The sequence below is a fragment of the Paenarthrobacter sp. PH39-S1 genome (assembly GCF_030063245.1).
In the GTDB taxonomy this organism is placed as follows: Bacteria; Actinomycetota; Actinomycetes; order Actinomycetales; family Micrococcaceae; genus Arthrobacter_M.
Genome location: NZ_JASISR010000002.1, coordinates 114,763 through 226,667 on the forward strand (window position 1 = coordinate 114,763; position 111,905 = coordinate 226,667).

Genomic DNA, 111,905 nt, shown 5'->3' on the forward strand with positions numbered 1-111,905 from the left:
CTGGAAGACCGACGGGTGGAAATCACCGGCCCGGTTGACCGAAAAATGACCATCAACGCCCTGAATTCCGGTGCAAAGGTCTGGCTGGCCGACATGGAGGATTCGTCCACGCCCAGCTGGGGCAACGTTATCCGGGGCCAGCTCAACTTGACGGATGCGTTGGAACGGCGGATCGATTTCACCTCGCCGGAAGGCAAGGATTACACACTGGGACCACAGGACTCGCTGCCCACCATCGTGGTCCGGCCCCGCGGCTGGCACCTGCCGGAGAAGCATATGCTGGTGGGCGGCGAACCGATTGCCGGCGGGATCGTGGATTTCGGTCTGTATTTCTTCCACAATGCGCGCCGGCTGATTTCCCAGAGCAAGGGACCGTACTTCTACCTGCCGAAGATCGAGAACCATCTGGAAGCCCGGCTGTGGAATGACATTTTTATCCTGGCCCAGGACCTGCTCGGTATCCCGCAGGGCACCATCCGTGCAACGGTATTGATTGAAACCATCACGGCAGCGTTCGAGATGGAAGAAATTCTCTATGAGTTGCGCGACCACGGAGCAGGCTTGAACGCCGGCCGTTGGGATTACTTGTTCTCCGTGATCAAGAACTTCCGCGCCCGGGGACCGCGTTTCGTACTCCCGGACCGGAACCAGATCACCATGACGGCACCGTTCATGCGCGCCTATACCGAACAACTGGTGCGCGCCTGCCACCGCCGGGGCGCGATGGCGATTGGCGGCATGGCCGCCTTTGTCCCGAACCGCCGCGACCCGGAGGCCAACGCCATCGCCATGGACAAGGTGCGTGCGGATAAGAACCGTGAAGCCAACGACGGCTTTGACGGTTCCTGGGTGGCCCACCCGGATCTGGTGCCGGTGGCCATGGAAGTTTTTGACGCCGTACTCGGCGGGCGCCGCAGCCAGTTGGACCGCCACCGCGATGACGTTGTCCCGGATGACAGGGCGCTGCTGAACATCGCCGGGACCGAGGGGTCGATCACCGAGGCCGGCATCCGGAGCAACCTCTGGGTCGGCATCCAGTACATCGAGTCCTGGCTGCGGGGCCACGGTGCGGTCGCCCTGAACAATCTGATGGAGGACGCCGCCACCGCGGAGATTGCCCGCTCGCAGATTTGGCATTGGATCCATGTCCAGGCCATCACTGACGACGGCGAAATCGTGACGGCGCCTTGGGTCAGCGAACTGCTGGACGAAGAGTTCGACAAGCTGCCTCGCTTCGACGGCGACCGGTTCGACGACGCCCGGGAGATTTTCGAGGAGGTCGCCCTCGGCGATGAGTTCCCGGAGTTCCTGACGGTTCCGGCCTATGCCCGATTCCTGTGCGAAGCCGTGGATGCCGAGCCCGCATGGGAGAAGGATAAGGTCGCCGCCTGAGCGCGGTGCTGGTGCAGGTCGGGCCCGCTGACAGGGCCAGCCGGCGCCAACAACAGATTTGGTTGACCTGCCGGACGCCTTCGCCACAGCAGACCCGATGGTCGGGTCCCGGCAGGCCAACCGAAAATCCGCCATCGATGAGGCAGTTCGCGCCCGTGTTGCTCGACAATATGGGTGCGCACTGCGTCATCGATGCAACGGACGAGAAGTCCCCCGACACCGAGGGAAGGGGAATACCACCGGCGGCGGCGGGGTTTGCCTGACTATGAAGATTGAAATCTGGTCCGACGTCGTGTGTCCTTGGTGTTACATCGGGAAACGCCGTTTTGAGACCGCCCTCGCCGCCTTCGAGCACAAAGCCGACGTCGAGGTGCAGTGGCGCAGCTACCAGCTGGATCCGTCGCTTCCGGAGCACTACGACGGCACGGAACTGGACTACCTGAGCGAGCGCAAGGGTATGGCGCCGGATAATGTGCGGCAGATGTTCGGCCATGTCACGGAGCAGGCTGCCGCCGAAGGGCTGAGCTACGACTTTGACAAGGCCGTTGTCGCGAACAGCTTCAAGGCGCATCAGTTACTGCACCTGGCTGCGGCGCATGGCAAGGGCGACGACGTTAAAGAGGCGCTGCTGTCGGCCCACTTTGAGCACGGTGAGGACATCGGCAGCCGCGACTTCCTCCTCCACACCGGCACCGCAGTCGGCCTCCCCACGGGCGAGATCACCCAGATGTTGGAGACCGACAAGTATGCCGACGACGTTCGGGCCGACTTCGACGAGGCAAGCCGTCTCGGGGTCACGGGTGTCCCGTTCTTTGTGATCGACCGCAAATACGCTATCTCCGGCGCCCAGCCGGCGGAGCTTTTCGGCCAGGCGCTCAACGAGGGGTGGGCAGAAGCCCATCCGCTGGTGATGGTGAATCAGCCCGGCGGAAACGGTTACGAAACGGACGATAGCGGCGAAGTCTGCGGTCCGGATGGCTGCGCCGCGACCCCGTAGGGGTCCAGGTCGATAGTCTCGACGGCGGTGCCGCTCAACGTCCGCAACGCCGCCGAACCCAGCCCGACCGTCGTCGGCCCCGCATGCTGACTCAGCAGACCAACGAACTCGCGGCCGTCGTCGTCAGCAAGATACTCAAGCGGATAGGTGCACAAAACGGTCCCGCGCCGTGGTTCTTGACGATCACGGCCGGATTTCCCTGTCCGTCAATGGCCACCACGTTTCCGTCCGTGGGCCGGACCGGCAGGAACGCCCGGGCATGCTCATTGCCCGCCGCTTTGAAACGCAGCACTCCGCCTTTGGCCAGAGTGCCGAAATCCTCCGCAAAGGTCAGCTCCACCACGTCATCGTCAATCGGGTTGTCCAGGCCGTGGTGCCCTGGTTGCTGGCCCAGCAGGTGATGCTTCCGCCACCGCCGGAGCTCTCCGAAGAACTGGCCGATTTGTTGCTTCCGCCGCATGCGGACGCAGTCAGCGTGCGGCGCGGCGATAGCCGCCGTCGCGGCGAGGGTACGAATTTTCACTGCATGGCTTACTTGTCTATGTGCGCCTGTAAAGCCAGGGATCCGGCCCAGGCACCAAACTAGGGGGCCTTCTGCCGGCTGTCAATCAAAAGTCCGTAATTGATCGGCAAATTCTTTTGGGGCGGTAGGACGGCAGGGAAGACTGAGAGGTGGGATGGCGCCCTAGGCCTGCCTCAGGAGCAGGGCTTCCACGCTGGCGGGGGCAAGGACATGGTCAATTACCATGCGGCTTGCCCCCAGGACGCCCGCCTGGTCGGCCGCCATGGACTGGACAATACGCAGCCGGGCGGTGGCCAACGGCAGCGACCGCTGGTAGACAATTTCGCGCACGCCGGCCATAAGGTAGTCGCCGGCCGTCAACAGCCCTCCGCCGATGACGATGATGGACGGGTTGAGGAGGTTTACACAGCTCGCCAGCACGTCGCCCACGTCCCGCCCGGCCTGCCGCATGGCCGCAATGGCGGGAAGGCTCCCTCTGTGCGCCAGCTCCAGCACGTCCTCGCCGGTCGCCGCCGGAATACCGCCGGCCGTCAGGGCAGCCGCAACGGCAGGGCCCGAAGCCAGCGCTTCCAGGCAACCGTAGTTCCCGCAACGACATAACACGTCATTCCCGCGCGGCACGCGAACGTGCCCGATGTCCCCCGCAGTACCGTCGGACCCGCGCTGTAAAAGTCCACCGCTGATGAGTCCGGCGCCGATTCCGGTCGCCACCTTGACGAACAACAGATCCTGCGCATGCGGCCAATACATCGCGCGCTCCCCGAGCGCCATAATATTCACGTCGTTGTCCACCAGCACCTCGGTGGCAAAGGACCGCTGCACGTATCCTGGGACGTCGAAGCCATCCCAGCCGGGCATGATCGGCGGGTTTGCCGGGCGTCCGGTGGAATGCTCCACCGGCCCCGGCAGCCCGATCCCTATCCCTGCCAGTTCCCGTCCCTGCCGTCCAGCCTGTGCCAGGAGCTTTCCGCAGTCTGCCACGACCAGATCGAGCACCGTCTGCGGACCCGCCGAAATCTCAATGGAGGCACGGGATTCGCACAGCACCCGTCCGCCCAGATCTGTTAGCGCCACGAGCATGTGGGTTGCGCCGATGTCCGCGGCAAGAACCACGCGGGCTGTGGGCTGAAAAGCCAAGCGCGACGGCGGTCTGCCGCCGGAGGAGACTGCCTCGCCTGCCGGGCCAATCAGCCCGGAGGCCGCGAGGGCGTCTATTCTGCTGGCCACCGTGGACCGGGCAAGCCCGGTGATCTCCGCCAATTCCGCCCGGGTGCGCGCATGTCCGTCGCGGAGCAGCTGAAAAAGATCTCCCGCGCGTGAAAAGCTTGTACCTGAGCCCGCAGGTACAGCCGGCCAAGCGCCGGTCAGAGGTGGCATTAGCATGCCTAATTGATAGCACGCCGCACTTATCGCTGTCACAATCAAATTGCTGATGGCCATTTCTCCACTTTTGCTTGACGTTCGGCAAAAGGCGTCCTACGTTGATCAGGACGCTCCCGCGTCGATGCAAAATGTATTGATGAATGATGTCCTTAGTTGGGGATGCGTCGATCAAGGATGCGTCGACCTGGAGCAGACAGTCCCTTCATACCTGTCAGGAGAACCCGTGACTTACTCTCTTCAGCTTTACACCGTCAGAGGCCCCCTGGAGAAGGATCTTCCGGGAACCATCAAGCGGGTGGCCGCGATCGGCTATACCGCCGTGGAGCCCTACAACTTTGTGGCGACTGCCGGTCAGCTGGCGGCGGCACTGACGGCCAATAATCTCACGGCGCCTTCCGGCCATGCACCGTTGCTGCGCGAAGACCAGCACCAGATTTTTTCCGCTGCGCAGCAGCTCGGCATTTCGACCGTGATTGATCCGCATGTGGACGCCAGCCGGTGGAGAAGCGAAGAAGGCATCATCGCCACGGCCAAGGCGTTGAACGCCGCGGCCGCGAAGGGCGCCGGGTACGGTATCCGAGTGGGCTACCACAATCACGAGTTTGAATTGCAGTCCCGGATCAATGGCCGCTCGGGGCTGGAGGTCCTGGCGGATCATCTTGACCCCTCGGTGGTACTGGAAGTGGATACCTACTGGGCCGCCGTGGGTGGCGAGGACCCGGTGGAGCTGCTCGGCCGGCTCGGGGACAGGGTCAAGCTGATTCATCTCAAGGATGGCCCGCTGACCAAGGAAGACAAGGATCAGGTGGCCGTTGGACAGGGCAGCGTGCCCATCTGGGATGTCATCGCGGCCGTCACCGGGCTGGAGGTCGGCGTCGTCGAACTTGATGACTTCAACGGCGACATCTTCGACGCCGTGACCGAGAGCTTCAACTACCTCAAGGCGGGACGGAACTAGATGGGTCAGCAACCGAACCAGCGCAGCAGCCGCCCAACGGCCGAACGGACGGGTCCCGTGGGCATCGCAGTCATCGGCGCGGGGGTCATCAGCAAGGAATACCTGACCAACCTGACCAGCTTTCCGGACGTGAAGGTCCACATCGTGGCCGACATGTTGGAGCAGGTCGCCGCTGAACGCGCCGCGGAATTCGGCATCGGCGCCTCCGGAGGCGTGCGGGCGGCGCTGGACCACCCGGACGTGGAGATCGTCGTCAACCTGACCATTCCCGCCGCCCACGTCGAGGTGGCGACGGCCGCAGTCAACGCCGGCAAGCACGTCTGGAGCGAGAAGCCCTTTTCGATGGACCGGGACAGCGGACTGGGCCTGCTCAAGGCCGCTGATGCCGCAGGCCTGCGTCTCGGTTGTGCGCCGGACACCTTCTTGGGCGCGGGGATGCAAACCGCTCTGCGCATCATTGCCCGAGGGGACATCGGCGCGCCGCTCACGGCGCTGACCCTCATGCAGTCTCCCGGGCCCGAGTCCTGGCATCCCAACCCTGCGTTCCTCTTCCAGGAAGGTGCGGGTCCGCTGTTCGACATCGGCCCGTACTACCTCACTGCGTTGGTGCAGACCTTTGGTGCCATCACCAAGGTGGCCGCCTTCGGGTCCACATCCCGCAAAACCCGGATCATCGGCTCAGGCCCGAAGGCAGGCGAGGAATTCGCAGTCACGGTCCCCAGCCATGTCAGCGCGATTGCACAGTTTGCCGGCGGCGAGTCATCACAGAGCATCTTCAGCTTCGACTCGCCCCTCAAGCGCGCCGGCTTCGTGGAGATCACCGGGACCGAGGCGACCATCGCCATCCCGGATCCCAACATGTTCGACGGCGACATCGTCCTGACCCGCCGCGGCCGGGACGATCCCGAGACCATTGGGGCCGTGGGCGCCACCAGCACCCGGGGCTCCGGCGTGCTCGAAATGGCCCGCGCCATTAGGGCAGGCCGTCCGCACCGGGCGCAGGGAGCCGTTGCCTATCACGTGCTCGACGCCATGGTGTCCATTGCCGAGTCCGTTAACACCGGTCAATTCGTTTCCCTGCAGAGCAGCGCAGATGCCGCGCAGCCGCTGCCGGAGGACTGGGACCCCACCGCCGATACGCTGAAAGTTGCGCGGTGAGCATCCCCCAGCCGGATCCGCCCGCGGCCGGTTCGCCTGGATCGGGCCGCCCGCTGGGCGTGGCCGTAGTCGGCTACGCCTTCATGGGCAAGGCGCATTCGAATGCCTGGCGCAATGTCAGCGCTTTCTTCGACGTGCCCGCTTTTGCGCAAAGGGTGCTGGTGGGCCGGGACGCGGAAGCCGTCGAGGCGGCGGCAGCACGCTATGGTTGGGCCGAATCGGCCACCGACTGGCGGGAAGTGATTTCCCGCGACGACATTGACATCGTGGACATCTGCGCACCGGGGGCCCTGCATGCCGAGATTGCAGTCGCCGCGCTGGCGGCCGGGAAACACGTGCTGGTGGAGAAGCCGCTGGCAAATTCACTCACCGAGGCCGAGTCCATGGTTGCCGCGGCGCAGCAGGCGCGTGACCGCGGCGTCCGGTCCATGGTCGGCTTCACCTATCGCCGCGTTCCCGGGCTGGCGCTGGCCCGCGGCCTGATTGCCGGCGGAAAACTGGGCGTGATCCGCCAGGTCCGCGCGGCCTACCTGCAGGACTGGCTCGCCAATGACGAATCGCCCATGACGTGGAGGCTGCGCAGGGAATCGGCCGGTTCCGGGGCGCTCGGTGACATCGCCAGCCACGCAATCGATCAGGTGCAGTTCCTGCTCGACGACACCGTCACCGAGGTCTCCGGCCGGCTGCACACTTTTGTCAGCGAACGGCCCGGTCCGCACGGCCCGGAACCGGTAACGGTCGACGACGCCGCCTGGGCCACACTGTCCCTCGCCGGCGGCGCGGTGGCCAGCGTCGAGGTCTCCCGGATGGCCCGGGGCCGGAAAAATGCCCTGCAGATCGAGGTCTTCGGCAGCAAAGGCAGCCTCCGGTTTGATCTGGAGAACCCCAACGAGCTGTCCTTTTTCGACGGTACGGATCCCATCCGGGAACAGGGGTTCCGCCGTATCCTCGTCACGGAACCCGAGCACCCTTACCTCGATGCCTGGTGGCCGCCGGGACATGTGCTTGGCTGGGAGAACAGCTTCACACACGAGATCAGGGACTTCCTGCTGGCCGTCGGCTCCGGCACGGACCCGTCGCCGTCGTTCGAAGACGGACTGGCCGTCCAGCGCGTGCTGGTTGCCATCGAGGAATCGGCAGCAGCCAAAAACTCCCTCATCCAACTAGCCCACCGCTGACCAGCAGCCGATTCCCACAGCCGATTCCAAGGAGGCAGCCATGACCCGTCCGTATACCCTTTTCACCGGTCAATGGGCCGATCTGCCCTTCGAGGAGGTTGCCAGACTCGCATCCGACTGGGGCTATGACGGGCTGGAAATCGCCGTATCGGGGGACCATCTGGACGCCTCCCGATGGGACGACGACGACTACGTTGCCGGCAAGCTGGCCGTGCTGGAAAAGTACAACCTCAAGGTCTGGGCCATCTCCAACCACCTCAAGGGCCAGGCGGTCTGTGACAACCCGATCGACTTCCGGCACCAGGCGATCGTAGGCACCAGGGTGTGGGGCGACGGCGACCCCGAGGGCGTGCGGCAGCGTGCCGCCGAGGACATGAAGAACACCGCGCGGCTGGCCAGGAAGCTGGGCGTGAAGACCGTCGTCGGCTTCACCGGCTCTTCCATCTGGCAGTACGTAGCCATGTTCCCGCCGGTTCCCGAATCCGTCATCGACGCCGGCTACCAGGACTTTGCCGACCGCTGGAACCCGATCCTGGACGTCTTTGATGAATGCGGCGTCCGCTTCGCCCACGAGGTCCACCCCTCCGAAATCGCCTACGACTACTGGACCACGGTCCGCACGTTAGAGGCCATCGGACACCGGGAAGCCTTCGGCATCAACTGGGACCCCAGCCATTTCATGTGGCAGGGCACCGATCCGGTCTCCTTCATCTGGGACTTCAAGGACCGGATCTACCACGTCGACTGCAAGGACACTAAAATGCGCCTGACCGGGCGGAACACCGTCCTCGGTTCGCACCTGCGGTGGGGGGATCCTCGCCGCGGCTGGGACTTCGTCTCCGCCGGACGCGGGGACGTGCCCTGGGAATCTAGCTTCCGCGCGCTGACCGCCATCGGCTATGACGGACCCATCTCCATCGAATGGGAAGACGCGGCAATGGACCGGCTCGAGGGCGCTCCCGAGGCCCTGGCGGCATTGAAAAAGTTCAATTTCTCCCCCTCCGGCCAATCCTTCGACTCCGCCTTCAGCAACCAGGACTGAGCGCGAATCGGCTGCCTTACGGCCCTCGCAATTGGCCACGACAAGTGGGGGTACGCTGCGCCTGGTCTGTTGGGGCATCGCGGCTTTTACTGACGGTTCGCGGTAAAGTGTCTGTATGCCTCGAATAGCCGCCCCGACCAACGCGGAGCAGCGCGAACAGACCCAGCGCAAGATCCTGGATGCCTTCGGCACGCTGCTCTTCACGCACGGCCTGCCCGGGCTCACCATGACCGACGTCGCCCGGCAGGCCGACGTCGGCCGGACCGCCGTCTATAACTATTTTACTGATCTGGAGCAGCTCCTGGTTGTTTACGCGCTCGATGAAACGGAGCGCTTCGTCACCGACCTGAAGACCGAGTTGACGCTGCTGGACAACCCGGTGGACCGGCTGGCCCTGTACATCCAGGTGCAGATCCAGGATTTGGCCCGACGCCATCTGCCACCGGGACCCGCCATGCGTTCGGTCCTCTCGCCCGAGTCCTTTGCCAAACTCGGTGTCCACGTGGGGGAACTCAACGCTCTGCTGCAGGACATTCTGCGCGACGGCATGGAGCAGGGCTATCTTCCGCCCGCCGACGTCGACAGCCTGGCCCCGCTGATCCACGGCTCCCTCACGGCGAGCGCGTCCCGCGGAATGGATCAGTCAGGCGCGGATCAGTCAGGCGCGGATCAGCCGGGCGCGGATCAGCCGGGCGCGGATCAGCCCGGCGCGACGCGGCTTGACGCCCACATTGCCGGAACCGTCAGATTTATCCAGGCCGGCGTCGGAATCCGGTTCGATACCGAAGGACGTCCTGTCAGGCGGTTCCCGGCGGCAGTTCCGGCAGCAGCCCCTGCTTCAGGCCCGGCGCCGGGCCTGGTTTCAGGCCGGGCGGACCGCCGGGGCTAAGCCAACCGCCCGCGGGTCATGGCGCCGTCGTCGTCGTTGCGGTTGAAGAAATACCGGCGGTCGGCGTTGCACTAGGGCTCAGGTGCGGGCAGGAGAGCAGCCCCGGCGTCTGGTCCACAGTTCCCGCGTCCACGAGAACGGTAAAGCCTCCGGTCAGATAGACGTCGACGCTGGCATCCGTGCGGCCGTCCTGGACGTAATCCGTGCCGGCCAGATTCCGCTGTAGATTAAAGGCTGCGGACTGGCCGGCGGCACCGGAAACAATCACTGCCGAGCCAGTATAGTTGGTGACTTTGTTGGCTATAGTATCCACCTGAAAACCGCGGCCTTTCAGCTCCGCCGCCACGGTCGCAGCCAGCCCCTCACGCCGCGTGCTGTTGTAGACATTGACATGCATATCTTTGTTCGCGGGATAGTCGAACGTGGCAGCCGGACAGCTCCGTACCGCCGGCGCACTGGCCTGTCCGGAAGGGAGGGTGATAGCGCCGCGCCAGAGCAACACCGCGAAAATAACCCCGGCAATCACCACAGCTGACAGTAGAGTCAGGATCACGCCGTGCACCAGCCGGTGGCGGAACTGCACGGCGTTTTCGGCATCCTCCACCGGCGTAAACACCCGCTGCAGATCGGGTCCGCTGACCACACGGTGGCCGTGAAATACAGCGATATCCTTGGACCGCCGCAGTTCACGCCGGTGTGCCCGAAGCGCTCGCTTGTCCTCGTGGCGCTCTAGTTTCGCAGCCTTCCGCGTCTCGCTGGCGCGCTTTCGTTCCAGTTCCTTCGACGGCGCAGCCGCCCTGGATGAGGACGGACCTGTTTTGGATGACGGGGCCGCCCTGGACGACGGCCCTGTTTCGGTCAACGCCGCTTTGGTCGACGGCCCTGTTATGTACGGCAGCCCGTGTCTGGACTGTCGCCCGTGCCGCGGGGGCAGCCCGGACGTCGGCGTGAGAGCGGGCCGGGCCGGAATATCCGGCGCAGGCGGATCATCAGTCATCAATTACCAGCACGCGGGCATGGAGAATTGTCCGCTGATGCAACGCCGTCCGGACTGCCCGGTGCAGACCGTCTTCCAGGTACAAAGTATTCCGCCACTGCACTACATGCGGGAACAGATCCCCGAAAAACGTCGAGTCCTCAGCCAGCAGCGCCTCAAGGTCCAGAGTGGTTTTCGTGGTGACCAGCTCGTCCAAACGGACCTGCCGGGGGGCGACCGCGGCCCAGTCCTTGGGCGAGACGTAGTCATGCTCAGGGTACGGGCGTCCGTCGCCAACGGCTTTGAAGATCACTTGTCCAGCCTAGAGAAAAGCATCGGGCATGGGAACTCGACGGGCCAATGCGTCGTGGAGGGCCTGCCAATGGTTGTCGCCCGGCTGGTCAAGCGGGCGGGTGGACTGCAACTATGAACTCATGGTTTCCGCTGCTGTTCCCCTGGCCCTGCTGCTCGACGTCGACGGTCCGATTGCCAGTCCGGTAACCCGCGATGTCCGGCCACGCATCATCAAGGATCTGCTGCGGCTCGCGCATGCCGGCGTCCCTGTCATCTTCAATACCGGCCGCTCCGATACGTTCATCAGGGAACAGGTGATGGCGCCAATGATCGCCGAGGGAATGCCCCCCGGAACGTTGGTTCACGCGATCTGCGAGAAGGGCGCGGTGTGGTTCAGTTACACGGCCGACAGCGTTGGACCACTGCACGTGGACGGCTCGTTGGCGGTGCCGAAGGCGTACGCCGATGACATCCGCACACTTGTTGCGGAAGGCTACGCCGCGCACATGTTTTTTGACGAGACCAAGCACGCCATGGTGTCGGTGGAACAGCGCCTGGACGTCTCCAACTCGGACTACAAGACGGAGCAGGCGCGCTTCGATGCCCAGGCGCTGGAGCTGACGGCCCGCCACGGGCTCTCCGCCTTCCGCGTCGATCCGACCATCATTTCCACAGACATTGAATCCGTGCGCCTTGGCAAGGATCTGGGCGCCAGCCGCGCCGTCGAACTGCTGGCCCAGCAGAACATCGTGCCGCAGGCGTGGCGCACGGTGGGCGATTCCCGCACCGACTACGCCATGGCCGACTGGCTGCACCATCACGACCACGAGGTCAAGCACGTCGACGTCCGCCCCGCCGATGGCGTCCCGGAAAAGCCCTACCAGATCCTGACCGCTGCGGATCTGGGCCTGAGTGCCGAGGTGATTCACGACGACGCCGGGGCGGCATTCCTGGCTAAGTGGCTGGACACTGTGGTCAGCTAAAGACCAACCGGTGGACTAAAAGACCGGCTGGCCGGCTAAAGACAGAGGTGGCAGGATACGTTCATGAGTCCCGTGAGCCGCCGCCGGAAGCCGGCGAAGAAAAACAAGCCCAAAGCCTCGAATAGTCCGCTGTCCGCCCTGGTGCGGCACTATGCCCCGATCTTCAATTCCTTCAGCGCCGGCCCCGAAACCTATGACGTACTGGACCCGTGGTTACTGGCCTCCGCCCTGCACGACGATCTGATCGGGCCGGACCATGCGGCCGGAATGGATCCGCGGCAACTGGAGAAACTTATGTCCACCGCCGGCCGGCTGAAACTCCCCGGGAGCGGCACCATGCTGCTGACGCTGGCCCTACTACAGGGCGCCACGGAGACCACCCGGGAGCTGCTCTCCGTGGGCGTTCAGCTCTCCAGCGAGACAGGTTATGAAAGAGAACTGGACAGTGCGCTGCTGACCCCGGAACTGGTTTCGGCAGTTGCGCTGAAGGATGTTTTCGATGAGCAGAGCAGCTTCCTGCTCACCCTCCGCGCCGCTGATTTCGAGTACGGAATATTGCTGCATACAGCACGCGAGGCGTATGGCGATGCGGCCATCGGGGGCGGCGTCACAGCCGCTCCGCAGGCCACGGCCCGGGAGCTGCAGTCTATCGTCTCCGCAGAACCGGGGCTGTGGGAATTTGCGGAAATACCCGTCGATGACGCGGGGGGACTCATGCTCGATGCCATGGAGACGACGGATTCGGTTCCGGTGGCTACCGACGATCCTGACTACTGGCAGGCGCGACAGCTCATCATGACGGTGCTCGAGAGCGCGCTCGAAGACGCCGACTATGCCGAATATGCAGACCCGGACATGCCGGACGACGACGAGGCCGCGTGGGCCGCCCACGCGAACCGTGCGGGAACTGCCGCGGGAGATCAGGAGGGAGACCTCGCAGGAGCAGCAGCGAACAGCGTCCTCGAGGCCGACCGGGCGCTGGACCCCGTCGCCCTTGAAAAACTCCGGACAGATTTGGCCGACTTCGAAGCGGTGACAACGCGTGCCCTGACCAAAGCCGGTGACGCCGTAGTCCAGCAATTCATCGAACGGACTAACAGCAACCGGACCGACGGCGGTCAGGCTGACGGCAGTCAGTCCAACGATGGGGCTGCGGATCCCCATGAGTGGGATGCCCTGGCTCACCACTGGACCGATTACAGCATCGCCTACGACTACTCCAGTTTCCATCGGGTCGGGCCCATGAAGCTGGACACCTTTGTGAGCTGGTATCTCCGCCGTGAGGTCACGCTAACGCAGGCACAGCGACGGGAACTGCCGGCCTTCCTGCGCGCATTCGTCAGTTGGTGTGCGGAGCCAGCCTCTCTTGGTGAGCCGGCCAAAGCGAAGCTCCTCAGCCTGCTGGACGTACTGGTCCCGTTGCCCTGAGTCGGCCGACGGCGACGTCGCTACCGTTGCGCCGTCGTCGTGCCCGTTTCGGTACCGGTGCCCATGCGTTGTCTTGCCGTGTTCAATCCGGGACCGACGCGTACATGCGTAGTCGTTTTGGCGAGACCGAAAAGCACACCGTCACCTCCCGCCGTCTGCCGGAACGGTATACCTGGCAGGGAATACTTCGGTTGCCATGATTTTTCGTGTCCCCCTGCCTAGGTTGTCCTCGGTTCGCGTAGCGTAACAATGTTATGAAACAATGTTATGTAATAATTCGGAGATGGCAAGACCCAAAATCCATGACCGTGAACTCCGTCTGAAACTGCTCGCTGCTGCCGCCGAGTTGCTCGCGTCGCAGGGCGCCGAAGCCTTCTCACTGCGGCAGCTGGCATCCGTCGCGGGGACGTCCACCACCGCCGTGTATTCGCTCTTCGGCGGAAAACCCCAGCTGCTGGAGGCGGTCATCGTGCAGGGATTTGCGGACTTTGGCGCCGCGCAGGCCAGCGCTGCAGACGGCGCCGGACCGTCCGCCGTCGTCCGTCTGAGGGCCCTCGGCAGGGCCTACCGCCGGTGGGCGCTCGACCATCCTGCACTGTTTACCCTGATGTTCAGCGGAGCCTTGGTGGCCTACATCCAGTCCCCCGAGGCGCAGGCCTCCACCCAGCAGAGCATCCTGCCGCTGGTGGACACCATAGTGCTGGGCCAGAATTCGGGCGAACTGCGGCCGGACGACCCGGAAACCGTTGCGATGAGCATTTGGGGAACCGTCCATGGGCTGGCAACCCTGGAACTGGCCGGAATGAAGTGCAACCGGCCGGATTGGGACAGCGTTCACCAGGCATCGCTGGAGGCCGGCCTGCGGGCCTGGCGGGCGGAGTGAGAGACACTGTTACATGGCCAACTTCCTCAAGACGTGGCGCGCCGAGCTCAAAAGGGCACTCACCGGATCTCCCGACGCCGTCCCGGCATGGGTGCCGAAACTCGCCGAAGGGGATGACGCCGGCTACTTTCAGCCGGGCTCCGCGACCTGGGCCGTCCACGGCTCCATGACAACGATCGTGGCGGGGATCCGGGCACTGCTCATGCAGGCACTGCACCCCGGGGCATTGGCCGGTGTGTACGACCATTCGGACTTCAGGGAAGATCCGCTGGGCCGCTTGGCGCGGACAATTCAATGGATCTTCACAGTCACCTACGGTTCCACCCACGACGCGAAGTCCGCCTCAGACAAGGTGCTTCGGCTTCACGAACGGGTCAACGGCCGCTTCATCGACGGCCATGGCGTGGAGCGCGGCTATTCCGCCAATGACCCCGAACTGCTGCGCTGGATCCACATCGCATTCACCGATGCCTTCCTCAGCACGCATAAAGTTTGGGGCCGTGCCATCCCCGGCGGCCCCGACGCCTATGTCCGTGAGTGGGTCCGTGCCGGAACGCTGATGGGCGTCAACGATGCACCCACCAGCGAGGCAGACATGCGCCGCATGCTGGACAAATGGTACGACGACGGCGATCTCAAGTTCGACGCGAGGGTGGCCGAGGTGGTGGCGTTCCTCCGCAGACCGCCGCTGCATCCGACGCTGATGCCGGGCTACCGCGTACTGTTCGCCGCCGCAGTGGCAACCCTGGAGCCGAAATACCAGGACATGCTCGGGCTGCAGAAGGCACACCTCGGCCGGATCCCATTACCCGTGGCCACCGCTACGAAGGCGGTGCTCGGCATCGTGCATCTGGCCCTGAGCCGCGTGGGGCCGAGCGAGCTCGCCGCCCGGAGCCGGCTGCAGCGCCTGGGTTTGCTCGAGCGCTGAGCGAGCCTGTCGGGACCGGCCTCTCAGCGGGCCAATGACGAAGCCCCTCAGGATCGCCCCTCCTTGTATCCCCGACTGCCGGTGGACCGGCTGCCGGCGGACCCGACTGCCTGTGGAAAACCTTGGACGCCCGACTGCCTGTGGAAAACCTTGGACGCCCGACTGCGATCTGCGCTACCTTTAACCAACCTTAGGCATTGGCACATCACCGACTCGGTTGGGAATTCGATGCTCACATTCTCCGAACGCAGCAGAAAAGTCCGCGTCGCAGCCATGCTGGCCGGCATAGCATTCACTTTTGTCCTGACCGGTTGCGCCGGGTCTCCCAAAGCGACGCCTGCTACTACCGGCACGGCTCCGCCGGCGGCAAGCACGAGTGCCGCGGCGAGCCCTGTAATCAGCCCGACGGCATCGGCCGCAGTGTACAAGCCCGCAGATGCCAGTGGGCCGGCTCAAAATGTCCCGCTGCCGGTGAAACCGCCCTTAGCTGACGAATTTTCGAAGGCCGGAATAGAAGCCTTTGCCCGGTACTGGTACGAAACGCTGTCCTACGCCTACGAAACCGCCGACTTCGGGCCACTTGAGGCGATTACAGACCCCGGCTGTGTCTCCTGCTCAAACGTTAAGGCCGGCCATACGCCCTGGCATCAGGACGGACGCTGGACCGCTGGCGGCAGGATGGTCGTGATCTCCCTAGGTTCAGCTTTCACTGTTACGAAGGAGAACAACTACCAAGTCATCCTCTCAGTGAAACAAGAGGCAATAACCTACTACGAGGCGGGTCAAGCCACCATCCATCCTGAATCGAAATCAATGGCGGATATTTTAGTTGCCACGTATCAGGTAGACCATTGGATCGCGTCGACCGCTGAACATATCAGCGGTAAAGCCGAGTAGGCATGGCTGCCAGCAGATCCCTCCAAGCGAGCCTGACCTTATTGTGCATGTTCGCTTCAATGTTTGTCATGGGGACCGCTGACGCCGAGAGTGGACATCGGGTCGACGGTGAGTGGACGGAAAATGGCGTCACCGCGGACGGCTGGCAACAGATACCTGGAACGACCGAATGGGGTTCGTTTCCTGCCGCACTTCCCGATGATCCGTATGAATACGACTTCAAGTTTCTTTGTCAGGTGGGCGACTCCGAGTTCATCGCGTGCCGTGCCAACGCGGGAAGCCGCTGCAAGGAGGCTCCAGATGGCCAGCTCGTCAATTGGTACCGCAACCTCAAAATCGTCTCGCCGCCGGTTTGGGAATTCTTGAGCGGCCCCACGTGCATTTACTCCCAAAAGCCCCGGGACATCCTCGCCGAGATAGCCGCTAGCATCGAACACGAATTTCAGAACTCCCCCGTCGTACCCGCGACAGTGGCCAGCCAGCCGGGGCCCAATACCTTGCGCGGCGCGGAGACCAATCTCTATGCCTACGCGGTCGAGCAGGCATTCGACATCAACCTGCTGGGTCAGAAAGTCCATATAAAGGCCAGACCGATCTCCTACGTCTGGGACTACGGGGATGGCATCTCCCTTGGCCCCACCCCAAACTCCGGTGCACAGTTGCCGCAGGACCGGTGGGGCGAGAAGACTCCCACCAGCCACATCTACACAATAACGGGCGATTTCGCGGTCACCGTCGCAACTCATTTCCGCGGCACCTACTCGGTAAATGGCGGAGCGCCGCTGGCAATTCCCGGGCAAGGGACGTTCATTTCCGCTCCGTTGCCGGTCAGCGTTTGGCGGTCCGTGACGAAGACCTATGCCGATGATTGCCACCAAAACCCGCTGGGCGTGGGTTGCTGATGGACTGTGGAAACGGTGCCGCGGGAGCGCGGAGCCGGTCCTCGGCGCCGGGAAGACGCCAGCCCCGTCGGGCAACGAGAAAGCCCCGCCGATATGCGTAGAGGCAAAACAACGGGGCTTTACACTGGCGGAGGATGGGGGATTTGAACCCCCGAGGGCGTTAACCCAACACGCGTTCCAGGCGTGCGCCATAGGCCGCTAGGCGAATCCTCCAGTGTTTGCTCGCAATGAGCAGGTTCCAGAGTACCTGTTTGTTTCGCATTGTGCCTAATCGCGGCTCCGTTCCAAAGGACACGTTGCCGGCCAGCCAGTCGTAATACTCAGGAAGATCGACGGCAGCGGTTGACACGGCGGAGTGGCCGCAAGGTTGGCGCGGTCGCTAAGGTTGGCGCGGTCACAGGGGTGGCTGCGACTGGGGTCTAAAATGTCGGACCCCTCTGGTTGACTTGGTTTCATGGAAGGCCAGCAGAAACCCCGGGCTCAAACCCCGGGGACCGCGGAAGCCACGGGCGCGCCGGAAACCCCGGAAGCCACGGGCGAACAGGGAGCACCGGATGCTACGGGCGCACCAGGGATGCCGGATGCCGGCGCGGCAGCAGCCACGGCGTTGCTGGTGGATACGTTGTTCCCGCGTCTGGTCAATGCGCACCCGATGGCGTATCTCGCCCGGGACCTCACGACCGTCATCCCCGATGACCTGGACACCGCCGGCGCGGTGACCGCCCTCGCCGACGCCGGCCGGCTCGAAGCGTACGCCGGCGCGCTCAAGGCCCGGCTGGCTGCCCGGATCCAGCAGACCGTCCTGGATGAAATGCCAGAACCGGTCCGCAGCACCATCGGCGGCCAGTCCCTGGCCCACGCCACCGCGGTCAGCGAAATAGGCTGCGCCCTGCACCTGGCCGAACGGACCGCCGGATTCCTCCTCAACGAATCCTGCACCCTCGTCGAGAACTTCCCTGCAACCCTGAACGCCTTCACCGTCGGGGACCTGGACTACCAACGCGTGCGCACCATCCTCCACCAGAGCGAGGGCATCCCCGCCATTTGCCTGCCCCGATACGAAAGCGCCGTACTGAAACGCGCCGCGGAGCAGAACAACCCGCTCCCGGGCCCGGCGGCTGCGCGAGACCCTGCACCCCGAGGCGTTCATCACCCGCAAAACCAAAGCCGCGCAGGACAGATCCCTGAACTTCCGACCGGCGCAGGACGGCATGGCCTACCTCGAAGCGTACCTGCCGGCCGAAACGGCCCTCGCCGCGTACAACACCATCACCGAAGCGGCGACGAAAGCCCAGGGACCGGCCGAACCCCGCACCCTGACCCAACTGCGCGCCGACCTCACCGCCGGATACCTCCTCGGCACCCACTGCCCCCACGGCACCAACGACGGCAGCAGCGAGGACGGCACAGGTGGGGGCCGCACAGGTGGGGGCGGCACCCGCGGGGCAGGGGCCTGTGGGCCGGGGCACGGTCACGGTAAAGCGCCGAAGATTAAGGCGCAGATCATGATCATGATCCCGCTGTTCTCCCTGCTCGGCATCACCGACGAGGCAGCCGAACTCGATGGCTACGGGCCCATGCCAATCGAAACGGCCCTCGACCTCGCCAAGGACCAACCGGTCTGGTACCGGATGCTCACCGACCCCGTCACCAAAATTCCCGCCAAACAAGACCGAAACCCCTACAAAATCCCGCAGAAAACCCGTAAATGGTTGCAAATCAGGGACGGGACCTGCCGCTTCCCCGGCTGCACCCGCCAAGCCCGCTTCACCGACACCGACCACACCCTCCCCTGGCCACAAGGACCATCCGAGATAGAGAACCTCGCATGTCTGTGTAAACGGCACCACCGGCTTAAACACAAAATGGGCTGGAAAGTCACCCAAACCGGCAACGGCACCCTCACCTGGAAAGCACCCTCCGGCCAGACCTACACCACCCACCCCAAAGACACCGGATAACCAAGCACGACCATCGGATGCGCCCGCGTCCGAGCCTGCCGGGATAAACCATCTGGTCTCGGCAAGCACGACCGACAGGCCCGCCCAACCGAAGGTTAAATTCCGGCGCGAAACTTCGGGTAAGCTGATTCCCGGCCCCTCATGTGGCGTCACCCTGTTGAACTCCCCCAGGACCGGAAGGTAGCAAGGGTAAACGGGCTCTGGCGGGTGCATGAGGGGTCTTTACGTTAAAGGTTCCACAGGTCTCCGACGTTGCCTGCGGAATGTCAGTTGCACCAGATAGGGTTTCACCTGTGACCGCTCCTACCGCTCTATACCGTCGATACCGTCCCGATTCGTTCGCGGACGTTATCGGACAAGAGCATGTCACCGAGCCGCTGATGGCCGCGTTGCAGAAAAACCGCGTCAATCACGCCTACCTCTTCTCCGGACCCCGCGGCTGCGGCAAGACGACTTCGGCGCGCATTCTGGCGCGCTGTCTCAATTGTGCCGAGGGGCCAGCCGCTATCCCCTGCGGCAAGTGCGACAGCTGCATCGAGCTGGCGCGCGGAGGCTCGGGATCACTCGATGTGATCGAGATTGATGCGGCAAGTCATGGCGGTGTCGATGACGCCCGTGATCTGCGTGAACGAGCAACCTTCGCGCCCGTCCGGGACCGCTACAAGATCTTCATAATCGACGAGGCGCACATGGTCACTTCGGCCGGTTTCAACGCACTTCTGAAGATCGTCGAAGAGCCGCCGGAGCATATTAAGTTCATCTTCGCGACGACGGAGCCGGATAAGGTCATCGGCACCATCCGGTCCCGCACCCACCATTATCCCTTCCGTCTGGTCCCGCCCGAGCCCTTGATGGAGTATCTGGGCCTGCTATGCCGGCAGGAAAATGTCCCCGTAGCACCGGGAGTACTTTCTCTGGTGATCAGGGCCGGCGGCGGCTCCGTCCGCGATTCGCTGTCGGTGCTGGATCAGCTGATGGCCGGCGCCGGTCCGGCCGGCCTGGACTACGAACTGGCGGTTTCGCTGCTCGGCTACACGCATGCCTCTCTTTTGGACGATGTAGTCGATGCCCTGGCTGCCTCGGATGCCGCGACGGTTTTCAAGGCCGTGGACCGCGTCATTCAGACCGGTCACGATCCGCGGCGGTTTGTCGAGGATCTGCTTGAGCGTTTCCGCGACCTGATCATTGTGCGCGCCATGCCGGAGAGCGCGCATGCGATCCTGCGAGGTATGCCGGACGATCAGATCGCCCGGATGCAGACGCAGTCCACCCAGCTTGGTGCCGCCGAGTTGTCCCGCGCGGCAGATGTCACCAACACTGCGCTGACGGAAATGACCGGGGCCACGTCGCCACGACTGCATCTGGAACTGCTCAGCGCGCGGCTGCTATTGCCAGGCGCCGATCAGTCGGAGCGCGGCATGGCGGCACGCTTGGACAGGATTGAGCGCCGGCTCAGCTACGGCGGTGCGGAAGCTGCTTCGGCTGTTGAACAGCCCACGGCGGCCGGTCGGCCAGCCGGTTCCATGAACGACGGCGTCAATCAGCTTAGCCGCCAGCGCGTCAGCACCGACGACTGGCCAGTTGACGACGCAACGGCACCGGCGACGGCGACGGAACGCAATGCCACAGACTCGAGACGCGTTAATCCCGCACCCGTTCAGAAGGATGCGTCCGGATGCGATGCTGGACAGGGGAACAAGGCACAGGTAGAGGGTAGCCAGGCCGGGTCCCGCCAGTCCCAAAACGACTTCCAAGGGGTTCACACGTCAGAATCCCCCGGCCCCCAACCTCCGGAAACGTCTCGGACGCAGGATTCGGTTTCTGTCGCGGGTTCGGTTGGCGCGGACGCACCGGCTTCCGGAACTCTTGCACCCCCAGGCGCTCCTGCGTCAGGTGCGACCGGTGTCGAAGTACTCCGCCGCGCTTGGCCTGAAATTCTGGATAATCTGACTACGGTCAAGCGCAGCAGCTGGGCCCTGGTCGCACCGAATGCCACGCCGCAAAGCTTTGATGGTGAGACGCTGCAGCTGGCATTCAGAACCGCGGGGCTTGCCGGCGCCTTCAGCCGAGGAGACCATTCGGACAACCTTCGAGCGGCCATCAACAAAACGTTGGGCATGAACTGCCGGATCAACGCTGTCGCGGAACAATTTTCCGCCGCTGGTTCGAGCTCTGAACCAGACCCAAAAGCATCTACTAGCCGGGAATTCCCGGCCGGTTCTCCCCGGCCTGCTCAAGGTCCGGTAACGGCGACGGAACCGGTGTCGGAGAAAACGTTCGGGGACCGCCACGGAGCTGCACCACAGCCTCAGTCTCCGGCGTCCCAGGCTCCGGCTCCGGCTCCGGCTCCGGCTCCGGCAACCCAGCATCAGGCTCATCCCACGGAATCGGACGGAATCGGCGGCCTTGCGGAAGCCGGCGGGCTCGGTTCCGCTGTTTCCGACGGGGTCCAAGCTAATCCACAGCCCATTGAGCCTGATGGAAACCCGCCGTCGTCCTCATCCGTCTGGTCCGCACCGGTTCCAACGTCCTCAAACGTGCAGGGCGGCGGCCTCACTTCACTGAGCGACGGACCCCGGAGTTCAGCGCCGTCCGCGCGGACGGTCCGTCCTTCAGCGTCCGCGGCCTCCCGGCCGCACGATATGGCTCCTTCCGCTGGATCGCCCGCAGCAGGCCGGGGGAACGGGACCATTTCTTCCGCAGCCCCCGGGGACGGCCAGCGGACGGGGACCATTCCTGCTGAAGGCACCGCCGACGGCCAGTGGAACGGGAATATTCCCGCGGAAGCCCCCGCCGAAGTCACGGCTCCGGGACCAGCCCCGAAGCCCAATACTGCCCTTTCGTCATGGGGGTATGAGCTGGAAGAGCCCCCGTACCCGGACGATGAACCAGCCCCGGAAGGGGATTACCCTCCAGCAGACCTGGCGGACGCTTCTGCCACCGCTCCACGACGCCACGAGCAGGACCGCCTGGCAGGGCTGCAGAACTCGAACCGTCGGTCGCAGGAGCGCGCATCTTCCCCCGCTGCCCGACGGGGCGGCGAGGGTTCGCCCGGGATTCCGGGGCAGCAGAGCACTGCGGCCGCTGTTCCGCGGCCCGCTCAGCCTGCGGAACCGGGCTGGGGCACATTAGCGGACGCGCCCGACTGGGCTACGGCGGCGCCCGGAGTGGGATCAGCGACCGTACCTTCCCCGGCACGGGAATCCTCGGCCGCTTCATCGCGGGCGCCTTCGTCGGCACCCGGGTCTTCGCCGACGACATCGCGGGCCCCTGCTCAAGTCCCCGCGGCTTCGCCCACACCATCGCCGCCCCCCGGGTCTTCGGCTTCGGCTTCGGTCGGAGTTTCCGGGTTCACTGGTTTCGCCGGCGCGCATACCGGTGTCGTGACTACTCAGACCAGCAACGGCACTGCGCCCGACGCCGTCGCGGTTAAACCGAAGATGAGTCTTTACGAGCGGCTAAAAAACAGTCCCGAGGCCCAAGCTGGGCGCATCGCAGCGCCTAAGCGCAAAGTAGACTTGCCATACGTCGAGGACATTCCGAGCGCGGATGATGAAACGATCGAGAGTTCGGGCCTGGTGGGCCGGGCTGCGGTGGAGCGCATCCTCGGTGGACGGTTGGTTGAAGAAAGAAGCATCGGCGGCTCCTAGGCCAGCACGCCGCCTGTGCGTGACAGTGCTCGTGAAGCAGCTTTCCAGCGCGATCTTGCACCGCTTGGTGGCGGTGGTCACAACAGCGGTGATATAACCCGCAATGACTTTAACAGCAGTGCAGCTAACAGCAGTGCAGCTAACGGCAGTGCAGCTAACAGCAGTGCAGCTAACAGCAGTGACAACGACAGAACGAGGCAACGGTGTACGAGGGAGCAGTTCAGGAGCTCATTGATGAGCTGGGACGCCTGCCCGGGATTGGGCCGAAGTCCGCGCAACGGCTCGCCTTCCATATCCTCGAAGCCGATCAGGACGACATCAAGCGGCTCGTGACGGCTCTCGTGACGGTGAAGGAACGAGTGAAGTTCTGCTCCATCTGCGGCAACGTCACGGAGCAGGACACCTGCAATATCTGCCGTAATTCGAGGCGGGATCCTACAGTGATCTGCGTTGTCGAGGAGTCCAAGGATGTGGTCGCGGTCGAGCGCACTCGTTCCTTCAGTGGCCGTTACCACGTGCTCGGCGGCGCCATCAATCCGATTGCCGGAATCGGGCCGGAGCAGCTGCGCATTCGCGAGCTGCTGACGCGGCTCAACGACAATCAGATCGAAGAAGTCATTATCGCCACGGACCCCAACCTGGAAGGCGAGGCGACCGCAACATATCTGGCCCGGATGCTCAAATCCATCGGTATTCGCATTACCCGGCTGGCCTCCGGGCTCCCGGTCGGTGGTGACCTCGAGTACGCGGACGAGGTCACGCTCGGCCGGGCTTTCGAGGGCCGTCGCAGCGCCATCGGCTGAGGGAAACGACAGGTTAGGCGGTTCGCGTCTCCACAGCCTAGAGCCGGCTGATCCGTTCGATATCCTCTCGGAATTCCTGAGCCACCTCGGCCGAGACGGTCGCACGGGTTGCGGCAATGGCTTCCAGATATTCCGCAGTCGACGGTCCCGCCTTGGCGCTAACCTGAGTCCCGTCGTCGTCAGTGGCTTCTGCCGCGCCATCAGCGCCGTCCGGGACGCCCGCACCATGAGCTGCACCAGCGGCACCGCTTGGTTGTCCGTAGACCGCCCGTTCCAACGCCCGCTGCGATGCCTTCCGGGCAGCAAACTCGATGTCTGCCGGGGAAAAGCCGTCGGTCCCGCCGACGAGCAGGTCCAAATCAACGTCGTCAGCCACGTCCTGGGGGACGTATCGCTGCCAGATGGCGTACCGGGCGGCCTCGTCGGGCAGTCCGATCGGAATAACGTAGTCGAAGCGGCCGTGGCGCAGGAACGCCGAGTCGAGGGCGCGGATAAAGTTGGTCGCGCAGACCAGCAGCCGCCCGGGCTGGTCCCGGAACGCCGGGATGATTTTGAGCAGTTCGTTCGTGACTCCCTGCAGCGGCGACGGTGGCTCCCCCTGACGCTGGGCCGCGATCTCCTCGACTTCGTCGATGAAGACGACGGCATGCTCCAGTTCGGAGATCTCGAGGAATGTTTCCCTCAACGCCCCGGCCAGACCCTTCGGATCCGAGGCCAGCCGGGATGGGAAGACCTCCACAAACGGCCACTCCAAGCGGGAGGCGATCGCTTTTGCAAATGTAGTTTTCCCCGTTCCGGGAGGGCCGAATAACACCACCGCCCGGGGTGGCACGACGCCGTACTGATCTGCGAGATCCGGAGAAGCCAGCGGCAGCACCAGCCGGCGCTCCAGCAGTTCCTTCTCCTTCTGCATGCCGCCGACGGCGTTCCACAAGTGCCGCGGCAACAACCGGCCGCCCAGCTCACTCAGCAGCCCCATTTCCTGGCGCTGCACCGGAATTTCCCGCTCAAAGTAGCGCAGATGCTTCTTATCCTGGAAACCGGCATGCAGCAGCGCATCCACCCGGCCTTCGGTTTCGGGCATCAGCGTCGACAGCTTCGTCAACCCCCGCGGGGCCATGCGGCTTTCGATGGCCGCCAGCAGTCCACTGCCGATCCCCTGGTCTCTGGAATCGTCGTCGATTGCAAAGAAAACTATCCAACCCTGATCATGGGCGGCCCGCGCAACCGCGGCGCCGACCACTACTTCGCCCTGAACGGCGATCACGGCATGGTCCTTTTCACAGGAGGCAAGGACCTCCGACAGCGCGTAGACAGGCTCGACGCCGGCCGTCCGCGACCGCTCCCACAGACGCAGTACGGCATCCATGTCGGACGAATGAAAATCCCTGACGCGCCAAGCTGGCATGCTGCTTTCCTCCCGGTAAAACGCTTTCGTGAACCGAGACCAGCATGGCATAGACCGTCGCCGTGTCTTACTGCCGCCACAAATTCAGTTCATCGAAGTATGAGCGATAAACTAGACCCACCCGCCTGACGCGCCGCAGATGTCGCATGGCCTCTATGAATCAACCAGGAGATTGTCAGTGGTTAGCCGATGAGTAGGCACGCATGAGCTTAATTGTTCAGAAATATGGTGGATCCTCTGTGGCCGACGCCGCCGGGATCAAGAGGGTTGCCCGGCGCGTGGTGGAGACTCAGCGCGCCGGCAACGAGGTCGTCGTCGTCGTCTCCGCGATGGGCGACACCACCGACGAACTTTTGGACTTGGCGTCCCAGGTCGCCGGACGCCCCCCGGCCCGCGAGCTGGACATGCTGATGACCGCCGGCGAGCGCATCTCAATGGCGCTGCTGGCCATGGCGATCCATGACCATGGCGGCGTGGCGCAGTCCTTTACGGGCAGCCAGGCTGGCATGATCACGGATGGTATCCATGGCAAGGCCCGGATCATCGACGTCGATCCGCACCGGGTGCGCACGGCTCTGGACAAAGGCAATGTCGCGATTGTGGCCGGTTTTCAAGGCATGAGCCGACAGACACACGAAATCACCACCATGGGACGCGGCGGTTCCGACACGACAGCGGTTGCCTTAGCAGCGGCGTTGGATGCGGATGTCTGCGAAATTTATACGGATGTCGACGGCGTTTACACAGCGGACCCGCGGGTGGTTGCCAGCGCCAGAAAAATCGACAGAATCTCCAGCGAGGAAATGCTGGAAATGGCAGCCTCCGGAGCGAAGATTCTGCACCTGCGCTGCGTTGAATATGCCCGCCGTTTCGGCCTGCCAATCCATGTGCGGTCCTCGTTCAGCGACCATGAGGGGACCTGGGTCCTGCCCAGCCCCGACGACAAAATCAAGTTCTCAGAGGGAGTTGCCTTGGAGCAGCCAATCATCTCCGGCGTCGCGCACGACCGGTCCGAAGGCAAAGTCACGGTTGTCGGCGTCCCGGACATTCCGGGCAAGGCGGCGGAAATCTTCGGGATCATTGCCGGCGCACATTCCAATATCGACATGATTGTGCAGAACATTTCCACAAGGGGAACGGGGCGGACGGACATTTCCTTCACCCTCCCGATGGTGGAAGGCGCCGAGGCACTTGATGCCCTGCGTGCCGCCCAGGAGTCGGTCGGCTTTGATGCTCTGATTTACGACGACGAGATCGGCAAGCTGTCGCTGATCGGCGCGGGCATGCGGTCCAACCCGGGCGTTTCCTACCGGTTCTTCAAGGCGCTGTCCGACGCTGGCGTCAACATTGACTTGATTTCCACATCGGAGATCCGCATTTCCGTGGTTACCCGGGCGGATCTGCTGGACACGGCCGTCCGTGCTGTGCACCAAGCCTTTGACCTCGACGGCGACGATGAAGTGACCGTGTACGGCGGCACCGGCCGCTGACTCGGTCGGCGGATTGCGCCCCTCGAACAAGGTGGGCAGGTTAAGCCCCGCCTACCGGATGGGCGGCTTTCGATCTGACAATAAGGCGGGCGGCTTACGCCGTCCGCCTTGCCGCCCCGCCATTTTTGACCTGCCTTTACGCTGGTACGAACTTCGCCGAGCTACCCTTCGTGCGGCTTGCGCACCGCATAATGATGGCCTTCGGAGTCTGTCTCAACCTCGAACTGGGCCAGATCATCTTCGGAGGCCTTCTCGAATTCATCATGCCGATGAACCACCGGCGTATCACTATCCAGATGATCCGCCGGTCCGAAAACGCGCTGCAGATGATCGGTGAACCGCATAAAACGGCCAACGAATGGCTGCTTCTCTGCCACGGCCAACACCCCCTTCCAAATACGCCCGAGTGATGCTCCTATGCGCCAATTTTACGCTTCATGGCCGGAAATGGAACCGCGCGCGTTGTCGGACCCGTCCAGCCGGATCAGCGTAGTGACTGATCGTTCCCATCCCTGGGAACCAAATAGGTGCTGCCGTCGGGGCGCCGCGCGGTTTCCCACTGCAGGGCGTCGACTTGCTGCTGTGCCAGGAGCCGTTTATTGTCCTCGGTCATCTCGTGATCGAGCGAGCTGCTGTTGGCCGGGCCAAAAACTGCCCGGAGTTTGCCGGTTGTCCTCATGAACTTCGCTACGAAGCTATCGTCCTGCATGTCGTCCCTCATCCCTGCAACGGCCATTCCTGATCAATAGTACGCTTACTATGAGGGCACTAATGAAACATCAGCCGGTCCGCTCACGGATCTGGGGAGGAGCGCCATGGAGTCAAGCGTGCACAGCCTGTTGCTTGAAAGGCAGCTCTGCTTCGCGCTCAGCGTGGCCTCGCGAAGTGTGGTGAGTGCCTACAAACCGGTGCTGGCACCGCTCGGACTGACGCATCCGCAGTATCTGGTGATGCTCGCCCTGTGGGAACGGAACCCGCGGACGGTCAAAGACATCAGCGCCGCTTTGCTGCTGGAGCCAGCCACATTGTCGCCGCTGCTGAAGCGGCTGGAATCCGCCGGATTCATCAACCGCAGCCGTTCCCGCGACGATGAACGCGCCTTGGCCATCGAGTTGACGGACGTTGGGCGGGCGCTGCGGGCAAAGGCCCTTACGGTACCGGGGACCATGGCGGAGAAACTGGGGCTGAGCGCGACGGACATCGAAGCGCTGCACGTGACAATGACCAGACTGATTGCCGCAACGCAGGGCCGGTAAATCCGGACCCGCACGAGCGGCACCCAGGGCCGGTTAATTCGGACCGCACGGGCCGGACACCGCAGGACGCATTGGGCTGGGACAATGGGAGGGTGATGACCTGCGACCAGCTTCCCCCGCTTGTGCTGGATCCGTCCCGGTGGCTGCCGCGGCAGGAGGCCCACGAGCTTCGCGTGGCGCAGTATGCGGATCCGTATCTGAAACGGCGGTCGGCCGGGCTCAAACATCCGGTTGAGGACTTTCTGTTCACCTACTACTCGCACAAACCGGGCCAGCTCAGGCGCTGGCATCCCGGTGCCGGCGTCATATTAACAGGGCAGGAGGCCGTGTGCCGGTTGGACTGGAAGCACTACCGCCAGGCCAACGACGAAGAATGCCGGGCCGCGGGGTTGCCACTAGGCCGCTTGGGTATCACCTTCGACGGCGAAGCCTTCCGGGCCGACCGGCGCGAAGCCATTGACTTCGCCCGGATTATTTTGGCCCGCACCGCCACACGCCCGGCCCAGTTCGGATGCTTCGGTCTGCACGAATGGGCGATGGTTTACCGGCAGGAGGCCAACCAGGTAAGGCACGAATACCTTACCTTGCGGCTGGGTTCCGCCGGCACGGATGAGGTTGTGGAGGGAAGCCGGATCCGTTGTTCCCATTTTGACGCTTACCGTTTTTACACTCCGCAGGCCGTGCCGCTGAATGAGCTGTCTCCAACACGGGCGAACCAGCGCGACCTCGAGCAGCCGGGCTGCCTGCACGCGAACATGGATCTCTACAAGTGGGCCTACAAACTTGTGCCGGGGCTCTCCAGCGAGCTGCTCATGGACTGCTTCGAATTATCGTGGCAGATCCGCGCCATGGACATGAAGGCCTCGCCCTATGACCTTTCCGACTGGGGCTATCCGCCGATCGCCATCGAAACCCCGGCGGGAAAATCTGAGTACGTCGCCCAGCAGCGGCATTTCAGCACCCGCTCCGCGCAGCTGCGGACAAGGCTGCTGGACGCGCTCGCGCCGCTGCCTTAGGCCGCGCCGCTGCCTTAGGCCGCGCCGTTGCCTTGGCCCGCGCCGCTGCCTTAGGCCGCGCCGTTGCCTTAAGCTGCCGCGAGGGCCGTCGTCGGGGTTATGCCGATGGCGGCCCTCGCTGCCCGTGTGCCGGGCGCTAACTGCGTCTATTTGCTGCCGGAAGGCGTCACCTGCAGGGCGCCGAAGGAGAGCTGACGTCCTGCCGAATCCAGCACGACAAGGTCGTCCATGCCGTTCTTGGCATCGGCCGGCAGCACAAACTCGAAGCTGTTCTGCTGGTTCGGAAAGTACCACCCGGTCGGCGTGCTGCGCTTGTTCAGGTAGACGTAGTACCACTGGCCGAACTCAGCGTTGTGCACCGTCACCGTCTGACCCGTATGGTATTTGTCCGTCCCCAGTCCCAGGTCAACCGGCGGAGCTCCCTCCAGCATCTGCACGGACAACGCGGGGCTGAAGTCGGGCTTCGCGGGCTGCACCAACAGGAGCGTTGGTTGCCCCGTCAGCTGCAGTGCCGCCGGCTTGGCCCCATTCCCGGCGGTCACGGCGATCGAAACTCCGGCTACGTGCCCGGCGGCAATGTCCGCAGCCGTCAACGTGTAGCTGCTCGCGGCGGTGGCGGATTCTCCGACCCCAAGAGCGGACTGGGAGAAGCTGATTCCGCCGGCGGCCAGGTTGCTCAGGGCCACGTTGCCGGTGTTGGACACCGTGTAGCTGTATTTGATGGTGTCCCCGGCTACGGCGTAGGGCCAGCCCGGCGTCCCCGCGGTCCAGTGGGCGCTGACGGTGCCGGACAGCGCCGGGTTACGGACCAGCAGGTCTACTTCGTCTCCGGTGACGGCGAAGGTATGGTCCACCGAGTTGTTGTCCACGCCGGTGACCCAGCTTGACGTCGGCACGAAGTAACCCTGCGCGGCTTCGGCCGCCGTCACCGTGTGCTTGGGGGTTGAGCACAGGTAGGAGGCGCCCACGGCGAGGGCACCGAAACGGCAGTTTCCGGCGCCGTCGGCCGGAATAAACGGAAAGAAGGTCCCGGAAATCGGCCGAACTGATTCCGTGATGTTCCCGGCGCTGTAAACCTTGAATTGGTAGGGGACGGCATCGCCTGTCCCATAGGGGCTGGCTGCCAGGTCGCGGCCGGCATCATTGCGCTGACCGTATACGTAGGCTCCCGTGACGTTGGCGGTGGCACCGCCGGTGATGGTCACGATCGCCGCCGTCTGGATTTTGCCGGTTCCGGTGTCGAGCACGCCGGTCAGCGTCCGGTTACCGGCTTTCAGGTACGACGGCGACGTCACCGGCAGCTGGATCGTCACCGTGGCGCCGCCCGGGACGGCGGGGACATGGACCGCATCCGAGGTCCAGTCCACGGCGTCCTGCAGCGAGAGCGTACTGGCCGGGAGCGGTTGGGAATCCTTGTTGGTAATGCTGAAATTGAGCGTTGTGCTTGCGCCATTGGGAACCGAAGCGGGAGCTGCCGTGACGCTGGCGCACAGCGGGGCAAGCCACGCTTCGTCGAATTTGCCGAACGTGATGGTGTTGTTGTCGCCCTCATACAACACGCCGAAGGTCCCGTCACTCAGGGCTGTGATGGTGGAATACGACATGGCACCGGACTTGAACTGGCGTGCGCTGCTCCAGCTGGCGCCATCGTCACAGGAATACCGGACGGTGCCGTTGCTGCGGCTGGATGTACTGGCGGCGTTGGAAAACAACAGCTTCTTCGCATCCGCCGAGCCCGAGGCAGCCCCGGGGTACATCCGCGTAAGGCCCGCGTTGTTGGTCGGGTCAATCAGCGACGCGTTATTGGTGACCGCACCGTAGCTGACGCCGCCGTCGGTCGAGATAGCCGTTTTGCGCCCGTGTCCGCCGGCATTGTCCCGCGAGTTCAGCATGACGTTACCGTTGGAGAGCTCGACTGACTTGTTTTCGTCCATCGCGGTTCCGGTTGGCGCGCCCATCTGCCAGGTCTTGCCATGGTCGTCGGAATAGACACTGTAGGCCTGGATGGTGCTGCTGCCGTTGGGCTGGATAATTTTTCCGGCAAACTGCTGGATTAGCCGTCCCGCGTGGGCCCCGTATTTAAGTTGGATGCCCTCGCCCGAGCTGGCGAACATGCTGACAACGCCACCGACGTTATTGACGCCGGCTACAGTCGTGCCGTTGGGCTTGACCACGTTCGTAATCAACGGTCCGGCGAAGTCAGCGTATTTGGAGCCCGCTAAATAGCTCGACGGCGTCGGCAGGGCAGGCTGATTGGCCGGGTCCGTTGACCAGCTCAAACCGCCATCGGTCGAGACCGAGACCTCGCTGCTGATCACGTTCAGATTTGCATCATCGTTGCCGATAACACTGCCGCCGAAACCTTGATTCTTGGAGTACACGTGGAAGTTAAAGACGGCGCCGGTCGTCTTGTCCACCACATAGCTAGGGTCGCTGAAGCCGTACCGCTGCGACCCGCCGGAACTTGCCTGTCCGCGGGCGATGTAGGTCGGAGCGCCCCAGGTCACACCGTTATCGGTGCTGCGCCGCTGCACGATCGAGTTGGCGGACGGGGCGTCAGCGCCGTCGGGCCGTCCGTCGTAGGCGGCGAGCAGAACGCCGTTTCCCAGATCGGCCATCCCGACAATGCGGTAATACCGGCCCAAGACCGGATCGATGGCGTTGTCGCCGTTGCTGGCCAGCACCTGCTCGGTGTAGCTGCCCGGTGGAGACGTCGGGGTGGTGCCGTCCGCCGGAAAGGGGTTCAGTGCCGCGCTGGCCGGCACTGCCACCGAAACGATCAGGGCCGCGGCAGCCATGCCCGCCGCGGCAGCTTTACCCGCCCGCCGCCACCGGAGCTTCCTTCTGTCAAGTTTCCTCACTTGTTTCCTCAAAGACAGGACACTAATTGGCAGCTGCATCGACGAAGACCTCTCAAGACAGATTGATTACACGTGCTACATAGAACGTCCTACCACCATAGTGTGGTCCTAGTCACGTTTCAAGCAACGGGGAAATGTTTCACTCGTCGGCGCCGCTGGCGAGCCGGCGGCGGGCGCTGAGCAATTCCACTTCCTGATGGGCTGCAACCAGCCGTTCGGCGGCATCAAGCACCGCCACGACGTGGCCGCCGTCTGCGGCTACCGCGGCAATGCCGATTTGTGCCCGGCGCAACAGGTCCTGGCTTCCCGTTTCAGCTGCTGACAGCTCAAAGCGATGGCGGAGCTCGTTCACCAACGGGCGCACCACGGAGCGTTTTTGCTTGAGCGAATGCGTTTCGCCGAGAAGAATGTCGAACTCAATCCAACCGACCCACATGAGTGCATCCTGCCGCTGCGGGCCCGTTGTGGCAAGGAACCGGGGAACCTGCGTCGGCGGAGCTCGGGTTCGCAGCCCCCGCGCACCTCCCGGTAGAATGGACAGGCAAGCTCGCGGAGCGCTATCTTCACCGGCGGGGAGACCCGGCACCACAGCGTGAGACGGCACCTTCCGCGGCCACCACTTTACCATCAGGAGTTCGACGGATGCCCAGGATCGTTGTCGATGTCATGCCCAAACCCGAGATCCTCGACCCGCAGGGGAAGGCCATCGTCGGGGCGCTTCCCCGGCTGGGCTTCACCGGTTTTAGTTCCGTGCGGCAGGGCAAGCGCTTTGAGCTGACCGTCGACGGTGAGGTGACGCCTGAGATTCTGCAACAGGCCCGCGAAGCGGCCGAGAGGATGCTCTCCAACCCGGTCATCGAAGACGTGGTCAGCGTCGAAGTTGTGGCGGACTGACCATGACCGAAACTCCTCTCATCGGCTCTGCCTTGCTTGACACGTCCTTGGCCGAGGCTGCCGTATCCCCTCTTGCCGGGGCCAGGATCGGCGTCGTCACTTTTCCCGGTTCTCTCGATGACCGCGACGCTGCCCGCGCCGTGCGCATTGCCGGCGGGACCGCCGTCGAACTCTGGCACGCTGACACCGGCCCGGACGCCTTGCGCGGCGTGGACGCCGTGATCATCCCGGGAGGCTTCTCCTACGGTGACTACCTGCGGGCCGGCGCGATCTCGCGCTTTGCACCGTTGATGCAGGAGATCGCCCGGGCCGCGGACTCGGACAAGGCGGCAAGCCTGCTTCCGGTGCTGGGCATCTGCAATGGCTTCCAGATCCTCACCGAGTCGCATCTGCTCCCCGGCTCCATGCTCAAGAACGATCATCTGAAGTTCATCTGCCGCGATCAGACGCTCCGGGTGGAGAACAACAGCACGTGGTGGACGTCCGAATATGCGGCCGGCCAGGAGATCACCGTCCCGCTGAAGAACCAGGACGGCCAGTACATCGCGGACGAAAAGACGTTGGATGCGCTCGAGGCGGAGGGCCGGGTGGTGTTCCGTTACGTCGGCATGAACCCGAATGGTTCGCGCCGCGACATAGCCGGCATCAGCAATGCCGCCGGAAACGTCGTCGGCCTGATGCCGCACCCGGAGCACGCGGTTGAGGCCGGTTACGGCCCGGAATCCGCCGGCGTCCGCAGCACCGGCACGGATGGTCTGGGTTTTTTCACCTCGGTGCTTAATAAGCTTGTTGGAGGCACAAAATGAGCGGGGAGCGCCAAACCGTGGAGACCAGGAAGTTCAACATTGACTCGGTGGAACACGCGGCCGGCACGCCGGACACGCCGCTCCCGTGGGCCGAACTGGGCCTGAAGGAAAACGAATACAACGAGGTCGTGAAGATTCTGGGCCGCCGTCCCACCGCGGCGGAGCTGGCCATGTACTCAGTGATGTGGAGTGAGCACTGCTCCTACAAGTCCTCCAAAAACCATCTGCGCCAGTTTGGCGACAAGGTCACCGATGAGATGAAGGAACATCTCCTGGTGGGCATCGGCGAGAACGCCGGCGTGGTGGACATCGGCGACGGCTGGGCGGTAACCTTTAAGGTCGAATCGCACAACCATCCCTCTTTCGTGGAGCCCTACCAGGGTGCGGCAACAGGCGTGGGCGGCATTGTCCGCGACATTATTTCGATGGGCGCGCGCCCGGTTGCGGTGATGGATCCGCTGCGTTTCGGCGCCATCGACCACCCGGATACGGCGCGCCTGGTGCACGGCATCGTCTCCGGGATCGGCGGCTACGGTAACTGCCTTGGCCTGCCGAACATCGGCGGCGAGGTGGTCTTCGACGCCGTGTATCAGGGTAACCCGCTGGTGAATGCGCTGGCCGTGGGTGTGATGCGGCACGAGGACATCCGGCTGGCTAATGCCTCCGGGGTCGGCAACAAGGTGGTGCTCTTCGGCGCCCGCACCGGTGGAGACGGCATCGGCGGCGCATCGGTGCTGGCCAGCGAATCCTTCGATTCCAGCAAACCGTCCAAGCGCCCCGCGGTGCAGGTGGGCGATCCGTTCGCGGAGAAGGTGCTCATTGAATGCTGTCTGGAACTGTTCAAGGCCTCCGTGGTGGAAGGCATCCAGGATCTCGGCGCTGCCGGCATCTCTTGTGCCACCTCGGAGCTCGCATCCAACGGCGACGGCGGCATGCACGTCGAACTGACGAAGGTGCTGCTCCGCGACCCGAGCCTGACGCCGGGTGAAATCCTGATGTCCGAGTCGCAGGAACGCATGATGGCCGTGGTCACGCCGGAGAACGTCACTGCCTTTGAGGCGATCATGGACAAGTGGGCCGTGGAATACTCCTGGCTGGGCGAGGTCACGGACACCGGCCGGCTCATCATCGACTGGGACGGCGAGACGATCGTGGACGTGGATCCTCGCACGGTGGCCCACGAGGGCCCCGTGTATGACCGCCCATATCACCGCCCGCAATGGCTCGACGGCGTGCAGGCGGATTCGTTTACCGCCTCCCCTGCCGCCGCCCGACGGCCGGCCGACGGCGCCACCCTGGCAGCCGCCGTCGTCGAACTCATGGCATCCCCGAACATGTGCTCCAAGGACTGGGTCACCGACCAGTACGACCGATATGTGCAGGGCAACACGGCGCTGGCGATGCCCGACGACGCCGGCGTGGTCCGCGTTGACGAGTCAACCGGGCTGGGGGTGTCCATTTCCACGGACGCCAACGGCCGCTACTCGTACCTGAACCCGTATGAGGGCGCGCGGTTGGCGCTGGCGGAGTCCTACCGCAATGTCGCCACCTCCGGCGCACGGCCGCTCGCGGTCACGGACTGCCTGAACTTCGGCTCGCCTGAGGACCCCGAGGTCATGTGGCAGTTCGCCGAGTCCGTCCGCGGCCTTTCCGACGGCTGCAGGGAGCTGGGCGTTCCGGTCACCGGCGGCAACGTGTCGCTGTACAACCAGACCGGCGGCATTGCGATCCACCCGACTCCCGTGGTCGGCGTGCTGGGCGTGTTCGACGACGTCGCCCGGCGCACGCCGTCGGGCTGGGTTGAGGACGGCCAGGCGATCTACCTGCTGGGCACCACGGCGGACGAGTTGGACGGTTCCGAGTGGGCCAACCTGCGCGGTCATCTGGGCGGTCAGCCGCCCAAAGCCGATCTGTCGCTCGAGCGCCAGCTCGGCGAGATCCTGATCAACGCCTCCCGGGACGGCATGGTCGATTCCGCCCATGACCTGTCCGAGGGCGGTCTCGCGGCAGTGCTGGTGGAGTCCTCGCTGCGTTTCAATGTGGGCGCACGCGTAGGTCTGGATGAGGTCTGCGAACGCGACGGCGTGGACGCTTTCACCCTGCTGTTCTCCGAATCGCAGGCCCGCGCCGTCGTCGCCGTACCGCGGTCGGAGGAAATCCGATTCACTGACATGTGCACCGCACGCGCCTTCCCGGCCATCCGGATCGGCATTGTGGACGCGCAGTCCGGTTCACTTGAGGTGCAGGGGCAGTTTGAACTGTCCCTGCACGAGCTCCGGGAAGCCCATGAGGGAACGCTCCCGCGCTACTTCGACTAGCCTGCCATCGACTGTGCGGCAGGTGTCCCTTTCCGGCCGTGATCGTACACCTGCAGCACAGTGGATGATGGACGGCAGGGCGTCCAATGAGGTAGGACGACGGCGTGACGCCCTTTGCGCCGTCGGCTCGGTTTACGTGACTACCCTTGCGCCGTCGGTCCGGTTTATCCGGTTCTGCGGTTGTTTCTAGCCCCGGGGCGGCGCGGAGGCGATGTGCCGGGCCGCCTGCAGATATCGCCGGGTGACCAGCCGCTGGGAAAGGGCCGCGACAGGAGCGGCAAGACGGAAAATCAGATCCGCTGGCCTGCTGAACGCAAGCACATCAAACCGGACACTCCCGTCCTCGTCGAGCCGCACGACGAAGGCCTCCTCCCCGCTCGCCGGGTGACCCGGCAGAGTCCCGTAGCCGAAGCCGGCCAGCTGCGGCCGGAAGTTCCTGCCGTCTTCCGATTCGACGGCGGTCGGCTCCTGCGCCCAAACGACTTCGCACGGAACCGGCAACCTCAAGTCTCCGATACCGAAGCCGCTGATCACCCTTGCCCCGGGGACGGCCCGCTCGGGGCCCCGCAGCGTGAGCCCCGCACCACGCTGAATGTCCCAGCCCAAGACTGCCTCCGCCAGCCGCAGGTATACTGCCGCTCCGTACCCTACGGTGATGCTCTTCTCCACCCGTGTATATCCTGCCGGCCAGCGGGATTCCCTGATTCCCTGCTCGGCGGGGTCCACCGGGTGCTGCGCCACCGGGTGCTGCGCCGGGTCCCGCGCCACCGGGTCCTGCGCCAGCGGGTCCTGCGCCACCGGGTCCTGCGAGCCCTGCCCCAACGCGAGGAGGCGCGTCAGCCCGCGCTGGGGATAGGTCAGTTCTCCCTGCCCGGGATGCCTCATTCGGCTGTTCCGGATTCAATGATCCGGCGCCAGCCGAGGGCCTCTCGCTGGGCCTTCGTCAGCGTTGCCACCACCAGATCGTAGGAGTCCTCAATCATGTCCGCAATCATCGTGTCTTCCAGTCCCGCATCGCAGACAACACCATTCCAGTGGTTCTTATTGAGGTGGTAGGCTCCCGTGATTTCCGGGTGCGCGGCCCGCAGCTGCCGCGCCAGTTCAGGCTCGCACTTCAGGCTCACGGAGAGCGGAGCGGCGCTCAGATTACTCAACGCAAAGATCTTGGATTCGTGCCGGAAACTTCCACTGACAGGCGCCCTTACCTTGAACACAGACGATTCCGGCCCGAACGGGAAGTCCTCCAGGGTCCCGGGCAGAGCCAAGCAAAGCCGCCGGAGCTGTTGTCTATCCACAGCTGGAGCCTATACCGGCGGCCTGCGGTCCGGAACCTCGTGCACCGCCGTCGGCGCGGTCTATAGCCGTGCCCCAGGCCTGCACTCAGCCGGTCTGCAGATAATCCTCGAGCAGGACCACTTTGAGCCCTGCCGCCTTTTGCGCCGTCAGGAAGGCCTGCATGTCCGCGGCAAACTCGGGCCGGAAGTGCATCAGTACTATCTCCCCGGGCCGCAGCGCGCTGCCGTACTGATAATCCATGCCGCCGGCATTGGCCTTAGCTTCCCAGTCGATGATGGCTTTCATCCCACAGTCCGCGGCCGCCTTGCGGGTGACATTGGTGTAGGGACCGCCGGGCGGTCGGAAGAAGACCGGGCGGCGGCCGTAATTCGCCGCTGCGAAATCGGCCATCTGGCAGATCTCCGCCTTCTGCTGCTCATAGGACAAGTGGATGAAGTTCAGCTGGTGGCTGACCGTGTGGTCCTCAACAAGACTGCCGTCCGCCACAAAGTCCTTGAAGAAGCCCGGGTTGTCACTGACGAACGTCCGGGACAGGAACAGCGACGCCTTGATCCCATTGGCCTTCAGGATCTGGAGTTCCGCCGGCGTCTTGGTGGCGCCATCGTCGATGGTCAGAAAAACCACCTTCTGCTCGGTCGGGACCTTGGTCAGCACCGGCACCATGCCGTCGGTGACCGGTGGAAGAATGTAGTCCGGGACCAAGGGCGGCTCCGCAGCTGCCGGGGACGACGACGGCGTGACAGAGGCCGCGCTTGTCTCCGGTGCCGCCGTGGGAACGGCAGCGGACGCGGTTGGTGTCGACTGCGCTGTTGCAGCATCCGCCGCCATCGTTGTTGGCACGGGAGCCGTCGCGGAGGCGGTCACCGTAGCAGACCGGCCGTCCGACGACGTCGGCCCCGCATCACCGGCACCCCAAACGCCCGTCAGGACCAGAACGGAGAGCCCGAGAAGGGTGAGCGCGATCCCTATCCGGCGGGCCGGGTGCCGGAGGAAGCCGAGATGACGGGCCACTGCTTTCCTAGCTGCGAGACGACAATACAAATTGCACATGAATGGACTGCGGAGACATGGACTACACACTTGCAGACCTGGATTGCCTGGCCGCCACGGGATAGGCCCCGGTCGCTGCCCGCAGGACGTGCAGAATACATCCTACCCGTAGGCGGGGCCTGCGGGTCAGGCCGAAAATCTCAACATGGCAGGACGTGCACTGTGGGGATCCGAGGTCAGCGGCCCAGCCCTAACCGTGGCGCCTCGACGGCCGGACAGCGGTCCATCACGATGTTGAGGCCGGCCGCGGCAGCTCGCTCCGCCGCGCCGTGATCAATAACGCCAAGCTGCAGCCACACCGCCCCGGCACCAATGGCAATGGCTTGGTCCACCACCGCGCCGACCCGCTGCGAATTGACGAAGCAATCCACCACATCGACGCGCCCTGGCACGTCGGCGAGCAACTTGTAGCCGGTGGCGCCGTGCACATCCTCGCCCTTCAGGGACACCGGAATGATGTCCATCCCGAGCTGCTGCTGCAGGAATCCGGACACGCCGAGGGCCGCGCGTCGGGGGTTGTTGGAGAGGCCGACGACGGCCCACCTGGCCGGGGTGCTCAGCAACGTGGCAATGACGTGCTGATCATTGACTTTCACCATAGCCCGAGCCTACTCGCGTCCCGGTGACGCCGAGCGTGCAATCCCGCCTGGGCGCAACTGCTGGGTGCAACTGCTGGGCGGAAGCGCTTGGGCGGTGTGTGACTGTTACGCGCGCTGTCCGCAGCACGAGCGGACGCCACGCGCTACTCGCTGATTAGCTGCTCGCGCAGGATGTCTGCGTGCCCGCAGTGCTGAGCGAGCTCGCGCAGCATGTGAAGATACACCCAGCGCAGCGGGAGCGGCCCGCGCCGGTTGCCGTGGACCATGTCGTCCAGCCCCAAGGATGATGACGCGAGGCGTGATGACTCGCATGCCTCGCGGTGTGCCCGTTGAATGGTGGCAATGGTGTCGTCGTCATCGAGGATGAACGACTCATCTGGCGTCGCGGGGATGCCGATCTCGACGCGCGACCGGCACGTAACGGCTTCGTCGAACCAGACCTTCTCGACGAAGGTCGCGTGCTTCACCAAACCCAGCAGCGTCGTACGGGAGGGCACCAACGATTGGCGCACCTGCTCCTCGGTCATCCCATTCAGACAGCCATCGAGCGCATTTCGGTGCTCGTCGAGGAACACCTCGAACTGGGCCCGTGCTGGCTGATCGATGACGTCCTCGGCGAACGTCGCGGGGAGGGAAGACATGTAACCAGCATCCCAAGACCGTCGCCCAGCGGCAACTAGTGGTCCCGACAAGCCCAGGTGGCAGCGACGTCCATCCGCTGACGGCCCGCCCCGACCAAGGCACCACCGCGCTGACGGTATCGGCAGGGGCGACCGGGTGGTTATCTGGTGGCATGATGCCGTCGGGGCAGCGCCCGACGTCCATGTTCCGGAGGCCTTTGAACCCGGATCCGGTGCAACGGGTCAAGGACGCCCACAGCTATGAGATGTACGGGCCGCTGCTCAACGGCGCCAGCCAGGTGATCTTCGAGGGCACTCCGGACACACCCCGGACCGGGGCCGGCATTTGGAAATCATCGAGCCTTACCGGGTCACCAGTTACTACACGGCCCCGGCCCCGATCCGCTCGCTGATGGGCTGGTTCCCGGAGGGCGTCCCGGCGCAGTCCAATCTATTCCCCGATCCGGCTGGACCGGCCACGCCGCCGCCGTCGTCGTTGTTCCGGGTGTTCCCAAGACCCGCTCCGGCAAAATCATGCGACGGTTGCTCACCCAACTCTTCGAGGAGAAAGCCCTGGGCGACACCACCTCCCCGCAGAATGAATCCGCCATCGCCGGAATCCGGCTGGCACTGGCCCACAGGCCAAACGCAACGCGGCGCAACAATCTTGGCCCGCCGCCATCGGAAAAGGATAGTGGAAGGTGACCATCCCGAGCGGCTGAGAGATCTGGCTCATTGATGCCGCAGCAACCCTGGCCTGTGCTACCCGCGCCCGGGCAGAGGACGAGGGCCCCAGGATGAGCTTGCGTCGAGCAGCGCACCGGGCTGGGATTTCGACTACAACAAGAAACTGGCCCGGATCGCGGAGAATGCCGGCTTCGAATACGCGCTAACCCAAGCCCGTTACGCCGCGTCCTACGGCGCCGATAAACAGCATGAAGCAACCAGCTTCTCGCTGGCGCTGCTCGGAGCCACCGAGCGGCTCAAGGTCATAGCGGCGGTCCATCCGGGCATGTGGCAGCCCGGTGTGCTGGCAAAATTCATCATCACGGCCGACCATCTCTCCAACGGCCGGGCGGCAGTCAATATCGTCTCCGGTTGGCTTAAGGACGAGTTCGTGAACTTCGGCCTGCCGTGGCTTGAACACGACGAGCGCTACGTCCGGACGGAGGAATTCATCCGTATTCTCCGCGGCCTGTGGACCGAGAAGGAGTTCGCGCAAGCCGGAAAGTACTACGACATCAACAACGTCACCCTCAGTCCCGCTCCGCTGGACATCCCCGGCCGGGCACACCCGGAGATCTTCTTCGGCGGTAACTCCACCGCTGCGCAGGCCACTGCCGGGCGGGTCGCCGACTGGTATTTCTCCAACGGCAAGGACCTGGCGGGGTTCACGGAAAACATCGCCGGGGTGCGGGCCGCGGCCGTCCCGGCCGGACGCACCCCGCGCTTCGGGCTGAACGGATTTGTAATTGCCCGGGAGACCGGAAAGGAAGCCAAAGAAACCCTCCGGGAGATCGTGGCCAAGGCCCACCGGCCCGCCGTCGAGGGTTTCAAGGCCTCCGTTCAGGAAGCTGGGGCGGCCACCGCCGACGGCAAGGGCATGTGGGCGGATTCGAGCTACGAGGATCTAATCCAGTACAACGACGGCTTTAAAACAGGTCTGATCGGGACGCCGGAGCAGATTGCCGAACGCATCGTTGAATACAAGAAAATCGGCGTGAACCTGCTGCTGACCTGCTACCTGCACTTCCAGGAGGAAGTGCAGTCGTTCGGCCGCGACGTCATGCCGCTCGTCCGCTCTCTGGAAGCCGAGCTGGCGGCCAGGAACGGCGTCGAATTCAAGGCAGCGGATGCCTCGCCGACCGCGGAAATGGCGCTGATCCGATGAGCGAGCGGAAATTCGGGTTCCGAACGCGTGCCCTGCACGCCGGCGGGACACCGGACGCCACGCACGGCGCCCGTGCCGTGCCCATCTATCAGACCACCTCCTTCGTCTTTAAGGACACCGACGACGCCGCAAACCTCTTTGCGCTGCAGAAATACGGCAATATTTACTCCCGCATCGGCAACCCGACGGTGGCAGCCTTCGAGGAGCGGATAGCGTCCCTCGAAGGTGGCATCGGCGCCGTGGCCACGTCCTCCGGGATGGCGGCGGAATTCATCACCTTCGCCGCGCTGACCGGGTCGGGTGACCACATAGTCGCGTCGTCCCAGCTGTACGGTGGCACCATCACCGCGCTGGACGTGACACTGCGCCGCTTCGGCGTGGACACCACCTTTGTCCCGGGGACCGACGCCGCGGACTACGCCGCCGCCGTCCGGCCTAACACGAAGGCCGTCTACACCGAGATTGTCGCCAATCCCTCCGGTGAGGTGGCCGACCTTGCGGGGCTGGCCAAGGTGGCGCACGACGCCGGCATTCCGCTGATCGTCGATGCCACGCTGAGCACTCCGTACCTGATCCGGCCCTTCGAGCACGGCGCGGACATCGTGATCCATTCGGCCACCAAGTTCCTCGGCGGCCACGGCACCACCCTTGGCGGCGTCGTCGTCGAAAGCGGGCGGTTCAACTGGGGCAACGGCAACTTCCCGCAGATGACCGAACCGGTGGAGTCCTACGGCAATGTGTCCTGGTGGGGGAACTTCGGCGAGTACGGGTTCCTGACCAAACTGCGCTCCGAGCAGTTGCGCGACATCGGGCCCGCACTCTCCCCGCAGTCGGCATTCCAGCTGCTGCAGGGGGTGGAGACTTTGCCGCAGCGCATGGACGAGCATCTGGCCAACGCCCGGAAAGTGGCAGCATGGCTGGAAGCGGACGAGCGGGTGAGCTACGTCAGTTACGCCGGTCTGCCGTCGCACCCGCACTACGAAAGGGCCCGCAAATACCTGCCGCAGGGCGCCGGCTCCGTCTTCTCGTTCGGTGTTAAGGGCGGCCGGGAAGCCGGGAAGCGCTTCATTGAGGCGCTGCAGCTGGCCAGCCACCTGGCCAACGTCGGCGACTCACGCACGCTCGTCATCCATCCGGGCTCGACGACGCACCAGCAGCTTTCGGCCGAAAAGCTGGCTGCCGCCGGGGTACCAGAGGACCTGGTCCGGATCTCCGTGGGGCTCGAAGACCTGGAGGACATTCTGTGGGATCTGGACCAGGCGCTGGCCGCGTCGCGCACCGCTCCGCCGGACGAGGTGGCCGGGCCTGTCCAGACCGCAACGATCGGAGCACACCCATGAGCCGTCCCCCGTCGGTCCCGGCCACCGACCGCCCGAGCACCGAAGAAAACGCCTGGACCTGGGCAGGACCATCGGCGCCGGAGCGGTTGACTATTCTGCGCAACACCACCTCCATTGCCATTGTCGGGGCCTCGGACAAGCCCTCCCGGGCCTCCTATTTTGTGGCCAGCTACCTGCAGTCCTCCAGCCGGTACAAGGTCTACTTCGTCAACCCGGTGGTCAAGGAGATCCTCGGCCAGCCGGCCTATGCTTCGCTGGCCGACCTCCCCGAGAGCCCGGATCTGGTGGATGTCTTCCGCCGGCACGACGATCTGCCCGGCGTGCTGGAGGAAGCTGCCGCAGTAGGGGCCCGGACGCTGTGGCTGCAACTGGGGTCCTGGCACGAGGAAGTGGCCCGAAATGCCGCGGCGGCCGGTCTGCAGGTAGTGATGGACCGCTGCATCAAGATCGAGCACGCCCGTTTCCACGGCGGACTCGGGCTGGCCGGCTTCGACACCGGAGTCATCTCCGCGAAACGGCAGCTCACCGCCTGACCAACTCACCGCCTGACACTGTGCAGGTCACGGGCCGCTGATCAGCTGCTGTTGCTGAGTTCCTCCGCATACAGCGACCAGAACTCATTGGGCCGGGCCGCCGCGGGATCAACTTTTTTCAGCCGGGTCTCAAAATCGACCGCCACCCGGGCGAAATCGGCGTCGTCGTCTTCCGGGCCAACCGAATCCCTATCAATGGCGCCCCACAGGGTGGCAATTTCCACCAGCTGGGCCAGCGAGGAAGCCATCAGACTTTCATCGTCCTCACAGACGCAGTAAACCGCCCCGGTGCTGCGGTCCACGGCCACAAACTGGAAATCCCCGTCATTGAAGACGACGGCGCGGCCGGATTCGTCATTGCTGAAGGGAGGTTCGAGCCACTCGCCGTCGAGCGGAATGTCCTCCAGGCCAATGGGTACCAGCGGCGCCAGACCCTCGGCAATCTGATTATCGTCCATCGAATCCTCCCATCTTCCTGAGACTAGCCACCGGCCACGGGCCCGTCAATGGTCCACGGCTCCGGGAGCCGTAATGTTGGGAACAACCTCGTAGCTGCTCGTCAACCGGCGGTTCGCCAGCACCGGCAGGAACTCCCGGACCTCGTCGATGCGCTTCCGGGTGACCGCTGCGGTGGCGATCCCTTCCTCCTCGTCCTTGAGGAAATCCTGCGGGACGCCCATCGGATCCACTATTACCGAATGGCCAATGCAGTGCCCGCTGGAGGTTCCGGCGGCGGCCACCCAGCAGGTATTCTCGATAGCGCGGGCCCTGAGCAGAGTCTGCCAATGATCGATCTTGTGTTCGCCCTTGAACCAGGCGGCCGCCACACAGATCAGATCGGCCCCCTGCACCGCTAGGGCGCGCGCCATTTCCGGAAAACGCAGGTCATAACAGGTCATGATCCCTATCCGCAGGCCGCCGATCGGCACGACCTTCAGGCCGCCGTCGCCCGGTTTGATCCGCTGCGATTCCTGATAGGAGAAGGCATCGTAGAGGTGCAGCTTCCGGTAGGTCTCAAGGATTCTGCCGTCGTCGTCGATGGCGATCAGGGTGTTGAACGGGCGCTGCTCACCGCTGGACTCATAACCGCCTGCAATGACGGCGATGCCCACCTGGCTGGCGATCAGCGACAGACCCTGCACAAACGAGGTCCACTGGGCGTCCACGGCGGCGGCGAAGTCCACCTCCACCCGGCCTACCGAAAACATGGACTCCTCCGGGAACACGATTAGCGCCGAACCCCCATCCCGGGCACTCGCCGCGAGCCGACGCATGACAACGAGATTCCCATCGACGTCACCGCCCGGATTGAACTGCCCTACGCTGACCTTCATCGTCACTCCTGCGCTGGATTCTATCTTCCCAGCCTAGCCGCTGCCGGGCCGCCCGTTAAGAGCGCACGCGTGGGGGCCCGTGCCGTCTCGGCTGGCGGTCAGCTGCCGATGAGGTCGTGGATCACGATCGTCTGATCCCGGTCGGGGCCCACCCCGATCGCGGAGATCCGGGTGCCGGACATGGACTCCAGCGCCCGCACGTAGCGCTGCGCGTTCTCCGGGAGATCCGCCATGGTCCGGGCGCCGGTGATGTCCTCGGTCCAGCCGTCGAAGTACGCAAAGATGGGCTTGGCGTGATGGAAATCGGTCTGCGTCATGGGCACCTCGTCAAAGCGTTCGCCGTCGATGTCGTAGGCCACGCAGACCGGAATCTGCGCTATCCCGGTCAGTACATCGAGTTTGGTGACGAAGTAGTCGGTGAAGCCGTTCACCCGCGAGGCGTACCGGGCCAGCACAGCGTCGTACCAGCCGCAGCGGCGCGGACGTCCGGTGTTGACACCAAATTCCCCGCCGGTCTTCTGCAGGTATTCACCCATTTCGTCGAACAACTCCGTGGGGAACGGACCCGCACCGACGCGCGTCGTGTATGCCTTGATGATGCCCACGGCGCGGTTGATCCGCGTCGGCCCGATGCCGGACCCCACCGAGGCGCCGCCGGCTGTCGGGTTGGAGGAGGTCACGAACGGGTATGTGCCGTGGTCCACGTCAAGGAACGTGGCCTGGCCACCTTCCATCAGGACCACCTTGCCGTCGTCGAGCGCCTTGTTGAGCACGTATTCGGAGTCAATGACCAGCGGCAGCAAGCGCTCGGCGAAGCCGAGGAAATACGCCACGGTCTCATCGATGCTGATCGCGCGCCGGTTATAGACCTTGACCAGCAGTTCGTTCTTCTGCTGCAGCGATCCTTCGACCTTCTGCCGCAGGATCGACTCGTCGAACACATCCTGGACGCGGATTCCGAGCCGGGCCACCTTGTCCATGTAGGCGGGTCCGATGCCGCGGCCGGTGGTGCCGATGGCGCGCTTACCCAGGAAACGCTCGGTGACCTTATCCAGCACCTGATGATACGGGGCCACCAGGTGAGCATTGGCGGAGACGCGGAGCTGGGAGGTATCGGCGCCGCGGGCCTGCAGCCCCTCGATTTCGGCAAAGAGGGCCTCAAGGTTCACCACGCAGCCGTTGCCGATGATCGGCACGGCGTTAGGGCTCAGAATGCCGGCTGGAAGGAGCTTGAGTTCGTACTTCTCACCGCCGACGACGACGGTATGGCCGGCGTTGTTGCCGCCGTTCGGCTTGACCACGTAGTCAACGCGGCCGCCAAGCAGATCGGTTGCCTTGCCTTTGCCTTCGTCGCCCCACTGGGCTCCAACGATTACGATTGCGGGCATGGGATACTCCCCCATCAGTTGGACGTCCGGCCGCGGGCCCTGCTGGGCAACCGGCCGTGCGCCACGCATCAGAATGCCCCACACACGTACCCATACCAACGGCCGGCGGAATCCACCGGCCGTTTCGGGTCACAGAGTTCGGGGCTCTTACCCGCCAAGTTTAGCCGACTTCCACTCCCGGCGCGGCCGAGACGGCACGGCCGAGACGGCGGCTTATACGACTGTGCAGCAAATGTCATTTTCAGAACTGAGAAGGACACCTGCTGCACGGTCGATGCTGCCCGTGCTATGCTGAGCGGCCCTCGATGGCGGCCGCGGCCAGCGGATCGGATTCGTTGAGGAACGTAGAGATCCGAGCCGCTTCCTCGGTCTCGCTGATCGCCCCCGCCGCGCGGCCGAGCGCATAGAGCGCCCGCAGGAAGCCGCGATTCCCCTCGTGCTCGAAGGGGACGGGACCGGTTCCTCGCCAGCCGCTGCGGCGCAGCGCATCCAGCCCGCGATGGTACCCGGTCCGTGCGTAGGCGTAGGACTCGATGATCCGGCCCTCTGCGTAGGCCTCGTCCGCCAGCATTGCCCACAGCAGTGACGATGTCGGGTGCGTGGCTGCCAGATCCACGGCCTCGTCTCCTGCCGCCAACCGGACTTCAATGTCGGGTTCGCCCGGCAATAGCGTCGGCTCCGGGCCCAGCAGGTTCCGGCGGAATTCGTCGGACATTAGGACGTCTTACCGGCGGAGCCGAGTTCCTGGGCAGCGAGGACAACGCGGGCCGCCAGGCCCTTTTCGGCAGCCGCTCCCCAGACCCGGGGATCGTATGTCTTCTTGTTGCCCACTTCGCCGTCCACCTTGAGCACGCCGTCGTAGTTCTTGAACATGTGGTCAGCCACGGGGCGCGTGTAGGCGTACTGGGTGTCGGTGTCGATGTTCATTTTAATGACGCCGTAGGAAACGGCGTCCTTAATCTCCTGCTGGCTGGAGCCGGAACCGCCGTGGAAGACCAGGTCAAACGGGTTGGCCTTGCCCAGCTTGGCGCCGACCTGCTCCTGGATATCCTTGAGGATTTCCGGGCGCAGCTTGACGCCGCCGGGCTTGTACACGCCGTGCACGTTTCCGAAGGTCAGGGCGGTGATGTAGCGGCCATGCTCCCCGGCGCCGAGGGCCTCGACGGTGGCCAGGCCGTCGGACACGGTGGAGTAGAGCTTGTCATTGATGGCGTTCTCCACGCCGTCTTCCTCCCCGCCCACGGCGCCGATCTCCACCTCGAGGATCATGTGCGCGGCGGAGGTGCGGGCCAGCAGCTCACGGCCGATGCGCAGGTTCTCCTCCAGCGTCTCGGCGGAACCGTCCCACATGTGGGAGTTGAAGATCGGGTCCTTGCCTGCCTTCACCGCGGCCTCCGAAGCAGCCAGCAGGGGCAGCACAAATCCGTCCAGTTTGTCCTGGGGGCAGTGGTCGGTGTGCAGCGCCACGTTGACGGGGTAATTTTTGGCCACCTCGCGGGCGAAGGCGGCGAAACCGAGGGATCCGGCCACCATATCCTTCACGGAGGCGCCGGACCAGTATGCCGCCCCTCCGGTGGAGACCTGGATGATGCCGTCGCTGCCGGCATCGGCGAAACCCTGCAGGGCAGCGTTCAAAGTCTGCGACGACGTGACATTGACCGCGGGGTAGGCGAAACCGCCGGCCTTGGCGCGGTCAATCATTTCGACGTATTTGTCCGGGGTTGCAATGGGCATGCTGACTCCTTCTGAAGGACCGTGAATGGGCGTGCTCCGCCGTGCCGCTCTGGCGTTGGCTACGTCTATCCTAGCCAGATCCCGGCTGCCCGTGCAGAAGGTGGCCGACAGGACGACGGCGGCGGACACCCCACGCGGCAGGGCACCATGCCTGCCGCGCAGCACCTGCGTGCCACCGCCGATTGACGGCCCTGTCTGTTAACCGCCCTGGCGGGCGAGCAGCGTGGCCAGGTTCAGAGACACGCTCCCCACCCCCGTTACATCGTCATATCCCGCCGCCGTAGTAAGTGAGGTGTCCGTATCTGTGCTGATGAGATAGCTGAGCCCGGTGGACGGACGGGTGAACGCGAGTGCCTGGCGCGGGGTCTGCGGCTGGACGTCGCGGAAGAGGAACGACGCGTAGCGGGCCAGCAGGTAAACCGTCGGATTGGCGAAGCCCACCGTGCTGTGCGTGAGCTGCTGGGCTATGGCCATCTGCGCGGCCGTCACCGGTGAGGCCAACGATGTGCCCCCTACCGTGACGTTCTCGTACGGCCCGGTAGCCAAAGTCGTGTCATCAATGATCGGCCGGAACCCCGTCTGGTATCCCGTATAGGGGTCCGCGACTGCGGCAACGTCGGGAGAGACACGATGGCCATTGGCCAGCGCATCCGGAACGGCGCCGCGCTGGTAGGCGGGTTGATCAAACACCGCGCTCCGTCCGCCGCCGGCACCGAACCGGAAAGTTCCCGGCAACGGTCCCGCGTAGCTGAGGTTGCCCGCGCTGTCCTTCACGATGCCCTGCAGGGAAGATCCCCAGCCTGCTTCGAAGAGGTAGTTCCCATTCTGCCCGACTGCCAGACTGGTGCCGCCGACGGCGGTGACCCAGGGCGAGCTGGCGGGGAAGTCCGGCGATGTGTAGCCCAGCTTGGCGCGCTCATCGCCATTGTCGCCGGAGGAGAAGTACAGTCCGATGCCCTCCGCAGCGGCCTGGATGTGCTCGTTCACCTCCCCGGCCAGCACGTCGGCGGATACGTCCTCGCCCACATTGCCGTAGCTGTTGCTGACGATGTTTGCGAGACCGCCGTCAAGAATCGTGGCCATGGCCACGTCCAGGCCGGCGTTGCAGTTCGTGCCGCCCACATAAAGGACTTTCGCACCGGGCGCGAGCCCGTGGACGGCTTCGACGTCCAAGGTCTGTTCCGTCTGCCAGCCGCTCGGTTCCTGGCAGATCGCCTGGTCCGTGAACTCGGAGGGCGCAGGAACGATCTGCTCGTAGGTGCTGCCGTCCAGCACCGGCAGCCCCGCCGCCGATGAGAAGGTATTGACGTCCTCCACAATGGTCGGTGACGCGTAGGCGTCGATGATGGCGACGGTTTGTCCACGGCCGTCGATTCCGGCCTTTGCGTAGTCCGCGACGCCGTAGGCGCTTTGGAGCTGGGCTGGCTTGTAGCCGCAAATGTATGTCCCGTATCTCGTATTGCCGGCATAGGCCGGCGGTACGGTCACGGTGTTCTGGTCCCAGTAGTTTGAGCATGGCGTCGCCAGCACGGGTGCCGCCGCGGCGAACCGGTTCGCGGACGGTTCGTCCTGCTTCACCAGATCGGGGCGCGTCAGCAACCGGCTCTGGTCGATGCTGATCCCTTGGACTTTAGCTGCCAGCGCTGCCGGAAGCGACGGCGGCGCGGCAGGCGCCAGGAGCGAGGCACCACCGTGGCTGTACAGGTGCAGTTCGGTTCCGAATGCCGAGCCCATCCGGCCGGCGGGACCGCGGAAGACCACGAACTGCCGGCTCGCCGGAACGTCCGTGATGGTCATGCCCTTGGCCTTCAAATGCGCGACGACGGCGTCAACGTCGGCCTGAGTGGGCGAAAAACGCTGAATCCACTGCTGCGGGCTGAGCGGCTGCTTGTAGCTGCCGGAACCGGGCGTTGAAACAGCCGTTGCCGTGGCGATGGCGGCATCCACGTTACGCAGGCTCAAGAAGACTTCACCTTCCACGGATGTGTCCGCGGCGGTGCCTAGATCGTTCGCAGCGGTGGCCCAACCGGGAACCGAACCGGGAAAGGCCTGGTTCGAGGGGGTCGGGGCAGCCATGGCTGCCGTGGCAGTGAGGCCCACCACGCAGGCTATACAGCTGCCGAGGGCGATTAACTTTGTGATCCTATTATTTGGGTGTGTCGAGTTGAGGTGTGTCGAGCTTCTCATGAGGAGCCTCCGACTAAGCGGGCACCCTTTGCGCCCACACAACCGAGAGCCTAAACCCGCCCGGTGGCTCCGTACAGACCACCGCCGCAAGATTATCCTGTTTTTTCAGCCAGCCAGCCGATTCCCGATGTGCATCCAGGGGATACCTCCCGAAGCCAGTGCGCCGCCGGCTACACCTGCTGGGCAAAAATGTGCCGTCGGACCCAGGCATGCATGGCGATAGCGGCGGCGGCGGAGGCATTGATGGACCGGGTTGAGCCGAACTGCGCGATGGACAGCGTTGCCTCGGCCATGGCATGGACCTCGTCGGTCAGCCCCGGGCCTTCCTGACCGAGGACCAGGACGCAGTCCCGGGGCAGGTCATAGGTTTCCAGCGGAACCGAATCGGGGAAGTTGTCGATGCCGATCACGGCCAGCCCCTCCGACCTGGCCCACAGCACGAAGCCCGCAACGGACGGATGGTGGCGCACATGCTGATAGCGGTCCGTCACCATCGCCCCGCGCCGGTTCCACCGCCGTCGGCCGATGATGTGCACTTCCTTGGCCAGAAACGCATTGGCGCACCGCACGACTGAGCCGATATTGAGATCGTGCTGCCAGTTCTCGATGGCGACATGGAAGTTATGCCGCTTGGCATCAAGGTCGGCCACAATGGCCGCATGATTCCAATAGCGGTACTCGTCAACCACGTTGCGCGTGTCACCGTTGGCCAGCAGCTCGGGGTCCCAGTGGTCCCCCGTCGGCATGGCGCCCTTCCATGGACCCACGCCCACTGCATGCTGTTGCGGGTCCACGCCGGCCGTGCCGGCGTGGTCGGACTGGGGTTCGGACACGGTATGCACTCATCAAGAGTACCGGCGGCGCGGATGTGAGGAAGACCTCACCCGGCGGGAAGCCAAATCTGGAAGACTTATCCCCGGGCCTTTGTGTCCCCGCGACTGGGATCAGGCCAAACTGGGATCCGGCCGATTTGGAATCAGACCATACTGGGATCAGCGAAAACAGCGATCAATCAACACGGGAGGCGCTGAAGTGGGAAACCTCGAACCGCGCAGGACACAGGATATCGAGTGCTGGCTGACGGATATGGACGGCGTTCTGGTCCATGAAAACCAGGCCGTGCCCGGCGCCGTCGAACTGCTGCAGCGCTGGGTGGATACGTCAAAACGATTTTTGGTCCTGACCAACAACTCCATTTACACCCCGCGGGATCTTTCCGCCCGGCTCAGGGCTTCCGGGCTTGAGATACCCGAGGAAAACCTCTGGACCTCGGCGCTGGCCACCGCCCAGTTCCTCAAGGCGCAGATGCCGCATGGGAAGGCCTTCGTCATCGGCGAGGCCGGGCTGACCACCGCCTTGCACGAGGCGGGATTCATTCTCACGGACCAGAACCCGGATTACGTGGTGCTCGGCGAAACGCGCACCTACTCCTTCGAAGCGATCACCAAGGCCATCCGGCTGATCGGGGACGGCGCCAGGTTCATTGCGACCAATCCGGACGCCACCGGCCCCTCCAAGGAAGGCCCGCTTCCCGCCACTGGTGCCATCGCGGCACTGATCAGCAAAGCCACCAACAGGGAACCATACATTGTCGGCAAGCCGAATCCGATGATGTTCCGCTCGGCTATGAACCGCATTGAAGCCCACTCGGAGGCGACTGCGATGATCGGTGACCGGATGGACACGGACATCATCGCGGGTATGGAGGCGGGGCTGCATACCGTCCTGGTGCTGACGGGGATCACCGGGCCGGACGATGTGAACGCCTACCCGTTCCGGCCGGACGAGATCCTGAATTCGGTGGCGGATCTGATTCCACATATTTAGCGGCTTCCGCGACGGGTTCTGCGCAAAATGACGGCGCTTCCCTCGAATGACGGCGGTGACCCTTGTCATTTTGGGGGAATGGCGTCACTAGTGACCTGCGGAAATCGGGCGCGGCCTAGTCAGAGACCCAGATCGGTCTTACTGAAGGCAAAGAGGTACGGGACACCGGCCTCGGATTCGATGCGTTCCTTGGCGCCCGTGTCACGGTCGACGATGACGGCCACCGCCGCCACCTCCGCCCCGGCGCGCCGCAGCGCGTCCACCGCGGTCAGTGCGGAGCCTCCCGTCGTCGAGGTGTCCTCCAGCGCCACCACCCGGCGTCCACTGACCTCGGGGCCTTCGACTTGGCGGCCCATGCCGTAGGACTTCTGCGCCTTCCGGACCACGAAAGCATCTATCGGCCGGCCCACCTCCGCGGCCGCGTGCATCACGGCGGTCGCCACCGGGTCAGCCCCCATCGTCAGTCCGCCGACGGAGGCTATCCCACTGATCCCCGCATCGTCCAGCAGAGTCAGTATGACCTGCCCCACCAACCGGGACGCTTCATGGTGCAGGGTGATACGGCGCAGGTCAATGTAGTAATCCGCCTCGGCGCCGCTGGAGAGAATCACCCTACCGTGGACCACGGCCAGTTCCTTGACAAGTTCAAGCAGGCGGGAGCGGGCAGCGGCGGGATCCAGGGGAGCGGTCATGGATTCCATCTTATAAGGCGCAGTAGGCTTGCATCCATGCGCGAACTTCAGGCGAGAATTATTGACGAAATGGGCGTCAGCCCGGGAATTGACCCCGCCGCCGAGACCCGCCGGCGGGTGGACTTCCTCAAGGAATATCTGCGCGCAACGCACACCAACGGCTTTGTGCTGGGCATCAGCGGCGGGTTGGACTCCACGCTGGCCGGGCGTTTGGCCCAATTGGCAGCGGAGGAGCTGGAGGCCGCGGGGACCGAGGCCCGTTTCATTCCGGTCCGCCTTCCCTATGGCGTGCAGGCGGATGAGGCCGATGCCCAGGCCGCATTGGCTTTTATCCGGCCCAAGGCGACCTGGACCTACAACGTGGCGGCAGCGGTCCATGGGTTTCAGGACGAGTACATCAACACCACCGGGGAAACTATCGGCGACTTCAACAAGGGCAACATTAAGGCCCGGGCCAGAATGGTGGCGCAGTATGCGCTGGCAGGCGCGCACAACCTGCTGGTGATCGGTACAGACCATGCGGCCGAGTCCGTTACCGGTTTTTTCACGAAGTTCGGCGACGGCGGTGCGGATGTGCTGCCCTTGTCCGGCTTGAACAAGCGGCAGAATCGGTTGCTGTTGCGCGAGTTGGGTGCTCCCGTACGGCTGTACCGGAAGGTGCCGACGGCGGATCTGCTCGATGGGGTTCCGGGGCGCACCGATGAGGACGAGCTGGGGCTCAGCTACGACCTGATCGACGATTACCTAGAGGGCAAAGACGTCGACCCAGCCGCTGCGGAGGCGATCGAGAAACGCTATCTGGCCACCAGACACAAGCGGACCGTCCCGGTTTCCCTGCTGGACACGTGGTGGAAGTGATGAGTTGGGTAGGTTGGATGTTGTGAACTCTGCCAAGCCTATGAAAATTGCCACCTGGAACGTCAACTCGCTGCGCGCCCGTGCGGACCGCGTGGAGGATTGGCTGCGCCGTACGGATGTAGACGTCCTGGCAATTCAGGAAACCAAATGCAAGGACGAGAATTTTCCCTGGGACATGTTCGAAAACAGTGGCTACGAGATCGCGCACTTCGGGTTCAGCCAGTGGAACGGCGTGGCCATCGCCTCACGGGTAGGGCTTGACGACGTTGAGCGGACGTTCGCGGCGCAGCCGGCCTTCGGCAAGGAGGACAAAGACCCGATCCAGGAGGCCCGCGCCATCGCGGCGACCTGCAACGGGGTCCGGGTCTGGAGCGTGTATGTACCCAACGGCCGCAGCCTTACGGATCCGCATATGCCCTACAAACTGTCGTGGCTCAATGCCCTCAAGGACCATGCCGTCTCCTCTCTGACCGCGGACCCTGCGGCCCGGATCGCCCTGATGGGGGACTGGAACATCGCCCCGCACGATGATGATGTGTGGGACATCGACTATTTTCAGCGCGAAGGCCTTACCCATGTCAGTCCTTTGGAACGCGCCGCTTTCCATGCCTTCGAAATGGCTGGCTTTGCCGACGTCGTGCGTCCTTTTAATCCCGGCCCCGGGGTCTACACCTACTGGGACTACACCCAGCTGCGCTTCCCCAAGAAGCAGGGTATGCGGATTGACTTTGTGCTCGCCTCCCCCGCGTTGGCCGCCCGCGTCACCGGCGCGGCGATTGACAGGGAGGAACGCAAGGGCAAGGGTGCCTCGGACCATGCCCCGGTCATTGTCGAGCTGGGATAACCCATGCGCAGCGGGCTTTACCTAGGCGGGACGTCCCTCCCCTTCGTGTCCAGCCTGCGGATATTTTCCCCGATGAAGTCGTTCACCACCTTGGAGCAGCGCTACATCGAGGAACATCTGCTGCCGGACCAGAGCCGGTCGTCCGTGGATGTACAGGAACTCGCGGATTCTCTGGGCCGCGTCACTCGGGGGAACGGTGATCCGCTGCCCACCGCAGCCGCGGACAGGATCCGCACCCTGCAGCTGGTGGAGGACGGACCGCTGCTCTACTCCCCCGGCCAGATGGTGATCCGCTCCTCCGAGGCGGTCTCCGAGTTTCACCGCGGGCACACAGCTCAGCTGGCCAACCTGCTGGTACCGGAGCGGTTTTTGGAACCGCACCAGCGCCGGACCGAAGAATCCCCGGGGCACCAAGGCCCGCATTTCACCAGGATTTCCACCTGGGGCATTCCGTTCAGCTGGTTCGTTCTGGTGACCGAGGCCGACCGCACCGAGGTCGTTGAATCCGGCGGACACATTCTGACCGTGAGGATCCAGGTCCCCCTGAGCATCGGGATCAAGCGCGCCGAGGCCTGCATCGCCATGCTGGAGGAAACCGCGGCGGAGCTGGATCTGTACGATGAGCTGGACTCGGTTAATCATTGGCTCAACGATTTCCATGCGGAATCGGTGCTGGAGCTGGACTACGGCCCTGTGGCGGACCGGGTCTATCCGGATGATTCACCGATGGACGTCCGGCTTGGGCTGGAATGCCTGGCCGAGGGTGACCTGACCGGCGCGGCCGCGGCCTACCGCAGACTGGCGACGCGTTGGATTCCGATCCGTCAGCGCGCCCGCGCCTCCTGACGACGGCTGATCCGGCACCGACCCCAGGTACCCGGCACGGCCCGGGCCGGCTTGGGCGGCTCCGCACGGCCCGGGCCACGCCGTCCCGGGAGCGCTCAGCGCCGTGGTGCCGCCGTCGTACTCCTAACGATCAGCCGGTGCGGGACCACGCGGTCGCGGATAGCCCCTGGCATTCCCGCCAGCTCGGCCATGAGCATCTGCGCCGCCATTGCTCCGTGTTCCGTCGGGTCCTGCCGGATGGTGGTCAGCCCGGCGGCCTCAGAAAATTCGTGGTCATCGATGCCGACGATGGACAAGTCCTCGGGGACCCGCAGCCCGCGCCGGTGAGCCTCAAACATCAGCCCCAGCGCCATTTCATCCGAGGCGCAGAAGACGGCCGTGGGCATCGGTGAGGGGCCGTCAAAAAGCCTGGCCGCCGCACGCACACCATTGAGAACCGTGTAGTCCCCCTCCACATCCCACTCCGGCCGCGGCTGCACGCCGGACTTGCGGAGCGCGGCTTCGAATCCATCTGTCCTCAGCCTGGGGACGGTGAAGTTCATTTCGTCCTCGGACCCTCCGTGCAGGTGGCCGATGTCCCGATGACCCAGATCGAGGAGATGCTGCGTCGCTGCTTCCGCTGCCATCCCGTCGTCGATCCGCACGCTGCTGCAGCCTGCGACGGGGCCGCCGACGGCCACGAGCGGAATCTCGGTGCGGTGCAGGTGTGCCAGCTCGTCCGCGGAGAGCGACAGGCACAGCACCACCAGTGCATCAATCTGTTTGCGGACCAGGTTGTGGTTGAACAGCCCTTCCCGGTTCCTGGCATAGCCACCGAGACTGAACAGCAGGAGATTGTATGAATGTTCCCTGAGTTCCCGTTCCACGCCCTCGATGGAGCGTCCGAAATACCAGCGGTCTGCAAACGGGGCCAGCACACCGATGGTTCGGGTCCGCCCCGTGGCAAGGGTGCTGGCCGACGGGGAGGCAACATAGCCCAGGTCTTCGGCGACGGCCAAAATCCTGGCCCGGGTGGCGGGGCTGACTCTGGGCAGGCCCCGGATGGCGCGGGAGACCGTGGCCGTCGATACCTGCGCGGCCGCGGCAACGTCATCAATGCTTGCAGGCATGCTGTCCTCCCATCGCAGCTCGCAGTTCGCAGCCCCGAATTCCGGTTCAATATCGTTGGTTCAGGCGGACCGGGGGTCGGGTCACCGGCAACCCCGGTCCGCCACCCTAGATATGGCGTCTTGCGCGCCGATCAGGCAGCCGGCGCCGGAGCCGGAGCAACCCCCAAAACGCCAGTACAACCGCCAGCAGACCCGTGGCCCAGCCTAGGGCCGGCTGGCCCGTGAATTCCATCCACACCGTGATAGCCAGCAGCACAAGTCCCCAGAATCCGAGGAAACCGAGGATCATGTCAAAGTCCTCGGCCGAGCGCTCCCTTTTGGCCTCCGGCGAGGGACGGAACGCCACTATTTCACCGCCCCCGCCGTCAAACCGGCCACGATCTTACGCTGGAAGATCAGCACCATAATGACCAGTGGGATAACCACGATGGTTCCCGCCGCCATGATCGCCGTGTAGGGCTCCTGGTGCGGCTGGCTGCCGGCAAACGAGGCAATGGCAACGGTGACCGTCTGGGTCTGGTCGTTGGACATCTGACTGGCGATCAGGAATTCGTTCCACGATGAAATGAATGCCAGGATTGCCGTGGTGAAGACGGCCGGTGCTGCCAGCGGCATGATGACCTTGCGGAAGGCCTGACCCTGCGTGCAGCCGTCGATCCGGGCCGATTCCTCCAGCTCCCAAGGCATCTCCCGGAAGAAGGACGTCAATGTGTAGACCGTCAGGGGCAGGACGAAGGAGATGTTCGGAATGATCAACGCCTGGTAGCTGCCGATCCAGCCGATGTTGGTGAACAGCTGGAACAACGGAGTCACGATCGCGACACCGGGGAACATCGACGCCCCGAGGATGAAGCCGAGTACCAGAAACTTGAACCGGAAGTTCAGCCGAGCCAAGGCGTAGGCAGCGAAGACCCCGAAGAGCAGGCCAATCACGGTCACGACGAGACCGATGAACAGGCTGTTGAGGAGTGCCTGGCCGAAATGATTTCCAAGGCTCGTGGAGAACGCCGTGACGAAGTTGTCCCAGGTGAAATGGGTGATCCATGGCGTCGTATCGAACGTGTAGCCGACATCCCGAAAGGCTGTCACCACCATCCAATAGAAGGGCAGCAGGCACCAGATGAAGATCAGCACGGCGCTGATGTAGGTCCGGCTGCTTGCCCAGCGAGCGCGGTTACGGGCGGCGGTTTTGGGTGCCGTCGTGAGGACCGCGGGTTTCATGGTTGCGCTGCTCATTTCGTCTTCCCCTTTTCGGACGGCGTGGAGGAGGCGACGGCGTTGGCACCGAGGAACCGCACGAAGATGAATGCCACTATGAAGATGATGATGAAGGTGATCGTGGAGAGGGCGGCCGCGCTATTGAAGCCTTGCCTGATCTGGTTCACCACGAGAACGGAGAGCGTGGTAGTGCCATTGGCCCCACCGGTCATGATGGCCGGAAGGTCGTACATGCGCAGGGCATCCAGTGCACGGAACAACACGGCGACCATCAGGGCGGGCTTGACCAGCGGCAGAGTGATTTGAGTGAAACGCTGCCAGGCACTGGCGCCGTCGACCTTGGCTGCCTCATAGACCTCCGCCGGGATGATCTGCAGGCCGGCCAGGATCAGCAGGGCCATGAACGGCGTCGTCTTCCAGACATCGGCAATGATGATGGCGAACCGTGCCGGGCCGTTGCTTCCGGTCCACAGGATGGACGTTCCGAAAATTTTGTTGGCAATACCTTCGAAGGCGAAGATAAAGACCCAGAGTTTGGCCGTGACCGCGGTGGGTATGGCCCATGGAACCAGGACGGCGGCACGCAGCGCACTGCGGCCCCGGAAGACGCGGGCCATGATGACCGCCATCCAGAAGCCCAGGACCGTTTCCAGCACCACGGTGACCACCGCGAAGAAGAAGGTGGTTCCGGTGGCGCTCCAGAACTGGGATCCAAGGGTCCCGGGCGCACACCCCACCGTGCCGCCGCCGGAGGTGTTGCACTGCTGCGCCAGCCAGTGAACGTAATTTGCCACGCCAGCAAAGCCGCCGGCCACGTAAAAGCCGGTGGCCGGATCCAGTCCGGAGTCGTGCTGAAATGACATGATGATGGCATTGATTACCGGATAAACGATCACGACGGCCAGCACCACCATGGCAGGCACAATGAGGGTTGCGGCCCAGCGGCCCTGGGTGGTCGCCTTTCGGTCTGCGCTCTCCCCCCTCGGCAGTGGACGTCGCTGTTTGGGGCTCGCTGCCGTTTCAACCGGAAGCTCCGTTGCATCGGTAGACATGTCCCCTCCTTTCAGCCCGGGCGCAATGCCACGGCTCGTTAATTAGGGTCCGGTCGGTACGGCACCGTTTCTGGTGCCGTACCAGCCGGCATTGTCCGCTATTGGGCAGCGGACGAAATGGCGCCGCCCATATCCGTCAGGGCCTGGTCCACAGACTTGTCCCCCTTGATAGCGGCATAGGCGTTGTCCTGGATAGCCTTAGTGACAGCCGGGTAGAACGGGGTCACTGGACGCGGAACCGCATTCTCGATCGACGTCTTCAAAACCGGCAGATACGGCAGCTTGGCAATCAGTGCCGGGTCGTCATACAGCGAGGTCAGCACCGGCGCAAGCGTTGCCTGGGTGGCGAAAAAGGTCTGCTGCTCCGCCGACGTGACGTACTTGACGAAGTCCAGGGCGGTAGCCTTGTGCTTGGAGTACACGCTGACGGCCATGTTGTGTCCACCCAGCGAAGACGCGCCAGGGCCGTCTTTGCCTGGAAGCGGCGCGATGGCGAAGGTGTCCTTGACGGCGGATGCGCCATCTGTCTTGAGCAGGCTGTAGATGTACGGCCAGTTTCGCAGGAACAGCAGCTGTCCGGATTCGAAGGCAGTCCTGCTGTCTTCTTCCTTGAACGTGATGGCTTCTTTGGGGATGTTCCCGTCTTTGTAGGCGGTCACCAGGTTCTGCAGGCCTGCCTTTGCCTCCGGGGTGCCCAGGCTGGGCTTACCGTCCTTGCCGAGAATGGTGCCGCCGGCGGAATTGATCGCCTCGGCCGCATTGACGGTCAACCCTTCATACTTGGCAAACTGCCCGGCGTAGCAGCCGATGTTGTTCGCCTTGGCGACGGAACACATGCTCATCATCTCGTCCCAGGTCTTGGGCGGATTGGGAACAAGGTCCTTGCGGTAGTACAGCATGCCGCCATCGCTGGCCTGAGGGGCCGCATACAATGTGTCCTGGTAGGTGGCGCTCTTGACCGTGGCCGGCAACATCTTCGAGGTGTCGATGGCCATCTGGTCCTTCAGGGGCTGCAGCCAGCCCTTGGCGGCGAACTCCGCCGTCCAGATGACATCGACGCTGGCCACGTCATAGTTAACGTTCTTGGCCTGGAAATTCTGAACCAGATCATCGTGCTGTTGATCAGCACTCGTGGTCTGCTCCTTGAACGTGACCTGCTCGTTTGCATGTGCCGCATTCCACTTATCAATCAGGGGGCGCCAGACATTGTTGTTGTCTTTGCCCTGGACATAGGTGATCGGGCCCCGGTCCGTCAGGTTGTTCGCCGCATCACCGCCTCCGGGTGCCGTTGATGTACCTCCGCCACCGCCGCAGGCCGCCAGCGCCAACGCCAGCACGCTCAATGCCGCCAGGGGTGCAAGTCTTTTTGAATTTCTCATCCTGCGCTCTCCTCTTCAACAAAATACGAGTTGATATGCACGACACCGGAGCAAAGCCCGGAGCGTGTGATTGAGTGATGCAAGTCACTCTAGTAAGCTGTCTGAGGATTGTGCAAGCGCTTACATCAAATCGTGACTTTTGCCTTGGGAGGGCCAAAAATGAATTCAGCGGCGCGAGGACCCGTCGAATCCGCCGGGGACACCTCGCTGCCATGGTGGACAAGCGCGGTCATATACCAAATTTATCCGCGGTCCTTCGCGGACGGCAACGGCGACGGCATGGGGGATCTCCCCGGGATCAGCTCCCGGTTGCCGTACCTCTCGGCCCTGGGCATCGACGCGATTTGGCTCTCCCCGTTCTACCTTTCCCCGCAGGCCGATGCCGGATATGACGTCGCGGACTACCGCACTGTGGATCCGCGCTTTGGCCACCTCACGGATTTTGACGCCATGTTGGCCCAGGCGCACGGGCTCGGCATCAGGGTGATCGTGGATCTGGTGCCGAACCACACCTCCGATGAGCATGTGTGGTTCCAGCAGGCGTTAACCTCACCGGAGGGCTCCGCCGCGCGCGACCGGTACCTGTTCCGTCCTGGCAAGGGCGCTAACGGCAAAATGCCGCCCAACAACTGGCAGTCGATCTTCGGCGGCAACGCCTGGACCCAGGTGGCGGAAAACGGTGCCCCTGGCCAGTGGTATTTGCACCTGTTTGATACGAAACAGCCGGACCTGAACTGGGACAACCCCGAGGTACGTGAGGAAATGCGGTCCGTGCTGCGCTTTTGGCTCGACCGCGGCGTCGACGGATTCCGCGTCGACGTGGCGCACGGGCTGGTCAAGGAGAAGGGGCTGCCGGACTGGTCTGGGCAGGCCGCCATGGTGGAAGGCAGCGAGGCGTCGCCCCAAGCCCCGCACACCGCCAGCCCGGAGGCACTGAACACGGTCATCGAGCCCCCGGCCGGCGTGCCGGCCCATCGGCCCAAACCGGCGATGGATCCGTCGTCGCCATTTCTTGATCAGGACGGTGTGCACGAAATTTACCGGGACTGGAACCTGGTATTAAAGGAGTACGACGGCGACCGCATGATGGTTGCCGAAGCCTGGGTTGAGCCGCCCGCGCGGCTGGCCAGGTATGTCCGTGCGGACGAGATGCAGCAGGCCTTCAATTTCGACTTCCTGCTGGCTGGCTGGGATGCCCGGCGGATGGCCAAGGCCATCGACGAGTCGCTCGACGCCGCCGCCGGCGTCGGCGCACCGGCCACGTGGGTGCTCTCCAACCACGACACCGTCCGCCATCCGTCCCGGTTCGGGCTCGGCGATCCCACCACCTTCCCCAAGGGGATCGGCGCCGACGACGAACAGCCGGACGAGGAAATCGGCCTACAGCGGGGCCGCGCGGCGACCCTGATCATGCTGGGCCTCCCGGGGTCGGCGTATCTTTATCAGGGTGAAGAACTGGGGCTGCCCGAGCACACAACGCTCGAAGCCCAGCACCGCCAAGACCCGACGTTTTTCCGTACCGGCGGGGTGGAACGGGGGCGTGACGGCTGCCGGGCCCCGCTTCCCTGGCAGTCGGCAGCCCCGGGGTTCGGTTTCGGAACCAGCGCAGGTGTGGACGGCGGCCACCCCGTCCCGGCGCAGCAACCCTGGCTTCCGCAACCGGCTTCCTTCGCGGACTACGCGGTGGACCGGGAGGAGAGTGATCCGGATTCCACCCTCACGTTCTACCGGACCGCCTTGGCCCTGCGCGCCCGATTGAACACCGGTCATGGCCTGCTGATCTGGAGCCCGCTGAACAAGCCGGGCGACGGTATCCTTGCCTACCGTAACGGGGCGCTGCTGGTGCTGGCCAACTTCGGCGGCGCGCCGATCGCGCTGCCCGACGGTTACGCCGTCGAACTTGCCAGCACTCCGACAGCCGCCGACCGCGGATCACTTGCCGCCAACAGCTCAGCATGGCTGGTGCAACAGACCTGAGCAGCACGCAAGGACGCAGCCCCCGGGGCGGGCCACGTTCCTTTGCTGCGGTATCGCCTTGGCCTGCCAGCGCAGTGGTTCGGGACCCGGTGCGGTGTTGCTACTTCTTGCCCTTCAGGAACCCCGCGATTCTGGACCGGAGATCCTTGAGATTTCCGGCGGCCTCGCCAGCAAAAATCTTTGCGTTTCCGGCCACGTCGCCAGAGAAGAACTCCCTGGTCTTCTCCGTGACATCCCCGGCCAAATCCTTGATGTTTCCGGCGGCCTCGCCGAAAAATTCCTTGGCGTGCGCGGCCGCATCAGCGGCGTCGTCCTTGGCCGGTTCCACCGGACTTTCTTCCTTGTTGTCGCTCATCTGGCGCTCCCTGCTATTGACCTTCTTGTTCCGTGCCCGGCGGCGCCGGACGCGGTCTTGTCCATCAGACTAACCGACGCGCTCGGCCTTGGTGAATCTGGTCCGGGCGCCCGATCCGATGCTGAGCAGCACCGGCGTCCGTAGGCCCGTCACCACATCCAGTGCCTGCACCAGCGCCGAGACTTCGGCGGCCAACTTGTGCGGGGAAACGCCCTGCCGCGGGAGGACGCGAACCCGCAGCGCGGGCTGTCCCCGCAGCGCATATGTGGCCACGGTCGCTGCGAGCAGATCGGTCCGTTCGGACAGTGCGGACTTGAGCGCCTGTTCGGCGACGGCGCCGCTGATCACCACTCGGCCGGCAGCGCCGTCGTCGTCCTCGTCGCCGTATTCGTCAGCCAGAATATCGGTTCGACCCTTGCCTTGATTAGCGACCCAGGCCACCATGGCGATGATCAGCAGGACCAAGGCCAGTGATACCACTATCCAGATCCAACTGTTGCTGCGCCCCGGAAGGATGGTTCGGGCGGCCAGCCCAGCGAATTCAGCCGTGGCCGGTTTGGCCCTGTCCTGCCACCAGCGGCCGACGGCGGGCACGGTGGCCAGTGCGATCAGCAGCGCCCCCGAGCCCAAGAAAAGCAGTCCGAGGAGCGCCAGCAGCACCCGGTTGAGCACCCGTGGAGTCCCGTTCATACTCCGATCACCCCCGTCGCCGCCAGGTTGATCCGTACTTCCGGCTGCGGTTCGAGGGCCATGGATTCCACTTCCTGCTGCACCGCGGTCAGCACCGACGTCTCATCTATCGGGATACCGGAGGTGGGCCGGACATTGACCAGCACGGTCCGCCGGGAAATGACCACCAGCACCTGTTCCTGCGTCACGCCCGCGGCCAGGCGGGCGCTCCGTGCCAGCGCCGATGCGATGACCTCATCGTCCGCGACCACGGCTATCCGGTCATCGGCGATCACGTGCCTGGCCCGCTTCCCGGGCAATACGGCATTGAGGAAAAAAATCAGACCAATCAATGCGGCCACGGCCCCCAGTACCCCCAGCAGTGGCGTCGGCATCCCCGCTGGAAGGTCGGCGAGGCGCTGCACAGCTGTCAGCGGATCCGCCAGCCAGGGTGGCTGGTCGAGGGCGCGGAGGGCAGATTCCAACAGGCAGTACACGGCAATAATGGTCACGGTCACGGCGGCCACCCCGGACAGGATCGCGCGGGAAGAGTGCATTTCACGCCGCACCGCGCGCGCTATCGATTTACTCATCGGACGCGTCCTCCCGCCGTCGCACGGACCCCGGTAATCCTGATGTTCACACGGCTCAGTGCGGAGCCGGTCAGCCCGGACACCCGGTCAAGGATTGCGCGCTTCGCCCGCGCCGTCCGGTCCCAGACGGCGCCGCCTTGGGCCTCGACGCGACCGGGGTCGCGCAGGACGGCGGTCAGCGGCGGAATGCTGATGGGAAGGGCGAGGGACAGCGCCAACAACCCGCCGTCGTCGGCCCAGCTGACGCGGACATCCGGAGGCAGCACGCCGAAGGCCTCCGCGGCGGCCCCCTTGGCCACGCTGGTCAACGCCTGCGTGCTGATCCGGTTGTGGCCTGCCAGTGGCCGGGCTTCCTCCTGCCGGACCATCCCCGTCACGACGAGGAACGCCGTCCCGTGATGGCATCCAGGACGCCGCGCAGATCCAGCTTGCCTTCCGTTGCACGGCCCAGAATTGCCCCGGCCGCCATAAAGATCACGGCGGTCAAAAACGCCCAGAAACCGAAGGCAAATGCCATGAACGCCAAAAAGGCGCCGATTCCGATGCCTAAAACGGTCGGGTTCACGGTTGCCCCTCGATTCCGGTGCGGGCCGTGTCCTCGCCCGGACTCCGATGACCGAGGGCCGGAACGAACGGGTGGCTGGCGTGCACGCCCGCACGCTCGCTGCGCCGCGGGGCTGCCCTGTCCGATTCGGCGCCGGAAATGTGGACATCGTTGATTTCCACGTTGACCTCAATCACGGTGAGCCCGACTAAACCCTCCACCGCGGCGTAGACCGCGGCCCGGACACCGTCTGCCACCAGTTGGAGAGGCATCCCGTATTCAGCGATCAGATTGACGTCCACGGCAACCTGGGTTTCCCCCACCTCCGCGCGCACACCCTGGGTAAGATCCGAGACTCCGACGACGTCCCGGATGGCCCCCAGCGAGCGCGCAGCCCCGGAGCCAAGGGCATGGACGCCGTGCACGGATCGTGCCGCTATGGCAGCCACCTTGGCGACAGCTGTTTCCGAAATAGTGGTGCGGCCGGTTCCCTGTGGCCGACTGACCGGGGGCGCCCCCGCCGCGGATCCGGGAAAGTCGTTTTGCCCGTCCACATTCTGCGCGTCCATCACGGCCGCCCTTTCTCTTGCTCCTACCGTAACCCTATGCACGGACACGGAAGCAGGCAACGCCGGAATCCCTGCCGCGCCGCGGGCCGCAGGGAATCGGCAGGGAATCCGCATGCCTGGCTCCGCCGTCGTCGGCGCTAAACCGGAGGCTTAAGCAAAAAACCCGCAGCTCCCGGCCAACGGGAACTACGGGTCATTCAGCGCCCTATTTCAAGGCGCTGCTCGAGCTTATCGATACGTGGCTCCGACCGGCGTCGATCCGGTGACCTTTCGATTTTCAGTCGAACGCTCTACCAACTGAGCTACAGAGCCTTGGTGAAGTAATACTGCATACGTCACCTGGTTTCTTGAACCTGCTCAAAAAACCAAAGCGACCCTGACGGGACTCGAACCCGCGACCTCCGCCGTGACAGGGCGGCGCGCTAACCAACTGCGCTACAGGGCCTTGCAATTCCACGCTTTCACGTGAAACAAGAGTTACATCGTATCAGTCTTTTCGGACCGATCCTGCCGCTCTCTAGTACCCCCAACGGGATTCGAACCCGTGCCGCCGCCGTGAAAGGGCGGTGTCCTAGGCCGCTAGACGATGGGGGCATAGGACACGTTCAAAGCTCCCGCAGTCGCCTGCAATTGCCCCGAAGTGGACTTAGAAAACTATAGGGCCTAGCCGGGTAATACACAAAACGACGGCAGTACCGGGGGTACTGTGGTGCCATGTCGGGCAACCCCTTAGCGTCCATGCCGTCATTCGGCCGTCTTGAACTCTCGCTGACCGAATTTGAGGATGCCGCCGCGGACGCCGTGGCACGGATCCCTGCCGAGCTGGCACGGGCCATAACGAACGTTGCCATCTTCGTCGAGGAACGCTACACCCCGGGCCCGGATGAGGATCCGTACATGGTGCTGCTGGGTCTTTACGAGGGAACGCCACTGACCGAACGGGATGCCTGGTGGGACGCGGGGTCGCTGCCGGACCGGATCGCCATTTACCGCCAGCCGATTCTGGACATCTGCCATTCACGGGAAGAAGTCATCGACGAGATCACTGTGACCGTGATTCATGAAATAGCCCATCATTTCGGCATCGACGACGCCCGGCTGCATGAACTCGGCTGGGCCTGATCGGGCGATGTGCGGGACATTGACGCCGGGTCTGACCCGGCGCCAGGTTTGCGTTCCCTAAGCCCCCGGATCTGCGGGTGGTCAGACGTCGGGCCCGCGCGCCCCGGCCCGGGACCGGCGGCCCGGAGCGGCGACACGCCTACGCAAATGTGGGCAAAAAACACTTCTGTTGTTATGTTGGTTATGTGCTCTGTGTTGCCAAAGTGATGCAGATCAACGTAATCTCGGGATTGCTGTGTGAATGCAGCCCGGTTACCTCCTGTGGTCTCCGCCCTTAGCCCGCTTCTGTCGAAGCGTAAGCCTGCGGAGCAGCCAGGGAAACACCTCCCGATCGGAAGATCGCCCGTCTGTAAGCGTCTACAGACCTGTGCATTCATGCGCCGAGCCGTAGTGAGGTTATGAATGAGTTTGGCCCCGCGATGCACCTGGAACACTCGAACGCCGTCCGCCCTGGATGCCGGCAACGCGAAAATGCGTGTCATGGTCCGCGGCACGGCACTTGCCGCCACCTCCGTGCTGCTGGTCGGATCGTTCCTCTCCCCCGCACAGGCCGCGCAGCCCGCGGCCCCCTATTCGGCATCGCTGCCCGCCAGCCCGCAGGTCCCTTCCGCGGACGATATCGCCGCGGCTAAGACCAGCGAGGATGCCACCAAGGCGGAAGTGGTCAGGATCGAGTCGCTGCTGGACGGCGCCACTAAGAATCTTCAGGACACGGTCACGGCAGCCATGGGCGCCAATGACGGCTACACAAGCGCCATGCTGATCTCCCAGGACCGGCAGGCCGCGGCGGTATCCGCCCAAGCCCGGGCGGATGCCGCCATTAAGGCTTCGAGCAAGGCTAAGACTGAGGTTGGCCAGCTGGCCGGAGACCTCTACAAAAACGGTGGCATGACGCCGAGCGTGCAGTCCATGCTGAGCGGAGCGGCCTCGGCAGATTCTCTCTATCAGGCATCCACCCTGATGGCCTTGGGTGATTCCCGGAGCAAGACGTTCCAGAAGGCGGATTCCGCCGCGTCCACCGCCACATCACTCAAGGACCAGGCCGACGCCGCACGCAAGGCTGCCGACGACGCCACCAAAGCGGCAGAGGACGCCAAAACCGCTGCGCAGTCGGCCGCTGCCGTGCAGAAAACCGTCGTCGCCGACAACGCACAGCAGCGCACGACTCTGATGGAGCAGCTGGCCTCGCTGCACAACACCACAGTGGCCTTGGAAGATGCCAGAATCACTGCCCTGGAGAAGCAAAAGGACGACGCCCGACTGGCGACCATAGTCGCGGCCTCCGCGAACCAGCCGGCCCCGGTTGCGCCGTCAGCCGTAGCAGCGCCGAACGGCAGCAATCAGGGCTCCAGTAGCGCCGCGGCAGCCAACCCGGTCCCCGCCGTCAACAACCCGGCGCCGTCTCCCGCCAATCCGGCGCCGCTCGTCGTCGCACAGCCCGCTCCGGCGCCCGCACCGGCACCGGCACCGGCACCCGCGCCGGCACCCGCGCCCGCCCCTGCGCCGCCCAGTGGCGTCGGTACCCAGGGAATGATCAACTACGCCATGTCGAAAGTCGGCGGCCCCTATGTCTGGGGCGGAAACGGCCCCGTGGGCTTCGACTGCTCCGGCCTAGTGCAGCAGGCCTTCGCGTCGGTAGGCGTAAGGGTCGCCAGGGAGGGATCCGACCAGTTCCTCAATGCTCCGGTCAAGGTGCCGCTCTCGCAGATGCGCCCGGGCGATCTCCTGGTCTTCAATCAGGGGTCCAACGGCCGCTTCTCCCATATCGCCATCTACATCGGCAATAACCAAGTGGTTCAGGCACTGAACGAACAGGATGGCATCACCGTCACGAATCTGTCCTGGATGTCCGGCATGTCCCTTTACCCCTACGCCGGCCGGTACTGAGCGGCCAGCTACTGACCAGACAGCTCAAACGGCCCCGTCAGGTGCGGGACATCTGCCCCTTCGACACCGCGTTCGCCGGCTGGCTGTTATGACTCGGTGGTGGGTCGGTCGTGGTATGCCAGGATATCGTCGCGCCCGGAAGTATCAGCCCTTGAAGACGGGGCCGAACTCGGCGCGGTCCGCGAGGCGCGGATCGCCTCCTTTGTCCCGCACCACCATGACCGGGCCCTTCGCGTGATGCAGCACACCATCCGTCGTCGAGCCCAGCAGCATGCCGGCAAAGCCGCCGCGCCCCCGGGTGCCGAGCACCACCAGTTCGGATGACTTAGTCTCGCGGATCAATACCTCTACCGGTGGCCCCTCCACGAGCTCGGTTTCAATCAAGAGTCCGGGGAAATGGCTCGCCAGCCAGCGTTTGCCCGCCGCCAACTGTTCGTTGATATCACGGAAAACCGCGTCCCGGTCCAGGGGCGCGGGAACCCAGGACAGCGAGCCATTGAAAGGCGGAATCGCGCAGACCACGCGCAACGTCCGGTCTGCGCGCCGGGCCTGCTCGGCGGCCAGCAGTACGGCCAGACGGGCCCGGTCGGAGCCGTCGACCCCAACCGTCACGACATCGAGGACCTCCGCGCTGCGGGCGTTAATGTTAATACTGTCGGACTTGCCATGCCGACCGGAAGCCTGTTCTACCGGTTCCCCCAATCGCCCTGCACAGCTGAGCGGGACGGTCACCGTGGGGCACTTGGAATGCGCCGGCAAAGCGCTGCTGACCGAGCCCAGCAACCGTCCTACGAAGCCGCCTTTGCCGCGCGATCCGAAAACCAGCAGCTCCGCCGTCTCGGACATTTCGCGCAGGACACCTGCCGCGTCGCCGTTTTCAACGCGGGCGTCCAGCTCAATGTTGTAGTCGGCCACTTTGGCCGCCGCCTGCTGGAGGACGGCCTCGGCACCCTGACGGATAACGTCGTCGTCGACTGTGGCATAACCGCCGTCCAGCCCGGAAGCGGCGAAGATCGGAACGGAATAGGCCGTCACCAAATGCAACGGACGACGGCGGCGCTGCGCCTCACGTGCGGCCCAGATCAATGCGCAATTTCCCTGCTCCGAACCGTCAAGACCGACCACAATTCCGGTCGGCGCCGTCACCAGATCGGCGTGGTTATCGGCCTCGTTGCTGCCCGTCGTCTCATCCACGGCGTTGCTCCCTCGATAGCCTCTAATATTTGGCATGACAGCCTGGCCCCATTGTCCAAGTCACCTAAGTGCGACTATTGCCGGTTCCTGGGTTGCCGTCAAGTTTGCTGAGTACGGCGGAAGCCGACGACGGCGGCACTGCCGGAACGAACACGCAAGGTATTGCGTTCACCAGCCCTGATGGACTGCCCCTTTAGGCGTTTCCGTTGCCAGGAAAATTTGGCCGATTTCGGGGGACGGGCACATCCGGGGCCGCGGAATTCTCAGGACCAGACAATGTTCGGGGGACTCTTTCCAGAGTTTAAAAAGTTCTGTAGTGTTCGAGAAAATGCGGATCCTCTTGGCGTCGTTGGTGACGCCTGGGTGGGCCGCGTTCGGCCCGCATTTCCAACCGGCAATTCGTCCTGCTGCGTAGAAGCAGCTTGGCAGCGGCTTAACTGTCGGCCCTGTGCTCAAAACAGTTCGAGGAGGAAGTGATCCATGACGAGTGCGCCCAGGGGACCTGCCACGGAATCCACCACAACGGTGGTCATCGGCTCGGGTTTCTCCGGGCTGGCCGTCGCCAGCGAACTGAGCAGGCAGGGCGTCGATGCCATTGTGGTGGACGGGCTCGATTTCCTCGACGGGGGAGTGTCCGGACGCCGCGCCGAGCCGACGGACCCCGGTGCGCTGAGCGAGCGCAGCGACATTCTGCGACTGCTGCGCCACTACGCCAGTACGCACCATCTGGATGTGCGCAGCTCAACCCGCGCCGTTGAGCTCAGCCTGACCGCGGCCGGGACAGGCCAGCAGCGGAAATGGGTGATTCACACCGCGGACGGTCTCCTCCTGGCGGACAACATTGTGCTCACACGGTGCGCACAAAACCAGCTCCGGCGGATCCTGCTGTCGCTGGGCATCAAGATTGGCCGGGACGTTCTCACTGCCATGCGCGCGCTCGGACTGTACTGGGTGGGCGCCGGTGATCTGATCGCACCCACGACCAGGGAAATCCTGCGTCAGGTAAAGCTGGTCAGCCAGGCGATATCCGCCCGGAGCAGCACCGCTCCGCTGCCCGGACCGGCATGAAGACCGGGTCGAACTCCGCTCGGGGACAAGCCAGGCCGGCCTGCTTAGTCCTCTTTATCCAGCCGCCGCTTCGCCGTTATTGCCAGTCCGGCCACCAGACCCACCAGCACCACAATCATGCCGATCACGGCCCAAGGAATCCCGTCAGCCGAGGGCGCCGCGGGGGCGGCGGCCGGCGCCGCGGAGTCCGTTACCGGCGTGATGGGGACCTGCGTCCCAGCCGCGGCAGCAGCGGAATTTCCCTCGGCAGCGGTTGCCGTAAACGATAACGTTCCTTCGATCGCGTGGCTGTCGGACGACACTATCCGCCATAGAACCGTGAATTTTCCGGCCGGCGCCCCCGGTTTAAGCTGCTGCGTCACCTTCCCGTCGAGCACATCGACGGGGCCCTCAGCCCAGTCATTCCCGGCGGCGTCCTTCACCTCGATGGCCGAACCGAGCGCGCCGGGTGTGTTGTTCAGCGTAATCGTGATCCGTGCCGGAACAGTAGATACCGTAGAACCGTCCCCCGGACTCGTGGATTCCACCGCGTCATGCGCGGACGCCGCGCTCGCTGAACCGAACAGCCCGAGCAGGAGAACGACGGTGGCCAGTACGGCAGTGACGAGTCCGCGCCGAGAGCGTCCGCGCCTATGGGAACGCGCAGAACCGGCCCGTCTTTGGGAGGTCTTGCAGGTGTCCGGCCCGATGATCGACCGTTGGGTAACTCTGGTCATGACGAAGCTCTCCGTTAGCGGGGAATTTCCCCCCACGCTACGCCAACGTACCTGTCCGGAGCCAAGTTCCCCAGCTCCGGTACCCGTGCGGATCCTCACCGGCTCCCCGAGCGGAACGAATCCGCGCACGGAGAGCACCCGCACAACGCACTATTGTGAAGAGTCAGATAGTTTCTTTGCCTAGTGCTGGAGGGCATTCCATGGCGTCTCAAGGCTCCGCTCTTGACCGTTATTTTTACATCACCAAACGTGGATCCAATGTTTCCCGGGAGATCCGCGGCGGTTTCGCCACCTTCTTCGCCATGAGCTACATCGTTGTACTGAACCCCTTGATCCTTTCGGCGGCGGATTCCTCCGGCAATGCCCTCGGACTGGAACGGGTCGCTGCGGTGACCGCCTTCGTTGCAGGTATTCTGACGATCCTGATGGGTGCGTGGGCGAAGCACCCCTTCGCTTTGGCAACCGGCCTCGGCGTCAACGCGTTCGTTGCCATCACGGTCGCGACGCACCGCGGTCTGACCTGGCCGGACATGATGGGTCTGGTGATGCTCTCTGGCATCACCATGTTTATTCTGGTCGTGACCGGCTTTCGGAAGGCCGTTTTCAAGGCAGTTCCCGAAGGCTTGAAGATCGCGATCGTGGTTGGCATCGGGATGTTCATCGCACTGATCGGACTGGTGAATGCGGGCTTCGTCCGGCGTATTCCCGATGCTGCCGGTACCACCGTTCCCGTCGGACTTGGCGCTGACGGGAAGCTCCTGGGCTGGCCCACACTCGTCTTTATCTTCGGCCTGGTCCTGACCATCGCCCTGGTCGTGCGCAAGGTCAAGGGTGCCATCCTGATCGGCATCATCGCCGCCACGATCCTGGCCAACATCCTCGAACTCACACTTCACATCGGTCCCAGCTTTGATGGGAAAACCTCAAATCCTTCAGGTTGGTCGCTGGTGGCTCCGCAGCTCAGCCCGTGGTCGCTCCCGGATCTGAGCCTGATCGGCAAATTCGATCTCTTCGGTTCCTTCGCCCATTTGGGTGCGCTCGCCGCCATTCTGTTGGCGTTCGTCATCCTGCTCAGCATCTTCTTCGACGCCATGGGAACGGTGGTCGGTCTGGCGGGGGAAGCCGGAACCATCGAAAAGGACGGCACCATCCCGGATTTGGACCGCGTGCTGATGGTCGACGCGTTCGGCGCCGTCGCCGGCGGCGGTTCGTCGGTGTCCTCCAGCCAGATCTATGTGGAGTCCGGCGCCGGTATCGGCGAGGGTGCACGCACCGGTTTGGCGAGCATCGTGACCGGGCTGCTGTTCCTGGTCGCCATGTTCGTCACGCCGCTTATCAAGCTGGTCCCCTTCGAGGCAGTGGCACCGGCCCTCGTCGTCGTCGGCTTCATGATGGTCTCCCAGGTGGGCAAGATCGACTGGTCGGACTGGGGCATCGCCATCCCCGCCTTCCTGACATTCATTCTGATGCCGTTCACGTACTCGATCGCCAACGGACTGGGTGCGGGGTTCATCGCCTACGTGCTGATCCGCACCGTTCAGGGCCGGGTGAAGGACATCCATCCGCTGATGTGGGCGGTGGCGGCGGCGTTTGTGCTCTTCTTCGGTATCGGACCCGTCGAGCAGCTCTTCGGCGTGAGCTGACCACAGCCGCACCCGCGTCACCCGCCGCACCCGCGACCCCTATCATCGAAATCGCATTTGCTGCCATGTTTTTGTCAAACATGGCAGCCAGATGCGTCATCACTCCAAAAATATGGGGGCAGACCGGCTGCGGTCCGGGATTCCGGACGGGTGTTGCCGCGGCGCGGTGGCTTAACGGTCCGGTATGAGGTGAGGTGGAAGGATGGATTTCCCTGCTTTGATCATTGATACTCCCCCGCAGGCGTGGACCGGGCGCGACGACGGCGACGGCGCTGAGCACCGCCGCTGGTGGCAGTCCGTCACGCCCGCCCCAAGCGCGCAGACCGAGCCGTCCGGAATCAACCGTGCGACGCCGGCTTCCCATCCGTCGCACGATGCACGCCCGGTGGTGCTGCTGGGCTTTCGCAGTGAGGAGGGGGTGCACCGCAATCAGGGGCGGGTGGGCGCTGCGGCCGCTCCGGGGGAAATCCGCGCCGCTTTGGGTTCCCTTGCATTCCATGCCGACCGCCGTGTGCACGACGCCGGCGATGTCGTTGTCGCCGGCTCCGCACTGGAAGCCGGCCAGGAGCGCGCAGGCGCTGCGGTGACTGCCCTGCTGGATGCCGGCGCGTTCACCCTGGTCCTGGGTGGTGGCCACGAAACCGCCTTCGCGAGCTATCTCGGAGTCGCCGCCACGGCACGGGTCCGCGGCGGCGCGCGGCTGGGCATACTCAACCTGGACGCACACTTCGATCTGCGCGATGAGCCCGTCCCGAGCTCCGGCACGCCGTTCCTGCAGATAGCCCACGCCGAAGCCGCCAACGGACGCAGCCTCAACTACGCCGTCGTTGGCATCAGCGAACCGAACAATACCCGGGCACTCTTCCACACTGCGGACCGTCTGGACGTGAAATACCTGCCGGACGAGGACTGCACGGCGGAACGCACCCGGGAATTTGTCGAATCCTTCCTGGCCACGGTGGACGTTCTGTACCTGACCATCGATCTGGACGTGCTCCCCGCCTCGGTCGCCCCGGGCGTCAGCGCACCGGCTGCGTACGGCGTTCCGCTGGCGGTCATTGCCGCCGTCTGCCGCCAGGTTGCCGCGAGCGGCAAGCTGTTCCACGCCGACGTGGCCGAGCTGAACCCGGAGTTCGACATAGACCAGCGCACCGCCAAGGTGGCGGCACGGTTGGTCACCACGCTGATGGCGGGCTGAGAGCCGTTGCCGAGGCCCACGCAGTTAGAGAGCCCTGCTGGCGTCGCCGCCGTCGGCCGTGCCAACCGCCTTTACGCTGGCCCGAGTACCTGGTAGCCAAGCTGGGCGTTGTAGCCGTGGATTTCACGGGTGCCCAGGCAGCCTACCTTTGAGCCGGTCCCCGCGGCAGGCGCCGTAGTTTCGGTCATCCCCGCCGCCCGAAATAAGGGCGCCTTAAAGGTCACTGCATCCGGCGCACGCGGACGCCGTCGTCGGCCACGAACAGCAGGCGGTCTGAGGAGCCAAAGGGCCCGATCCAGAGGACGTTCCCGCTGAGCGAAACATCGTCGACATAGCCGGCGCAGACCACCTCGGCACCCCTGACGATTTCAACGCTTTCACCGATCACCAAGCAGGCCCAGCTCTTTAACTTCGCCCCTGCCATCGAGGGCTCCTTCGAGGCTTCCGCTCCCGGGATCAGCGTGGTGCAGTCCGCCGCTGCCACGCGATCCTGCCCGGTGGCATCAGTTGGGTCTGTCATGAGGCAACTCCTTCGTTGCGGGCACGATGATGGCGGGGCGCCGCACTCCGCCGGCAGTAGCGGCAGAGCGCGGCGTCGGGTCAGGCCGCTGCTTTCGGTCCGGGTGTTAGTTGAGCGGGCCGACAACGGACTCCGCGGCGGCGCGGATGGCACCCGCAGCGACCAACCGGTCTGCTTCCTCCAGCTCAGGGGAGAGGAACCGGTCGGCGCCGGGGCCGGCCACGCTCCCCCGCAGTACCGCAAGCACCGCGGCGGCGGCCGGTCCCGGCTGCAGCGGGGCGCGCATATCGATGGCCCTCGCCGCCGTCACCAGCTCGATGGCCAGGACGCGGCGCAGGTTCTCCACGGAACGGCGCAGCTTGCGGGCCGCGTGCCAGCCCATCGACACATGGTCTTCCTGCATTGCCGAGCTCGGAATGGAGTCGACCGAGGCCGGGACGGCCAGCCGTTTGCTGTCCGAAACCAGGCCCGCCTGCGTGTACTGGGCGATCATCAAGCCGGAATCAACGCCCGGGTCGCCGGCCAGGAACGCGGGCAAACCGTGCGAGCGGGCCGGATCCAGCATCCGGTCCGTGCGGCGCTCTGCAATCGAGGCGACATCCGCGGCAACGATGGCCAGGAAGTCCAAAACGTAGGCCACGGGTGCGCCATGGAAGTTACCATTGGAGCTCACACGCCCGTCCGGCAGCACTACGGGATTGTCGATGGTGGCGGCAAGCTCACGCGTGGCCACCAGGTAGGCATGGTCCACGGTGTCCCGGGCGGCACCAGCGACCTGGGGTGCGCAGCGCAGCGAGTAGGCGTCCTGGACCCTGCTGTCCCCGACACGGTGCGAGGCAACAATCGCCGAGCCGGAGAGGACGCGGAACATATTGTCCGCGCTCGCCGCCTGCCCCGGATGCGGGCGAAGGGCCGCATGCAGCTCCGGCAGGAACACCTGGTCCGTCCCCAGCAGGCCCTCCACCGACAGCGCCGCGGTGATGTCCGCCGTCGCCAGCAGTTCACGCAGGTCCGCGATGGCCATCAGCAGCATGCCCAGCATGCCGTCCGTGCCGTTGACCAGCGCCAGGCCCTCCTTCTCGGCCAGCACCACCGGCTCAATCCCGGCCCCGGCCAACAGGTCCGAGACCGGTCGCCCGGAGCCGCCGAAGAGCGTCCCGTCCGGTCCGGTTGCCTCGCCCTCGCCCATCAGCACCAGCGCGCAATGCGAGAGCGGGGCCAGGTCTCCCGAGCAGCCCAGTGAGCCGAACTCGCGGACCACAGGGGTGATCCCAGCGTTCAGCACGTCCACCATGGTCTGCACCACGACCGGACGGATGCCGGTGCGGCCGGAGGCGAGCGTCTTGGCGCGCAGGAACATCAGCGCCCGGACCACCTCACGCTCCACCGCCGGTCCCATGCCCGCCGAGTGACTGCGGATCAGCGATTTCTGCAGCTGGGTCCGCATATCCGCCGGAATGTGCCGGTTGGCAAGTGCGCCAAAGCCGGTGGAGATGCCGTAGGCCGGAACATCCGAATGCGCCAGCCGATCGATGTGGGCGCGGACCTTGGCAACGGCGTCCAACGCTTCCTGTGTGATGGTCACCTTGGCATCGTGGCGGGCGACGGCGATAACGTCTTCCAGCGTGACGCCGGCACCGGAGAGCAGCACTTCGCGGGTTTCGAGAACTTCTGTCGTCATGATTACTTACCTTCTGCGTTGTGTGGTGGTTCCGCCGATCGAGCGAGCACCAGGTGCTCCCTCGACGGGGTTATTTGCCTTCGGACATCGGGATGCGGACGCCGCGCTCTTGGGCCACCTCGATGGCACGGTCGTAGCCGGCGTCGGCGTGCCGGATCACGCCCATGCCCGGATCGTTAGTCAACAAGCGTTCCAGTTTCTGCCCGGCCAGTTCGGTGCCGTCGGCGACGGAGACCTGGCCGGCGTGGATGGACCGGCCGATTCCCACGCCGCCGCCGTGATGGATGGAGACCCAGGTGGCTCCGGACGCGGTGTTGAGAAGTGCATTCAGCAGCGGCCAGTCGGCAATGGCATCCGAGCCGTCCGCCATCGCTTCGGTTTCGCGGTAGGGGGAGGCCACGGACCCGGAATCCAAATGGTCACGGCCGATCACGATGGGTGCCTTGACCTTGCCATCGGCCACCAGTTTGTTGAACAGCACGCCGGCCTTGGCCCGCTCGCCGTAACCAAGCCAGCAGATGCGGGCCGGCAAACCTTCGAATTCCACATGCTTCTGCGCAGCATCGAGCCAGCGGTGCAGATGGGCGTTGTCCGGGAAGAGCTCTTTGAGCGCCTCGTCGGTGACGCGGATGTCCTCCGGATCGCCGGACAGGGCCACCCAGCGGAACGGCCCCATACCCTCGCAAAAGAGCGGGCGGATGTAGGCGGGTACGAACCCGGGGAATTCGAACGCCCGGTTGTAGCCGCCCTTGCGCGCCTCGTCGCGGATCGAGTTGCCGTAGTCAAAGACCTCGGCGCCGGCATCCTGGAATTCCACCATCGCCTGCACCTGGTTGGCCATCGACGTCTGGGCCTTTTTGGTGAATCCGTCCGGATCCGCACCGGCCTCACGCTGCCATTCATCCATCGCGATACCCTCGGGGAGGTAGCTGAGCGGATCATGTGCGCTGGTCTGATCCGTGACAATGTCAATCGTCAGTTCACCGGCCTTGTGCCGACGCAGCAGCTCAGGGAACACCTCGGCGGCGTTGCCGACATAGCCGACCGACAGCGGCCGCTTTTCCTCCTTCGCGGCGAGCACCTTGGCGACTGCGGCATCCAGGTCCGTTTCGACGTCGTCGAGGTAGCGCTTGCCGGCACGACGGCGCAGGCGCGTCTCGTCGACGTCGACAATCAGGCAGGCGCCACCGTTGAGGGTGACGGCCAGCGGCTGGGCGCCGCCCATACCACCGCAGCCGCCGGTCAAGGTCAGCGTGCCCGCGAGGGTGCCTCCCTGGGCTGCGAACTTCTTGGCGCCAATGGCGGCGAAGGTTTCGTAGGTACCCTGCAGAATGCCCTGTGTGCCGATGTAGATCCAGGAGCCGGCGGTCATCTGGCCGTACATCATCAGGCCCTCGGCCTCGAGGCGGCGGAATTCCGGCCAGTTCGCCCAGTCGCCGACCAGATTCGAGTTGGCCAGCAGGACGCGGGGCGCCCACTCGTTGGTGCGGAAGACACCCACCGGCTTACCGGACTGGACCAGGAGCGTCTCATCCTTTTCCAGCGTGGTGAGGGTGCGCGTGATCGCGTCGAAGGCGTCCCAGCTGCGGACGGCGCGGCCGGTGCCACCGTAGACCACCAGATCATCAGGGCGCTCCGCAACCTCCGGATCCAGGTTGTTCATCAGCATGCGCAACGGAGCTTCCGTCTGCCAGCTCTTCGCCGTCAGCTCGGTGCCGCGCGGGGCCTTCACCGGACGGGCGCCCTGGGAAAAATCGACGCCTCTGCGATCCTGTGCCATCTCGACTCCTAAAACTGTGTTGGGGGAAGAAAAAGTCTTATGTATCAATCAAACAACGTGAGGAGGCGCACACCAAGGAATTTTCCACGGGAGTCGTCCGGTATCCCAGACTCCAGACCCGCCGTGCAAGGGATGCTCCATTCAGGCCCCGAGCGGGTCAGACTGAGGGGCGGCCGTGGATCCGGTGCGAGAGATCGTCCGCCACCTTCTGCACCCGCCGGGCCAACTCGGGCCACCGGTCGGCCGGGACCTTCTCCTCCAAAAAGGTCACGGCCACTGCCGCCGTCGGCCAGCCGACGTGGTCCGTGACGGCGGCGGCCACGGACCCGAACCCGGCAGTGACCTCTCCGTTTTCGGTGGCGTAGCCGCGCTGCCGCACCTGATCCAGGTGGGACTGCAGCGCCGAATACTTCAAAATCGGGGAATCTGTTTCGGTGCGGCTGCTGAAAGCGGCCGCATTCGGATACAGCGCCCGCACCTGGGACTTCGGCAGAGCGGCCAAAATGGCCCTGCCGCTCGCGGTCAGGTGGCTCGGCAGCCGGACCCCAACATCGGTCACCAGCGAGGGCCGGTTCTTAGCACGTTCCTCCACGACGTACAGCACATCACGCCCGTGCAGGACGGCCAGGTGCGCACTCTCGCCGATCACGTCAACCAGGGACGCCAGCATCGGACGTCCCAGCCGGGACAATGGCTCCTGGCGGGAATACGCGCTGCTGAGCTCAAAGGCACTGATGCCCAGCCCGTAGCGTTGCTCCTCATGCAGATGGAGCACAAAACCGCTTTGTTCCATCACCCCGAGCAGGTGATAGACACTGGAGCGCGGCAGATCCAGGGCGGTGGCGATGGTGGATGCCGCCAACGGCCCGCGCTTGGAGGCCAGAAGTTTCAGAATCCGCAGGGTGTTTTCGGCCGCCGGAACCTTGGATGCTGCTTTGGCTGTGCCGCTCATGAAGTCCTCACTGTGGAAAAGCCCTAACGTGGAAAGTGGAGCCGAAGGGGACCGGCTGTCCGGGATACCGTACCCAAGCCTCCCCCGCCCGGTCCGTCCCATCAGAACAATGGAACCACTGGAGCGTCTGGAATACCAGATACCGGGCACAAACAGTCCCCCTCGCCGCGCGTCTCTCATCACAGACACCGATGCCCCGTGAGTGTGATCACAGGGTCATCGTCCGTGGTGAGCTGGGTAGCGGCACATTTTCCACAGATGTTAGGTATGCAGATGCAAGCAGCTACTTCCACGCTGAGCAGGGGGGCTCAACGTCCGCCAGCCGGGGCCTGGAGAGAGCAGAGCTGGTTGACGAAACCGCGCCTCTGCCGGTGGTCGTTGAACGGGAGAAAGTGACGACGACGGCGTAGCGGGCGGGGAGCGCCATGGAACCTCACCTTTAAGGACGTCCGGGCCGGCGTCCCGGGGGGCGCGACACGATGTGGTACTTGTCGCACAGTCCGTGACCGAACAGGTGGCGCCCGACGGCGCTCCCACATAGACAATCGGCAGATCTCCATCGGTCTCGATGGCATCGCCACCGCCGTTGCGGCTGTGATAGCCGGTGGAGAAGTGGCGCACGGTGTAGACCATGGCGTTAACGCTCCGCAGCGCGGCGACCACACGATCGCGTTCCTGATCGGTGTTCTCGGCTATTTTGTGGGTGATTTGAAAGGTAAACAAGGAAAGGCCCACCTTCCTGTCGAATGTCGCTGCCCCGACCAGATTAACGTCGAAGCCGCCGGGCAGTTTCCAGCCCGGCGGACACGACCAGAACCGCACATGGTGGCGCTGGGAGGGGCTCCCGTGCACCTGCTGTTCGAACGCCAGCGTCTGTTTAAGTCCAAAAACGAAAAGCGGGCTGACCGGTGCGGAGGGATAGCTGCGGCGCAGCAGCGACGCCCGGATGATGTGCCTGCTGCTCCCGAGGGTGACCGGGTCCGCCTCCGTCCAGCCTGCCGCAAGCATGGCGGCCTGCAGTTCCTCCGGCGCGCCGATTACCGCCAGGTTGACCGGGTCACCGAGCAGCCCGTCAACAGTCCGGATCCTGCCGATGAAATAGTCCGGGACATAGATCCGGGCGAGGATCCGGTTCAGCCGTGGTAGCAGGATGTAGGAGGCCAGCACCCAGATGGCCAGGAAACCCCAAAGCTGCCGGCCGCCGTCGTCGATCTCTGCGAGCAGGAGCCAGTAAATGGCCCAGCCGACAAACAGCGTGCTGACGAAGGCAAAGACGCGTTGGAGCCAGAGAACCGCGGTGCTGGCCGCCCGCCGGTACCAGCGCAGTTCAGCGCCTCCCGGACTTGGAGTTTGGGGAGTCCGCCGGCTGTCCATGGCCCCATTATGGCCGGGAACGGTGCAGCAGACGCCGGATCAGGGGGCAGATTTGTCCGTCAGTACCTGTGCCGTTCGCCCGAAGCTGCGCACCTGGGAGTCGTTCCACAGGTGGGCCGGTACTGCGCCGGCCAGCAGCTCCCGGGGCAGCGTCGGACTTTGGCCCAGCGGCGAGTCGCTGCCGGCAATGATGATATTGCCGTAGCGCCGGCCCTTCAGCATGGCCGGATCAGCAATGGCCGCCGTGTGCTGGAACGCACCGCTGATGGTCGCCGCCTCGCGGCGCGCCAGGGTCAATGCCGGGGCATCCCCGCAGTTGACGACGTATACCCCCCCGGGGGCCAGAACCCGTCGGACCTGGCCGATGAACTCCGCGGTGGTGAGCGGTTTCGGCGTGAATGCACCGGCGAAGACATCCCGGATGATCAGGTCGCGACTCGCGTCCGCCAGCGATTCGGTGACCAGCCGCGCCTCACCGACCCGGATTTTCAACAGCGGCGCACGAGGCAGATCGAACCAGCTGCGTACATATTCCGCCAGTTTCGCATCGATTTCCACCACGACGTTGCGTGATTCCGGATACACGGCCACCAGATAACGTGCCATGGAGCAGGCGGCCCCGCCCAGATGCAGCGCGCGGAGTTTGTCCCTGGACCACCCGGAGGGGACCGGCCAGCGGCTTTGAACCAGGGCCATGATCCAGCGCATATATTCAAAATCCAGCCGCAACGGATCCGCCAGATCCACGTGTGAGCTCTGCACGCCGTTGAGTTTGAGCAGCCAGCCGTTGGGGTTGTCGCCGTCCGGGATCAGCTCGGCCCGTCCGGTATCGATCTCATAGGTCCCCGCGGCCGGTCCCCCGGAGCCACCGGACGGCGACTCAACGCCAGCCTTGGGCGTCCGTTGCCTCCCCATCAGCGCCGTCCTCCGGCTGCGTTGGCGCCCGTTGCGGGGGCGCGGGCGGGTTCAGTGGTCATCAGGAAAGGTTAGCCGATTTCACCGCGAGATCGGCTACGTCGAGTAACGGGGGTAATGGGGAGATCTGCCCCACCAGTGTCCGCGTTGCCGGCAGGCGTGGGGCTCAGGAGCCGGCGGCGATGGCGAAGCCGTCCCAGCCCTTGGATCCAGCCGTCTGGATCGCCGTTCCCTCCAGCGCCGGGCTGGCTCCGATGAATTCCAGCGAAGCCCGGATGGCGGCCGCGTCAGGATCCGTTTCCGGGTGCCAGCGCCGGGCCCACCCGAATGCTCACCTTGTGTGCTGCGCCGGCGCGTTCAATGTTCCGGCGGGCGACGGCGGCGTGCCCGGGTGAGTATTCACAGGTCACCGCTGCCCGTCACCGCTGAACCACGCCAGCAGCATCAGGAGTTTGCCTGCCGTCGGCGCCACCTCGATCGGAGGCATCCCGGCCCGGCGCGCGGTGCTGACGGCCTGGTCCAGCGCATCGTCCCCTTTCACCAGTGTCCCGGACAGAAAGTCCTCCACCTGGAGCCAGCCGTCTTGAGCCTGATGGTCAACCATGGCCACAGCCTAGCCGGCATCGCAGGTGCTGAACATGGAGGTCCTCCGCGGGTCAGGGCCCTGCTTTGCGCACCTCAGATGTTCTTGAGTGCCCGTTCCAAACGGTCCACCTTGCCGGTCAGTTCGCCGCTGTGTCCCGGACGGATATCGGCCTTCAGCACCAACGAGACCCTGCTGCCGAACGCCCCGACGGCCTCCGTCGCGCGCTTAACGACCTCCATCACCTCGTCCCAGTCGCCTTCGATGGTGGTGAACATGGAATCGGTGTGATTGGGGAGGCCGGATTCCCTGACCACCTTCACGGCGGCTGCTACGGCACTGTGGACGGACCCGTCGTCGGCCGTGCCGTCAGTATCGGGCACGGGGCCGGCCGAACTGCCGGTGAGGACAGTCGGCGCGCCGTGCATTGGCGTTCCCGACGGGGCTACGGAGAAGGCAACAAGCATCGTTTCAGTCCTCTTCCGCCCACTCGATGGCCTGCGCCGGGCACAGGAAAATGGCCTTGTCGACGTTGCCGCGCTGCTCTTCCGGTGGCTCGTCCGTCTTCAACATGACCCGGCCATCCTCGGGATCCTGATCAAACACCAGAGGCGCGGCGATGATGCAGTTGCCGCTGCTGACGCAGCTGTAGGGCTCAATTTCAATTTTCATCGGTTGTCTCCTCCAAAACAGGACTCCGGCGGGCTGCAAGCACGCCCCTGTCACTCCCATTTTCCCCCATCACACCAAACCAGTCTACGGAGCCGGCCTGGAAGGCACCTTCCTTATCCCCGGCGGCCATCCATTGAGGACATGCGGAGAGCTCGCGTAGGGTCATACCCATGCATCCCTTCCCGCTGGCCATGGCTGTGGCCAGGACGAGCAATGGTTCCGATTTCGCCGCCATGATGGGCGTGCTTTTGCTGGTCCTCATGCTCGAGTTGGTCGTCTTCCTCGTGTTCTACGCCGCCTACGGAATTGCCTGGCTGGGCGTGTTCCGGAAGGCCGGCTATCCCGGCTGGGCCGGCTTTGTGCCGTTCTACAACACCTGGGTGCTAGCCAAAATCGGCGGCCGCAGGGAGTCCGATTTCTGGCTGACGCTCATCCCGTATGCCGGCATTTACTGGCAGGTACTGATCCTCAACAACGTCTCCAAATCCTTCGGCAAGGACAGCGCCTTCACCGTGGGTCTGGTCTTCCTGCCGTGGGTCTTTGCCGGCATACTGTCCTTCGGCGATGCGCGCTACCTGGGTCCGTCCTACCGCGATCCCCAGATGCTCGCTTACGGGGGCTACCCGCAGCCGTATGGGCAGAACCCGCCGCCGCCGTAACGGCAACCCGGCTATTGACCGGAGCCCGTGGCACAACTGAACCTGGAGCCCGTGGCCAGCAGTTCAGGCCCAGCCGAGGAGGCGCAGACCCGCCGCGGCGCCGGCTCCGACCAGCACCACCACCAGAAACGGCGCCTTGAACCGGAGGGCGACGGCGGCGGCCAGCAGCGCGCCCAAGCGCGCGTCGGTCACGAGGTGCTGGCCGCTGACCGCGGCGTTCAGCACCGTCAGCGCAGCCAGCAGTCCAATGGTTAGGGTGCCCGCAACCCGTGACATCCGCGGATTGGCCAGCACCTTAGCGGGCACCAGATATCCGAGCAGCTTCGTTCCGAAGGCCAGTGCCGCCGAGAGCAGGATCCATGGCCACAGATTCATGATGCGCCTTCCGCTGCGCCGTCGTCGTGGCCGCGTCCGAACCGTTCGGCTTGCCCGTGTGCCGCGGCGTCGTGGGCGTACGGTTCCACGTCGGGTTCCATGCCGTCGTGCTCGTGCCCGTGCCGGAACCAGCCGATCAGTCCGGCCACGACCGCGGCGACCAGAATGGGTATGCCAGGAGGAACAAACGGAGCGGTCAGCAAGGTAGCGACGGCACAGACGCCGGCTATCACCGCGGGCTGCCGTGCTTTGATACGTGGCCAGAGCAGGCCCAGAAATGCGGCGACGGCGGCCCCGTCCAGGCCCCAGTGCTTCGGGTCACCCAGGGCGTCGCCGACCAATGCGCCGCCGGCGGTGAAGACGTTCCAGAGGACAAACACGCCAATTCCGGCGACCCAGAATCCGCGGCGCTGCTCCAGCAGGTCGGTTTGTCCGGTGCCGGTCGCCGCGGATTCGTCGATGGTCAGCTGAGCTGCGGCAATTTTGAGCATGCCGCGCGGGCGCAGCAGCGCGTTAAGCTGCATGCCGTACACACCGTTACGGATCCCCAGCAGCGCCGCAGCGCTCATGGCCGCAAGGCCGCTGCCGCCCCCGCTGAGCACACCGATGAAGGCAAACTGTGACCCTCCGCTGAACAGCAACAGGCTCAGCGCCATCGTCTGCCAGAAGTCCAGCCCCGACGTCACGGATAGCGCCCCGAAGGAGATGCCGTACAGCCCGGTAGCGATACTGATGGACACGCCAACGCGGACAGCAGGCGATTTCAGAAAGGTCATCAGGCCCGGCGCAGCCGCCACGCCCACAGTATCAGGGGCACTTGAAGCGGCAACCGGACCGCATGGATCAGCCTCCCGCGCGGCGTTCCTCCCAATCCGAAGGCGCGCTGCAGAGCGGTGATGTGACCGGCGGTGAAGGCGCCGAACATCACCGCGGTGGCCGTCGCGGCAACCTTGCGCGTCGCCGGGATCAGGAGCCCGACGGCGGCGGCCGCTTCCGGTATCGCGCTCAGCGCCACCCATTCGTCCCGGCTCATCACGCCGCAACGGCTACCGGCATCCGTGCACAGCGCCGGCGGGACCACTGCGTAAAAAAATCCCGGATTGCGCAGGTGTGCCACGGTGCTGGCCCCCAGCACCGCCGCGAGTCCCAGGACCGGGTAGTTGATCCGAACCGTTTTCACCCCCGCGCTCCGTGCCCGGCAGAGACCAGGCTCAGCCGGTCCACACCGTGCAGGGCGTCGGCCGCGCGGACCAGTGCCAGATGCGAGAAAGCCTGCGGGAAGTTGCCCGCCATCCGGCCTTCGGAGACCGCGTACTCCTCGCTGAGGAGCCCGAGCTCGTTGGACAGGCCCACCAGGGCGTCCATCAGCCCGCCGGCATCGTCAACGCGCCCACTGCGCGCATACTGCTCCACCAGCCAGAAGGAGCACGCCAGGAAGGGGTGTTCCCCGGGTTCCAGTCCGTCCACCCCGGTGTCCGTGCGGTAGCGCAGCAGCAGCGCGTCGGGGGCGGACGCATCAAGCAGCTCCTGCTCAAGGCGCACCACCGTGCCCAACATTTTGTCGTCGTCGTACGCCAGAAAGCCCACTTGCGGAATGCACAGCAGGGAGGCATCGGTATGCGTGCCCCCGTACGTCTGCGTGAACGTGTTAAGCTCCGCGTTGAAACCGTGGGTAAGGATTTCTTCCCGCAGCCGGTCACGCAGTTCCTTCCAGCGCTTTACCGGCCCGGTCATGCCATGGTCAAGGACTGCCCGGACAGCGGAATCGAAGGCCGCCCACATCATCACGCGGGAATGCGTGAAATATTTCGGCTCTCCCCGCATCTCCCAGATGCCGTTGTCTTCCTCTCAAGGTGCTTCTCCGCAAAGCCGAGCAGGGCGCGCTCCAGGGGCCAGGAAAAGTGGTCCTCGGCACCGCCGGCCAGCCGCAGCTTCTCCAACGCCACCATCACCTCGCCCACAACGTCGGCCTGATACTGCCTCACGGCGCCGTTGCCGATCCGCACCGGCGCGGAATCTTCATAGCCCGGCAGGTGCGGCAGTTCCATTTCGGTCAGGTCCCGCTCACCGGAAAGTCCGTACATGATCTGCAGGTCCTCCGGATCCCCTGCCACCGCGCGCAGCAACCAGTTCCGCCAGTGCATGGCCTCGTCCGCGTACCCGTGGGTCAGCATCGCCTGCAGTGTCAGCGCGGCGTCGCGCAGCCAGCAGAACCGGTAATCCCAGTTGCGTGCGCCGCCGAAATTCTCGGGCAGCGAGGTGGTGGGAGCGGCGACAATGCCGCCCGTGTCCTCGTGTGTCAGCGCCCGCAGCACCAGTAGCGACCGTTTCACGGCAGGGGCGTACGCGCCATCCAGGGTGCATGCTGCCGCCCATTCGGACCAATACCTGAGGGTTTCAGCGAGCGCCACGTCCACCTCAATGCCGGGGGGAACCTGCCGGTGCGAGGGATACCAAGTCAGCTCCAGATCCACGGTCTGCCCTGCGGCAACGATGAATTCCCCGCTGTGCTTGTGGTCCGCGGCCACCGGCAGCACGTCCCCGCGCAGCACCAATGCGTCCGGCCCGGCCACCGCGAGCAGCACCTGGTTGCCTTCCGCATCGGGCATCCGGCTCATCCACGGGAGCACCGTGCCGTAACCGAAACGGATCTTGATTTCCTGGTGCATCCGCACACTGCCGCTGAGTCCTTCCACACGGCGGACCAGCGAGGCGCGCCTGTCGCCCACCGGCATGAACTCGGTGACGCGGACGCTGCCGCCGTCCGCGTGCCAGTCGGTCTGCAGCACAAAGGTGCCGTCAACGTAGCCGCGGCGCACCACGACGGCGTCCGCCGCCAAGGGCGCCAACAGCCAGCGGCCATTCTCTTCCGTACCCACCAGGGCGCCGAAGAGCGAGGGGGAATCAAAACGCGGGAAGCAGAGCCAGTCAACGCTGCCGGTGGGGGAGACCAGCGGTCCGGTGTGCAGATCCGAAAGTAACGCGTAATCCTCGATGCGTGATGCCATGAATCCATGCAATCACATCCGGCAGACGTTTCCCTCCCGGGCCGGTCCAGGCGGCCGGGTCAGATCAGGAGCCGGACAGGACGGCGCGCGCCTGTGCCGGCGCGTTAGTGGTGATCTCCTCAATGCCCAGTCCGGCACAGAACCGGACGTCGTCGGGTTCGTCCACGGTCCAGACGCGGAACCTGATCCCCGCGTCTGACCAGCGCCCGATCCGGTCCGCGTGGTCACGCACGTAGGCCAGCCCGGGCCCAGCGATCCCTGCCACGCCGTCGTCGAGCAGCCGTTCTCCCTCGGCGAGCGCCGCCTGCGCAAACGCCTGGGCATCAATGCCCGGATCTGCGGCGGCAACCGCATCGACGTCGGCATCCGCAATACCGGCAATCAGCTGGCACAGATGGCGCGCCGGGACCGTCCCGGCCAGATATTCCATGGCCCGGGGATTGAAGCTCATGAACGAGAGCAAAATGTTTCCGGCCGTGGACGGCCCTGGCAGCCAGCCCCGCAGCCGCAGAACTTCCAGGGTCCTATCCACCAGCTTCGCCGGACACTGCGCCGTGCCTGAATATTTGAACTCCACAGCGAGCCCTATGTCCCTCCCGGCGCCGCGGAGGATATCCAGCAGCTCCCCGAACGTGAGCAGCTGATCGCTGGCCCCCCCATACCCGGCCGGAATACGTGCGCCCTTCCAGGAGCAGAAATCCAGCGAGCGCAGCTCCGCGAGCGTCCATTGCGCTACCGGGCCGGACCCGTTGGACGTGCGGTCCAATGTGCGGTCGTGCAGCAGCACGAGCTCGCCGTCCGACGTCAGCTGCAGATCGCACTCAACTCCATCGGCCCCGTCGGCAATTGCCTGCAGATACGCGGCCCGGGTATGCTCGGCGAAACGGGCGCTTGAGCCGCGGTGCGCGTAGATCAGTGGCGTCATGGCACCACGGTATTCCATCGCTGCTGTTTCATGCCTGCCGTTCATCCTGCCTTCCGGGCAGCAAGGGCGGTAACCGGCAGCTTAACCTACGCTTAGATGATGGCGCTCACCGATCAGTCCCAACCCGCAGGGTCCAATTCCGCGCATGTTCCGCCGGAGAATGGCACCGGTCCCGCCGTCGCGCGTCGGCCCGCTGCCGGCACCGATGCCGAAAAGGCCGCTGCGCTGCGCCGAATGAAGACCCTGGCGCTCTCGCTGCTGATCCTGATGGCCGTCATCTTCACCGTGTCCTTTGCCCTGCAGCGGCAGTACCCGTGGCTGGAATACGTGCGGGCGGCCAGCGAGGGTGGCATGGTCGGTGCGCTGGCGGACTGGTTCGCGGTCACGGCCCTGTTCAAATACCCGATGGGCATCAAGATCCCGCACACCGCGATCATTCCCAACCGCAAGGACGCCATCGGCGCCAGTCTGGGCGACTTTGTGGAGACAAATTTCCTTTCCGAAACGGTGGTGCAGGAAAAACTGGCGAGCATGGGGATCGCACAGAAGGTCGGTGCCTGGCTGTCCAAACCGGCCAGCGCCGAGCGGATCGCGACCGAGGGCTCCGCCGCCATCCGCGGAGCGATGAAAATCCTCAAGGACGAGGACGTTCGTGACGTGATCGAATCGATGGTCCGCAAGCATCTGGTGGATCCGCCATGGGGGCCGCCTGTGGGCCGGATGGCGGAACGGATTTTCGACGACGGCCACCACCACCAGCTCGTCGATCTGCTGGTGGACACCGCCTCGGACTGGGTGGACCACAACCACGAGGTCATCAGTTCACTGGTGTCGGACCGCTCCCCCGTTTGGGTGCCGACGTTCGTGGACGGACTGGTCGGGGACAAGGTCTACACGGAGCTGTACAAGTTTGTGCGCGCCGTGCAGACGAATCCACAGCACCAGGTCAGGCTGCAGCTGGACATGTATCTGAAGAATCTCGCCCAGGACCTCCAATATGATCCGGCCATGATTGCCCGGGCGGATGCCATCAAGGAACAGATCCTGGATGATCCGCGGGTCCGTGAGCTCGCCGGTCGGACCTGGGAGACCGTCAAGACCGCGCTGCTGACCGCGGTTGATGACCCGCAGAGCGAGCTGCGGATCAAGTTCACGGCGGCGGTCCGTGATTTCGGCACGCGCCTGGTGGAGGATCCGGAACTGGCCGGCAAGATCAATGCCTGGATCGGCGATGCAGCGTCGTACCTTGTGAAGACTTACCGGCATGAGATCGCCTCCGTCATCACCGACACCGTGGAACGCTGGGACGCGGTGGAAACCTCGCAGAAGATTGAGCTTCAGGTGGGGAAGGATCTGCAGTTCATCCGGATCAACGGCACCGTTGTCGGAGCGCTGGCCGGGCTCGTCATCTTCGCTGTTGCGACGCTGATCTTCCGGTAGCCGACGTTCCGCGCCGGAGCGGCGCCGGTCGCCCAGCAACCCGGGCGGTCAGGTCCCGCGACGGTCACCGTTGAGAACTTTGTCCGCTGTCCTTTCGGCCCAGGTGCGGTAATGACAGACGACGGCGGGAGGCCCCAGCCGGGGCGGAAGGGCCAATATTCCGGACCCTGCGCCCCCTGGGGCGCTCCAGTTCAATGTGGAGGTCCGCCGGGAAAATCAACGGTGCAGGGCCGAACGCCTTCCGCGTGGCCGCGACGACGGCGCGGCCCATGATCAGGTTCCCGCCGCCACCGATCACAGCCCCGATGCCGAACGGAACGGCCCGCCCGAGCCAGGCCGTTCCCTCACGGAGCAGCAGCTTCTTCAAAAAACGCTTCTGAAGCTGCACGCCGACGTTCTTCACGGCCGACGTCGGCATGCCCTTACCCACAACCAGTCCCCACGCCTTCATCGGAGTCTGACCCGTTCCGAGCATATGCCCGGTCAGGCCCTGGACCATTGAGGTGCCTTCCTCGCCCAGCATGATCGCCATCACCGTGGTCCGAGCCCGTTCCGGATCCGCCAAGCGCACCCCGTGAAGCTCCGCCACGGACTGTGCGTAAAGTGCGGTCGTCTCCAGAAAGGCCACGGTTGCGGCCGCCGAAATGGACAGCGAGGCCACCGTCCCCAGTCCCGGAACTATCGCGGCGGCACCGATCGCGGCGCCTCCGCCCGAAACCGTTCTGAGGAAATCCCGTTCCAACATGGCACTGAGCTGCGCCGTTGAAGCGTGCGGATGTTTGTGCCGGAGTCGGCGCAGATTAGCCAGCACCAGCGGCCGCTGGACGTCCACGGCCCGCAGCAGTGCCTTTGCAACGGCGGGTTTGGGATTGCCCTGCGTATCGAACGCCGCCTCGGTGGCTATCCGCACGGCCGGATTCGCTTTGCCGCGCCCCTTTAATTTCAGCTGCTTCGCCATCTGTACCCCTGACCTCGGTTGCTGGTTAAAGCGTAACGCCCGGCGGCTGTGAACCCGAGGGGGTGCGCGCGGCGGACCCCCTCGGCTGTGGCACTTAAACCGGTGAAACTCTGACACCGAAGAACCTAAAACCTACGCCCTCCCGCGCCCCAAGGCCCCAGGCCCCAAGGCCCCAAGGATACTATCTGTGTTTTGTTGGTATTGCTTGACAAACGAAGAGAAACACAGATAAAGTCAATGAAACCAACATCTTTGTGATGCTCGTCACGACACCCTGGAGGCCCGATGTTTGCCGAAGAGCGGCAGGAAAAGATCGCCGAACTGGTCGCCGCCCGCAGCCGGGTGACGGTCGCCGAACTCGCCGATTTATTCAAAATCACCACAGAAACCGTCCGTCGGGACCTCGCCGGACTGGAAAATACGCGGCGTCTGCGGCGCGTCCACGGCGGCGCCGTCGCACTGGATCGGCTAAGTATGTCGGAGCCGAGCCTGGGCGAACGCCAGTCACAGCATTTAGCAGAAAAAATCCGGATTGCCGCGGCGGCTGCGGTCCTCATCCCCTCCACCCGTACCGGGTCGGTCCTGCTCGACTCCGGGACGACCACCGCTCTGCTGGCCGAACAGCTCACCGATTGGGCCCCGGCAAGCCCCGGCGATGCCCTCCTGGTCATTACGAATGCCCTGCCGATCGCCCACCGGCTCTCCGCCAACCCCGAACTGCAGTTGGAGATCCTGGGCGGCCGGGTCCGCGGCCTGACCAGTGCCATCGTCGGTGCCACCGCCAGTGAACGCCTGGAAGCGCTCCGCCCGGACATTGCCTTCGTGGGCGCCAATGGAGTCCACGCGCACTTCGGCCTCAGCACTCCGGACAGCATGGAAGCCGCCGTCAAGACGGCCATCGTCCGCTCCGCCCGCCGCGTGGTGGCTCTGGTCGACTCCTCGAAACTCGGCGAGGAAACCCTGGTGCGGTTCGCGACCCTGCGGGAAATTGACACTCTCATCACCGATGCCCGACCGGCCAAAGACCTTGCGGCGGCTCTGACCGCGGCCGACGTCGAGCTGGTGATCGCATGATCGTCACCCTGACTCCAAATCCCAGCCTTGACCGGACCATCGAGCTGACGGCCCCGCTGGTCCGCGGTGAAGTCCAGCGTGCCGGGGCCGCACATCAGGAGCCGGGCGGGAAGGGCGTGAACATTGCCCGTGTGCTTTCCGCTTCCGGAGTTGACTGCCTGGCGCTCCTGCCCGGCGACCACGATGACGCCGTGCTGGTGGCGCTGCGTGCTCTGCGGATCCCCCATCTGGGCCTGCACCTGGGGGTGCCGCTACGCAGCAATATCGCCATCACCGAGCCTGACGGAACCACCACCAAGCTCAACGAGCCGGGACCTGTCCTGGACGAAGAACAGCAACGCGCTCTGGTACAGCTGGTGACCGCAAACTCTGAAGGGGCCAGCTGGCTGGTCCTGGCGGGGTCGCTGCCGCCGGGCCTCCCTGCCGATTTCTACTCCCGGCTCAGTGCCGATGTGCGTTCCAGATTCGGCACAGCAGGTCCCAAAATCGCCATCGATTCCTCCGGCGCGCCACTGGCCGCAGCCCTGGCCGGGCCGGCGGATTCCCTGCCGGACCTGCTTAAACCCAATGCCGAGGAACTGGCCGAGCTGACCGGTTTCCCGGATCCGTACATGCTGGAGGCCAATCCGCTGCTGGCCGCCAAGGCTGCACGGACGCTCGTGGACGCCGGCGTGGGTGCTGTCCTGGCCACGTTGGGGTCCAAGGGCGCGGTGCTGGTCACCGCCGAGGGCGGCTGGTTGGCCCGCAGTCCGAAAATCAATGCCAAAAGCACCGTCGGCGCGGGCGACTCCGCCCTCGCCGGCTATCTGCTGAGCCAAGCAGCCGGAGCCACCGGCCCGCAAAGCCTGCAGCAGGCGGTCGCCCACGGGGCAGCTGCCGCATCCCTGCCGGGATCCACCGTCCCGGCGCTTTCCCAAACCAATCCCTCTGCCGTTACCGTTGCGGCCCTGGCTGACGCCAAGGAGAACTGAAGAAATGACTGCACTAATCACCCCCGAACTGGTCACCCTGGACGTCGATCTTGGCACTGAACCTGCCACGGTGATCCGCCACCTCGCCGAGCAGATCGCGTCCACCGGCCGCGCGAGCGAAGTTGAGGGACTGTACGCCGATGCGTTGGCCCGCGAGCAGAAGACGTCCACAGGCGTTCCCGGCGGAATTGCCATTCCACACTGCCGTTCCACCGCCGTCATCGAGCCCACGCTGGCCATGGCCCGGCTGGCTCCGGCCGTCCCCTTCGGCGCCAAGGACGGCCCCGCGGACCTGATTTTTTTCATCGCCGCCCCCGAAGGGGCGGATCAGGAGCATCTGCGGCTGCTCTCCAAACTGGCCCGATCGCTGATCAAAAAGGACTTCACCGCTGCCCTGCAAGCGGCATCGTCCGCCGATGAGATCGTGGCCCTGGTCGAGGGCGCCATCGCGGACAAGCCAGCAACAGGCTCGACGCCGACGGCGGCGTCGGCAGCGACGGCCGCAGGAGCGCAGACGTCCGCGCGGCCAAAGCGCCTCGTTGCCGTCACCGCCTGCCCCACCGGAATCGCCCACACCTACATGGCTGCCGACTCGCTGGTTGCCGCGGCGAAGGAGGCCGGTATTGAACTGCAGGTGGAGACCCAGGGCTCCGGCGCCGTCACACCATTGGACCCGGCCGTTATCGCCGCCGCGGATGCCGTGATCTTTGCCGTCGACGTCGACGTGCGGGGCAAGGAGCGCTTTGCCGGCAACCCGTCATCAACGCCCCGGTGAAGCGCGGCATCGACGAGCCGGCCAAAATGGTCCAGGAGGCCCTGGCCGCAGCGGACAATCCGAACGCGCACCGGGTGCCGCATTTCGGCGCCGAGGAGCAGGCCGAACACGATGCGGAGGCCTCCGGCGAGCACATCGGCCAGAAGCTGAAGAAGGCGCTGCTGACCGGCGTCAGCTACATGATTCCATTTGTGGCCGGCGGCGGGCTGCTGATTGCCCTGGGCTTCCTGCTCGGCGGATATACCATCAGCACCATCGCGGACAAAGTGGTGCTGGCCAACAGCCTCACGAACCTGCCCGACGGCGGACTGCCCATCTATCTGGGCGCCGTTGCCTTTAAGATCGGCGGCCTCTCGCTCGCCTTCCTGGTCCCGGCGTTGGCCGGGTACATCGCCTTCGGCATCGCGGACCGACCGGGCATCGCGCCCGGCTTTACCGCCGGCGCCGTCGCCGGTTTCATGGGTGCGGGCTTCCTGGGCGGCCTGGTGGGCGGTCTGCTGGCCGGGTTCATCGCGCACTGGATCGGCGGCTGGCCCGTACCGCGTTGGCTGCGGGGCCTGATGCCCGTGGTGATTATCCCGCTGCTGGCCTCGATCGTGGCCTCGGGCCTGATGTTCCTGGTCCTGGGCGGGCCGATCGCGTGGTTCACCACGGTCCTGAACCACTGGCTGTCCGGGATGACCGGCGCCTCCGCCGTCGTCCTCGGTATCATTTTGGGCCTGATGATGTGCTTCGATCTGGGTGGTCCGGTCAATAAGGTTGCCTACTCCTTCGCTGTAGCGGGCCTCGGTGCCGGGTCGGTCACCAACCAGGCCCCGTGGCAGATCATGGCAACAGTGATGGCCGCCGGCATGGTTCCGCCGCTGGCCATGGCGCTGGCGACGGCGCTGGACAAGAGCCGCTTCAGCCTGGCCGAGCGCGAAAACGGCAAGGCCGCCTGGCTGCTGGGTGCCTCCTTCATCTCCGAAGGTGCCATTCCCTTCGCCGCGGCGGATCCGCTGCGGGTCATCCCTGCCAGCATGCTCGGCGGGGCTGTCACCGGGGCGCTGTGCATGGCGACCGGCGTCACCTCCCAGGCCCCACACGGGGGAATCTTCGTTTTCTTCGCGATCGGCAACCTGGTGATGTTCATCGTTTCAATCCTGGCCGGGATGGTGGTCACCGCGTTGGCGGTCTTGGCCCTGAAGCGCTGGGCCGTAAGGAAGCCCGTTGATACTGTTGCAGCAACCGGCCCGGCACCGGTTCTGGTCAGCCAGTAGGGGGTAACGCCATGAGGACATTTCAAGGAGTCGGAGTGACTCCCGGCCGCGTGATTGGACCGGTACGTCAGATGCCGCCCGCGGTTCCTGCGCCCGCAGCCGGCGAAGGTCTCGACCCGGGAACGACTCCGGAGGAGGCCGCAACGGCGCTGCGTACGGCGGCGGCCTCGGTGCAGACCGAGCTCAAGCACCGCGGGTCACGGGCCAGCGGGGATGCAAAGGACGTGCTCGAGGCGACGGCCCTGATGGCTGCCGACCCGATGCTGCTCAAGTCGGCGGTCAAGCTGATCAACGGGGGCGCCTCGGCCGAGCGCGCAATCTGGGAAGCGGGCGACGGCGTCGCCACCATGCTGCTGAACCTCGGCGGCTATATGGCCGAGCGTTCCCACGATGTGCTGGACGTCCGGGCCCGGATTGTCGCTGCCCTGCGCGGTGTGCCGGCCCCGGGCATCCCGGATTCGACGGTGCCGTTTATCCTGCTGGCAGAGGATCTGGCGCCGGCGGATACCGCCACGCTGGACCCGGAGAAGGTGCTTGCCCTGGTGACGGCAGGAGGTGGCCCCCAGTCGCATACGGCCATCATCGCCCGGGCGCTGGGGCTGCCGGCGGTCGTTGCCGCCCAGGGCGTTACCCAGCTGGCGGACGGCACCACGGTCTACGTGGACGGCGCCGCCGGCGAGGTCACGTCCGAGCCCGATGCCGCCCGCGAGGACAAGGCCACGCGGTGGAAAGACAGGGCTTCCGTGCTGGCTGACTTCGACGGCCAGGGCCGGTTGGCCGACGGAACGGCCGTACCGTTGCTGGCCAACGTCGGCGGAGCGAAGGATGCATTGGCTGCCGCTGCCGCCGGGGCCGAGGGTGTGGGCCTGTTGCGCACGGAATTCTGTTTCCTGGGCCGCGATACGGAGCCGTCGATCGAGGAGCAGGTGAGCGCCTACAAGGGTGTCTTTGATGCCTTCGCCGGAAAAAAGGTGGTGATCCGGACCCTCGATGCCGGGGCGGACAAGCCGCTGCCGTTCCTGACCGATGCCAGCGAGCCGAACCCCGCCCTCGGGGTCCGCGGGTACCGCACGGACTTCACCTCCCCGGGAGTTCTGGAGCGTCAGCTGCAGGCGATCGGTGCGGCGGCGGCGGATTCAGCCGCGGATGTCTGGGTGATGGCTCCGATGATTTCGACCCCGGCAGAGGCTGCCGATTTCGCCGCACTCTGCACCGCCGCGGGTCTGAAGACGCCCGGTGTCATGGTGGAAGTCCCCGCCGCGGCCCTGAGCGCACGGCACGTCCTGAAGGAGGTCAGTTTCGCCAGCATCGGCACCAATGACCTGACGCAGTACACCATGGCCGCGGACAGGCAGCTGGGGCCGCTGGCCGCGCTGAACGATCCTTGGCAGCCTGCGGTCCTCGCGCTGGTCAAAGCCACGGTCGACGGCGCCGGGGCGGCACGCGCAGCAGCCGGCGGCAGCGCCGTGGTCAGCGCCGGCACGAGTACGGGCGGCGACAGCGCCACCGGAAAGCCGGTGGGCGTCTGCGGTGAGGCAGCCGCTGATCCCGCGCTCGCCGTCGTACTGGTGGGCCTGGGCGTCAGCACGCTGTCCATGACGGCGCGTGCGCTGCCGGCCGTCAGCGCCGTGCTGCGCAGCGTCACGCTGGAGCAGACCCGGGAGCTCGCGGCACTGGCACTGGGCGCCGCAAGCGCCACCGGGGCGCGGTCCGCGGTGCGGAAGCATCTCTCTGTCCTCGACCAGCTCGGTCTTTAGCAAACCCCTACCTAATCAGGAGAAAATCATGTCAGAACGCACCGCCACCATCGCCAGCCGCGTCGGACTGCATGCCCGGCCGGCCGCCATCTTTGCCGAAGCCGCGGCGGAGCTTCCGGTTGAGGTCAGCATTGCCATGCAGGGCGACCCGGCCGAGGACGCACTGGATGCCTCCAGCATCCTCTCGCTGATGGGGCTGGGCGCTGCATGCGGCGACGTGGTCGTGCTGAGGGCCGAGGGCGACGGCGCCGACCAGGCACTCGAGACGCTGGCGAAGATCCTCGAAACAGACCACGACGCGTAGTTCTCCGGTGGCCGGGCCCTGTCCGGCGCCCCGATGGCAACCACAGCGTGAACCCGGCGTCTGGGGATATGGCCCGAAATCATGTAAAATTGAAGGTCTGCCCAGAGCGGGGCAGCTACAAGTCGCAAGCAAATGACCTCCACGAGAGTTGACCAAATGCCCACAGACCGAAGCTCGAACGACTCAACTACAGGTGTACAGGACACACCCAGGCAGACGCGTCCCGCGCGTCTGCCACGACTAAAACGCCGGCGCCTTGCCGTCGGTGACGTTAATATCGTCGACAAGCCGATGCTCAAAAAAGCCGTCGGCGGCACCATCGTCGGAAACACCATGGAATGGTACGACGTAGGTGTTTTTGGTTATCTCATCACCACCATGGGACCGGTTTTCCTACCGGAATCGGACAAATCCGTCCAGACGCTGTTTTTGCTGGGCACGTTTGCCGCGACCTTCATCGCGCGCCCGCTGGGCGGGGTCATCTTCGGCTGGTTCGGAGACAAGGTGGGCCGGCAAAAGGTGCTCGCCACGACTCTGATGATCATGGCCGCTTCCACCTTCGCGGTCGGCCTGTTGCCCGGCTATGCCCAAATCGGCATCTGGGCCGCCGTGCTGCTGGTGCTCCTCAAGCTCGTCCAGGGATTCTCCACCGGCGGTGAGTACGCCGGCGCCACGACCTTCGTCAGCGAATACGCCCCGGACAAGCGGCGCGGCTTCTTCGCCAGCTTCCTGGACATGGGCAGCTACATCGGCTTCGCCGTCGGTGCTGCGCTGGTTTCCGTACTGCAGCTGACACTGGGACAGGGCGCCATGGAGCAGTGGGGCTGGCGCCTGCCGTTCCTGCTGGCCGGTCCGCTGGGCCTGATAGCCGTCTACTTCCGCAGTAAAATCGAGGAGTCCCCCCAGTTCCAGGCCACCCTGGATGCACAGGAGGCTGTCGCCAAGGACGCCCAGGCCGGGGATGCGGCCGCGTCCAAGGGCCCGATGGGCATCATCAAGGCCTACTGGCGGCAGATTGTGCTAGCCATGATCCTGGCCGCTGCCGCCAACACCGTTGGCTACGCCTTGACCTCCTACATGCCGACTTATCTGACCGAATCCAAGGGGTATGACCCGGTCCACGGCACGCTGCTGACCATCCCAGTTCTGGTCATCATGGCCCTCTGCATTCCGCTGACCGGCCGGCTCTCCGATCGGGTCGGACGCCGTCCCGTGTTGTGGGTAGGCGCTGTCAGCACCGTCGTACTGGCCGTGCCGGCCTTCCTGCTGATCGGCATTGGCGATGTTTGGTCAACGCTGCTTGGACTGGCCCTGGTCGCCTTCCCGGTCACGTTCTACGTGGCCAATCTGGCCTCCGCCCTGCCGGCGCTCTTCCCGACCGCCAGCCGCTACGGCGCAATGGGCATTGCGTACAACTTCTCGGTGGCCATCTTCGGCGGCACCACGCCGTTCATCGTGCAGGGACTCATTACGCTGAGCAACGACGACATGATGCCGGCGTATTACCTGATGGCCACGTCCACCATCGGGGCGGTGGCCATTTACTTCCTGAAGGAATCCGCGCAGAAACCGCTGCCGGGGTCCATGCCCAGTGTGGGCACCGTGGCGGAGGCCCGGGAACTGGTGGCCGGCCAGGATGGGAACCCTCATCTGGTGCTGGATGACATGCCGTTCGACGAAACCTACGAACCCGCAACCCCGGCGAAGGGCATTCCCGAAACGACCCTTGTCGGCTGACACCAGAACACCGACGGCGGCGCGCCCGTTTGGAGCGGGCCGCCGTTTTGCACGGAGCCGGACGCCGTCGCACCTTAGCCGCCGTACTTAAGCGGGCGCCGCCGTCGAACATTAGCAGCCGGACGCCGCCGCAATGGGGGCCAAGCCGGCCCGGCAGCTTAAGAACCGACGGCTCACGTTCAGTCATATAACATTGTGGACCGGCCGACACCGCCGAGCTGACGCTGTTCCTTCGCAGTATGCCTGGGGTCAGCCCCTAACGCCCGCGTTTTCCTGCATATGCGCCCAACCGCTCCGGCATAAACCTGCTCAGCGCGGCCAGCACCGCATAGCGCTTGGACGGCACCGAGACGCTCTTTCCCATAAATGCAGCGGCCAGTCCCTCCCCCACCACCCGGTCAGCTTCCAGCCACATCCACGCCGGGATTTTGGCCGTGGAGGCACCCATCCGCTGATGGAATTCGGTGTGCACAAAGCCGGGACAGACGGCCGTCACATGTACGCCCCGCGGTCCGTAGTTGATGTTCGCCCATTTACTGAAGCTGATGATCCACGCCTTGGACGCCCCATACGTGCCGCGCGGGATGAAGCCCGCCATGCTGGCCACGTTGATGATCCGGCCCCGACCGCGCGCCAGCATGGGTTCCAGTGCGGCGTGCATGAGCTGCATCGGCGTGCTGACCAGGATGTTCAGCTGGTCCAACTCTTCCTGCCGCGTGTTCTGCTCGAATTGTCCCGCCAACCCGTAGCCGGCGTTGTTGACCAACACCGTCACGTGGTTCTCGGGCTGCGTCAGGCGTGCCGCCACAGCGGCAACGCCGGAGTCCGTCCGCAGATCCGCGGTGATGGTCTCCACGGCAATGCCGAAGTCCTGCCGCAACTTGACAGCCTTCGCTTCCAGCCGCCCGGTGTCGCGGGCCACCAACACCAGATTGTAGCGTTGGGCACCCAGTTGCTGGGCAAACTCCGCTCCCAGCCCCGCCGTCGCACCCGTGATCAGGGCCATTCCATTCTTCACAGCGTCAGTCATTCCCCCATGCTACTCACGCGCCGCCGTTAGACGTCCGGCTCCACACGCCCTTCCGCAGGAACGTCCGCGGTCCGCCCGGTGTCACCGGCCAGAGGGGCCCGGACGTCACGGATGAGCGGACCTAAGCCGTCTCGGGCCAGTCGGTGACCTGAACATAGTCCTCATGCCGGCGCAGAAAGCCAGCGATAAAAGAACAATGCGGGATGATCCGCTTGCCGGACGCCGCCACATCGTCAAGAGCGTAGCGGGCGAGAATCTTCGCCATGCCCTTGCCACCGAAGGGCTCCAGGGTTTCGGTGTGGATGAAATCCACATGCCCTGGCAGGTCGTTGAACTGCGCCACGGTGGTCAGCGTCTCCCCGACCCGCAGCTCATACTGATGGTCCTGGTCATTGCGCAGCATCGTCACGTCGTTGTGGAAAGTCTCGGCCGTGTCAGTCATGTCTCGACCTTGGCACGGCTGGTCCGCGCTGGCAATGCCCCGGCAGAATCCCCCCACCCCGACCAGCGAGCGTGGAGATCTGCCCCTTCAACACCGCTTTTGCGGGGCTGATCTCCGCACTCTACGGCGGGTTGTAAGGTTGCGGGGGCGCCTGCGGTTGGGCGGGCGACGGCGGGACGCATTTCCGCGGGTGCCCGGCGTCCCATTTCGGGAGGTGCCCCACGTTCCGCTGTCGCTGCCTGCCTGCGTTCCGTTGAAGCGCCCTGGTCGGCGGTGGGAACGCCCGCGGCGAGTTCGGCTGCTCCCAGCGCGGCCTCGAGATCCGCCACGGTCCGCTCGTAGGCGGGTCCGGCACCGGAACGCAGCAGCGCCGCCTCGCGCATGACACGAACCAGTGCCGCCGTTTCCGGCTGGCACACGTCCGACAACGCGGGATAATCAATCATCTTGCCGACGTCCAGCTCATAGACGCTCCAGCGGGTCAAGACGTCGTCGTGACGTGCGGCAACGGCGCCAAACCCGATCCGGTCAGCACGGCGCTGGGAGCGGCTCCGCTGGAACGCCTCCAGACGCGGGGCGCCGCGGTACGCCGAAGCGCCAGCCAGCAAAGCGAGCACGAGCAGCGAGGCGCCGGCGGCAGGACTGTAAACGGCGGGAATAATCACCGCAGGCAGCACGAATGCCAAAGCCAGGAAGCTGTGCCAGAAAACGGCGTCACCCCGGACACCGCCGTCCCTGCCCAGTTGCAACCTCAGCGCATAGACAGTTGCCGCAACGCTGACCGTCACTATCACTGCGCAGCACAACAGCTGGACGAATTCCGCTGCTAAAGCGGACATGCCACCACCTCCGACCCGGAGCACCCTGACCCGGCGTGACCTCCGCCTGAAGCGCACTGACCGGTGCCCTCACGTCGGGTTGTCCCGCTCGTTTACCACTACCTCCATTGGAATACTTCACACGAGATTGGTCAATGCTCCCGCGGCCGGTCGCGGCATTGGATTGGTGCGCGATACACGATGAACGCTAAGGAGTGCACGTGAACGACGGCACATGTGTACGACGTGCCGGAATCCGGGCTGGGACCTGAATGGACAAAGTGTCAGTCCCTGCACCCATTATTGAAGAACACAACATATGAGGAGACCAGCAATGAGCCAGAGACCTGCTTTGATCGGACTCCCGCTGCTGATCACCGGTTTCCGGGCAGGGGCGAAAGCCCGCGCATTCAACAGGGCGGACTTCGCTTTGGCCGAAAGCCTCGACCAGGAACTCGGTGAGCTGTACCGGCGGCCGGCCGCAGACGCCTATCAACCCGATTCGACCTCGGGAATCCTCGGAAACGCCACAGTCATCGAGCTGGAACGCCACTTCGATCAGGACACCGCCGGCAATATGGCCGGCACTTTGGACCACCAATTCAGCATGTTCTCCCGGTCCACCGGATTCTCCGTCGGTGGCGTCGGAGGATCCGGCCTGCCCCTGCTGCGGCATCGTGGATAGCTGACCTGGTGACCAGCGTTGGGCACTCGCTGGGCGGACCTTCCACCCACGCGGGGGCGAGCGTCGGCCGGTGGATACATCCCCTGACCGACCGGTTCACTCCGCGCGACATCAGCTACACAACCGACAGGCTCAGAGCCCTCGAACGCAGCAGGGACGGCTCCCCCGTCTCCGTGTACGGCGCGCCGGTGGGACGAAATGCCATACTCGGCACCCGGTTCACATTCGCGGATGGTCAGCAGACGAACATCTTCCCCGCGCGGTTTCCTGCCCTCCTGGGCCAGGCCATCGGGATAGGTACTCGTCACGCCGTCGCAGGCAACGACGCGGGCCGGACCAAGCAACTCGAATCAGTCAAGCCCGTCTAGCTGGTACAGCCCGGCTTGTTCTGTCCCTGCCGGCAAATGCTCCAGCACAAGAAATCCCCGCCCTGCTGTGCCGGACGGGGATTTCTGCGCTGGTGGGCCCTGTGGGGCTCGAACCCACGACCCACGGATTAAAAGTCCGATGCTCTACCAACTGAGCTAAAGGCCCTCACCAGTCCGCGCTGTTTCCCGCGGCGGACGCTACCTAGAATAGCGCACACAGCGGCGGTGCCGGGAATCGACGAAATCTCGACCAGTCCGGGGCACAGGAGTAGTGTCGTGGCATGAGTGCAACACCCGGTTCCCACGTTCCCCGGCCGCATAAGCCCAAGCCTTTTGAACCCGCGGATTTTGAGCCTTTTGCCGGCGGTTCGGACCCGGCGCGTGTGTCCGAGGCAGCCCATCTGGCAGCCCAGGCACTCGTTCACCGGGGCCGCAAGAGTGATGATCCCGCGGTGACCAAACGGCTGGTCAAACTTGCCGACCAGCAGGGACTTGAAGCCATCGCGGAATTGTGGGCCCAGAGCCCGGCCCGGTCCCTGCCCGGGGCGTTGTGGCGCCTCTACGCCCTCCGCGCCGCCACGCAGCAGGACCCGGAGCGTATTTCCATTTTCTTCCGCGCCGGCCAGGATACTGCGCAGGTTTCCCACGTAGTCGCGGGTGTGGCCGATCCGCCCGGCGCTGATGAGCTCAAGACCATGGCGGACGCCATTTTATCGGGGGCGTTCGACGGCGACTTCGACGTTGCGCTGGAACGTTCGGCTGCCTTCTGCCGGGTCGTCGCGCTGGGCCAGTCCCGCGTCGCCGATGAGCGGGAACGCGCCGACGGCGCACACGGGGACCGGCTGACCAGGAACGCGGCGCAGCTCATCAAAACCGCCGAGGACCTTGAGCACGCGGCCGCATCCTGGCGCCGCAACGAGCTGGACTAGCGATGGGGCAGCGTGAATGTGATCTTGCTTAGCGACCAAGGGCAGTCCTGATCCCGTCGAACCCATCCTAGTCAAGCAGGCCCTTCGCACTCAGCTCGATGATTCGCGAATATCGCACCGCACTAACGGGACGCAGTCGCGCCGCCGGAGCGGGCTTCATCCACAGGGCCGATTCGTACATGGCTAGAACAGATATTGGGGCCTAAACTGGGCAGATTACCGACGGGTAAGTGTGACTCAGACAGGGGGTGCTGAAATGAACAAGAAGGATTTGGCGATAGTCGCAATGGACGACGAGGAGGCAGCGGAGGAGACCACCGGGCGGGGCACCATGGTGATCCGGATCTGGTCGGAGGAAGGTGACGAAGGCGGGTTCCGGGCCCGTCTGATCTTTAGCCGTACCGCCAAGGATCGGCCCCATCTGCGCGTTGCCGGGAGCCACGACGAGATTCTTCAGACGGTACGGCAGTGGCTTGAGGAGATCGATGACTAAACCTAAGTCTGCCCGCTTTCACCCCGCATAAAAACAGGTAATTCCCCCCGCATTATTTCATTGACAACCCATGGTCGAGTGACCATGCTGGGTGATGGACCGGGAATCATTCAGTTGGTTCGGAGGCTCCAATTAATCTTAGTTGTCGGCACCGCAGCGGCGCAGATAGGGGGGCAGGATGGACGGGCCTGGCAGCCAACGTTGGGAGCTCAAACTCTTGGGCTTCTGGCAGCTCAAATTGGACGGGCAACCGGTTGCCGTCGGTATCCGCCAGCAGCGCGTCATCGCAGCCCTGGCTCTCTTGGGAGCGAGGTCGCGGCACTCCCTCTCCAGCCTTTTATGGCCGGACAGCTCCGAGGCACAGGCAGCGGGAAATCTGCGGGCCAGCGTCTTCCACATCACCCATAAGCTCCCTTCCTTCTTGTGCGCCTCCAACGATTCACTGTTCCTGGAGCCGGACGTAGAGGTTGACTTTCACCGGATCCGCTGGCTTATCGCGGACATCCAGGACAGCGCGGCTACTGTGGCCGCCGGTTCAGCGGACATTCTGCACAACGCGGACCTCTTGCCCGACTGGTATGACGACTGGGTCATCTTCGAGCAGGAGCGGCTGCAACAGCTGCGGCTTGACGGGCTGGAGACGTTGGCCAATTACTACCTGCGGATGGGCGCCCTGGGACGCGCGACGGAGGCCGCACACGCGGCTACATCGATCGAACCACTGCGCGAGAGTGCCCAGTTGATCCTGCTCCGCTGCCATCTCGAGGCCGGCAATAATGCCTCGGCCACGCGGGCATTCCATGAATTCCGTGGCCGGTTAGGCCGTGAACTGGGGGTAAGGCCCTCCTCCCGTTTTGCAGAACTGCTGGATCCGCAGCCCACCAGCACCCCGCCTTCGGCGGAGTCACAGTACCGCCTGCCCCGCGCCGGCGGCGCAGGCTAAGGACCCTTTACGCCATCACCCAATATGCTACGCCAGCGACTTCGAACCATTCGGTAGTTCCCAGTAGATGAGAGGTTGGCAATGCATATTAAATTCATCACCAGTACCTTCAGCGTGTTCGTCCTGATTTCCGGGATGCTTCTGGTTGGAGGAGTCACCGGAGATGTGGCCGCCGCCGATGCGTCCCCCGACAGATCCCACCGGGAAACCCGCCGATCCAACAGCCTGGACACGGCGTCGTCGGCCATTCCCACGGCAGCGCAGCCGGCGGTGACCGACAACGCGCAGAGCACGGTGCGGACAGGCTCCTCGACGGGGAAGGCGGCAGCGGTTGCCGTGGCCACCAGCAACTGTGACGGATGTTCCGGTTCGTCAACCGCTTTCCAGGTGGTTTACTTCGACGGCGATACTGCCACGGCGGACAATTCCGCTGCGGCTTGGTCCAGTTGTCCCACGTGCACCTCCTCAGCGGTTTCGGTGCAGCTGGTGGTGGCACGGAAAGCCAGCCAACTCATCGTCAACAACAGGGCACTGGCGCTCAACGTGGGCTGCACCAGCTGCACGACCACATCGGCCGCCATCCAGTTTGTCATCACGGGAGGAACCCGCCGGGAGCTGTCCGCCCAGGCAAAAACCATGATTACCCAAATCCAGACCGAGCTCGCAGACAGGCTTCAGGCCGCCCCGCACCCGCAGGGGCTGCAGCGGTCCGCCCCGCAGGCCAAGGGGCTCACGGACGATACCGCCGAGAGGTTGGCACAGATCATCCTCAAGGACGTGGGCGCTGCAACGGTGCAACGCAACGTCGACGTGCAGGCGGGCCAATAACAAGCCCTGAGGGCAATAAAAACCGGCAATAAAACCGTCACCAACGGTCCCGGGAGGAGCGGCTGCGGCCGGCTTATCCCGGGACCGATTCCTGCCCGGACGCGCCTCCCGCCCCGAAATCCGGCAGTAACGGGACAGTAACGGGGCAGTAACAGAGACGGATATCTACTTTGGGTACTGGCTTCATAGAGGCCTTGATAACGGAACAACATTCAACGGAAGGGGGTGAATGAGATGGAGAAACTGACCGCCACTGAGCTGGAGGGACAGAGCGTAGAGCTGCTTCCCTCGCGGGAGACTCTGCTCCTGAACTTCCACATCAATTGGGCGTCCGTCATGGCCTCGAATGCGTCCTACGCAGTCAGCGCCGCGACCCTGGGCTCCGACACCTCCAGCGGAGCCTGGCAGATGATCAGCGTCCACCAGCGCTGATAAACCCTGTCAATCGGGTTCTGGTGTGACAGGTGCCGGACGGAATCTGGCTTCATTTCAGTTGCACCCAGGCGGCGGGTCCACCACTCACAGGAGCGGTGAACCCGCCGCTGCAACGTCCCGCTACCGAAGGCATATCCAATGACTATTGACTCCAGTGAGCCGCGGACGGTGCAGTGGCGGCTCGTCCCCGGAGTTGAGCTGCTGGGCCCGGTGACCGGTTCCGGACTGACGCAGAAGACTTTTCTGGTACAGCGCCCCGATGGCCAGGTCATCCAGCTCTCCGCTCTGCTGAACCTCATTCTCAAGACGGCTGCCACGGAGCCGACGACCGACGTTCTGGCCCACGATGTGAGCGGGCTATACGGCAAGGAGTTGGATCCGCCCGGGCTGACGCAGCTGATCGAGCAGAAGCTGCGGCCGCTTGGTCTGCTGGAAGATGCTACCGGCATGGTGCCTATGGACAAACCCGCGCCCACTGCTCGCCCGATCCTTGCACTTCGCCTGAAGGGGACCATAATTCCGGTGGCCACCGTCAACCGGCTCGCGGCGCTGCTCAGGCCGATCTATTTTCCGCCGGTCGTTATCCTGAGCCTCGCGGCGCTGGTCGGACTCGACATCGCCCTGTTCTTCTCCGGCAACATTGTCTCCGCTCTCGAGCAGATCCTCGTTACTCCGACGCTGCTGCTGGGTCTGTTCGTCATGATGGTCGTCGGTGCGGTGATCCACGAGCTAGGACATGCCACCGCCTGCAAATATGGCGGCGCCGAGCCCGGGGTCATCGGCTTCGGCGTATATCTGGTGTTCCCGGCATTCTTCACCAACGTCACCGATTCCTACCGGCTGAATCGAGCGGGCCGGCTGCGGACGGATCTGGGTGGCCTGTATTTCAATGTCTGGTGCGTGCTGCTGTCCGGTCTTGGTTTCCTCCTGACCGGCAATGGCATCCTGCTCTTGTTCGTCATCACAACGCAAATCATGATGCTCCAGCAGCTGCCCCCGACCATCAGGCTTGATGGCTACTTTGTACTCGCGGACCTGGCCGGCGTGCCGGATCTTTTTTCCCGCGTCGGTCCGGTTCTGCGCAGTCTGATTCCCGGGCGCCCCGTGGATCCCCGGGTTACGGAACTGCGGCCGGCAGCACGGCGGATCGTCATGGTGTGGGTGCTCACCGTGGTCCCCGCACTCGTCCTTCTCTTTGCCTGGCTGTTGTGGAACTTGCCTCTCATCGTCGCTCAGGCGTCCGCCGCCGTCGTCATCCATGCACACGCCCTGAGTGCCGCCTGGACCGTCGGTCAACCTGTCAACGTAGCGCTTTCCGCGCTGTCCATCTTCCTGCTGGTGCTGCCCGTTGCCGGGATCATCGTGATGATTCAGCGTCTGTTGGCCGGTGCCGTGACGCTGGTGCGCCGTCGCATCGACGCAAACCGCAGACGATCCGCGGGCACACCGCCCTATGGCCGGCACAGCGGTCCGGCTCCGGGCCGGGCGAGAGCGGTAACGCCACGATAACAAGGCAGTAACAGGACGACCTATCTACTGTCCATAGCCACACTTTCTAAAAGCCGATCGATCAAGGTACTAGACCCGAGAGGGGGTGAACGAGATGGAGAAACTGACCGTTACCGAATTGGAGGGACAGAGCGTAGAGCTGCTTCCCTCACGGGAGACTCTGCTCCTGAACTTCCACATCAACTGGGCGTCCGTCATGGCCACGAATGCGTCCTACGCAGTCAACGCCGTGTCCCTCGGCTCCAGCGCGACCAGCGGAGCATGGCAAACCATTAGCGTCAGCCAGCACTGACAGCCGGATGCCGGGTGCCTGGTAAACGCAGGCACCCGGCCACACAGAAAGGTGAAGTGCCATGACGGCAACATCTGCGCTGTGCTCCATCGATCTCGATGCCGAGACCGCGGAGCTGCTACCCAGCCGCGAAACCCTGCTCCTGGACTTCAATTTCAATGTCGCCCCCGTGATCGGCGTCAATCTGGCGCTCGCTCTCAACGCGGCGACCATTGGCTCCGTGGCCCAGGCGGGAGCGTGGCAGAACCTCTTCTCCATGCACTAGCATCCGATGGGTTTTTGCCGACACGGGCGGCGGGTACAGCACCGATCAGGTGGTAAACCCGCCGCCTTTGTGCGTCCGGTTCTGTTGACATGGAACCGCCAACGTAGAACACTGAAGGTGGTGTCGGACTGCGGAACCCCCGGGCTCCATCTTCTAGCCGCTTCGAGCGGCCTAACGCCGAGAGGCGCTCTCAGTCCGGCACCACCTTTATGCCCCAAACGGGCCGCCACGACTCTCCGATGCCCGGCGGATCCCCTGATTGCCGAGGATATCGGATTCCGCGGGTGAGGGCGCCGGCAAGTAATGTTAGGGCACAGCCCCGGCTTCGATAGCCGCTCCTTGGGCAGCCGGCAGATCGAATCGGGAAGGTATTCATGAAACTGCGCCTCTTCCCGCAGGAAAGGGCAGGGCTGCGAATCCTGTCGGCGATGGCGCAGGAAATTGTCCTCGGCGTGCACACCCTCTCCGAACTGCTCGGAGCTTCCGCCTCCGAGTTTGAGCCGTTGGCGGAGCAGATGCGCCTGCACGAAGCGGCCTCAAGCAATCTTCTGGTCTCACTGCTGACGCATATGAGAACCAGTTTCATAAACCCGCTGCCCCGTGAAGATCTTTTTGCACTGGCCCGGTTCCTCAACGAGGCGATCGAAAAGCTTGCCGGTGCGGCGGAGCTGATCACGCTGAACAAACTGGAGCGCATCCCCGCGCGTGCGTCGGACCAACTGGAGGTTATTGCACGCCAGGCCGAGCTCACCGTGGAGGCGATGGGCCGGATGGACAATCTGGAGAAACTCGAGGACTACTGGATCCAGGTCCTGCGCCTGGCCAAGCGCGCCGAGCACACGCACCGGGTCTTCGTCAGCGAGCTGCTCCGGGACCACAAGCCGATGGCCTATGTACGCTACCGGGACGTCGCCGATCAGCTGGTCAACGTCACCAAGGACATGCGCCAGATCGCGACCCAGGTGGGCAGCATCATCGTCAAGGAATCCTAACTTGGCCACCGCTTTCCTGCTCGTCGTGGTGATCCTGGCCGCCGGTTTTGCGTTCCTGAACGGCTTCCGTGATGCTTCGTCTGCCGTCGCCATTGCCGTTCGTAACCGTTCCCTGACGCCCAGCATCGCTGTCCTGCTGGCCGGATTCTTTAACCTCGCCGGCGCCCTGCTCAGTGGCTCCTTTGCCGTGGCGGTCGGGGGGAGGTTGTTCAGCCTGCCGCGGGGAACGGCCGGTCTGGCCCTGCTGGCCGCTGCGCTCACTGCGGCCTGCCTGTGGGGCGTTTACCAATGGCGGCGGGGCTACCCGTCGTCTTCCACGCATGCGCTCATCGGTGGGCTCGCCGGCGCATCCTCGGCATCGACGCTCGTCGGTGAACAGCCGCTGCACGGACTGGACTCCACCCTGCTGACACTGGTGGTCCTTCCGCTGCTGCTCTCGCCCGTAGTCGCCTTCGCATTGTCATTCCTCACGGTCTATCCCGCAGTTTGGGCGTCGCGGCATTCGCAGCCGAGTTTCGTCAACCGTCGGGTCCGCCGGGTGCAGGCGGTGGGGACGGCGGCCGTCGCCTTCGGTCACGGCCTGCAGGACGCTCAACGGACGACTACGGTGCTGCTGTTGGCGCTGGCGGCGGCCGGGCTCGGCGGCACGGGCGCGGTACCCGCCTGGGTACTGATTTTTTCCGCCGTTCTGCTCGCCGCGGGCACGCTGACCGGCGGCTGGCGCGTCTCTTACACCCTGGGCAGCCGGCTGGCCAAGATCGACCCGATGCGGGGCATGGTGGCGCAGCTGGTCAGCTCCGTACTGCTTTTCATCGGCGCCATCGGGCTGCATCTGCCGCTGTCCACCACTCATACGGTGACGTCGTCAATTATCGGCGCCGGCCTTAACCAGCGGTTCTCGGTGACCAACGGCCGGCTTTGGCTGCGGATTCTGCGCGCTTGGGTGGCCACCCCCATCGCCGCGGCGGTGCTGGGCGCGATCCTTTACCTCGCAGTCTCCCCACTGATTTAGCTTGCGGCAAAAGTGGCGCAGCACGGTGCGCTTCCCGGTGCACGACCGGCCCACAACCGGAAAGAGCCGGGAACCCTAGCCGAAGCGGCCGGAAACGTAGTCCTCGGTGGACTTCTGCATCGGGTTGTTGAAGATCGTGGTGGTCTCCGCATACTCGATCAGCTTCCCCGGTTTTCCGGTCCCGGCGATATTAAAGAACGCGGTCTTGTCCGAAACCCGGGCGGCCTGCTGCATATTGTGCGTCACAATCACCACCGTGAAGCTGTCCTTGAGTTCATTGATCAGATCCTCGACGGCCAGCGTGGAGATCGGGTCAAGAGCGGAGCACGGCTCATCCATCAACAGGACCTGCGGCTCCACCGCTATGGCCCGGGCGATGCACAGACGCTGCTGCTGGCCACCGGAAAGCCCCTGGCCGGGCTTTTCCAGCCGGTCCTTGACCTCATTCCACAGATTTGCGGCGAGGAGGGACTTCTCCACGAGATCGTCTGCGGCGGACCGTGAGATGCGCTTGTTGTTCAGCCGCACCCCGGCCAGCACATTCTCCTTGATGGACATGGTGGGAAACGGGTTGGGGCGCTGGAAGACCATGCCGATCTGGCGGCGGACCGTCACCGGGTCAACACCGGCGCCGTAGAGGTCGTCGCCGTCCACCAGCACCTGGCCCTTGACGTGCGCACCCGGAATCACCTCATGCATCCGATTCAAGGTCCGCAGCAGGGTCGACTTCCCACAGCCCGACGGACCGATGAAGGCCGTGACGGATTTCGGGGCGATGTCGATGCTGACATCGTGGACGGCCAGAAAATCCCCGTAGTAGACATCAAGGTCTTTGACATTCACGCTCTTGGACATGTTCTTCCTTCTAACTACCGTGAGGTTTTGGGCGCGAAGATCATGGCGATGATCCGCGCCATCAGATTCAGGACAACCACCAACAGCACCAGCAGCAGCGCCGCGCCCCACGCCTGGTTGTTGGACAGATCGATGTCCTGCCCCGGGAACTTGTAGCCGGTGTACGCCATCACCGGAAGCGTCTGCATGGGGCCCGAAAGGGGATTGGCATTGAACGAATCAGTAAAGCTCGCAGCCATGAAAATCGGTGCGGTCTCACCGATCACCCGGGCAATGGCCAGCGTGATCCCGGTGGCGATACCCGCTATCGCAGTGGGAATAACGATCCGCGTGATGGTGACGTATTTTGTTACGCCGAGGGCGTACGACGCCTCGCGCAGATCCGCCGGCACGAGCCGCAGCATTTCTTCACAGGAACGCACGACCGTCGGAATCATCAGAACCGAAAGGGCGACGGCGGCGGACAGTCCGCTGAATGCCTTCGGTCCCAGCAGTAAAGTGAAGAGCGAGAACGCAAACAGGCCGGCGACAATGGAGGGGATGCCGGTCATCACATCGACCAGGAAGTTCACCGTGCGGCGCAGCCAGAAGGTGGGATGGGCGTATTCGACCAGGTAGATGGCCGTCAGCAGACCAATGGGCACGGAGAACAGCGTGGCCAGGCCGGTGATCTGCAGCGTTCCGACGATCGCCTGCAACGCGCCGGAGGAGGAAACCAGTTCGAGGGTATCCGGATCAATATGGGCCGCTCCCCCTGAGGTGCTGATGAACTCCCAGCTGAGGATACCCAATCCCTTGCTGACGACGGTCCACAGCGTGGACACCAGTGGGGCCAGAGCGAGGATAAAAGCCGTACAGACCAATCCACTGACCAGACGGTCCAGCGCCTTCCGCCGATTCTCCTTCATCAGGGAGAGCGAATAAATGGCAATCAGGTAGAACACCCCAGTGAAAACCAGCAGACCAAACCAGTTGAAACCGATCAGACCCTGGAGCGCTGCGGCAAGGATAAAGCCACCGATTACGGTGTAGAGCGTGGAGCGCTTCGGCAGCTGCCCGGTGGTCAGGCGGTTACGCACAGCAGGGAGCCTCGCGGATTCAGTGGCTGTGGTCATGGCTGGTCTCCTTCGGCGCGCTTGTCGAGGCCTGCTCCGAACCCGGCACTCACGGCGGTGCGGGCCGCCGCGACATCCCCGTCGGCACCGTCGGCACCGTCGTAGCCGTCGTCGCCGAGGCGTTCCTGCCGGTGAGCGGCCAGCGGGCTCAGCATCTCGTCATCCTCTGCATCCGCTGCAGATACGCCGTCGCCCCGTCCCGGGTCCGAACCCCGCGGGTTGCCGGCGTCGCGGACTTTTTTCCGGCGCGGCTTGGCGTTGACGATCAGCCGGGCCACCATGTTCACCGCCAGCGAAATGACGAACAGCACCAGTCCGGTCCCGATCAGCGCATCACGCTGAAGTCCGGTGGCTATCGGAAAGTTCAGGGCAATGTTGGACGCAATCGTCTGCGGGTTCTCGCCCTCGGTGATCAACCGGAAGGAGACGACAATGGCCGGGGAAATGATCATGGCCACGGCCATCGTTTCACCCAGCGCTCTTCCCAATCCCAGCAGGATGGCGCTGACCACGCCGGACCGGCCGTACGGGAACACGGCAAGCCTGATCATTTCCCAGCGGGTGGAACCCAGCGCCAGCGCCGCCTCCTCATGCAGTTTCGGGGTCTGCAGGAATATTTCACGGGAGATGGAGGTGATGATCGGCAGGACCATTACCGCCAACACCACCGCCCCGGTGAGAATGCTGGACCCCGTGGAGGTGACACTGCCACTGAAGAACGGAATCCAACCAAGGTAGGCGTTGAGCCACTCCTGCAGGGGCAGCAGAAACGGACGCATCACCATGATGCCCCAGAGCCCGTACACCACGGAGGGCACGGCGGCCAGCAGATCGATGATGTAGCCGAGGAAGTTGGCCATCTTCCGCGGGCTGTAGTGCGAGATGAAAAGCGCGATACCGATCGCTACCGGAGTCGCCATCAGCAGCGCGAGAACCGAAGCCCAGACCGTGCCAAAGGCAAGCGGCCCCACATAGGACCAGAAGCCGGAAAACCCACCCGTGACGCCAGTCTTCAGATCGGGATTGGTGGTCCAGTTCGCACCTATCGCCGGGAGGGCCCGGATGATCAGGAACAGCGCCACTCCGGCCAGAATGACCATGATGGACACGGCGGCCGAGGTGCTCAGGAACTTGAAAACCCGGTCCGCCGGCCTGGCCCTGGCGGTAACCCGCCGGGCCGGAACAACTGCAGAAGAAGTGCTCACGTCGCGCTTTCTTTTCACCAGTGCTGGATAACTGCGAACCGGGGCAGTCCGGCCGGCCGGACTGCGGGCGGCCGGACTGTGCAGTTCGGTTCCGTTCGGTTGGGAGACTAGGAAACCGTCTTCAGGGTTTCCCGGATCTTTTCGGCCAGGGCCGACGGGAGCGGCGCCGAGCCTGCGTTCTTCGCCGCAATCTTCTGTCCCTGATCGCTGACAACGTAGCCGATGTACGCGGTGGCCAGCTTGGCCTGGGCGGCGTCCTTGAACGTGGTGCACAGGATGTCGTAGGAGATCAGCGGGATCGGGTACGCATCCCCGGTGGTCAGCTTGGTGTAGTCAATGTCCTGGGACAGGTCACCAGCCACGCCGCTCTTGGCCGGGGTCACAGCGGTGGCAACGGCCTTGGTGACGCCGTCCTGGCTGAAGGAAACGTACTTGTCGCCGGCCTTGATGGCAGCAGCGCTCAGGTCGCCGATCGCGCTGTGGTCTGCGTAGCCGATGGTGCCGTCACCGGCCTTAACCGTGTTGACGACACCGGAACCGCCCTGCTGGGCCGAAGAGCCGGCGACCGGCCATTTGTTGCTGACCGGTGTTGTCCAGACGGCAGGAGCCATCTGGTGCAGATAGTTGGTGAAGTTCTGCGTGGTGCCTGAGCCGTCCGAGCGGGTCACCGTGGTGATCGTCGTCGAGGGCAGAGTGACTCCGGGATTGTCTGCCTTGAGGGCGGCGTCGTCCCAGGTCTTGATCTGCTGCGTGAAGATCTTCGCCAGCGTCTCGGCCGAGAGCTGGAGCTTGTCCACGCCCTTAAGGTTGAACACGATCGAGACACCGTCCAGATAGACGGGAAGGTTCACCGCACCTCCGATGCCGCAGACAGCCTGGGCCTTGGTGGCCTGGTCGACGGAGAGATAGGCGTCCGAACCGGCGAAGTCGTAGGAGCCGGCGGTGAAGTTGGTGACACCGCCACCGGATCCCTGGGATTTGTCATAATTGACTGCCACTTTCGCGGCTTGGGCCTTGAACCCGGCACTCCAGGCGGCCTGGGCATTGGCTTGAGCGCTGGAACCGCCGGCGGTGATGGTCCCGGACAGGGAGCCATAGTCCGCGGCGGCCGAAGACGCAACCGGCGAGGATGACGTGGCGCCAGTGGAGCTGCCGCCGCAGGCGGTCAGTGCGAGAGCGCCGGCCGCGATTACTGCCGCGGTCTGGCCAAAGCGAAGAGCCTTCACTAATTTTGCCCCTTCCAGGGAATAGCTGACAATTGGTCCCGGTGGGAATCCGGGACATCATCGCGTAAATCGAGTTGTAGAGCCGGGCCAATCTATTGATCAATCAATGAATCGACCGAGCCAGGGATTCAAGCCGGC

General features: G+C 64.4%; 112 protein-coding genes, 5 tRNA genes, 1 other RNA gene and 5 pseudogenes (1 of these 123 running past the window's edge). 59 read left to right on the forward strand and 64 right to left on the reverse strand.

The window, feature by feature from the left end:
* On the forward strand, positions 1-1,392 hold the 3' portion of the coding sequence (gene aceB, locus QMG52_RS01735) for a malate synthase A (RefSeq protein ID WP_283558714.1). It extends 273 nt beyond the left edge of the window; 1,392 of the gene's 1,665 nt are visible here — the last part of the coding sequence; the start codon falls outside the window, past its left edge; it ends in the stop codon at positions 1,390-1,392.
* Positions 1,393-1,657: 265 nt separating this feature from the next.
* Positions 1,658-2,389, forward strand: a complete 732-nt coding sequence (locus tag QMG52_RS01740; RefSeq protein ID WP_283558715.1) for a DsbA family oxidoreductase — start codon at positions 1,658-1,660, stop codon at positions 2,387-2,389.
* A gap of 91 nt (positions 2,390-2,480) precedes the next feature.
* Here QMG52_RS01740 and QMG52_RS01745 read toward each other — a convergent pair whose 3' ends face one another.
* Positions 2,481-2,912 (reverse strand): hypothetical protein, encoded by a 432-nt coding sequence (locus QMG52_RS01745; RefSeq protein WP_283558716.1) that lies wholly within the window; start codon positions 2,910-2,912, stop codon positions 2,481-2,483.
* A gap of 162 nt (positions 2,913-3,074) precedes the next feature.
* The gene (locus QMG52_RS01750; RefSeq protein ID WP_283558717.1) at positions 3,075-4,289 is read right to left on the reverse strand and encodes an ROK family transcriptional regulator; all 1,215 of its coding nucleotides are present in this window, start codon (positions 4,287-4,289) and stop codon (positions 3,075-3,077) included.
* A gap of 229 nt (positions 4,290-4,518) precedes the next feature.
* On the opposite strand from QMG52_RS01750, the gene QMG52_RS01755 reads away from it, so the two are divergent.
* The 5 genes from QMG52_RS01755 (at position 4,519) to QMG52_RS01775 (ending at position 9,520) form a co-directional block, all read left to right on the forward strand.
* A complete protein-coding gene (locus QMG52_RS01755) occupies positions 4,519-5,253 on the forward strand; it encodes a sugar phosphate isomerase/epimerase family protein (RefSeq protein WP_283558718.1) in 735 nt (244 codons plus the stop codon).
* Positions 5,254-6,411 carry a Gfo/Idh/MocA family protein gene (locus QMG52_RS01760; RefSeq protein WP_283558719.1) on the forward strand — a complete coding sequence of 386 codons (1,158 nt, stop codon included), beginning with the start codon at positions 5,254-5,256 and terminating at the stop codon, positions 6,409-6,411.
* On the forward strand, positions 6,408-7,589 hold the full coding sequence (locus QMG52_RS01765) for a Gfo/Idh/MocA family protein (protein WP_283558720.1): 1,182 nt from the start codon (positions 6,408-6,410) through the stop codon (positions 7,587-7,589). Before QMG52_RS01760 ends, QMG52_RS01765 begins: the two co-directional genes overlap by 4 nt.
* 40 nt (positions 7,590-7,629) lie before the next feature.
* Positions 7,630-8,631 carry a sugar phosphate isomerase/epimerase family protein gene (locus QMG52_RS01770; protein ID WP_283558721.1) on the forward strand — a complete coding sequence of 334 codons (1,002 nt, stop codon included), beginning with the start codon at positions 7,630-7,632 and terminating at the stop codon, positions 8,629-8,631.
* Between the two features lie 115 nt (positions 8,632-8,746).
* Positions 8,747-9,520 (forward strand): TetR/AcrR family transcriptional regulator, encoded by a 774-nt coding sequence (locus tag QMG52_RS01775; RefSeq protein ID WP_283558722.1) that lies wholly within the window; start codon positions 8,747-8,749, stop codon positions 9,518-9,520.
* Positions 9,521-9,536: 16 nt separating this feature from the next.
* Here QMG52_RS01775 and QMG52_RS01780 read toward each other — a convergent pair whose 3' ends face one another.
* Positions 9,537-10,517 (reverse strand): LytR C-terminal domain-containing protein, encoded by a 981-nt coding sequence (locus QMG52_RS01780; RefSeq protein WP_283558723.1) that lies wholly within the window; start codon positions 10,515-10,517, stop codon positions 9,537-9,539.
* The gene (locus QMG52_RS01785; RefSeq protein ID WP_283558724.1) at positions 10,510-10,809 is read right to left on the reverse strand and encodes a type II toxin-antitoxin system VapB family antitoxin; all 300 of its coding nucleotides are present in this window, start codon (positions 10,807-10,809) and stop codon (positions 10,510-10,512) included. The genes QMG52_RS01780 and QMG52_RS01785 overlap by 8 nt, the downstream gene beginning before the upstream one ends.
* A 121-nt stretch (positions 10,810-10,930) precedes the next feature.
* On the opposite strand from QMG52_RS01785, the gene QMG52_RS01790 reads away from it, so the two are divergent.
* From QMG52_RS01790 to QMG52_RS01815, 6 genes are all read left to right on the forward strand, one after another.
* Positions 10,931-11,773: a Cof-type HAD-IIB family hydrolase gene (locus QMG52_RS01790; protein WP_283558858.1), complete on the forward strand. Its 843-nt coding sequence runs from the start codon at positions 10,931-10,933 to the stop codon at positions 11,771-11,773.
* Between the two features lie 63 nt (positions 11,774-11,836).
* Entirely contained in the window at positions 11,837-13,201 is a 1,365-nt protein-coding gene (locus QMG52_RS01795; RefSeq protein WP_283558725.1) for a hypothetical protein, read from the forward strand.
* Between the two features lie 283 nt (positions 13,202-13,484).
* Positions 13,485-14,084: a TetR/AcrR family transcriptional regulator gene (locus QMG52_RS01800; protein WP_283558726.1), complete on the forward strand. Its 600-nt coding sequence runs from the start codon at positions 13,485-13,487 to the stop codon at positions 14,082-14,084.
* Between the two features lie 13 nt (positions 14,085-14,097).
* A complete protein-coding gene (locus QMG52_RS01805; RefSeq protein WP_283558727.1) occupies positions 14,098-15,012 on the forward strand; it encodes an oxygenase MpaB family protein in 915 nt (304 codons plus the stop codon).
* 228 nt (positions 15,013-15,240) lie between these two features.
* On the forward strand, positions 15,241-15,909 hold the full coding sequence (locus QMG52_RS01810; RefSeq protein ID WP_283558728.1) for a DUF6318 family protein: 669 nt from the start codon (positions 15,241-15,243) through the stop codon (positions 15,907-15,909).
* 2 nt (positions 15,910-15,911) lie between these two features.
* Positions 15,912-16,811: a hypothetical protein gene (locus tag QMG52_RS01815; protein WP_283558729.1), complete on the forward strand. Its 900-nt coding sequence runs from the start codon at positions 15,912-15,914 to the stop codon at positions 16,809-16,811.
* A 125-nt stretch (positions 16,812-16,936) separates the two neighbouring features.
* Here the strand turns inward: QMG52_RS01815 and QMG52_RS01820 are convergent.
* Together QMG52_RS01820 and QMG52_RS01825 are read right to left on the reverse strand one after the other, a co-directional pair.
* Positions 16,937-17,024: transfer RNA gene (locus QMG52_RS01820), tRNA-Ser, on the reverse strand.
* Between the two features lie 181 nt (positions 17,025-17,205).
* Positions 17,206-17,964 carry a hypothetical protein gene (locus QMG52_RS01825; RefSeq protein WP_283558730.1) on the reverse strand — a complete coding sequence of 253 codons (759 nt, stop codon included), beginning with the start codon at positions 17,962-17,964 and terminating at the stop codon, positions 17,206-17,208.
* On the opposite strand from QMG52_RS01825, the gene QMG52_RS01830 reads away from it, so the two are divergent.
* From QMG52_RS01830 to recR, 4 genes are all read left to right on the forward strand, one after another.
* Positions 17,960-18,772: an HNH endonuclease signature motif containing protein gene (locus QMG52_RS01830; protein WP_283558859.1), complete on the forward strand. Its 813-nt coding sequence runs from the start codon at positions 17,960-17,962 to the stop codon at positions 18,770-18,772. The two genes, QMG52_RS01825 and QMG52_RS01830, sit on opposite strands and share 5 nt — an antisense overlap.
* 130 nt (positions 18,773-18,902) lie before the next feature.
* Positions 18,903-18,999, forward strand: an RNA gene (ffs, locus tag QMG52_RS01835) — signal recognition particle sRNA small type.
* Between the two features lie 66 nt (positions 19,000-19,065).
* Positions 19,066-22,422 carry a DNA polymerase III subunit gamma and tau gene (locus tag QMG52_RS01840; protein ID WP_283558731.1) on the forward strand — a complete coding sequence of 1,119 codons (3,357 nt, stop codon included), beginning with the start codon at positions 19,066-19,068 and terminating at the stop codon, positions 22,420-22,422.
* A gap of 203 nt (positions 22,423-22,625) precedes the next feature.
* Positions 22,626-23,225 (forward strand): recombination mediator RecR, encoded by a 600-nt coding sequence (gene recR, locus QMG52_RS01845; RefSeq protein WP_283558732.1) that lies wholly within the window; start codon positions 22,626-22,628, stop codon positions 23,223-23,225.
* 37 nt (positions 23,226-23,262) lie between these two features.
* Here the strand turns inward: recR and QMG52_RS01850 are convergent, their stop codons facing one another.
* Complete coding sequence (locus QMG52_RS01850) at positions 23,263-24,633, reverse strand: ATP-binding protein (RefSeq protein ID WP_283558733.1); 1,371 nt, start codon at positions 24,631-24,633, stop codon at positions 23,263-23,265.
* Between the two features lie 203 nt (positions 24,634-24,836).
* Here QMG52_RS01850 and QMG52_RS01855 point away from each other — a divergent pair, with 203 nt between their 5' ends.
* The gene (locus QMG52_RS01855; RefSeq protein ID WP_283558734.1) at positions 24,837-26,123 is read left to right on the forward strand and encodes an aspartate kinase; all 1,287 of its coding nucleotides are present in this window, start codon (positions 24,837-24,839) and stop codon (positions 26,121-26,123) included.
* Positions 26,124-26,284: 161 nt separating this feature from the next.
* Here the strand turns inward: QMG52_RS01855 and QMG52_RS01860 are convergent, their stop codons facing one another.
* Positions 26,285-26,467 carry a hypothetical protein gene (locus QMG52_RS01860; protein ID WP_283558860.1) on the reverse strand — a complete coding sequence of 61 codons (183 nt, stop codon included), beginning with the start codon at positions 26,465-26,467 and terminating at the stop codon, positions 26,285-26,287.
* A gap of 140 nt (positions 26,468-26,607) precedes the next feature.
* A complete protein-coding gene (locus tag QMG52_RS01865; RefSeq protein WP_283558735.1) occupies positions 26,608-26,832 on the reverse strand; it encodes a hypothetical protein in 225 nt (74 codons plus the stop codon).
* A 106-nt stretch (positions 26,833-26,938) separates the two neighbouring features.
* On the opposite strand from QMG52_RS01865, the gene QMG52_RS01870 reads away from it, so the two are divergent.
* Entirely contained in the window at positions 26,939-27,379 is a 441-nt protein-coding gene (locus QMG52_RS01870; protein WP_283558736.1) for a MarR family winged helix-turn-helix transcriptional regulator, read from the forward strand.
* A 95-nt stretch (positions 27,380-27,474) separates the two neighbouring features.
* Positions 27,475-28,395: a 3-methyladenine DNA glycosylase gene (locus QMG52_RS01875; RefSeq protein WP_283558737.1), complete on the forward strand. Its 921-nt coding sequence runs from the start codon at positions 27,475-27,477 to the stop codon at positions 28,393-28,395.
* Positions 28,396-28,541: 146 nt separating this feature from the next.
* Here the strand turns inward: QMG52_RS01875 and QMG52_RS01880 are convergent, their stop codons facing one another.
* Positions 28,542-31,256 carry a sialidase family protein gene (locus QMG52_RS01880; protein ID WP_283558738.1) on the reverse strand — a complete coding sequence of 905 codons (2,715 nt, stop codon included), beginning with the start codon at positions 31,254-31,256 and terminating at the stop codon, positions 28,542-28,544.
* Positions 31,257-31,395: 139 nt separating this feature from the next.
* A complete protein-coding gene (locus QMG52_RS01885; RefSeq protein WP_283558739.1) occupies positions 31,396-31,692 on the reverse strand; it encodes a DUF503 domain-containing protein in 297 nt (98 codons plus the stop codon).
* Positions 31,693-31,898: 206 nt separating this feature from the next.
* On the opposite strand from QMG52_RS01885, the gene purS reads away from it, so the two are divergent.
* Genes purS through purL form a run of 3 tightly spaced genes read left to right on the forward strand, consistent with a single transcriptional unit; the run spans position 31,899 to position 35,274 of the window.
* Complete coding sequence (gene purS, locus QMG52_RS01890) at positions 31,899-32,150, forward strand: phosphoribosylformylglycinamidine synthase subunit PurS (protein ID WP_283558740.1); 252 nt, start codon at positions 31,899-31,901, stop codon at positions 32,148-32,150.
* A 2-nt stretch (positions 32,151-32,152) separates the two neighbouring features.
* Positions 32,153-32,956 (forward strand): phosphoribosylformylglycinamidine synthase subunit PurQ, encoded by an 804-nt coding sequence (purQ, locus tag QMG52_RS01895; protein WP_283558741.1) that lies wholly within the window; start codon positions 32,153-32,155, stop codon positions 32,954-32,956.
* Positions 32,953-35,274: a phosphoribosylformylglycinamidine synthase subunit PurL gene (gene purL, locus QMG52_RS01900; RefSeq protein ID WP_283558742.1), complete on the forward strand. Its 2,322-nt coding sequence runs from the start codon at positions 32,953-32,955 to the stop codon at positions 35,272-35,274. The genes purQ and purL overlap by 4 nt, the downstream gene beginning before the upstream one ends.
* Positions 35,275-35,460: 186 nt before the next feature.
* Here the strand turns inward: purL and QMG52_RS01905 are convergent, their stop codons facing one another.
* The 5 genes from QMG52_RS01905 to QMG52_RS01925 form a co-directional block, all read right to left on the reverse strand.
* The gene (locus tag QMG52_RS01905; RefSeq protein WP_283558743.1) at positions 35,461-36,159 is read right to left on the reverse strand and encodes a DUF1990 domain-containing protein; all 699 of its coding nucleotides are present in this window, start codon (positions 36,157-36,159) and stop codon (positions 35,461-35,463) included.
* On the reverse strand, positions 36,156-36,569 hold the full coding sequence (locus tag QMG52_RS01910) for an MmcQ/YjbR family DNA-binding protein (protein ID WP_283558744.1): 414 nt from the start codon (positions 36,567-36,569) through the stop codon (positions 36,156-36,158). The genes QMG52_RS01905 and QMG52_RS01910 overlap by 4 nt, the downstream gene beginning before the upstream one ends.
* Positions 36,570-36,654: 85 nt before the next feature.
* A complete protein-coding gene (locus tag QMG52_RS01915; protein ID WP_283558745.1) occupies positions 36,655-37,581 on the reverse strand; it encodes a polysaccharide deacetylase family protein in 927 nt (308 codons plus the stop codon).
* Positions 37,582-37,796: 215 nt separating this feature from the next.
* Positions 37,797-38,219 carry a CoA-binding protein gene (locus QMG52_RS01920; RefSeq protein ID WP_283558746.1) on the reverse strand — a complete coding sequence of 141 codons (423 nt, stop codon included), beginning with the start codon at positions 38,217-38,219 and terminating at the stop codon, positions 37,797-37,799.
* 143 nt (positions 38,220-38,362) lie between these two features.
* A complete protein-coding gene (locus tag QMG52_RS01925; RefSeq protein ID WP_283558747.1) occupies positions 38,363-38,860 on the reverse strand; it encodes a DinB family protein in 498 nt (165 codons plus the stop codon).
* A gap of 230 nt (positions 38,861-39,090) precedes the next feature.
* On the opposite strand from QMG52_RS01925, the pseudogene QMG52_RS21855 reads away from it, so the two are divergent.
* A pseudogene (locus QMG52_RS21855) lies at positions 39,091-39,272 on the forward strand (hypothetical protein); the annotation flags it as partial.
* Here the strand turns inward: QMG52_RS21855 and QMG52_RS01930 are convergent.
* Entirely contained in the window at positions 39,221-39,478 is a 258-nt protein-coding gene (locus tag QMG52_RS01930) for a hypothetical protein (protein ID WP_283558871.1), read from the reverse strand. The pseudogene QMG52_RS21855 and the gene QMG52_RS01930 sit on opposite strands and share 52 nt — an antisense overlap.
* 187 nt (positions 39,479-39,665) lie before the next feature.
* Here QMG52_RS01930 and sfnG point away from each other — a divergent pair.
* From sfnG to QMG52_RS01945, 3 genes and pseudogenes are all read left to right on the forward strand, one after another.
* A pseudogene (sfnG, locus tag QMG52_RS01935) lies at positions 39,666-40,730 on the forward strand (dimethylsulfone monooxygenase SfnG); the annotation flags it as partial.
* Positions 40,727-42,070 carry an O-acetylhomoserine aminocarboxypropyltransferase/cysteine synthase family protein gene (locus QMG52_RS01940; RefSeq protein ID WP_283558748.1) on the forward strand — a complete coding sequence of 448 codons (1,344 nt, stop codon included), beginning with the start codon at positions 40,727-40,729 and terminating at the stop codon, positions 42,068-42,070. The pseudogene sfnG and the gene QMG52_RS01940, both read left to right, overlap by 4 nt.
* Complete coding sequence (locus QMG52_RS01945) at positions 42,067-42,603, forward strand: CoA-binding protein (protein WP_283558749.1); 537 nt, start codon at positions 42,067-42,069, stop codon at positions 42,601-42,603. The genes QMG52_RS01940 and QMG52_RS01945 overlap by 4 nt, the downstream gene beginning before the upstream one ends.
* A gap of 41 nt (positions 42,604-42,644) precedes the next feature.
* Here the strand turns inward: QMG52_RS01945 and QMG52_RS01950 are convergent, their stop codons facing one another.
* The 7 genes from QMG52_RS01950 to QMG52_RS01980 form a co-directional block, all read right to left on the reverse strand.
* Positions 42,645-43,061, reverse strand: coding sequence for an SUKH-4 family immunity protein (locus tag QMG52_RS01950; RefSeq protein ID WP_283558750.1), 417 nt, complete (start codon positions 43,059-43,061; stop codon positions 42,645-42,647).
* Between the two features lie 45 nt (positions 43,062-43,106).
* Positions 43,107-43,937, reverse strand: coding sequence for a carbon-nitrogen hydrolase family protein (locus QMG52_RS01955; RefSeq protein ID WP_283558751.1), 831 nt, complete (start codon positions 43,935-43,937; stop codon positions 43,107-43,109).
* 98 nt (positions 43,938-44,035) lie between these two features.
* The gene (locus QMG52_RS01960; protein WP_283558752.1) at positions 44,036-45,325 is read right to left on the reverse strand and encodes an adenylosuccinate synthase; all 1,290 of its coding nucleotides are present in this window, start codon (positions 45,323-45,325) and stop codon (positions 44,036-44,038) included.
* A gap of 286 nt (positions 45,326-45,611) precedes the next feature.
* The gene (locus QMG52_RS01965; protein WP_283558753.1) at positions 45,612-46,040 is read right to left on the reverse strand and encodes a DUF3151 domain-containing protein; all 429 of its coding nucleotides are present in this window, start codon (positions 46,038-46,040) and stop codon (positions 45,612-45,614) included.
* Entirely contained in the window at positions 46,040-47,059 is a 1,020-nt protein-coding gene (fbaA, locus tag QMG52_RS01970) for a class II fructose-bisphosphate aldolase (protein WP_283558754.1), read from the reverse strand. Before fbaA ends, QMG52_RS01965 begins: the two co-directional genes overlap by 1 nt.
* A 198-nt stretch (positions 47,060-47,257) precedes the next feature.
* Positions 47,258-49,162, reverse strand: a complete 1,905-nt coding sequence (locus QMG52_RS01975; RefSeq protein WP_283558755.1) for a S53 family peptidase — start codon at positions 49,160-49,162, stop codon at positions 47,258-47,260.
* Positions 49,163-49,416: 254 nt separating this feature from the next.
* Positions 49,417-49,992 (reverse strand): TrmH family RNA methyltransferase, encoded by a 576-nt coding sequence (locus QMG52_RS01980; RefSeq protein ID WP_283558861.1) that lies wholly within the window; start codon positions 49,990-49,992, stop codon positions 49,417-49,419.
* A gap of 340 nt (positions 49,993-50,332) precedes the next feature.
* Here QMG52_RS01980 and QMG52_RS01985 point away from each other — a divergent pair, with 340 nt between their 5' ends.
* Positions 50,333-51,073 carry an HAD-IIA family hydrolase gene (locus QMG52_RS01985; protein WP_283558862.1) on the forward strand — a complete coding sequence of 247 codons (741 nt, stop codon included), beginning with the start codon at positions 50,333-50,335 and terminating at the stop codon, positions 51,071-51,073.
* 119 nt (positions 51,074-51,192) lie between these two features.
* Here QMG52_RS01985 and pyrE read toward each other — a convergent pair whose 3' ends face one another.
* On the reverse strand, positions 51,193-51,765 hold the full coding sequence (pyrE, locus tag QMG52_RS01990) for an orotate phosphoribosyltransferase (RefSeq protein ID WP_283558756.1): 573 nt from the start codon (positions 51,763-51,765) through the stop codon (positions 51,193-51,195).
* Positions 51,766-51,801: 36 nt separating this feature from the next.
* Here pyrE and nadE point away from each other — a divergent pair, with 36 nt between their 5' ends.
* Genes nadE through QMG52_RS02005 form a run of 3 tightly spaced genes read left to right on the forward strand, consistent with a single transcriptional unit; the run spans position 51,802 to position 54,313 of the window.
* Positions 51,802-52,623: an NAD(+) synthase gene (gene nadE / locus QMG52_RS01995; RefSeq protein ID WP_283558757.1), complete on the forward strand. Its 822-nt coding sequence runs from the start codon at positions 51,802-51,804 to the stop codon at positions 52,621-52,623.
* 40 nt (positions 52,624-52,663) lie between these two features.
* Positions 52,664-53,467 (forward strand): exodeoxyribonuclease III, encoded by an 804-nt coding sequence (locus QMG52_RS02000; protein ID WP_283558863.1) that lies wholly within the window; start codon positions 52,664-52,666, stop codon positions 53,465-53,467.
* A gap of 3 nt (positions 53,468-53,470) precedes the next feature.
* Positions 53,471-54,313 carry a DUF8083 family protein gene (locus QMG52_RS02005; RefSeq protein ID WP_283558758.1) on the forward strand — a complete coding sequence of 281 codons (843 nt, stop codon included), beginning with the start codon at positions 53,471-53,473 and terminating at the stop codon, positions 54,311-54,313.
* Between the two features lie 95 nt (positions 54,314-54,408).
* On the opposite strand, the gene QMG52_RS02010 is transcribed toward QMG52_RS02005, so the two are convergent.
* From QMG52_RS02010 to QMG52_RS02030, 5 genes are all read right to left on the reverse strand, one after another.
* Entirely contained in the window at positions 54,409-55,422 is a 1,014-nt protein-coding gene (locus QMG52_RS02010) for a LacI family DNA-binding transcriptional regulator (RefSeq protein ID WP_283558759.1), read from the reverse strand.
* 106 nt (positions 55,423-55,528) lie between these two features.
* Positions 55,529-55,711, reverse strand: a complete 183-nt coding sequence (locus QMG52_RS02015) for a hypothetical protein (protein WP_283558760.1) — start codon at positions 55,709-55,711, stop codon at positions 55,529-55,531.
* A 56-nt stretch (positions 55,712-55,767) separates the two neighbouring features.
* Positions 55,768-56,658: a carbohydrate ABC transporter permease gene (locus QMG52_RS02020; protein ID WP_283558761.1), complete on the reverse strand. Its 891-nt coding sequence runs from the start codon at positions 56,656-56,658 to the stop codon at positions 55,768-55,770.
* Entirely contained in the window at positions 56,655-57,692 is a 1,038-nt protein-coding gene (locus QMG52_RS02025) for a carbohydrate ABC transporter permease (protein ID WP_283558762.1), read from the reverse strand. The genes QMG52_RS02020 and QMG52_RS02025 overlap by 4 nt, the downstream gene beginning before the upstream one ends.
* Before the next feature lie 98 nt (positions 57,693-57,790).
* Entirely contained in the window at positions 57,791-59,071 is a 1,281-nt protein-coding gene (locus QMG52_RS02030) for an ABC transporter substrate-binding protein (protein WP_283558763.1), read from the reverse strand.
* 159 nt (positions 59,072-59,230) lie between these two features.
* On the opposite strand from QMG52_RS02030, the gene QMG52_RS02035 reads away from it, so the two are divergent.
* Complete coding sequence (locus QMG52_RS02035) at positions 59,231-61,048, forward strand: glycoside hydrolase family 13 protein (RefSeq protein WP_283558764.1); 1,818 nt, start codon at positions 59,231-59,233, stop codon at positions 61,046-61,048.
* A 100-nt stretch (positions 61,049-61,148) separates the two neighbouring features.
* On the opposite strand, the gene QMG52_RS02040 is transcribed toward QMG52_RS02035, so the two are convergent.
* The 9 genes from QMG52_RS02040 to QMG52_RS02080 form a co-directional block, all read right to left on the reverse strand.
* Positions 61,149-61,403: a hypothetical protein gene (locus tag QMG52_RS02040; protein WP_283558765.1), complete on the reverse strand. Its 255-nt coding sequence runs from the start codon at positions 61,401-61,403 to the stop codon at positions 61,149-61,151.
* A gap of 69 nt (positions 61,404-61,472) precedes the next feature.
* The gene (locus tag QMG52_RS02045) at positions 61,473-62,093 is read right to left on the reverse strand and encodes a hypothetical protein (RefSeq protein WP_283558766.1); all 621 of its coding nucleotides are present in this window, start codon (positions 62,091-62,093) and stop codon (positions 61,473-61,475) included.
* Positions 62,090-62,665, reverse strand: coding sequence for a DUF6286 domain-containing protein (locus QMG52_RS02050; protein WP_283558767.1), 576 nt, complete (start codon positions 62,663-62,665; stop codon positions 62,090-62,092). Before QMG52_RS02050 ends, QMG52_RS02045 begins: the two co-directional genes overlap by 4 nt.
* Positions 62,662-63,033, reverse strand: a complete 372-nt coding sequence (locus tag QMG52_RS02055; RefSeq protein WP_283558864.1) for a hypothetical protein — start codon at positions 63,031-63,033, stop codon at positions 62,662-62,664. The genes QMG52_RS02050 and QMG52_RS02055 overlap by 4 nt, the downstream gene beginning before the upstream one ends.
* 5 nt (positions 63,034-63,038) lie before the next feature.
* Positions 63,039-63,230, reverse strand: a complete 192-nt coding sequence (locus QMG52_RS02060) for a hypothetical protein (RefSeq protein ID WP_283558768.1) — start codon at positions 63,228-63,230, stop codon at positions 63,039-63,041.
* Positions 63,227-63,778, reverse strand: coding sequence for an Asp23/Gls24 family envelope stress response protein (locus tag QMG52_RS02065; protein WP_283558769.1), 552 nt, complete (start codon positions 63,776-63,778; stop codon positions 63,227-63,229). Before QMG52_RS02065 ends, QMG52_RS02060 begins: the two co-directional genes overlap by 4 nt.
* 239 nt (positions 63,779-64,017) lie before the next feature.
* Positions 64,018-64,090, reverse strand: a tRNA-Phe gene (locus QMG52_RS02070).
* A gap of 59 nt (positions 64,091-64,149) precedes the next feature.
* Positions 64,150-64,223, reverse strand: a tRNA-Asp gene (locus QMG52_RS02075).
* A gap of 76 nt (positions 64,224-64,299) precedes the next feature.
* A tRNA-Glu gene (locus QMG52_RS02080) sits at positions 64,300-64,372 on the reverse strand.
* A 120-nt stretch (positions 64,373-64,492) separates the two neighbouring features.
* Here QMG52_RS02080 and QMG52_RS02085 point away from each other — a divergent pair.
* Both QMG52_RS02085 and QMG52_RS02090 read left to right on the forward strand, forming a co-directional pair.
* Positions 64,493-64,900, forward strand: coding sequence for a metallopeptidase family protein (locus tag QMG52_RS02085; protein WP_283558770.1), 408 nt, complete (start codon positions 64,493-64,495; stop codon positions 64,898-64,900).
* Positions 64,901-65,302: 402 nt separating this feature from the next.
* Entirely contained in the window at positions 65,303-66,787 is a 1,485-nt protein-coding gene (locus QMG52_RS02090; protein ID WP_283558771.1) for a C40 family peptidase, read from the forward strand.
* A gap of 144 nt (positions 66,788-66,931) precedes the next feature.
* Here QMG52_RS02090 and QMG52_RS02095 read toward each other — a convergent pair whose 3' ends face one another.
* Positions 66,932-67,981, reverse strand: coding sequence for a universal stress protein (locus QMG52_RS02095; RefSeq protein WP_502920428.1), 1,050 nt, complete (start codon positions 67,979-67,981; stop codon positions 66,932-66,934).
* Between the two features lie 180 nt (positions 67,982-68,161).
* On the opposite strand from QMG52_RS02095, the gene QMG52_RS22090 reads away from it, so the two are divergent.
* Positions 68,162-68,458, forward strand: a complete 297-nt coding sequence (locus QMG52_RS22090) for a D-arabinono-1,4-lactone oxidase (RefSeq protein WP_502920433.1) — start codon at positions 68,162-68,164, stop codon at positions 68,456-68,458.
* A gap of 3 nt (positions 68,459-68,461) precedes the next feature.
* A complete protein-coding gene (locus QMG52_RS02100) occupies positions 68,462-69,049 on the forward strand; it encodes an FAD-dependent oxidoreductase (protein ID WP_283558772.1) in 588 nt (195 codons plus the stop codon).
* Between the two features lie 44 nt (positions 69,050-69,093).
* On the opposite strand, the gene QMG52_RS02105 is transcribed toward QMG52_RS02100, so the two are convergent.
* On the reverse strand, positions 69,094-69,765 hold the full coding sequence (locus tag QMG52_RS02105) for a copper resistance CopC family protein (protein WP_283558773.1): 672 nt from the start codon (positions 69,763-69,765) through the stop codon (positions 69,094-69,096).
* A 200-nt stretch (positions 69,766-69,965) separates the two neighbouring features.
* Here QMG52_RS02105 and QMG52_RS02110 point away from each other — a divergent pair, with 200 nt between their 5' ends.
* Complete coding sequence (locus tag QMG52_RS02110; protein ID WP_283558774.1) at positions 69,966-71,408, forward strand: NCS2 family permease; 1,443 nt, start codon at positions 69,966-69,968, stop codon at positions 71,406-71,408.
* Positions 71,409-71,610: 202 nt separating this feature from the next.
* Positions 71,611-72,606: a formimidoylglutamase gene (hutG, locus tag QMG52_RS02115; protein WP_283558775.1), complete on the forward strand. Its 996-nt coding sequence runs from the start codon at positions 71,611-71,613 to the stop codon at positions 72,604-72,606.
* A gap of 220 nt (positions 72,607-72,826) precedes the next feature.
* On the opposite strand, the gene QMG52_RS02120 is transcribed toward hutG, so the two are convergent.
* The 6 genes from QMG52_RS02120 to QMG52_RS02145 all read right to left on the reverse strand — a co-directional run bounded on the left by QMG52_RS02120 (position 72,827) and on the right by QMG52_RS02145 (position 79,828).
* Positions 72,827-73,126 carry a hypothetical protein gene (locus QMG52_RS02120; RefSeq protein ID WP_283558776.1) on the reverse strand — a complete coding sequence of 100 codons (300 nt, stop codon included), beginning with the start codon at positions 73,124-73,126 and terminating at the stop codon, positions 72,827-72,829.
* A gap of 106 nt (positions 73,127-73,232) precedes the next feature.
* Positions 73,233-74,807, reverse strand: coding sequence for a histidine ammonia-lyase (hutH, locus tag QMG52_RS02125; protein WP_283558777.1), 1,575 nt, complete (start codon positions 74,805-74,807; stop codon positions 73,233-73,235).
* A 70-nt stretch (positions 74,808-74,877) separates the two neighbouring features.
* The gene (gene hutU, locus QMG52_RS02130; protein ID WP_283558778.1) at positions 74,878-76,587 is read right to left on the reverse strand and encodes a urocanate hydratase; all 1,710 of its coding nucleotides are present in this window, start codon (positions 76,585-76,587) and stop codon (positions 74,878-74,880) included.
* A 157-nt stretch (positions 76,588-76,744) separates the two neighbouring features.
* A complete protein-coding gene (locus QMG52_RS02135) occupies positions 76,745-77,539 on the reverse strand; it encodes an IclR family transcriptional regulator (protein WP_283558779.1) in 795 nt (264 codons plus the stop codon).
* A 261-nt stretch (positions 77,540-77,800) separates the two neighbouring features.
* On the reverse strand, positions 77,801-78,913 hold the full coding sequence (locus QMG52_RS02140) for an LssY C-terminal domain-containing protein (RefSeq protein WP_283558780.1): 1,113 nt from the start codon (positions 78,911-78,913) through the stop codon (positions 77,801-77,803).
* A gap of 39 nt (positions 78,914-78,952) precedes the next feature.
* On the reverse strand, positions 78,953-79,828 hold the full coding sequence (locus QMG52_RS02145; protein ID WP_283558781.1) for a spermidine synthase: 876 nt from the start codon (positions 79,826-79,828) through the stop codon (positions 78,953-78,955).
* Positions 79,829-80,010: 182 nt separating this feature from the next.
* Between QMG52_RS02145 and QMG52_RS21860 the strand changes: the two genes are divergently transcribed.
* Complete coding sequence (locus tag QMG52_RS21860) at positions 80,011-80,223, forward strand: hypothetical protein (protein WP_349361640.1); 213 nt, start codon at positions 80,011-80,013, stop codon at positions 80,221-80,223.
* A gap of 11 nt (positions 80,224-80,234) precedes the next feature.
* On the opposite strand, the gene QMG52_RS21865 is transcribed toward QMG52_RS21860, so the two are convergent.
* The 3 genes from QMG52_RS21865 to QMG52_RS02160 all read right to left on the reverse strand — a co-directional run bounded on the left by QMG52_RS21865 (position 80,235) and on the right by QMG52_RS02160 (position 81,083).
* Entirely contained in the window at positions 80,235-80,432 is a 198-nt protein-coding gene (locus QMG52_RS21865; protein WP_349361641.1) for a hypothetical protein, read from the reverse strand.
* Positions 80,433-80,506: 74 nt separating this feature from the next.
* The gene (locus QMG52_RS02155) at positions 80,507-80,878 is read right to left on the reverse strand and encodes a thiamine-binding protein (RefSeq protein WP_283558782.1); all 372 of its coding nucleotides are present in this window, start codon (positions 80,876-80,878) and stop codon (positions 80,507-80,509) included.
* Between the two features lie 4 nt (positions 80,879-80,882).
* Positions 80,883-81,083: a ferredoxin gene (locus QMG52_RS02160; protein ID WP_283558783.1), complete on the reverse strand. Its 201-nt coding sequence runs from the start codon at positions 81,081-81,083 to the stop codon at positions 80,883-80,885.
* A 170-nt stretch (positions 81,084-81,253) separates the two neighbouring features.
* On the opposite strand from QMG52_RS02160, the gene QMG52_RS02165 reads away from it, so the two are divergent.
* Entirely contained in the window at positions 81,254-81,742 is a 489-nt protein-coding gene (locus tag QMG52_RS02165; RefSeq protein WP_283558784.1) for a DUF5684 domain-containing protein, read from the forward strand.
* 63 nt (positions 81,743-81,805) lie between these two features.
* Here QMG52_RS02165 and QMG52_RS02170 read toward each other — a convergent pair whose 3' ends face one another.
* From QMG52_RS02170 to QMG52_RS02190, 5 genes and pseudogenes are all read right to left on the reverse strand, one after another.
* Positions 81,806-82,117, reverse strand: a complete 312-nt coding sequence (locus QMG52_RS02170) for an AzlD domain-containing protein (protein WP_283558785.1) — start codon at positions 82,115-82,117, stop codon at positions 81,806-81,808.
* Positions 82,114-82,893 (reverse strand): AzlC family ABC transporter permease, encoded by a 780-nt coding sequence (locus QMG52_RS02175; protein ID WP_283558786.1) that lies wholly within the window; start codon positions 82,891-82,893, stop codon positions 82,114-82,116. The genes QMG52_RS02170 and QMG52_RS02175 overlap by 4 nt, the downstream gene beginning before the upstream one ends.
* Positions 82,893-83,297 (reverse strand): DoxX family protein, encoded by a 405-nt coding sequence (locus QMG52_RS02180; RefSeq protein WP_283558787.1) that lies wholly within the window; start codon positions 83,295-83,297, stop codon positions 82,893-82,895. Before QMG52_RS02180 ends, QMG52_RS02175 begins: the two co-directional genes overlap by 1 nt.
* Positions 83,294-85,125: pseudogene (locus QMG52_RS02185) on the reverse strand (glycoside hydrolase family 15 protein). Before QMG52_RS02185 ends, QMG52_RS02180 begins: the two are co-directional and overlap by 4 nt.
* Before the next feature lie 64 nt (positions 85,126-85,189).
* Positions 85,190-86,095: a glycerophosphodiester phosphodiesterase gene (locus QMG52_RS02190; RefSeq protein ID WP_283558788.1), complete on the reverse strand. Its 906-nt coding sequence runs from the start codon at positions 86,093-86,095 to the stop codon at positions 85,190-85,192.
* Positions 86,096-86,146: 51 nt separating this feature from the next.
* On the opposite strand from QMG52_RS02190, the gene QMG52_RS02195 reads away from it, so the two are divergent.
* Complete coding sequence (locus QMG52_RS02195; RefSeq protein ID WP_502920429.1) at positions 86,147-87,490, forward strand: DUF445 domain-containing protein; 1,344 nt, start codon at positions 86,147-86,149, stop codon at positions 87,488-87,490.
* A gap of 64 nt (positions 87,491-87,554) precedes the next feature.
* On the opposite strand, the gene QMG52_RS02200 is transcribed toward QMG52_RS02195, so the two are convergent.
* Complete coding sequence (locus QMG52_RS02200; RefSeq protein WP_283558789.1) at positions 87,555-88,448, reverse strand: hypothetical protein; 894 nt, start codon at positions 88,446-88,448, stop codon at positions 87,555-87,557.
* A 285-nt stretch (positions 88,449-88,733) separates the two neighbouring features.
* On the opposite strand from QMG52_RS02200, the gene QMG52_RS02205 reads away from it, so the two are divergent.
* From QMG52_RS02205 to QMG52_RS02230, 6 genes and pseudogenes are all read left to right on the forward strand, one after another.
* A complete protein-coding gene (locus QMG52_RS02205; RefSeq protein ID WP_283558790.1) occupies positions 88,734-89,522 on the forward strand; it encodes a DeoR/GlpR family DNA-binding transcription regulator in 789 nt (262 codons plus the stop codon).
* Complete coding sequence (locus QMG52_RS02210; RefSeq protein WP_283558791.1) at positions 89,519-90,493, forward strand: 1-phosphofructokinase family hexose kinase; 975 nt, start codon at positions 89,519-89,521, stop codon at positions 90,491-90,493. The genes QMG52_RS02205 and QMG52_RS02210 overlap by 4 nt, the downstream gene beginning before the upstream one ends.
* A 4-nt stretch (positions 90,494-90,497) precedes the next feature.
* Positions 90,498-92,527 (forward strand): annotated as a pseudogene (locus QMG52_RS02215) (PTS fructose transporter subunit IIABC).
* Between the two features lie 11 nt (positions 92,528-92,538).
* Positions 92,539-94,284, forward strand: a complete 1,746-nt coding sequence (locus QMG52_RS02220; RefSeq protein ID WP_283558792.1) for a putative PEP-binding protein — start codon at positions 92,539-92,541, stop codon at positions 94,282-94,284.
* 28 nt (positions 94,285-94,312) lie between these two features.
* Entirely contained in the window at positions 94,313-94,588 is a 276-nt protein-coding gene (locus QMG52_RS02225; RefSeq protein WP_283558793.1) for an HPr family phosphocarrier protein, read from the forward strand.
* Positions 94,589-94,744: 156 nt separating this feature from the next.
* Entirely contained in the window at positions 94,745-96,325 is a 1,581-nt protein-coding gene (locus QMG52_RS02230; protein WP_283558794.1) for an MFS transporter, read from the forward strand.
* Between the two features lie 256 nt (positions 96,326-96,581).
* On the opposite strand, the gene QMG52_RS02235 is transcribed toward QMG52_RS02230, so the two are convergent.
* From QMG52_RS02235 to QMG52_RS02245, 3 genes are all read right to left on the reverse strand, one after another.
* Complete coding sequence (locus QMG52_RS02235) at positions 96,582-97,355, reverse strand: SDR family NAD(P)-dependent oxidoreductase (RefSeq protein ID WP_283558795.1); 774 nt, start codon at positions 97,353-97,355, stop codon at positions 96,582-96,584.
* A 121-nt stretch (positions 97,356-97,476) separates the two neighbouring features.
* Positions 97,477-97,797: a GNAT family N-acetyltransferase gene (locus QMG52_RS02240; protein WP_283558796.1), complete on the reverse strand. Its 321-nt coding sequence runs from the start codon at positions 97,795-97,797 to the stop codon at positions 97,477-97,479.
* Complete coding sequence (locus tag QMG52_RS02245) at positions 97,794-98,636, reverse strand: hypothetical protein (protein WP_283558797.1); 843 nt, start codon at positions 98,634-98,636, stop codon at positions 97,794-97,796. The genes QMG52_RS02240 and QMG52_RS02245 overlap by 4 nt, the downstream gene beginning before the upstream one ends.
* A gap of 313 nt (positions 98,637-98,949) precedes the next feature.
* On the opposite strand from QMG52_RS02245, the gene QMG52_RS02250 reads away from it, so the two are divergent.
* A complete protein-coding gene (locus QMG52_RS02250) occupies positions 98,950-99,300 on the forward strand; it encodes a hypothetical protein (RefSeq protein WP_283558798.1) in 351 nt (116 codons plus the stop codon).
* Between the two features lie 8 nt (positions 99,301-99,308).
* Positions 99,309-99,668: a hypothetical protein gene (locus tag QMG52_RS02255; protein WP_283558799.1), complete on the forward strand. Its 360-nt coding sequence runs from the start codon at positions 99,309-99,311 to the stop codon at positions 99,666-99,668.
* A 90-nt stretch (positions 99,669-99,758) separates the two neighbouring features.
* Here QMG52_RS02255 and QMG52_RS02260 read toward each other — a convergent pair.
* Positions 99,759-99,834, reverse strand: a tRNA-Lys gene (locus QMG52_RS02260).
* Positions 99,835-99,949: 115 nt separating this feature from the next.
* Here QMG52_RS02260 and QMG52_RS02265 point away from each other — a divergent pair.
* The 10 genes from QMG52_RS02265 (at position 99,950) to QMG52_RS02310 (ending at position 107,366) form a co-directional block, all read left to right on the forward strand.
* A complete protein-coding gene (locus QMG52_RS02265) occupies positions 99,950-100,597 on the forward strand; it encodes a hypothetical protein (protein ID WP_283558800.1) in 648 nt (215 codons plus the stop codon).
* A 256-nt stretch (positions 100,598-100,853) separates the two neighbouring features.
* A complete protein-coding gene (locus QMG52_RS02270) occupies positions 100,854-101,090 on the forward strand; it encodes a hypothetical protein (protein WP_283558801.1) in 237 nt (78 codons plus the stop codon).
* Between the two features lie 178 nt (positions 101,091-101,268).
* Positions 101,269-102,033: an AfsR/SARP family transcriptional regulator gene (locus QMG52_RS02275; protein WP_283558802.1), complete on the forward strand. Its 765-nt coding sequence runs from the start codon at positions 101,269-101,271 to the stop codon at positions 102,031-102,033.
* A gap of 81 nt (positions 102,034-102,114) precedes the next feature.
* Positions 102,115-102,861 carry a hypothetical protein gene (locus QMG52_RS02280; RefSeq protein WP_283558803.1) on the forward strand — a complete coding sequence of 249 codons (747 nt, stop codon included), beginning with the start codon at positions 102,115-102,117 and terminating at the stop codon, positions 102,859-102,861.
* Between the two features lie 234 nt (positions 102,862-103,095).
* Complete coding sequence (locus tag QMG52_RS02285; protein WP_283558804.1) at positions 103,096-103,293, forward strand: hypothetical protein; 198 nt, start codon at positions 103,096-103,098, stop codon at positions 103,291-103,293.
* A 141-nt stretch (positions 103,294-103,434) separates the two neighbouring features.
* Positions 103,435-104,805, forward strand: a complete 1,371-nt coding sequence (locus tag QMG52_RS02290; protein WP_283558805.1) for a hypothetical protein — start codon at positions 103,435-103,437, stop codon at positions 104,803-104,805.
* 94 nt (positions 104,806-104,899) lie between these two features.
* On the forward strand, positions 104,900-105,097 hold the full coding sequence (locus QMG52_RS02295; RefSeq protein ID WP_283558806.1) for a hypothetical protein: 198 nt from the start codon (positions 104,900-104,902) through the stop codon (positions 105,095-105,097).
* 61 nt (positions 105,098-105,158) lie between these two features.
* On the forward strand, positions 105,159-105,362 hold the full coding sequence (locus QMG52_RS02300; RefSeq protein WP_283558807.1) for a hypothetical protein: 204 nt from the start codon (positions 105,159-105,161) through the stop codon (positions 105,360-105,362).
* Between the two features lie 374 nt (positions 105,363-105,736).
* Positions 105,737-106,354 (forward strand): DUF47 domain-containing protein, encoded by a 618-nt coding sequence (locus tag QMG52_RS02305; protein ID WP_283558808.1) that lies wholly within the window; start codon positions 105,737-105,739, stop codon positions 106,352-106,354.
* A gap of 1 nt (position 106,355) precedes the next feature.
* Positions 106,356-107,366 carry an inorganic phosphate transporter gene (locus QMG52_RS02310; protein WP_283558809.1) on the forward strand — a complete coding sequence of 337 codons (1,011 nt, stop codon included), beginning with the start codon at positions 106,356-106,358 and terminating at the stop codon, positions 107,364-107,366.
* A gap of 75 nt (positions 107,367-107,441) precedes the next feature.
* Here QMG52_RS02310 and pstB read toward each other — a convergent pair whose 3' ends face one another.
* The 4 genes and pseudogenes from pstB to QMG52_RS02330 all read right to left on the reverse strand — a co-directional run bounded on the left by pstB (position 107,442) and on the right by QMG52_RS02330 (position 111,767).
* Complete coding sequence (gene pstB / locus QMG52_RS02315) at positions 107,442-108,221, reverse strand: phosphate ABC transporter ATP-binding protein PstB (RefSeq protein ID WP_283558810.1); 780 nt, start codon at positions 108,219-108,221, stop codon at positions 107,442-107,444.
* Between the two features lie 14 nt (positions 108,222-108,235).
* On the reverse strand, positions 108,236-109,336 hold the full coding sequence (gene pstA / locus QMG52_RS02320; protein ID WP_283558811.1) for a phosphate ABC transporter permease PstA: 1,101 nt from the start codon (positions 109,334-109,336) through the stop codon (positions 108,236-108,238).
* Positions 109,337-109,572: 236 nt separating this feature from the next.
* Positions 109,573-110,559, reverse strand: a pseudogene (pstC, locus tag QMG52_RS02325) (phosphate ABC transporter permease subunit PstC); the annotation flags it as partial.
* An 89-nt stretch (positions 110,560-110,648) separates the two neighbouring features.
* Entirely contained in the window at positions 110,649-111,767 is a 1,119-nt protein-coding gene (locus tag QMG52_RS02330) for a phosphate ABC transporter substrate-binding protein PstS (RefSeq protein WP_283558812.1), read from the reverse strand.
* Between the last annotated feature and the right edge of the window lie 138 nt (positions 111,768-111,905).

Bases quoted from the DNA above. Each gene is read 5' to 3' on its own strand.
- QMG52_RS02200 (WP_283558789.1), bottom strand. From the start codon at position 88,448: ATGGCGAAGCAGCTGAAATTAAAGGGGCGCGGCAAAGCGAATCCGGCC.
- purS (WP_283558740.1), top strand. From the start codon at position 31,899: ATGCCCAGGATCGTTGTCGATGTCATGCCCAAACCCGAGATCCTCGAC.
- QMG52_RS01925 (WP_283558747.1), bottom strand. From the start codon at position 38,860: ATGTCTTCCCTCCCCGCGACGTTCGCCGAGGACGTCATCGATCAGCCA.
- QMG52_RS01810 (WP_283558728.1), top strand. From the start codon at position 15,241: ATGCTCACATTCTCCGAACGCAGCAGAAAAGTCCGCGTCGCAGCCATG.
- QMG52_RS02050 (WP_283558767.1), bottom strand. From the start codon at position 62,665: ATGAGTAAATCGATAGCGCGCGCGGTGCGGCGTGAAATGCACTCTTCC.
- QMG52_RS02220 (WP_283558792.1), top strand. From the start codon at position 92,539: ATGAGGACATTTCAAGGAGTCGGAGTGACTCCCGGCCGCGTGATTGGA.
- QMG52_RS01965 (WP_283558753.1), bottom strand. From the start codon at position 46,040: ATGTCCGACGAATTCCGCCGGAACCTGCTGGGCCCGGAGCCGACGCTA.
- QMG52_RS02135 (WP_283558779.1), bottom strand. From the start codon at position 77,539: ATGAGCGGCACAGCCAAAGCAGCATCCAAGGTTCCGGCGGCCGAAAAC.
- QMG52_RS01805 (WP_283558727.1), top strand. From the start codon at position 14,098: ATGGCCAACTTCCTCAAGACGTGGCGCGCCGAGCTCAAAAGGGCACTC.
- QMG52_RS02205 (WP_283558790.1), top strand. From the start codon at position 88,734: ATGTTTGCCGAAGAGCGGCAGGAAAAGATCGCCGAACTGGTCGCCGCC.
- QMG52_RS02245 (WP_283558797.1), bottom strand. From the start codon at position 98,636: ATGTCCGCTTTAGCAGCGGAATTCGTCCAGCTGTTGTGCTGCGCAGTG.
- QMG52_RS01770 (WP_283558721.1), top strand. From the start codon at position 7,630: ATGACCCGTCCGTATACCCTTTTCACCGGTCAATGGGCCGATCTGCCC.
- pyrE (WP_283558756.1), bottom strand. From the start codon at position 51,765: ATGACCGCTCCCCTGGATCCCGCCGCTGCCCGCTCCCGCCTGCTTGAA.
- QMG52_RS01985 (WP_283558862.1), top strand. From the start codon at position 50,333: ATGGACGGCGTTCTGGTCCATGAAAACCAGGCCGTGCCCGGCGCCGTC.
- QMG52_RS01950 (WP_283558750.1), bottom strand. From the start codon at position 43,061: ATGGACGATAATCAGATTGCCGAGGGTCTGGCGCCGCTGGTACCCATT.
- QMG52_RS02090 (WP_283558771.1), top strand. From the start codon at position 65,303: ATGAGTTTGGCCCCGCGATGCACCTGGAACACTCGAACGCCGTCCGCC.
- QMG52_RS02005 (WP_283558758.1), top strand. From the start codon at position 53,471: ATGCGCAGCGGGCTTTACCTAGGCGGGACGTCCCTCCCCTTCGTGTCC.
- QMG52_RS02100 (WP_283558772.1), top strand. From the start codon at position 68,462: ATGACGAGTGCGCCCAGGGGACCTGCCACGGAATCCACCACAACGGTG.
- QMG52_RS02040 (WP_283558765.1), bottom strand. From the start codon at position 61,403: ATGAGCGACAACAAGGAAGAAAGTCCGGTGGAACCGGCCAAGGACGAC.
- QMG52_RS01875 (WP_283558737.1), top strand. From the start codon at position 27,475: ATGACCTGCGACCAGCTTCCCCCGCTTGTGCTGGATCCGTCCCGGTGG.
- QMG52_RS01885 (WP_283558739.1), bottom strand. From the start codon at position 31,692: ATGTGGGTCGGTTGGATTGAGTTCGACATTCTTCTCGGCGAAACGCAT.
- QMG52_RS02025 (WP_283558762.1), bottom strand. From the start codon at position 57,692: ATGTCTACCGATGCAACGGAGCTTCCGGTTGAAACGGCAGCGAGCCCC.
- QMG52_RS01760 (WP_283558719.1), top strand. From the start codon at position 5,254: ATGGGTCAGCAACCGAACCAGCGCAGCAGCCGCCCAACGGCCGAACGG.
- QMG52_RS02265 (WP_283558800.1), top strand. From the start codon at position 99,950: ATGAGTGCAACACCCGGTTCCCACGTTCCCCGGCCGCATAAGCCCAAG.
- QMG52_RS01865 (WP_283558735.1), bottom strand. From the start codon at position 26,832: ATGCAGGACGATAGCTTCGTAGCGAAGTTCATGAGGACAACCGGCAAA.
- QMG52_RS02280 (WP_283558803.1), top strand. From the start codon at position 102,115: ATGCATATTAAATTCATCACCAGTACCTTCAGCGTGTTCGTCCTGATT.
- QMG52_RS01940 (WP_283558748.1), top strand. From the start codon at position 40,727: ATGAGCGAGCGGAAATTCGGGTTCCGAACGCGTGCCCTGCACGCCGGC.
- pstB (WP_283558810.1), bottom strand. From the start codon at position 108,221: ATGTCCAAGAGCGTGAATGTCAAAGACCTTGATGTCTACTACGGGGAT.
- QMG52_RS01855 (WP_283558734.1), top strand. From the start codon at position 24,837: ATGAGCTTAATTGTTCAGAAATATGGTGGATCCTCTGTGGCCGACGCC.
- QMG52_RS02225 (WP_283558793.1), top strand. From the start codon at position 94,313: ATGTCAGAACGCACCGCCACCATCGCCAGCCGCGTCGGACTGCATGCC.
- QMG52_RS02290 (WP_283558805.1), top strand. From the start codon at position 103,435: ATGACTATTGACTCCAGTGAGCCGCGGACGGTGCAGTGGCGGCTCGTC.
- QMG52_RS01780 (WP_283558723.1), bottom strand. From the start codon at position 10,517: ATGACTGATGATCCGCCTGCGCCGGATATTCCGGCCCGGCCCGCTCTC.
- QMG52_RS02140 (WP_283558780.1), bottom strand. From the start codon at position 78,913: ATGGACAGCCGGCGGACTCCCCAAACTCCAAGTCCGGGAGGCGCTGAA.
- QMG52_RS02030 (WP_283558763.1), bottom strand. From the start codon at position 59,071: ATGAGAAATTCAAAAAGACTTGCACCCCTGGCGGCATTGAGCGTGCTG.
- QMG52_RS02295 (WP_283558806.1), top strand. From the start codon at position 104,900: ATGGAGAAACTGACCGTTACCGAATTGGAGGGACAGAGCGTAGAGCTG.
- QMG52_RS01945 (WP_283558749.1), top strand. From the start codon at position 42,067: ATGAGCCGTCCCCCGTCGGTCCCGGCCACCGACCGCCCGAGCACCGAA.
- QMG52_RS02000 (WP_283558863.1), top strand. From the start codon at position 52,664: ATGAAAATTGCCACCTGGAACGTCAACTCGCTGCGCGCCCGTGCGGAC.
- QMG52_RS01800 (WP_283558726.1), top strand. From the start codon at position 13,485: ATGGCAAGACCCAAAATCCATGACCGTGAACTCCGTCTGAAACTGCTC.
- QMG52_RS21860 (WP_349361640.1), top strand. From the start codon at position 80,011: ATGGCGAAGCCGTCCCAGCCCTTGGATCCAGCCGTCTGGATCGCCGTT.
- QMG52_RS02035 (WP_283558764.1), top strand. From the start codon at position 59,231: ATGAATTCAGCGGCGCGAGGACCCGTCGAATCCGCCGGGGACACCTCG.
- purQ (WP_283558741.1), top strand. From the start codon at position 32,153: ATGACCGAAACTCCTCTCATCGGCTCTGCCTTGCTTGACACGTCCTTG.
- QMG52_RS02065 (WP_283558769.1), bottom strand. From the start codon at position 63,778: ATGGACGCGCAGAATGTGGACGGGCAAAACGACTTTCCCGGATCCGCG.
- QMG52_RS02275 (WP_283558802.1), top strand. From the start codon at position 101,269: ATGGACGGGCCTGGCAGCCAACGTTGGGAGCTCAAACTCTTGGGCTTC.
- QMG52_RS01905 (WP_283558743.1), bottom strand. From the start codon at position 36,159: ATGAGGCATCCCGGGCAGGGAGAACTGACCTATCCCCAGCGCGGGCTG.
- QMG52_RS01815 (WP_283558729.1), top strand. From the start codon at position 15,912: ATGGCTGCCAGCAGATCCCTCCAAGCGAGCCTGACCTTATTGTGCATG.
- QMG52_RS02240 (WP_283558796.1), bottom strand. From the start codon at position 97,797: ATGACTGACACGGCCGAGACTTTCCACAACGACGTGACGATGCTGCGC.
- QMG52_RS01790 (WP_283558858.1), top strand. From the start codon at position 10,931: ATGGTTTCCGCTGCTGTTCCCCTGGCCCTGCTGCTCGACGTCGACGGT.
- QMG52_RS02160 (WP_283558783.1), bottom strand. From the start codon at position 81,083: ATGAAAATTGAAATTGAGCCCTACAGCTGCGTCAGCAGCGGCAACTGC.
- hutH (WP_283558777.1), bottom strand. From the start codon at position 74,807: ATGACGACAGAAGTTCTCGAAACCCGCGAAGTGCTGCTCTCCGGTGCC.
- QMG52_RS01870 (WP_283558736.1), top strand. From the start codon at position 26,939: ATGGAGTCAAGCGTGCACAGCCTGTTGCTTGAAAGGCAGCTCTGCTTC.
- QMG52_RS02250 (WP_283558798.1), top strand. From the start codon at position 98,950: ATGAGCCAGAGACCTGCTTTGATCGGACTCCCGCTGCTGATCACCGGT.
- QMG52_RS02270 (WP_283558801.1), top strand. From the start codon at position 100,854: ATGAACAAGAAGGATTTGGCGATAGTCGCAATGGACGACGAGGAGGCA.
- purL (WP_283558742.1), top strand. From the start codon at position 32,953: ATGAGCGGGGAGCGCCAAACCGTGGAGACCAGGAAGTTCAACATTGAC.
- QMG52_RS02145 (WP_283558781.1), bottom strand. From the start codon at position 79,828: ATGGGGAGGCAACGGACGCCCAAGGCTGGCGTTGAGTCGCCGTCCGGT.
- QMG52_RS02175 (WP_283558786.1), bottom strand. From the start codon at position 82,893: ATGACCTTTCTGAAATCGCCTGCTGTCCGCGTTGGCGTGTCCATCAGT.
- hutU (WP_283558778.1), bottom strand. From the start codon at position 76,587: ATGGCACAGGATCGCAGAGGCGTCGATTTTTCCCAGGGCGCCCGTCCG.
- QMG52_RS02305 (WP_283558808.1), top strand. From the start codon at position 105,737: ATGAAACTGCGCCTCTTCCCGCAGGAAAGGGCAGGGCTGCGAATCCTG.
- QMG52_RS02010 (WP_283558759.1), bottom strand. From the start codon at position 55,422: ATGCCTGCAAGCATTGATGACGTTGCCGCGGCCGCGCAGGTATCGACG.
- QMG52_RS02285 (WP_283558804.1), top strand. From the start codon at position 103,096: ATGGAGAAACTGACCGCCACTGAGCTGGAGGGACAGAGCGTAGAGCTG.
- QMG52_RS02110 (WP_283558774.1), top strand. From the start codon at position 69,966: ATGGCGTCTCAAGGCTCCGCTCTTGACCGTTATTTTTACATCACCAAA.
- QMG52_RS02210 (WP_283558791.1), top strand. From the start codon at position 89,519: ATGATCGTCACCCTGACTCCAAATCCCAGCCTTGACCGGACCATCGAG.
- QMG52_RS01775 (WP_283558722.1), top strand. From the start codon at position 8,747: ATGCCTCGAATAGCCGCCCCGACCAACGCGGAGCAGCGCGAACAGACC.
- QMG52_RS01850 (WP_283558733.1), bottom strand. From the start codon at position 24,633: ATGCCAGCTTGGCGCGTCAGGGATTTTCATTCGTCCGACATGGATGCC.
- QMG52_RS02235 (WP_283558795.1), bottom strand. From the start codon at position 97,355: ATGACTGACGCTGTGAAGAATGGAATGGCCCTGATCACGGGTGCGACG.
- QMG52_RS02165 (WP_283558784.1), top strand. From the start codon at position 81,254: ATGCATCCCTTCCCGCTGGCCATGGCTGTGGCCAGGACGAGCAATGGT.
- QMG52_RS01795 (WP_283558725.1), top strand. From the start codon at position 11,837: ATGAGTCCCGTGAGCCGCCGCCGGAAGCCGGCGAAGAAAAACAAGCCC.
- pstA (WP_283558811.1), bottom strand. From the start codon at position 109,336: ATGACCACAGCCACTGAATCCGCGAGGCTCCCTGCTGTGCGTAACCGC.
- QMG52_RS02055 (WP_283558864.1), bottom strand. From the start codon at position 63,033: ATGGTCCGGCAGGAGGAAGCCCGGCCACTGGCAGGCCACAACCGGATC.
- nadE (WP_283558757.1), top strand. From the start codon at position 51,802: ATGCGCGAACTTCAGGCGAGAATTATTGACGAAATGGGCGTCAGCCCG.
- QMG52_RS02015 (WP_283558760.1), bottom strand. From the start codon at position 55,711: ATGATCCTCGGTTTCCTCGGATTCTGGGGACTTGTGCTGCTGGCTATC.
- QMG52_RS02020 (WP_283558761.1), bottom strand. From the start codon at position 56,658: ATGAGCAGCGCAACCATGAAACCCGCGGTCCTCACGACGGCACCCAAA.
- hutG (WP_283558775.1), top strand. From the start codon at position 71,611: ATGGATTTCCCTGCTTTGATCATTGATACTCCCCCGCAGGCGTGGACC.
- QMG52_RS02230 (WP_283558794.1), top strand. From the start codon at position 94,745: ATGCCCACAGACCGAAGCTCGAACGACTCAACTACAGGTGTACAGGAC.
- fbaA (WP_283558754.1), bottom strand. From the start codon at position 47,059: ATGCCCATTGCAACCCCGGACAAATACGTCGAAATGATTGACCGCGCC.
- QMG52_RS02170 (WP_283558785.1), bottom strand. From the start codon at position 82,117: ATGAATCTGTGGCCATGGATCCTGCTCTCGGCGGCACTGGCCTTCGGA.
- QMG52_RS01980 (WP_283558861.1), bottom strand. From the start codon at position 49,992: ATGCCGACGGGGGACCACTGGGACCCCGAGCTGCTGGCCAACGGTGAC.
- QMG52_RS02300 (WP_283558807.1), top strand. From the start codon at position 105,159: ATGACGGCAACATCTGCGCTGTGCTCCATCGATCTCGATGCCGAGACC.
- QMG52_RS02155 (WP_283558782.1), bottom strand. From the start codon at position 80,878: ATGCTTGTTGCCTTCTCCGTAGCCCCGTCGGGAACGCCAATGCACGGC.
- QMG52_RS01860 (WP_283558860.1), bottom strand. From the start codon at position 26,467: ATGCGGTTCACCGATCATCTGCAGCGCGTTTTCGGACCGGCGGATCAT.
- QMG52_RS01750 (WP_283558717.1), bottom strand. From the start codon at position 4,289: ATGCCACCTCTGACCGGCGCTTGGCCGGCTGTACCTGCGGGCTCAGGT.
- QMG52_RS02190 (WP_283558788.1), bottom strand. From the start codon at position 86,095: ATGAACGGCAGGCATGAAACAGCAGCGATGGAATACCGTGGTGCCATG.
- QMG52_RS02105 (WP_283558773.1), bottom strand. From the start codon at position 69,765: ATGACCAGAGTTACCCAACGGTCGATCATCGGGCCGGACACCTGCAAG.
- QMG52_RS22090 (WP_502920433.1), top strand. From the start codon at position 68,162: ATGGACTGCCCCTTTAGGCGTTTCCGTTGCCAGGAAAATTTGGCCGAT.
- QMG52_RS21865 (WP_349361641.1), bottom strand. From the start codon at position 80,432: ATGGTTGACCATCAGGCTCAAGACGGCTGGCTCCAGGTGGAGGACTTT.
- QMG52_RS02085 (WP_283558770.1), top strand. From the start codon at position 64,493: ATGTCGGGCAACCCCTTAGCGTCCATGCCGTCATTCGGCCGTCTTGAA.
- QMG52_RS02120 (WP_283558776.1), bottom strand. From the start codon at position 73,126: ATGACAGACCCAACTGATGCCACCGGGCAGGATCGCGTGGCAGCGGCG.
- QMG52_RS01740 (WP_283558715.1), top strand. From the start codon at position 1,658: ATGAAGATTGAAATCTGGTCCGACGTCGTGTGTCCTTGGTGTTACATC.
- QMG52_RS01955 (WP_283558751.1), bottom strand. From the start codon at position 43,937: ATGAAGGTCAGCGTAGGGCAGTTCAATCCGGGCGGTGACGTCGATGGG.
- QMG52_RS01960 (WP_283558752.1), bottom strand. From the start codon at position 45,325: ATGCCCGCAATCGTAATCGTTGGAGCCCAGTGGGGCGACGAAGGCAAA.
- QMG52_RS02195 (WP_502920429.1), top strand. From the start codon at position 86,147: ATGATGGCGCTCACCGATCAGTCCCAACCCGCAGGGTCCAATTCCGCG.
- QMG52_RS02045 (WP_283558766.1), bottom strand. From the start codon at position 62,093: ATGAACGGGACTCCACGGGTGCTCAACCGGGTGCTGCTGGCGCTCCTC.
- QMG52_RS01920 (WP_283558746.1), bottom strand. From the start codon at position 38,219: ATGGTGAAAGTCAATGATCAGCACGTCATTGCCACGTTGCTGAGCACC.